The organism is Herbaspirillum hiltneri N3, from assembly GCF_001267925.1.
Lineage (GTDB): Bacteria > Pseudomonadota > Gammaproteobacteria > Burkholderiales > Burkholderiaceae_D > Herbaspirillum > Herbaspirillum hiltneri.
The window spans coordinates 1,318,588-1,433,930 of sequence record NZ_CP011409.1 but is presented as its reverse complement, the minus strand read 5'-3'; the positions used below and the strand labels follow the sequence as shown (position 1 = coordinate 1,433,930).

Below are 115,343 nucleotides of genomic sequence, written 5' to 3'. Positions count from 1 at the left end.
TCGGCCAAAATCGGCGGCACCGCCCTGCTGACCTGGGCCGCCAACCTGCTGTTCATTCCGATGGTGTTGTTTTATCTGTTGCAAGACTGGCATCCTTTCATCAAGCGCCTGCGCGGCATGATTCCGCGCCGCTGGGTCGGCAAGATCAGTGCCATGACCGAAGAAGTCGACGACCTGCTGGCGCAATACCTGCGCGGCCAGTTGCTGGTCATGTTGATCCTGGCGACCTATTATTCAGTTGCGCTGGCCATCGCCGGCTTCGACATTGCCTTGCCGGTCGGCATCCTGACCGGCCTGCTGGTGTTCATTCCGTACGTCGGCTTCGGCCTCGGCCTGGTGTTGGCGCTGATCGCCGCCGTGCTGCAGTTCACCGGACTGTACGGCCTGGTCGCCGTGGCCATCATCTACGGCATCGGCCAGGTGCTGGAAAGCTTCATCCTGACGCCGCAACTGGTGGGCGAACGCATCGGCCTGCATCCGCTGATGGTGATCTTCGCGCTGCTGGCGTTCGGTCAGTTGTTCGGTTTTGTCGGCGTGCTGCTGGCCCTGCCCGCCTCGGCGATCATGTCCGTGGTGGTACGCCACCTGCGCCAGCATTACCTGAGCAGCAGTTTCTACAATAGCGAGACATGAGACAACTTCTGCTGGATTTGAGCGCGCAGCAGCCGCCGACTTTCGACACGTTTGTGACAGGCCAGAATGCAGAATTGCTGCAACGCCTGCAAGACATCGCCGCGGCGCACGCGCAACCGACCCTGAACGACCGCTTCATCTATCTCTGGGGCGAAACCGGCGCGGGCAAAACGCATCTGCTGCACTCGCTGGCGCATGCAGGCGCGCAGGAAGGCGCAATCGGCTCGCGCCTGATCCCCGCCGATGCCGATGACAGCGCTTTCGATTACGACCCATCCATTCAATGTTATCTGCTGGACGACTGCGAGCAATTGCCGCCGGCATCACAGATCGCCGCCTTCGCCCTGTTCAACCAGATCCGCGAACGGGGCGGTTATCTGGTCAGCGCAGGCGCGCAGCCGCCGGCGCAGTTGCAGGTGCGCGAAGACTTGCGCACGCGCCTCGGCTGGGGCCTGATTTACCAGCTGCACGGCCTGACCGATGACGAAAAGATCGCCGCGCTGACACAATCGGCACAGGCGCGCGGCATGGCAGTGTCGGTCGCGATCCTGTCTTACCTGCTCACGCATTACCGGCGCGACATGCCTTCGCTGTCGCGCATGCTCGACGCGCTCGATCGCTATTCGCTCGAAACCAAGCGTCCCATTACCCTGCCGCTGCTACGCGACCTTCTTCAACAGGAAGCTGAAAACGAAACGCCATGAATCTCGCTTTATTTGACCTCGACCATACGCTGATCCCGATCGACTCCGACCATGAGTGGGGCGAGTTCCTCGCGCGCACCGGCGCCATCGACGCCACCGCCTTCCGCAAAGCCAACGACGAATGGTTCGCGCATTACCAGGCCGGCACGCTGGATCCGGTGAAGTACCTCGAGTTCGCCTTCGGCACGCTGTCGAAATTCCCGCGTGCGCAGCTGGATGCCTGGCATGCGCAGTTCATGGACGAAGTCATCAAACCATCCATGGTGCCCGCCGCCCTCGCGCTGGTGCAAAAACACCTCGATGCCGGCGACCTGGTCGCTATCATCACCGCCACCAACAGCTTCGTCACCGAGCCGATCGCCAAGCTGTTCAAGGTGCATCATCTGATCGCCGCGCTGCCGGAGTTCGATGCGGAAGGCAACGTCACCGGCCGCTTGGCGGGAACACCGACCTTCGGCCCGGGCAAGATCGTGCACACCCAGGCCTGGCTGCAGGAACAAGGCAAGAGCATCGCCGATTTCCCGCAAAGCCATTTCTACAGCGATTCGCAAAACGACATCCCGCTGCTGGCCGCCGTCACCCACCCGGTCGCCACCAACCCGAACGACAAGCTCAGGGCGCATGCGATTGCCCAAGGCTGGCCCATCCTGAATCTCTTCGACGCCCACGCGCAATGATCAAAAAATTCATCCGCTCCTTCCTGGGCAAGAAAAAAGAGCTCGACACCACCGAGCCCACCGTACTGAGCCAGAAGCAGCACGGCATCGATCTGCAACTGGTGTCGCCGAACGCGATCCGCGTCACCCAGACCTTGCAGGAGGCCGGCTTCAAGGCCTTCATCGTCGGCGGCGCGGTGCGCGACCTGCTGCTGTCGGTCAAGCCCAAGGACTTCGACGTCGCCACCAACGCCACGCCCGAAGAGATCAAACAATTGTTCCGGCGCGCCTTCATCATCGGCCGCCGCTTCCAGATCGTGCACGTGATGTTCGGCCAGGAGCTGATCGAAGTCACCACCTTCCGCGGCAGCTCGGCCGACGCCGCGCCCAAGGATGAACACGGTCGCGTGCTGCGCGACAACACCTTCGGCGAACAGCATGAAGACGCGGTGCGCCGCGACTTCACCATCAACGCCATGTATTACGATCCGGCGACGCAAACGGTGCTCGATTACCACGGCGGCATCGCCGACATCCGCGCCAAGACCTTGCGCATCATCGGCGCGCCGGAAGCGCGCTATCGCGAAGACCCGGTGCGCATGCTGCGCGTGGTGCGCTTCGCCGCCAAGCTCAAGTTCAGCATCGATGCCGCCACCAGCGCGCCGATCCCGGTCATGGCGCCGCTCATCAACAACGTGCCGGCGGCGCGTGTGTTCGATGAAATGCTCAAGCTGCTCATGAGCGGCCACGCGCTGGCCTGCCTGCAACAGCTTCGCAAGGAAGGCTTGCACCACGGCCTGTTGCCCCTGCTCGACGTCGTGCTGGAACAACCGCTCGGCGAAAAATTCGTCACGCTGGCGCTGGCCAATACCGATGCCCGCATCAAACAGGGCAAGCCGGTCTCGCCGGGCTTCCTGTTCGCCTCGATGCTGTGGCACCAGGTGCTGGAAAAATGGCGCGCCTACCAGGCCGCCGGCGAATATCCGATCCCGGCGCTGCACCTGGCCGCCGACGATGTGCTCAATGCACAGACCGAAAAGCTCGCCCTGCAACGCAAGATCGCGTCCGACATGCGCGACATCTGGGCCATGCAGCCGCGTTTCGAGCGCCGCACCGGCAAGGCTCCCTATAAATTGCTGGAACACCTGCGCCTGCGCGCCGGTTACGACTTCCTGCTGCTGCGTTGCGCCTCCGGTGAAATCGATGCCGAACTGGGCGACTGGTGGACCGCCTTCATGGAAGCCGATAGTTCCGGCCGCGAAGCGCTGCTGGCGCGCAAGCCGGCTGCAGGCGGCGCTGCCGGTGCAGCTTCCGCAGGCCCCGGCGCAGGTCCCGCGCCGGCAGCCCGCAAACGCAAGCGCCGCGGCGGCCGCAACCGCAGCAAGAGCGGCGGTGGCGAGGGCGGCGAAGGCGGCGGCAAGTCGTCCTCCGACGGCGACGCGTGACCCCTGCAGCAACAACAACAGCAACAGCAGCGGCTGCGCGCGCCTTCATCGGCATCGGCGGCAACCTGGGCGACGCCCGCGCCACGGTCGAAGATGCGTTGCGGCGCCTGGCGCTGTTGCCCGGCACCTCGCTCGGCAAACAATCCCGGCTGTACCGCACGGCCCCGGTGGACGCCGGTGGCGACGATTACGTCAATGCCGTCGCGCAGCTCGACACCTCGCTCACGCCGCATGCATTGCTCGCGGCCTTGCGAGCCATCGAACTGGCACATGGACGCGAACGGCCGTACCGCAATGCGCCGCGCACCCTCGATCTTGACATCCTGCTGTACGGCGACCTGCAACTTGCCGACGACGTGCTGACGCTGCCGCATCCGCGCATGGCGCAACGCGCGTTCGTGTTGATTCCCTTGTTGGAGATTGCGCCGGACATCGCGATTCCCGGCGTCGGCGTTGCCCATGACTTCCTGGTGCAAGTGCAGGGCCAGCCGATCGAACTGCTGGCCTGATCCAGGCGTTCAGAACCTGTTCGCGGTCTGCAGCGAAAGGCCCGGGACTGGTTCTCAGGTCTCGGCGGCGCCTGCGGCAGGACGCAGTTCCCCGAGGCGGCGATGATGGCCCTTGAGCCATACCGGCAGATCGTTGGCCGGCATCGGCCTGGCGATCAGATATCCCTGCCCTATCGTGCATCCCGACTCCTGCAGCAAACGCCAGTCCTCGATCGTCTCGATGCCTTCCGCCACGGTCACCAGCTCCAGCCGTTTGGCCATGTCCAGTGCCGACTGCAGGATCACGCGCAAATTCTGGCGCGCATGCGCACCGTGTACAAACGAACGGTCAATCTTGAGTTCGGTGAACGGAATGCGCGCCAGCTGCTGCATCGACGAGAAGCCGGTACCGTAGTCATCGATCGACAAACCAAAGCCCTTCAGGCGCAATCGCGCCAGCGTGCCGAGCGCGGTACCGAGATTGGCCACCACCGAACCTTCGGTAATTTCCAGCACCATCTGATCCGCCTGCAAGGCATGCTGCGCCAGCAGGTCGACGATCTTCTGCACGAAACCGGGAATGTCGAGCGACAGTGGTGACAGATTCACGGCCACCTTCAGCGGCAGCCCGCGCTCATTCCACAGCGCTGCCTGCGCCATCGCCTGCGTCAGCATCGACAAGGTCAGCTCGTGGATCAGGCCGCACTGTTCGGCCAGCGGAATGAAGCGGTCGGGCGGCACCATGCCGTTGGTCGGATGCATCCAGCGCGCCAGCGCTTCGACGCCCTTGAGCATGCCGGTGCGGATATCCACCTTCGGTTGGTAGAAGGCGATGATTTCACCATTGCGGATCGCCGCCGGCAACTCGGTTTCGCAGACGGCAGGCAGTGCATCGTCCTTCGCCGGGAAGGCGGGATTGCTGTTGAACGACTTCAGCGCGCCCATGATTTTTTCCTGGTTGAGCGGCTTTTGCAACGCCCCCAGCACGTGCATGCCGAGCGCCTCGATCATGGTTTCCACCGAGGCCAGCAAGGAGGTCTCGCGGCTGGAAGCGACGATGATGGGGAAATTCAGTTTTCTTTCCTGCAGATGCTGGATGAACTCGACGCCGTCCATGCCGGGCATTTCCAGATCGACGATCACCAGGCTCGGCGGCAGCTTCAGCAGCGCCAGCAGATCGAGCGCCTCCTGCCCGTCGCCGGCCTCGTAGATCATTTCCACCCCGAGGTCGCGCATCAGGCCGACGGTGTGCAAACGTTGCAAGGGACTGTCGTCGACAATCAGCAAGGTCTCAATGGCAAAGGGCGTCATGTTAGTAACCATATTGGTTGATCACGGAAGACATGTTCTCGAGAGAAATCACATCGCTCACGCCGCCTTGCAACACTGCCTCTTTGGGCATGCCGAAGACCACGCAACTGCTTTCATCCTGTGCATATGTTGACGCGCCGGCGTCGTGCAATTCCTTCATGCCGCGCGCGCCGTCGTCGCCCATTCCGGTCATGATGATGCCGACTGCATTCTTGCCGGCGGCTTTGGCGACGGAGCGGAACAGCACGTCCACCGAGGGCTTGTGACGGCTGACGAGGGGGCCGTTGACCACTTCTACATAGTACTGCACGCCATCTCGTTTGACCATCATATGCACCCCGCCCGGCGCAACAAGTGCGCGTCCTGGCAACACCAGGTCGTGGTGTTCGGCTTCCTTGACCTCGATGCCGGAAATGGCGTTGAGGCGTTTGGCGAAACTGAGCGTGAATTTCTCCGGCATGTGCTGCACGATGACGATGCCGGGGCATTCCGTGTCAAGATCACGCAACACTTTTTCCAGTGCTTGCGGACCGCCGGTCGAGGCGCCGATGGCAATGATTCTCTGCGTGGCCGGAATCAGCCCATCGAGGTAGCCGGGCGGGTCCAGCACTACGTCCGCAGTGAACCGGCTGCCATCGGCGATGCCCGCGGCGACGGAATCGTGACGTGCGTTGCGCTCAGACTCATTGCCGAAGCCGGCGCTTGCCGACGCATTCGGCGCCATCGGCGCACGTCGCAGGCGGGCCTGCGCAGCGGCGCGTATTGCAGTGATCAGAGCGTCCGAACTGTCCTGTAGGAAATCGCGTATGCCCAGCTGCGGCTTGGTGATGATGCCGACCGCGCCGGCCGCCAGCGCTTCCATCGTCACGGTCGCGCTGTGCTCAGCCAGCGACGAACAGATCACCACCGGCGTCGGCCGTATCGCCATGATCTGGCGCAGGAAGGTGATGCCATCCATACGCGGCATTTCAATATCGAGCACGATGACGTCAGGCCAGTTGGCGCGCATTTTCGCCATTGCGAAAATGGGGTCCGGCGCCGTCGCAATGACGCTGATGTCATGGCAGGGCTCCAGCAAATCCTGGATGACCTGGCGCACGACCGACGAGTCGTCGACTATCATGACCTTGATCGTCATGTCCGCTCCTTGCCGATCGCTGCAATGCGTCGCGGCCTGCCCATAGTGCCCGCAGGTACTTTTTCCATCGCGTGCGCAACACCGTGGCCGCGCCTGACCCAGACGTCGCCGTTGTTGAGGTCGAAGCGCAGGTAGCGGTATCCCTCGCCGGCGACGTCCTGCGCGGTCACCGGAATGTGGTGCTGCCGCAGGATGTCGAGCGCGAAGTCGGCGTTGGCCTGGCCTATCCTCAGTGTGGTCGACGGCAGGCCCAGCACGTTGCCGCCGCCGAATACCTTGACCGTGTAATCTCCAATGCGGGTGCCGTGCAGCCGCACTTGTTCCAGCAAACGCGACAAGGCCTCGTCGCCGTAACGGCCGTCGGGCGCGTCATGCGCGTGTTCGCCGTCCGCATCCGGCTTCACCGGATGGCGACGCTCCGGCAAGACGAAATGGCATAGCCCGCCGAAATGCAGGGCCGGATGCCACAGCGTGATCGCCACGCAGGAGCCGAGCAGCGTCTCCACCTGCAGATCGCCCTGGCCGAAGTACACCTCACCCAGATTGACGAAGACGCGTTGCGTCATGGCAGCCGCCGATAGATGGACGGCGCGTGCATCTGCAATTCCAGCGGCATGCCATGCAGCGACTCGGAATGACCGACGATGAGCCAGCCGCCGGGACGCAGCTTGTTGACCACGGAACGCAGGACGTCGACCTTGGTCGGGAAATCGAAATAGATGATGACGTTGCGCAGAAACACGACGTCGAACTGCCCGTCCATGTCCGCCGGCAGGCTCAGCAGGTTGCGCTGCTCGAAGCTCACGCGCTTGCGGATCTTCTGGTCGACCAGGAAATGGCCTTCGTACTCGCCGGTTCCGCGCAGGCAATAACGTGACAGATACGCCGGCGCAATCAGCTCGCCGCGCACCATCGGATACAAGGCGCGGCGACCGAACGACAGCACGCGCTGGCTGATATCGGAGGCGAGGATGCTCCACGGAAGCTGGCCGCGATGATCGTCCAGCACCATGGCGATGGAATAGGCTTCCTCGCCGGTCGAGCTGGCGGCGCTCCAGACCTTCAGCGGATGACGCCGGTCGATCTGCGGTAGGATTTCGTCGCGCAGCGCGTCGAAATGCTTCTGCTCGCGGAAGAAGTAAGTCTCGTTGGTGGTGATCAGGTCAATCGCGCGCTGCCGTTCCGCCTCTTCGTGCGGCAATGAAATCAGCGAATGGTATTCCTTCAGAGTGCACAAACTCAGCTCACCCAGACGCCGCGAAAGGCGGCTGCACAGCAGCGCCTTCTTCGAGAAAGGCAGGTACAGCCCGATGTGCTCCCTGAAAAGCTGCTGAAACAACAGCATTTCCTGATCGCTGACATCCAGTGCCATGGACTCGATGCTGGAATTCATCTGCGTGATCCCCGGTTGACGTCTGCTACGGTTGCTACGGTTGCTACGGTTGCTACGGTTGCTACGGTTGCTTCCTTCACTTCACGACGTCGCCGTCGACAGGCGGCATCGCCTTCATTCCTACTGCCCCGGCGGGGCCGACATTTCTTCGACTGCAGCCATGCCAATCAGCGTCGACAACTCATCCACTGACAATACTGCCTTGACATCCAGCACCACCACGAAGCGGTCCTGAATGTTGATCATGCCCTCGATGAAGTCAGCGCGCAGACGTGCGCCGAACGACAGCGGCGGCTCGATCTTGCCATCCTCCACGGTCAGCACGGCGCGTACCGCATCCACCATCACGCCGAGCAGCAAACCCTGCCGCTCCTGCATCAGTTCCATGATGACGATGCAGGTGCGCCTGGCGACCGGCGTCTGCGCCCTGCCGAAGCGCACCGACAGGTCGATCACCGGCACCACGGCGCCGCGCAGGTTGATCACGCCGCGCAGGAAATTCGGCATCAGCGGCACTTCGGTGAGGCTGCTGAATTCAATGATTTCGCGGATATCCTCGATCGGCATGGCGAACATTTCTTCGCCCAGAACGAAGGTCAGGAACTGGCGACTCTGCACCTGCTCCTGATGCTGCGTCCTGGCGAACGACGACTCGCCGTTAAGCGATAAACTTGGCATGCATATACTCCTCAAACATCCGACAACACTGTTTCCATTTTTCCATCGGCGGCCGCAGCGCCGAGATATTTTCCTGCGCGCAGGTGTAGCGGTTCGGGCGGCGTCGATTCGCGCCCGTCATCGGCGATCCCCAGTGAAAAATATCCCATCAGTTCGCGCAACTGATGGGCCTGTTCGCTCATCTCCTCGGACGTCGCCGACAACTCCTCGGAAGCCACCGCATTGAGCTGGATGGCTTGCGTGATCTGTCCGATGGCGCTGTGTATCTGCACCAGGCCGGCATTCTGGTCGCGCGCCGACAGCGAAATCTCGTCAACCAGATCGGCGGTCTGCTGGATCGAGGGCAGCATGCCTTCGAGCAGCATGCCGGCCTTCTCGGCCAGGCTGACGCTGTGGTCCGACACCGAGACAATCTCCTGGGCAGCGATTTGCGAACGTTCGGCCAGCTTGCGCACCTCGTTGGCCACCACTGCAAAACCCCTGCCGTTCTCGCCGGCACGCGCCGCTTCAATAGCGGCATTGAGCGCCAGCAAATTGGTCTGGTAAGCAATGTCGTCGATCACGCCGATCTTGGCGACAATCTGATGCATGGCTTCCAGCGTCTCGCGCACGGCTTCGCGGCCTTCCGTGGCAGCGCGCGCCGATTCGCTGGCGATGGCGTTGGTGTGGTTGGCGTTGGCGGTGTTATGGCCGACAGTCACCGAAATCTGGCCGATGGCGCTGCTGGTCTCTTCCGAGTCCGCCGCTTGCTGGGATGAGTTCTTGCTAAGCTGTTCGGCGGCCGAAGTCAGCTGCCCTGATGCGGAGGCGAGCGTCACCGCTGCCATATTGACGTCCCTGAGTACCAGGAAAAGTTGCTCGAGCATGCGCTGTGCGCTATGCAATACACTGCCCTGCCCATGCCTTTCGACGGCAAACTTCACGGTCAGGTCGCCGTCGGCAATCTGGCGCAGTATGCGCATGACTTCGCGCGGATCGCCACCGATCTGGCGCGCAAAAATACGCCGGGTATACAGCGCCAGGCTGAGCGCGATCACCAGCGCCAGCGCAGTAACCGCGACGATTTCTTCCAGCGTCTTGCGTTCGAGCACCGCAGCGCTGGCTTTGTTCAGCGCCGCCTGGTGCACGTTTTCGTCCACCAGCGCCGCCAGTTGCGAACGCAGACTATCGTACTCGATGCGCAGCGAATCGGGATTGCCTTTGACATCTTCGTCGCGCAGCAACTGATCGCGCCTTTGTTCGACGCGCTTAACGTAACTGTCGACCAGCATATCGGCCTGCTGCTGCAGTGTACGCTCCAGATCGCTCAGGGCGGTGCTTGATTTGTAGTTCGCATAAGCCCGGCCGAGATCTTGCAAGCGATACCCCAGTGCATCGGAGATACGTTTTCGTTCCACGCGTTCTTCGGCTCTCTCCATGTTTTGCATGGACATGGCGATATCGACTGCGGCTTTGTTGGTCTGGTTGAGATTGACGATGGTCAGCAAGTTGACGGCATAAATCTCTTGCAGCATGGTGTTGACGCGAAACAGGTTGACCACGCCGTCGGCCCCGACCGCGGCCGTGAGCAGGGCGCCGAAAGCAAAACAGACTGCGAGCTTGCTGGACAGCTTCATGACAACTCCTCCTCGCCTCAACCTATCCCGGCGTGCAGATCAAAAACGCTTGAACGAAGACTCGTCAATCGGATCGTCGCCGCCGTCCAGCATCGAGATGCGGGCCGGCTTGACGAACTTGGTGCTGATGATCGGCGGCTCATTGATCATCTTGCCGGGCTTCGCTGCTTTCTTCGATTGCGGGCGCTTTTCTTCACCGACCTGGAAGAACAGGATCAGCTCCTGCAGCTGTATGGCCTGGGCGCTCATTTCTTCGGAGGTGGACGATAATTCTTCGGAAGCCGACGCCGTCAGTTGCGTGGTCTGGGCCATCTGATGCACGGCGTTGTTGATCTGCTCCAGTCCGGCCGACTGTTCACGCGATGCAGCCGAAATCTCCTGCACCAGATCGGCGGTCTTGCGGATCGACGGCACCATCTGGTCAAGCAGATGGCCGGCTTTCTCGGCCAGGCTGACACTGTTCTCCGCGACGGCAATGATTTCCTGCGCGGCGGTTTGCGAGCGTTCCGCCAGCTTGCGCACTTCGGCCGCCACCACCGCAAAGCCCTTGCCGTGTTCGCCGGCGCGCGCCGCTTCGATGGCGGCGTTCAGCGCCAGCAGGTTGGTCTGGTAGGCGATGTCGTCGATGATGCCGATCTTGCCGGCGATCTGCTTCATGGCCAGAACGGTCTCGCGCACCACTTCGCCGCCTTCCACTGCGGAACTGGCGGACTTGCTGGCGATGCTGTCGGTGACGCGGGCGTTCTCGGCGTTCTGCGCAATTGTGGCGGTGATCTCTTCCACCGAGGCGCTGGTTTCTTCAACGTTGGAAGCCTGCTGCGAGGCGTTCTTGCTGAGCGCCTGCGACGACGCCGATATCTGTTCCGACGCCGACGCCAGCGAGCTGGCGGTGCCGTTGACGTCGCCGATTACGGCGGTCCACTTGGCGATCATCTGCTGCGTGCTGTGCAGGACGCTGCCGGTGTCTCTGTCCGAGACCGGCACCTGGACGGTGAGGTCGCCCTCCGCCACCTTGCGCAGCACGATCATGGCGTCGCGCGGCTCGCCGCCAAGCTGCGAACGGATCACGCGATAGGTAAAGAACAGGCATACCAGCAACAGCAGCATCGATGCGCCAAGCAGCGAGAAGACCACCATCTCCAGCTCGGAGTAGCGGCTCTGCGCCACGCTCACGCGCCTCTGCGTACGCTCGTCCACCATGCGCAGGAAGTCATTGATCGGCACCATGATGCGGCCTACCATGGTGCGGTAGTTCTGATCGAACATCAGCTCCTGCGCCATCGCCTGGTTGGGCGCACCGGTTACGGTGAAGTTGCCGGCGCCGTCGTCGAACTGTCCCTTGACTGCATTGAAAGCCGTGATCTCGGTCTTGGTCAGCGCATCCGAGTTGGCTTTCGCCTCCTGCATCTTCGCCAGTTCCTGCGCCGTAAATCCGGCCTGCTTCATCAGGTCGATCAGCGGCACGGCGGGATCCGCGGGCATGGCGTTGAGTTGCTTGGCCATCACCAGATCGAGATTCACGCGCTCATAGTTCTTTGGACGCGGACGCTTGCCGTTGCGGATGTCGAGCACGATGTAGTAGCGCTCTTCGTCATTCGGATCACCGGTCGTGACGTAGGCGCGACCGAACTTGGTCAGGTCTTCCGAGCTGCGCCGCATTTCGTTGGCCAGGGTGAAGGAGTAGTAGCGTGACTCGTGCGCGCGGTCGAGGTTGGTGTTGGCTTCCTTGAGCGCGCGCGTGACGCTGACGATCGTCCCCATCAGCACCGCCAGCACGATCACCAGCCAGACGAAGAGCTGTCGGATGCTCATGCGTTGCGTCAATTTGTTTTTCATGACCACTCTCCTGTTCGGCATTCTGTCTTTCTTGTCGGAGCCGCGGAAGATGGATTCCTCGCGCGCACCTTGTTCACGTCAATCGTTGGCCGCATTCATCCGGTTCTCGGTGCGGCGCACGTCGGCCTGTTCCATTCTTCCGGTATGTGCAATCAGGTGCGGCACGTCCAGGATCAACGCCACCCGGCCGTCGCCGAGAATGGTCGAGCCGCTCAGGCCCTTCACCTTGCTGAACAGCTTGCCGAGCGGCTTGATCACCGCCTGGCATTCACCCAGCAGGTTGTCGACCAGCAGGCCCGCGCGCAGCGGTCCGTATTGCACGATCACCAGGCTCTTGCGCGACGATTCGCGCTGCGGCAAGTCAAACAGTTCACGCAAGGGAATGAAGGGCAGCGGCTCGTCGCGCAGCGTCACCACATTGTTGTGCACCTGATGGCTGGACAGGTTGATGCATTCCACCACCAGATCGAGCGGGATGACGAACACGGCGCCACCGACCACGACCTGGAAGCCGGCGATGATGGCCAGCGTCAACGGCAGGCGAATGCGCACCATGGTGCCCTGGCCGGGATTGCTGTAGATCTCGACTTCGCCTTGCAACGCGTCGATATTGCGCTTGACCACGTCCATGCCGACGCCGCGACCGGACAGCGACGTCACCTGTTCAGCGGTCGAAAAGCCGGGTTCGAATATCAGGCGGAAGATGTCGCGCTCCGACAAACCCGCATCCGCAGCCACCAGCCCCTGCTGGACCGCCTTGCGCAGGATGCGCTCCTTGTCGAGACCGCGGCCGTCGTCGAATACTTCGATCACCACGCTGCCCGATTCGTGCGTCGCGTTCAGACGCAGCACGCCGATTTCGGGCTTGCCGGCGGCGCGGCGCGCTTCCGCCGATTCGATGCCGTGGTCCATGGCGTTGCGCACGATATGCATGAGCGGATCGGATATTTTCTCCACCATCGACTTGTCGAGCTCGGTGTCGGCGCCGGTGACGATCAGTTCGATGTTCTTGCCGATTTCGCGCGACATGTCGCGCACCACGCGTGGGTAGCGCTGGAATACTTCCTTGATCTGCACCATGCGCAGCGTCAATGCGGCGTCACGGATCTGCTCCACCAGCCCGGAGATCACCTGCGTGGCTTCTTCGAAACGCTGATCCTTCTTGCGCTTGGCGACCAGGCTGGCGCCGGCTCCGGCGATCACCAGCTCACCCACCAGGTCGATCAGTTGATCGAGTTTGGAGACTTCGATCTTGATGAATTTCTGTTCCAGGCTTTTCTTTTCTTCGCCGGCTTTCTGACGCATGGCAGGCATCGGTGCAGAAACCTGCGACGATGCCTCTGCATGCATGCCGGCGTCGGCCACCGCATCCGCGGCGTCAATCGCGTCGAATTGTAACTGGCGCCATTCAGCGGCAGTCAGCGCGCCGGATTGCAACAGATGCAGAGCAATTTCCTCGCGTTCCGGCAGGTGTTGCAGCCAATCGCGGTATTCGGCCAGCTGGCTGTGCGGCGCCAGGATGACGATGTCGCTGTCTTCGCGCACGAATTCAAATACGCTGTCGATTTCCTCGCGCCGGGAAGTGCTGGCGAAGCCGATTTCAAAGCCGAGATAACATAGCTCCGCATCCATGTCGTCGGCGGGGGGAATGGCGAGATCGATCACATGCACGTACACCATGCTGCCCATCGTCAGCAAGTAGCGCAGGAAGGACAAGGGATCGAGGCCGTCGCGCAGCACGTCGGGACTGAAGCGCAACGACAGGTGCCAGTATGGATTGGCGACCGCACCGTCGTCCGTCTCCACCGCAGGCGCATCGGGCATGGCCACTTCGGCTGCAGCGGCCGGGGCAACTGCGGCGCTCCCGGGTTGCGCTTGCACGGCCTGTGCCAGATAGTCATTGAGCGTCGCTTCGAGTTCGGCGCGCCGGACCGGATCGGGGTCCTGCTCTTCCTTGAGTTCGGCGATGGCGTCGACCAGTTCGTTCATGTAATCGCCACAATTGAGCAGCAGCGACATCATGGCGTCGTCGAGCTTCACCACGCCGTTGCGCACCTTGTCGAGAACGTTTTCGAGCAGATGGGTGAAGCTGACGATGCTGTCGAAAGCGAACAATCCTGCCGAACCCTTGATCGTATGCGCCGCGCGGAAGATGGCGTTGATCGCGTCACGGCTGGCGCCGTCGCTTTCGATCTGCAGCAGCGCCGCTTCCATCGCGACGAGCAGTTCGCGCGCTTCCTGCACCAATGCGTCGCGGGCGGCATCCTTCTTCATGCCAGCCCCTGCAGCGAAGTGGGGGACGCCGCCGGATCGGCATGCATGAAGTCTTGCAGCTGCAACATGTTCAGCACGTTCTGCACGGCCGGACTGACGCCGCCCAGCAGCAACTGCTTGTACTGTGCGGCAGCCTCGCGCCGGAGCAGCAGCAACAGCTGCAGACCGGCGGTATCGAGTTCGTCGCAGTCGCTCAGATCCAGCTCCAGCACATCGTCGGTGTGATCGAGCACGCCCAGCAATTGCGGCTTGTATTCGGCTGCCTGGAATATGGTGAAGCCTCCGCTCACCAGCAGCAGCAAATGTCCGTCGCGCGTGCTTTGCGTCAATGGCATGTCAGATCCTAAGGAGTCACCAGCTTGGCGACGGCATCGAGCAGCACCGGCGGCAGGAACGGCTTGTGCACCCAGGCGCGTACGCCGATGGCCTTGCCTTCCTGTTTGCGCGTGTCGCCGCTTTCGGTCGTCAGCATGAGCACCGGGGTAAACTTGTAGTTCGGGTTCTGCTTGGCTTCGCGCACGAAACTCAGGCCGTCCAGGTTGGGCATGTTGACGTCGGAGATGATCAGGTTGTACTTGCGGCCGTCGAGCTTGTTGAGCGCGTCGCGGCCGTCAACCGCTTCGACGACGTCGTAGCCGGCGCCCTTGAGCGCAATGCTGATGGTCTGGCGCAAGCTGAACGAATCGTCGACGATGAGGATGGTCTTGGCGCTCATCTCAGCGATCCCCGCAGAAGGTAATTGCAGAAGTGCCCCCGCTGCCGGCGACAAGGAAGTGACTCGGTTCGTGCATGCATGCCATCCTCTTCAAAAGAAATCAACTTGCGATTGCAATGACTTGTCGGCCTGCTGGCCGGCATGTACCTGGCGCTGCTCCTGCGTGGTATAGGTTTTCTCGAGGTCGGACAGCCATGCCGCACCGGATGGAAGGGAGGCCGCGCTCGCCACCATCCCCGTCAGCTTGACCATGTCGAGCTGGACGTGATCGAGGATCTGGCTGATGCGATCCTGGAATTGCAGATTGACCAGGATGTCACAGACCTCCTGATCGACTTCGCGGTTTTCTTCTTCGAGCTGGCCGACGGTGCCGCTAAGCTTGAGCGCGGATTGGCGGAAATCGGCGATGACCGAATCGATCACCATGCGCGAATCGTCCACCATGCGGCCGGCATCGGCATCGAGCTGGTTGGCGGATAAATGCGTGGCCTGGATCTGCTGCTGGACCGCCTTGGTCTTGCCGACGATCTGGCGACCGGCCTCGGCCGAACGCGCGGCCAGTTCGGTCCAGCTTGCCTGGTCCGAGAACAGGTCGGTGACGCCGGTACGGCCGGCAATCTGCTCGACCTGCAGACCGAGCTGGCGGATGTCTTCGTTGTGCTGATTGAGCGTTTCGATCTTGCGCAGCAAGGCGTCGCGCGTGGTCAACACTTGCTCCAGCGCGTTGGCGATGCCGCCGAGCTGCTGTGCCGCGTTCTGAATGACCTGCAGCACGTCGCCGTTCTTGCCGCCTTCGGCCAGGCTCACTGCGCCGCCGAGGCGTTGATGGATGCCGACGAAGCGCTGCGTGAGCTTGTCGATCGCTTCCTGCGTCTGGGTGCGCGCCAGCTGGACGTTGTTGCGCCAGGCCGGCACTACCGCCTGCACCAGCACGGGCAAATCCGCTGAACCGGCTGCCTGTTGATTTTTTTGTGCGGAGGGGATGTCCGCCACCGGCGGCGCGACGGCTCTCGCCGGACCTGCTCCTAGCACCCACGCCATGCCCGCGATCAACGCACCGGCGATGATGCCCTGCCACCATCGCGGCGCCAGCAGCGCGAGCAAAAATGCGTTGATCCCCCACAACGTAAGCAAGGCGCGGTAGTTCGACTTCACGATGTTCCAATCAAAATGTTTGATTTTGTCAGTTCGGGCGGGACGATCCCCTTGTCGTCGCCACATGGCGCCGTTCCATGCCGCCGTTCCATGCATTAACGGCAACATATGGCCGTTTTTTTATACATTCGTCGCGAATAATTAAAATTTCCGCAGAACAACGTTCAGTAGGGCCTTCCTATTCCGCGTCCCTTATTCTGGACCGCAGAGGACTTGGTCTGTGGGCGGAATAGAGGCAGAATTCAGCTTGATTTGTCAGAGTATGCATTGCCGTCCGGAAATAACCTCACTCACCTCATTGATCACATGCAAATTCCTGTCGCTTTCCAGACCGTCGGCTTGCTGGCTCTGTCGAACGTTTTCATGACTGTCGCCTGGTACGGCCATCTCAAGAGCCTGGCGTCCAAACCCTGGTGGATCGCCGCGCTCATCAGTTGGGCGATCGCGCTCTTCGAGTATCTGCTGCAGGTGCCCGCCAACCGCATCGGCTACACCCAGTTCAGCCTGGCCCAGCTGAAGATCATGCAGGAGGCGATCACGCTGACGGTATTCGTGCCGTTTGCAATGATCTACATGCAGCAGCCGTTCAAGCTCGACTACGTGTGGGCTGCGCTGTGCCTGGTGGGTGCGGTGTATTTCATTTTCCGTAGCTGAGCTGCCACGATCGTTCTGGGGAACAGGTTCTGAGAACCTGTTCACGATCTGTAGCGAGAGGCCGTCAGCCGGTGTCGGGCGGCGCGGAGCTCAGTTGAAACCCTTGGAATGTACTTCAGTACATGAGGATTCCGAGCACCGACCAAGGGTTTCCAAGTCGCGGATCACGGCCTCGCAGTAAGATCGTGAGCAGGTTCTGACGCTGCGCTGACAGCGAAGCGCTACTCTCGTACAATGCGGACTCCCATCCACTGTGTGCGGTGCAATATCCGCCAAGAGCGAGAATGGATTTAGACAGTTACCACTACATCGTTATCGAAGGCCCCATCGGTGTCGGCAAGACCACGCTGGCGCGCAAGCTGGCCCAACGTCTCGACGTACAGTCCGTGCTGGAACAGCCGCAGGAAAACCCCTTCCTCGAAAAGTTCTACCGCGACGCCGGCCGTTACGCGCTGCAGACACAGATGTTTTTCCTGTTCCAGCGCATCCAGCAATTGCAGGAGCTGGCGCAATCGGATCTGTTCAATACGCGTTTCGTCGGCGACTTCCTGCTGGAAAAAGATCCGCTGTTCGCGCGCCTGACCCTGGCCGATGAGGAACTGAAACTCTATGAACAGTTGTACCAGCACCTGCGCACGCACGCCGTACAGCCGGATCTGGTGATCTACCTGCAGGCGCCGGTGGATACGCTGATCGAACGCATCCGCAAGCGCGGCATTCCGATGGAAGCCTCGATTTCACACGATTACCTGCAGCGCCTGGGCGACAGCTACAGCCGCTTTTTCTACAACTACGATGCCGCGCCGCTGCTGATCGTCAACAACGAGCACATGAACATGGCCGACAACGACGAAGATTTCGAGCTGCTGCTGTCGCACATCGCCGAGATGCGCGGCAAGCGCGCGTTCCTGAACCGAGGAGAATAATCATGGCCGCCTATCTGCAGGATGCCCCCGCAACACGCAAGAAAGCCGTCACCATCCACACGCTGCAAACCATGCGCGACAAGGGTGACAAGATCACCATGCTGACCTGTTACGACGCCAGCTTTGCGGCGTTGATGGATCGCAGCGGCGTCGACACCGTGCTGATCGGCGACTCGCTGGGCATGGTCTGCCAGGGCCATCAGTCGACCTTGCCGGTGACCGTCGCCGACATCGCCTATCACTGCGCCAGCGTGGCGCGCGGCAACCAGTCCATGCTGATCATCGCCGACATGCCGTTCGGCGCTTACGGTTCGCCGCCGGCGGCGTTCGACAATGCCGTGAAGCTGATGCAGGCCGGCGCGCACATGGTGAAAATTGAGGGCGGCGCCTGGCTGGCCGACACGATTCGCCTGCTGACCGAACGCGGCATCCCGGTTTGCGCGCACCTGGGCCTGACGCCGCAATCCGTACATCAGATGGGCGGTTTCAAAGTACAGGGCAAGACGCTGGAAGGCGCTGAATTGCTGCATGCCGACGCCAGAGCCGTACAGGCGGCGGGGGCTTCGCTGCTGGTGCTGGAAGCGATTCCGGCGGCGCTGGGCGCCGAGGTCACGGCACAATTGCGCATTCCGACCATCGGCATCGGCGCCGGTCCGGACTGTTCCGGCCAGGTGCTAGTGATGCACGACATGCTGGGCGTGTTCCCGGGTCACAAGGCGCGTTTCGTGAAAAACTTCATGGACGGCGCCGCCAGCGTGGAGGACGCCGTGCGCAGCTATGTGAGGGCGGTGAAGGACGGCAGCTTTCCGGCGACCGAGCATTGCTTTTGAGCGGGATCACGTAATCCCGGCAGACGCAAAAAAAGCCCGCGCGAGCGGGCTTTTTCTTTTCAAGAGACAGCTTCGCTTCAGCGAATGTCCTTGAGGTCCTTGTAGCGTTCCAGGCTGACTGCCAGGTTCTTGCTGCATTCGTCAGCGTTGCTGATGGTCGGCGACAAGGCTTCCAGCAGACCGTCGTGCACGCCGTAGACCAGCGCATGGATGCTCAGCTCCTGACCGCGTTCCCAGGCGTCGGTGACGATGGTGGTGCGGCAGATATTGGCAACCTGTTCGAGCACGTTGAGCTCGCACAAACGGTCATGCTGATCGCCCTGCGACATGTGGTCGTGGAAACAGCCGATGTGCTTTTCGTGGACGTCCTGCACGTGCTGCAGCCAGTTGTCGGCGAGGCCGACGCGGCGCTTGGTGAGCGCCGCCTGGACGCCGGCGCAGCCGTAGTGGCCGCAGATGATGATGTGCTTGACCTTCAGCACGTCAACTGCAAATTGCAGCACCGACAGGCAATTCAGATCAGTGTGCACCACCACGTTGGCGATGTTGCGGTGGACGAACAGTTCGCCCGGCAACAAACCGAGCAGGTCGTTGGCCGGAACGCGGTTGTCCGAACAACCGATCCAGAAATATTCGGGCGAACGCTGCGAGCCGAGCTTCAAAAAGAAATCGGGGTCGCGCGCAGTGATTTCACTTGCCCAGCGGCGGTTGCCTTGCAGCAGTTGCAGCTGAACCTGGTCTTGTTGGCTTGGTGTGGTCATAGTCGGCAAGATCGAGTTTCATGCTTGTTGCCGCGTCGCACCCGGAGGACCGATCACGGCAGGCATGAGGATGAATGAAAGGAAGACCGGACGTTCGCCGCGTTTGCCGCGGCGGGCGCTGGATACGGCCGGGCGGCCGATGGCGCATGCTAACGATGTCTTCCGGAAATGTGCGGCGCATGTTCTGAGCACTGTGTTACCAGCACCATGCACCGCGACTGCATTGTATAGAAAAAAAGCCGCAAAAACCGGCGCCCCCTGAAACAGCGGCGCCGGTCTTGCCGGGATTACTCGAAGAATTCCTTGACCTTGTCTTTCCAGGTCTTGGTTTGCGGGCTGTGCTTGGCGCCGCCTTCGGCGGTCAGTTTTTCAAACTCGCGCAGCAAATCCTTCTGGCGTTCGGTCAGCTTGACCGGCGTTTCCACCACGACGTGGCAGAACAGGTCGCCGGCATAGCCGGAACGCACGCCCTTGATGCCCTTGCCGCGCAGGCGGAAAGTCTTGCCCGATTGCGTGCCTTCGGGAATCGTGAAGGTGGCCTTGCCGCTCAAGGTCGGCGCTTCGATGTCGCCGCCCAATGCCGCCTTGGCGAACGAGATCGGCATTTCGCAATGCAGGTCGTCGCCGTCGCGCTGGAACACTTCGTGTTGCTTGATGTGAATTTCGACATACAGGTCGCCCGGAGGACCACCGTTCATGCCCGGTTCGCCGTTGCCGGACGAACGGATGCGCATGCCGTCGTCGATACCTTCCGGAATCTTCACTTCCAACGTCTTGTTGCGCTTGAGGCGACCGGCGCCGGCGCAAGTCGGGCATGGCTCGGGAATCACCTTGCCGCTGCCGTGGCACTTCGGACACGTCTGCTGGATGCTGAAGAAGCCTTGCTGCATGCGTACCTGGCCGTGGCCGCCGCAAGTGCCGCAGGTGGTCGGCGAGGTGCCGGGCTTGGCGCCGGAACCGTGGCAGGTGTCGCACTCGTCCCAGGACGGTACGCGGATAGTGGTGTCGAAACCGTGCGCCGCCTGTTCCAGCGTGATCTCGAGGTTGTAGCGCAAGTCGGCGCCGCGATACACCTGCGGACCCGCGCCGCGGCCGTGGCCGCCGCCGCCACCGCCGAAAATGTCGCCGAAGATGTCGCCGAAGGCATCGGCAAAGCCGCCTGCGCCCGCGCCGCCACCGCCGCCCATGTTGGGATCGACGCCGGCATGGCCGTAACGATCGTAGGCGTCGCGCTTTTGCGCGTCGGACAACATCTCGTAGGCTTCCTTGACCTCCTTGAACTTCTCTTCCGCGCCCTTGCTGTCGGGGTTGCGGTCAGGATGGTACTTCATCGCAAGCTTGCGATAAGCCTTCTTGATTTCGTCGTCGGTCGCGTTTTTCGCTAAACCAAGGATTTCGTAAAAGTCACGTTTTGCCATGTTTTATAACACCTTGTTATTGGGCTTCTCCCGCGCTTGCGCGAGAGCCAACAATGTGAAAAAGCCGAGAGACGATCTTGCGACCATCTTGCTCGGCGTGTCGGGCGGCAAAGCCGGCCGACGTGTTCCTGAATGACTGCGTCGGGCTGCGGGCGAAAGAGAAATTCTCCCTTCGCCCGCAATCCGGATTACTTCACTTCCTTGAAGTCGGCATCGACCACGTCGTCGTCCTTCGGACGCGATTCGCCTGCACCTGCAGAACCACCTGCCGCTCCGGCAGCACCGCCGGCCGCAGCCTGCTGTGCCTGCTGGTCGGCGTACATCTTCTCGCCCAGCTTTTGCGCGGCGACGGACAGCGCTGCGGTCTTGGCGTCGATGGCCGCCTTGTCGTTCGCCTTCAGGACTTCTTCGAGCTCCTTGATGGCGGCTTCGATGGCGTCCTTCTCACCGGCTTCCAGCTTGTCGCCGTATTCGGTCAGTGCCTTGCGTGTCGAGTGGACCAGCGCGTCGCCCTGATTGCGGGTTTCGGCCAGCTCCTTCAGGCGCTTGTCTTCGTCGGCGTTGGCCTCGGCGTCGCGCACCATCTTTTCGATCTCTTCTTCATTCAAGCCGGAATTGGCCTTGATGGTGACCTTGTTTTCCTTGCCGGTGGCCTTGTCCTTGGCGCCGACGTGCAAGATGCCGTTGGCGTCGATGTCGAAGGTCACTTCGATTTGCGGGGTGCCGCGCGGCGAAGGTGGAATGCCTTCCAGATTGAATTCGCCCAGGGCCTTGTTGCCGGCCGCCATTTCACGCTCACCCTGGTAGACCTTGATGGTCACCGCAGGCTGGTTGTCGTCGGCAGTCGAGAACACCTGGCTGAATTTGGTCGGGATGGTCGTGTTCTTCTTGATCATCTTGGTCATCACGCCGCCCATGGTTTCGATACCCAGCGACAGTGGCGTGACGTCCAGCAGCAGCAAGTCCTTGCGTTCGCCCGACAGCACCGAACCCTGGATCGCAGCGCCGACGGCGACCGCTTCATCCGGATTGACGTCCTTGCGCGGATCCTTGCCGAAGAATTCCTTGACCTTCTCCTGCACCTTCGGCATGCGGGTCATGCCGCCGACCAGAATGATATCGTCGATGTCGCTGACCTTGACGCCGGCATCCTTGATGGCGGTGCGGCAAGGCTCGATGGTCTTGGCGATCAGTTCTTCCACCAGCGACTCCAGCTTGGCGCGGGTGATCTTCAGGTTCAGGTGGACCGGTGCGCCATTGGCCATGGCGATGTACGGCTCGTTGATTTCAGTTTGCTGCGACGACGACAGTTCGATCTTGGCGCGCTCGGCCGAGGCCTTGATGCGTTGCAGAGCGATTGCGTCCTTCGACAGGTCGAGGCCGTTGATCTTCTTGAACTCGTCGATGATGTAATCGATGATGCGCTGGTCGAAATCCTCGCCGCCGAGGAAAGTGTCGCCGTTGGTGGACAGCACTTCGAATTGCTTTTCGCCGTCGACATCGGCGATTTCAATGATGGAGACGTCGAATGTACCGCCGCCCAGGTCATACACCGCGATCTTGCGGTCGCCCTTTTCGGTCTTGTCGAGGCCGAACGCCAGCGCTGCCGCAGTCGGTTCGTTGATGATGCGCTTGACTTCCAGACCGGCGATGCGGCCGGCATCCTTGGTTGCCTGACGCTGCGCGTCGTTGAAGTAAGCCGGCACGGTGATGACCGCTTCGGTCACTTCTTCGCCGAGGTAGTCTTCGGCAGTCTTCTTCATCTTGCGCAGCACTTCTGCGGAAATTTGCGGTGGCGCCAGCTTGTTGTCGCGCACGCCGATCCAGGCGTCGCCGTTGTCGGCCTTGATGATCGCGTAAGGCATCAGGGAGATGTCCTTCTGCACTTCTTTTTCGTCGAACTTGCGGCCGATCAGACGCTTGGCGGCGTAGATGGTGTTTTTAGGATTGGTGACGGCCTGGCGTTTGGCAGGTGCGCCAACCAGCACTTCGCCGTCTTCCTGATACGCGATGATGGAAGGCGTGGTACGCGCGCCTTCGGAGTTTTCGATGACTTTCGGCTGGCCGCCTTCCATGACGGAGACGCACGAGTTGGTAGTACCCAAGTCAATACCGATGATTTTGCCCATGATTTTTCCTTCGATCCTTAAGTTCCTGTTAGGGAACAACAATAGTTTTGATAGTTTTAATATGTGGAGAAAAATCTGTCTTTCAAGCGGCGAGTGTCACTTAAAAGCAAATTTTGTGCCGTTTATCGTTTTTATCTGTACAGCGCCTGCTTACTTGCCCTGCGCGACGGTCACCAGGGCCGGACGCAACAGGCGCTCGGAGATGGTGTAACCCTTTTGCAGGACGGTCACGACGGTATTGGCTTCCTGCTCGGCCGGTACGGCCGAAATCGCCTGATGCTTCATCGGATCCAGCTTTTCACCGGCTTGCGGGCTGATTTCCAGCAGCTTGTTCTTTTCAAAGGCAGCCGACAGTTGTTTCAATGTCATGTCGACGCCTTCCTTGAGCGATTCGACCGACGGGGTTTCGATCTTCAGCGCCATTTCCAGGCTGTCCTTGACCGACAGCAGCGATTCGGCAAAGCCTTCGATCGCAAACTTGTGGGCGCGGCTGATATCGTCCTGGGCGCGGCGACGGATGTTCTCGCCTTCGGCCTTGGCGCGCAGGAAAGCATCCTGCATCTCGGCGATCTTGGCTTCGGCGGCGCTCAGCTGTTCTTCCAGGCTCGGCTCGACGGCTTCAGCCGCCTGCGTCTGGGCTTGCGCGTCCTGCACTGCTTCGTTTTCCGCTGGTTTTTCCGTATCTTGCATAGTTAATACTCTCCGACATGGTACGCATGGTAGGTTTTACGCGCCTGATGGCGCTTGGGGCTGCACATGAGGCTTAACCTTAGTTTTTCAATGGTTATTACGCGCCGAGGCCATATCCAGAAGTCATATGGCATCCAACTAAACGTTCTAACGTCTTGTTACAGGATTTACTACACTTGAAATAGGCGTTTGCGATGCACCATTTATGATGGTGTGATCGAATCTTCCCGCCAACTTTCAAGGAGACGTCATGAAATTGCCGCTTATCTCCGCCACCGTCCTTGCCTATACCCTGCTGGCAGCAGCGTGGATCAGCTATTCACAACTGGTTGCTCTGTACTGAAGCCGGCGCCGGGAGTTCTTCCCGGCAGCGCCGGATAGCGCCTCTGACCTGCACGTGATTTCCCCAATGCAAGACCGGCGCAGCCCGCTATTTTAACAGGCTGCAGCCCGGTTTCGTCCAGTTTGCGGCGCAGATGCTATTGCGTGGCGCCGTGGCGGCGGGCCTGTTCGGCAGAGATGGCGGCCTGTTTTTGTTCTTCTTCGCGCTGTGCGGCGCCGGCCAAAGTCGGCCAGCCGATCAGGTGCTGTTCGGCAATTTCCATCATGCCCTGACCCCAGGCGGGCGCATCGTTCAGGCACGGGATGAAATGGAACTCGCGGCCGCCCGCATGCAGGAATTCGGCCTTGGCCTCCATCGCGATTTCTTCAAGTGTCTCGAGGCAGTCGCTGGTGAAACCCGGACACATGACGTCGACGCGCTGCACGCCCTGGCGCGCCAGTTCCTGCAAGGTCGGCGCGGTGTAGGGCTGGAGCCATTCGGCCTTGCCGAAACGCGACTGGAAAGTCACCACGTAGTCCGCCTCGCTCAGGCCCAGCGCCTCGGCCAGCAGGCGCGCGGTCTTGTAACATTCGCAATGGTAGGGATCACCCAGCAGCAGCGTGCGCTTGGGCACGCCGTGGAAACTCATGACCAGCTTGTCCGGCTGGCCGTTGGCGTCCCAATGCGCCTGTACCGAGCGCTTGAGCGCCTGGATATAGCCGTCGTGGTCGTGGTAGTGCTTGATCAGGCGTAGTTCTGGGATATTGCGCACCTGGGCGAAATGCTGGAACACGGCGTCGAAAATCGAGGCCGTCGTGGTGCCGGAATACTGCGGATAAGCGGGCAGGATGAGGATCCGGTCACACCCCTGCGCCTTGAGTTCATCGAGCACATCCGGCACCGCCGGACTGCCGTAGCGCATCGCATGCGTCACGTGGACGCGGTGGCCGCGCTCAAGCAGGCGCGCGCGCAACAGGGCGGCCTGGCGCTCGGTATTGAGCCTGAGCGGCGAGCCTTCGGCGTCCCAGATGGAGGCGTATTTTTCAGCCGACTTGCCGGAGCGGAACGGCAGGATGACGCCGTTGAGGATGAACCACCAGATGGCGCGCGGGATCTCCACCACACGCGGGTCCGACAAGAACTGTTTCAGGTAGCGCCGCACCGCACGCGCGGTCGGCGCATCCGGCGTGCCGAGATTGACCAGCACGACCGCCGTCTGCGCCTGCATATTGCTGCCGTGGATGTAAGGAGGTTCTTTGCGAAATGACATGAAAATCCGTGAAGGTCTGGCGTTGGCTGGAAGGAAGCGGTGCTGTCAGGGTGCTGCCGGGTGTTGCCGGGCACTACAACGCGAGCAACTCGCGGGCGTGCTTGCGCGTGGTCGCGGTGATTTCCAGACCGCCCAGCATGCGTGCGATTTCTTCCACGCGCGACTTGGCGTCGAGCGCTTCGATCTGCGATACGGTCTTGCCGTCATCGTTGCGCTTGCTGACCTGGAAGTGCTGGTTGCCCTGGCTGGCGACTTGCGGCAAGTGCGTCACGCACAAGACCTGGCGATCCTGGCCGAGGCGTTTCAGCAGGCGCCCGACCACTTCGGCCACGCCGCCGCCGATGCCGCTGTCGACTTCGTCGAAGATCAGGGTCGGCGTGGCCGTCGAGCTCGACGCAATCACCGAAATCGCCAGGGCAATGCGCGCCAGCTCGCCGCCGGAGGCGACTTTCGCCAGAGGCCGCGGCGCTACGCCGGCATGGCCCGCCACCAGGAACTCCACTTGCTCCACGCCGTAAGCCGCCGGCTCGCAGGCTTCCAGTGCGATGGCGAAACGGCCGCCCGACATGCTCAGGTCTTGCATCGCTGCCGTGACCGCTTCGCCCAATGCCTTGGCCGCCTTGGCGCGGCCTTTCGACAATTTCTGGGCGGCGCCGGCGTAGACGGCTTGCAGTTTTACCTCTTGCGCGCGCAAGGCGTCGAGGTCGCTGGCGTCGGCCAATTGTTTCAGCTCTTCGGCCAGCTTGGCGTGTTCCTGCGGCAGGTCGTCGGGCGCGACGCGGAATTTGCGCGCAGTCGAGTGAATCGCTTCCAGCCGCCCTTCCACCTGCTGCAAACGCGCGGGATCGAGTTCGACCCGGCCGAGGTAATCGTTGAGCGCATAGACCGCTTCCTGCAACTGGATCTGCGCCGGCTCCAACGCATCCATGACCGGCTTGAGCGCCGCGTCGACGTCGGTCAGCTTGCCCAGTTTCTGCGTCAGTGAAGACAGTTGCGACAAGATCGGCGAGTCCGATTCGGAGATCGCGCTGAGCGCTTCCTGCGCGCCGTCGATCAGGCTGGCGGCATGCGACAGCCGGCTGTGCTCGTTGCTGATGTCACTCCATTCGCCGGGCTTGACGGCCAGCTTCTCGAGCTCGCTGACCTGCCATTCGAGGCGCTCGCGTTCGAGCAGGACGTTTTTGGCGTTGATTTCGAATTCTTCACGCTGCCTGGCCAGGGCGCGCCAGGTCTTGTAGGCAGCGGCGACGGCCTTGGCTTCCTCCAGCAATCCCGCCTGGCTGTCTAGCAACTGGCGCTGGGCGTCTGCCTTGAGCAAGGACTGATGCGCATGCTGGCCGTGAATATCAACCAGCAGTTCGCCGAGTTCGCGCAATTGCGTCGCGGTGGCGGCAATGCCGTTGATGAAGGCTTTGGAGCGGCCGGCATTGTCGATCACCCGGCGTAACAGCACGCCGCCGTCTTCGTCGGAAAACTCATGCGCTTCGAGCCAGGCGGCGACGTCGGGACCGGCGCTGAAATCGGCTGTGATGTCGGCCTTGGCCGCGCCTTCACGCACCACGCTGGCGTCGCCGCGGCCGCCCAGCGCCAGCGCCAGGGCGTCGATCAGGATGGATTTGCCGGCGCCGGTTTCGCCGGTGAAGACGGAAAATCCGGGGGCGAACTCGAGTTCGATGGCATCGACGATAACGAAATCACGAATCGACAGGGTACGCAGCATGGGATGGTGGAATTGGTGTTTTATCAATATCGGCGGTGTCTTTTCGGTACGGAGGACCGTACCGAAAAGACACCCGAAGCGGCTATTGTCGCCTATTGTGGCTTATTGTCGCCTGTTGCATTTATTGCAGGCGGCCTTCGACCGACGGGTATTCGTTCCAGTGCAGCTTGTGCCGCAAGGTGTCGTAGTAGCTCCAGCCTTCCGGATGCAGGAAGGTGATCTTGTGCGCCGAGCGCCGGATCACGATGCGGTCGCCGTGCGACAGGCTGGTCAGCGACTGCATGTCGAAGTTGGCGCTGATGTCGCGGCCGTTGACGACCTGGATCGAAATCTCGCAGGAATCCGGAATCACGATCGGCCGGTTCGACAAGGCATGCGGCGCGATCGGCACCAGCACGATGCCGTGCAGGCTAGGATGCAGGATCGGGCCGCCGGCCGACAAGGCATAGGCGGTCGAGCCGGTCGGCGTGGCCACGATCAGACCGTCGGAGCGCTGGTTGTACATGAAGCGGCCATCCACTTCCACGGTCAGTTCGACCATCCCGGAAGAAGCGCCGCGCGCGACCACCACGTCATTGAAGGCGAGCGCGTTGAAAATCTGTTCGCCATCGCGAAATACCGTCGCCTCGAGCAGCGAACGCGTCTCGACATCGACCTTGCCATCCAGCATATCGGCCAATACCGGTATCATGCGGTCTAGCGAAATATCCGTCATGAACCCCAAACGCCCCTGGTTGATCCCAATCAGCGGCACGTTGAACGGCGCCAATTGCCGCGCGATGCCAAGCATGGTGCCGTCGCCGCCGACCACGATGGCGGCGTCGGCGAACTGGCCGATCTGTTCCGGCGACATGGCGTCATAGCCTTCCAGAGCAATGTTCTGCGCGGTCTCGGCTTCAAACACGATGGTGTGGCCATGCGCCTCCAGGAAGGCGGCGATGTCGGAAAGGGATTGCGCGATGCCGGCGGCATGATATTTGCCGACGATTGCGATGGTTTTGGGCGTTGCCGCCTGCACGGGTAATTTGATGGGCCACATGCTGCGGATTAAAGCATAAATCGGGGCCTGTTAACAATGAATTTGCGAGTGCGAACGCGCGGCAGGCGTTGACTGCCTAGGCGCAGCGACGCGACGTAGCGGTGCTACCGAAGTTGCAACACCTTGGAGCTGCAACAACGGCAGGCGACGCCTGCAGCCGTTCCCGAAGGGTTGCTACCAGAAAGCGCGCTGGCGGTGTTGCATGGCTTGCAGGTGGGTCCACCACCTGCTACGCCACGCGCCTTGCCAGCACGCTTTCTGGCAGCAACGCATCTCGCAAATTCATTGTTAACAGGCCCCCAGACGACTCTGAAGCGATTTTCATGAACAAAACCAACATCCAGGCAGTCCTGTTTGACCTCGACGATACGCTGTGGGCGATCGAGCCGGTGCTGCATCTGGCGGAAACCCGGCTGTACGAATGGCTGACCCGACATGCGCCCGGCGTGGTGCAACGCGAAAGCATCATCAGCCTGCGCGCGCGCCGGCAGGCATTGGCGAAGACCGATCCGGTCTACGAGATCAACCTGTGGGCGCTGCGCCATGCGGCACTGACCGCGGTGCTGGCCGAGCATGGCGAAGATCCTGCCCTGGCCGATCCCGCCATGGAGATTTTCACCGCCGGCCGCAACGCCGTCACGCTCTTCGACGATGTCCTTCCCGGCCTGCAGCAATTGAAACCGCGACTGAAACTGGGTACGGTGTCGAACGGCTTCGCCGATCTCGCGCGCATCGGGCTGGCCGGGCATTTTGAAATCTCCATCGCCGCGCATCAGTTCGGCACCGCCAAACCCGATCCGGCCATCTTCCACGCCGCCTGCACTGCACTCGGCGTGGCGCCGGCACATACCGTCTACGTCGGCGACGACCTGACGCTGGACGTCCTGGGCGCGCAGCAAGCCGGTTTGCACGCGGTCTGGATGAACCGCTTCCAGCGCGAGCTGCCTGAGCACGTGCGTCCTGACGCGGTGTGCACCGATCTGAACCAACTGGCGCGCTGGCTGGCGTCATAGTGTGCAGATATGCGTGCAGATATATATGACGGGATGTTGGCACGCTTGCTCCCGCCTCGTTAGAATGAAGACATGCAACTAGATAATCGCGCCCAAACCCTGCTCAAAGCCCTGGTCGAACGGTATATCGCCGACGGCCAGCCGGTCGGCTCGCGCGCGCTCTCCAAGATTTCGGGACTGGAGCTGTCGCCGGCGACCATCCGCAACGTCATGGCCGACCTCGAAGAAATGGGCTTCGTCGCCAGCCCGCACACCTCCGCCGGCCGCGTGCCGACGCCGCGCGGATATCGCGTCTTCGTCGACACGCTGCTGACGATCGATTCTGTCGATGCGATCGGCTCCCTCGACGAAGCGGCGCTGGAAACCAAACTGCAATCGCGCTCGCAGATCAGCTCGCCGCAAAAGATCATTTCCAACGCGGCGCAAGTGCTGTCGTCGCTGTCGCAATTTGCCGGCGTGGTCATGACGCCGAAGCGCGAGTCGATCTTCAAGCAGATCGAATTCCTGCGCCTGTCCGAAAAGCGCATCCTGCTGGTCATCGTCGGCCCCGGCGGCGACGTGCAGAATCGCCTGTTGCTCACGGAGGTCGACTACACGCCTTCGCAATTGGTGCAGGCGGCCAATTACATCAACCAGCACTACGGCGGCCTCGGCTTCGATGAAGTCCGACTGCGCCTGCAAAACGAACTGCGCCAGCTGCGCGACGACATGACCAGCCTGATGCAGGCGGCGGTGGAAGCCGGCAGCGATGCGATGGCGGATGACTCCGACAACGTGGTAATTTCGGGGGAACGCAATTTGCTCAGCGTGGCCGACCTGTCGTCCAACATGACCTCGCTGCGCAAGCTGTTCGACATGTTCGAGCAAAAGACCAGCCTGATGCAATTGCTGGATGTCTCGAGCAAGGCCACCGGCGTGCAGATCTTCATCGGCGGCGAATCGCAGCTGGTGCCGATGGACGACATGAGCATCGTCACCGCGCCGTATGAAGTCAACGGCAAGATCGTCGGCACGCTGGGCGTGATCGGTCCGACGCGCATGGCGTACGAGCGCGTGATCCCGATCGTCGACATCACCGCCAAACTGCTGTCGAGCGCGCTCAGCGGCAACAACAGCTGAGCCTGCTGGAACGGCTGCAAGCGACTGTTGCACACCGCTCACCTCTCTTTGCCGCAGTAATAAAAAAGCCATCCGGCGACAGCAGGATGGCTTTTTTTACAAACAGGGGGGATCGAATCCGGCCCGGACGAATGCTTATTTCTTGGCTTTGCGGCAATCCTTGCAGTGGCCGTACAAGGCCAGCGCGTGGTCGGCGATTTCGAAACCATGCTCCTGGGCAATCTTGAGCTGGCGCTTCTCGATTTCGGCGTCGAAGAACTCCTCGACCTTGCCGCAATCCAGGCAGACCAGATGGTCATGGTGCGAGCCTTCGTTGAGCTCGAACACGGCCTTGCCGGTTTCAAAGTGATTGCGCTGCAGCAGGCCGGCTTGCTCGAACTGCGTCAGCACGCGATACACCGTGGCCAGCCCGACATCCAGATTGTCCGCCAGCAGCATTTTGTAGACGTCTTCCGCACTGAGGTGACGCACCTCGGTGTTTTGGAAGATTTCCAGGATTTTCAGACGGGGCAAAGTGGCCTTGAGGCCGCTGGCTTTCAATTCGGATGGATTATTAGGCATGTTTCAGTAAAAATCGGGTTATCTGCTTTATCATATAGCGTTTTAGCACAATTGCTCAACCAATTGAAATCTTTATGCGAATGTTGCCTTCCTACCGTACTACCGCTCTGGCGCTGATCGCGCTGAGCACCCTGCTGTCCGGCTGTGCATCCAAAAAACCGGCGGAAGGCGCAGCAGCGCACGACGCGACCGGCGTGCAGGTTTCGAAGAAGAGCAGCCTGTTCGGCTTCCTTAAGCCTTATCGCATCGATATCCAGCAAGGCAACTTCGTCTCCAAGGAGATGGTGGCGCAACTGAAGCCGGGCATGACCCGCGATCAGGTGCGCTTCGTGCTCGGCACGCCGCTGCTTGCCGACGTGTTCCACTCGGACCGCTGGGACTATGAATTCCGCCTGGCCAAAGGCAACGGCGAACTGATGAGCAGCCGCGTGTCGGTGTTCTTCAAGGACAATCTGCTGGAGCGCTACGAAGGCGGCAGCGACCTGCCGACCGAGCAGGAATACCTGTCCCTGATCGCCGGCTCCAAGAAGGGCGCCATGCCGGAACTGTCGGATACGCCGACTACCGTGACGCCGCCATCCTCCGCCAAGTAACAAGTAGATAACGGCGATACTCGCCAATACAAGTCAAGTACAAATAAGCACTATGAGCGCATTGAAAATCGCCGTCGCCGGCGCCTCCGGCCGCATGGGCCGCATGCTGATCGAAGCTATCCAGAACGCCGACGACATGGTGCTGGCCGGCGCCCTCGACGTATCCGGTTCGCCTGCCATCGGCACCGACGCCGCCTCGTTCCTGGGCAAGCCCGCCAACGTCGCGATCGAATCCGACCTGGCCAAGGGCCTGGCCAACGCCGATGTCCTGATCGACTTCACCCGTCCTGAAGGCACACTGAAGCACGCCGAATATTGCGCCGCGCACGGCATCCGGATGGTCATCGGCACCACCGGGCTGGAAGCCGACCACAAGGCCGCCATCGGCGGTTTTGCGCAAAAGACCGCCATCATGCTGGCGCCGAACATGAGCGTCGGCGTCAACGTCACGCTCAAGCTGCTGGAAATGGCCGCCAAGAGTTTCTCGCACGGCTACGACATCGAGATCATCGAAGCGCATCACCGCCACAAGGTCGACGCGCCGTCCGGCACGGCCCTGAAAATGGGTGAAGTCATCGCCGACGCCATCGGTGTCAAACTCGACGACGTCGCCGTCTACGCCCGCGAAGGCATCACCGGCGAACGCGATCCGTCGTCGATCGGCTTCTCCGCCATCCGCGGCGGCGACATCGTCGGCGACCACACCGTGCTGTTTGCCGGCATCGGCGAGCGCATCGAAATCACGCACAAATCCTCGAGCCGCGTCACTTATGCTCACGGCAGCCTGCGCGCCGCACGTTTCCTGGCCGACAAGAAAACCGGCCTGTACGACATGCAGGACGTGCTCGGACTGAAGTAAGCCTCCCTGCCGCTGCATCGGATCAACGATGCAGCGAATCTTTTTGCAGACGCGTGCTCCAACGGATTGCCATTTATTTCTTCTGCTTCCTACCAAGAGACACGACATGGAACAACCCGTTGGATTCGCCCATTACTGGGCGCAAGGCGATGCCGTTTCGCACGCCGTCGCCTATGCCCTGCTGCTGATGTCCATCGCCAGCTGGTATTACATTCTTTCCAAGACCTGGAGTTCGTGGCGCATTCGCCGCAGCAGCAATGCGCTCGACGGCTTCTGGAAAGCACCCACGCTGACCGACGCCATCGCCGTCATGCGCACCGTCGACAGCGAAGAAATCTTCATCCCTCTGGCGCAACGCTCGTCCGAAGCCGCCGGCATTTCATCTAAGCAGAGCGCGCCTTCCCCCTCCCTCAACGCCGCCACCGATCCCGGCGAACTGATCACGCGCACGTTGCGCCGTGAAATCAATCGCGTCTCGGCGCGACTGGAGCGCGGCCTGACGCTGCTGGCCTCGGTCGGCTCGACTGCGCCGTTCGTCGGCCTGTTCGGCACCGTCTGGGGCATCTATCACGCGCTGGCGGCGGTCTCGGCCAGCGGCACGGTGCAGATCGACAAGGTCGCCGGTCCGGTCGGCGAAGCGCTGATCATGACTGCACTCGGGCTGGTGGTGGCGATTCCCGCGGTGCTGGCCTACAACGCCTTCACGCGCCTGAACCGGCTGACGCTGGCCGAGCTCGACGGCTTCGCGCATGACCTGCACGCCTACCTCACCACCGGCGAGCGCGTCGGCAAGGGGGAAGCATGAGTTTCGGCGGCTTCAACGACAATCACCAGGCCGGCCCGATGGCCGAAATCAACGTCACCCCGATGGTCGACGTGATGCTGGTGCTGCTGGTGATTTTCATCCTTTCGGCGCCGCTGTTCACGCACTCGTTGCAGCTTGATCTGCCGACCGCGAAATCCGCCCCTGCGCCGGAAAAGCCGCAAACCGTCAGCGTCGCCATCGACGCCGCCGGCAAGCTGTATTGGCAGGACCAGGCGGTCACGCTGGAAGAATTGACGCGGCGCATGGCCCAGGCGGCAGGCAAGAAGCCGCAGCCGGAAGTGCAGCTGCGCGCCGACAAGGCGACCCGTTATGAAGTGATTGCCGACGTCATGTCGGCGGCGCAGAGCAACGGCCTGAACAAGCTCGGTTTTGTGACCGATCCGAAACCGGATACTGAGAAGAAATAGACATGGCAACAGCACGCCTGAATGGCGAACTCATCACCGACTGGGACAGTTTTCACAGCCAATGCGCGAGCGTATTCGGCTTCCCCGAGTTTTACGGCAACAACATGAACGCCTGGGTCGATTGCCTGAGCTACCTGCGCGATGACGACGGCATGAGCAAGTTCGTGCTCAAGGACAATGAAGTGTTGACCATCGAAGTCCAGCACAGCGACAAGCTGCGCGCCGCTGCGCCGGACATCGTTGAAGAGCTGCAATTCTGCGTCGCCATGATCAATGAACGCTGTGAAGACTACGAAGAACCGGCAACGCTCAAGCTGGCGCTGCTCTGACCTTCCGCCCCCGCTCCCCCCCTCAGTCGATCAGCTGATCGCCGTCATAAAACGGATACGGCCCGTCGAACTCGCCGACGTAAGCCGTATGACTGATCAGTCCCGTATTCCTCTCCCACCAATGCAACTGGAATCCCGGCGGCTCCATCACGAACTGCGACGGCGCCTGCGGATCCAGATCGAGCACCACCTGATGCGACACGCCCGGACAGGTTGATGCCATCGTGCCGCCGAAGCGGGTTTGTATCGACCGGTGCAGGTGGCCGCAGATGACCCGTTCCACTTGCGGATGACGGCGCACCACAGGTTCCAGCAACTGCGGATTGATCAGACCGATGTCGTCCATGTGCCCGATGCCGGTAGTGAACGGCGGATGGTGCATCGCGATCACGGTCGGCCGCTGCGGCTGTGTACTCAGCACCTGCTCCAGCCAGTCCATGCTCGCCGGCGCCAACTCTCCCTTGCTGGAACGGGGGATCACGGTATCGAGCGTCACGATGCGCAGCGGATGATCCTCGATCACGTATTCGATACGCGCGTCGTCGGCGGCGCCTTGCAGGTAGCCGTGATCCGGGAAGGCCCGGCGCAGCGCGCCGCGCTCGTCGTGGTTGCCGGGCAGCAGGTAGTACGGCATCGTCAGCGGCGCCAGCAATTCGCGCAGAACCGCGTACTCGTCGGCCAGGCCGAAATCGACCAGGTCGCCCGTGAACACCACCGCATCCGGCCGCTGTTTCAGCCGGTTGACCTGCGCCACGCAGCGCCGCAGGCTTTCGGCGGTATCGACCACCCGATAGGATTTTTTCCCTTGCGCCTTGATGTGCAGGTCGGAAATCTGGCACAGGATCATGAGCGGGTCTCCCCTGAAAAATGTTGCGCGGGCAATTGCATCACCGCGTGCTCCGGCACGCGCAGTCCGATGTGCTCGCCGGCATGCCAGACGCCGCGCCTGCGCGTCTCGACGATCACCGGCATCTCGGTGCCGACGTCGACCAGCAGGCGCGTACGATCGCCCATGAAGAAGGTCGACATGACGTCGCCGAATATTTCCGCGCCGGCGGTATCGAGCGGCACGATCTCGACATCTTCAGGACGGAACATCGCCGTCGCCTGCCGGTCCGGTTTCACGTTCGCCAGCGGCACGATGCCGGCCGGGATCTGCAGGTGACCAACGCGCGTCACGCCGCTCACGCGATTCATGGTGCCGATGAAGTCGGCCACGAATTCCGAGGCCGGACGATAGTAGATATCCTGCGGTGTGCCGATCTGCGCAATCTTGCCCCGCTCCATCACGACGACACGGTCGCCCAGCGCCATCGCCTCGCCCTGGTCGTGCGTGACGTAAATCGCGGTGATGCCGAGCTTGCGCAGCAACTGGTTGAGGTCGGCGCGCAGGGTTTCGCGCAGCTTGGCGTCGAGAGCGGTCAGCGGCTCGTCCAGCAACAGCACGCGCGGCTCCACCGCCAGTGCCCGTGCCAGCGCCACGCGCTGTTTTTGCCCGCCTGAAAGCTGGTCGATGCGGCGATGGCCGAGGCCTTGCAGGTGCACCATGTCGAGCAGCGCATCGATTCTGGCGGCGCGTTCGGCGGCAGGCAGCTTGCGGATCTTCATGCCATAGGCGATGTTCTCGCCGACCGTCATGTTGGGGAACAGCGCATAGTTCTGGAAGACCATGCCGACGCCGCGCTTTTCGATCGGCAGGTCGGTGACGTCGTCGTCGCCGAACAGCACGCGGCCGCCGGCGTCGGGGAATTCCAGTCCGGCGATCAGTCGCAGCGTGGTGGTCTTGCCGCAGCCGGACGGCCCCAGCAGCACCAGCGTTTCGCCGGGATGGATTTCAAGGTCGATCGGCTCCAGCGCAGGTGCGCCGCTGCCGAAGGTCTTGGCGCATTGAAGCAGTTTGATGGAAAGAGAAGAGTTCATAGGCGTACGCGAGTGCGCGTGGTCTGGGTCGCCCATTGCATGGCGACCAGCAGCGGCACGATCATCAAAAGAAAAATCAGGGTATAGGCGGAGCCGACTTCCAGCCGCATCGAAGCGTAGGCGTCGGCCAGTCCGACCGGCAAGGTCATGGTCAGCGGCGTATGCAGCATCCAGGTGATGTTGAACTCGCCGATCGACAAGGTCACCACCATCAGCGCCCCGGCCAGGATGCCCGACGCGGCGTTCGGAATCACCACGCCGAAGAAGCGCTGGCGGATGCCGGCGCCGAGACTGGCGGCGGCTTCTTCCAGCACCGCCAGTTGCGACGACTGCATCACCGCCAGCACCGGCCGTACCATGAACGGCAAGGTGAACAGCACATGTCCGACCAGGATGAACAGCAGGCTGCCGCGGAAGGCGCGATACTGGCCGTAGGCCATGATCAGCGCCAGCGCCGTGGCCAGGCCCGGCACCGCCACCGGCATCATGAGCAGCTCCTCGAAGACGCGCGCCAGCCGGCTGTTGCCGCCCTGATGGCGCGCCAGCATGTAGGCCAGCGGCACGCCGACCACCAGTGTCACCGCCAGGCAAGCCAGCGCAATCGCGACGGAACGCCAGATGGTCATCTGATAGGTATCCCACACCTGCGCGACCCAGCGCAGCGTGAAGCCGCTCGACAAGCCGACGAAGAAATTTTCCGTCACGCCGGCCAGCACCGACAGCACCACCGGCACGATCAGGAAGGCGCACACCAGCAGCGTGAACGCCAGTTGCAGATAAAACCGCAGGGAGTTTTTCATCGTTTTCCCTTCTTCATGCCGTAGCCGGGACACTACTGCCCGACAGTGAACGCGCCAGCGCCAGGGCGATCCAGGTGATCACGCCGAGCACGATGGACAAGGCCGCCGCCATCGCGAAATTCGCGTAGCTGGTGAATTCGTTATAGATCGCCATCGGCAAGACATCAATGCTGGTCGCCAGCGTGAACGCCGTGCCGAAGGCGCCGACGCTGGTGGCGAAGCAGATTGCGCCCGACGATATCAAGGCCGGCATCAGCGCCGGCGCCACCACGTCGAAGAACACGCGCAGCGGATTGGCGCCGAGCGAACGCGCCGCTTCTTCGAGCGCGGGGTCGAGCTTTTCGGCGGCGGCCATCACCGTCAGGATCACTCGCGGAATCGAAAAGTACAGATAACCGATGAACAGCCCCGCCAGCGAATACGCAAACACCAGCGACTCGCCGAACAGCTTGTCGGTCAGCACGCCGATCAATCCCTGGCGTCCGGCCAGCATGATCACCATGAAGCCGACCACCACGCCCGGGAACGCCAGCGGAAACGTCAGCATCGCCAGCAGCAGCGATTTGCCGGGGAAACGGTTGCGTTGCAGGAACAGCCCCACCAGCGACGAAATCGCCAGTGTCGCTAAGGTGACCACCGCCGACAGCAACAGCGTCGACACCAGGCTCCACAGATAGTGGCGATTGGTCACCACGGCCAGATAGGCCATCGCACCGCTCGGACCGCTGGCGCCGACGCCGACCAGGCGCAGCATCGGCAATAGCCAGAACGCCGCGAACAACGTCATACCCGGCACCGCAAACAACCAGACCTTGCCGGCCGGACGTTTGCGGTGCGGCTGACTTGTACGAGTCAGTTGCACGGACATGCTTACTTCACTTCGGCCAGGTAGCGTTCGCTGAACTGACGCTGGACGTCAGCCATCTTGCCGTAGTCGACCGATTTGGCGCGGGCATAGTCGGCGGCCGGCAGGAAGCGGGCTTCGGCTTCTTTCGAAATCGCAGAAGCACGCACCGGACGCAGGTAGGCATTGGCCCAGATGGCCTGGCCTTCATTGGACAACAGGAAGTCCAGCACCTTTTTCGCGTTGGCCTGGTTCGGACCGTTCTTCACGAGACTGACGACATAAGGTACGGTGACGCTGCCTTCGGCCGGGATCACGAAGGCGACATTGGCCTTGTCCTTGTACCTGGCGCGGTAGGCGTCGAAGTCGTAACCGAACAGGATCGGAATTTCACCGGAAATCAGGCGCGCGTAGGAAGTCTGCTTCGGCACGATAGGCTGGTTCTTTTGCAGCGCCTTGAAGTAATTGATGCCTGGCGTGAAGTTGTCGAGCGTGCCGCCCAATGCCTGGTTCACGGCGACCGCGCCAACATAGCCGACGAATGCGCTGGCGGGATCGAGGTAGCCGATCAGGCCTTTGTATTCAGGCTTGAGCAGGTCTTGCCACGAGCGCGGCATCGGCTTGCCCTTCAATGCATCGACGTTGACCATCAGGCCCATGGTGCCGGAGTGGATGGTGGTCCAATAACCTTCCGGATCCTTCAGGCCTGCAGGCACGTCATTCCAGCCGGCCGGCTTGTAGGGGGTGATGATGTCGTTCTTTTTCGCTTCGATGCCGAAGGTCACGCCGACGTAGGTGAAGTCAGCCACCGGGCTGGCTTTTTCAGCCATGATCTGCGCCAGCGCCTGGCCGCTGTTCTTGTTGTCGGGCGGCACGGTGATGCCGGTCTTTTCCTTGATGGTCTTGATCTGCGTGGCCCAGTCAGCCCATTCCGGTGGGCAGTTGTAGCAGATGACGTTTTGCGCCGCGGCGCTGAACGAGACGGCAAAGGCGGCGGTTGCCGCCATCGTCTGGAGAATGCGGGACAAACGTGGAAGTGATCGCATGTCGTTTCCTTTCTGTTGCTGTTGATGTGAACGATTAAAAAACTGAAAAAGGTCAGGAGAAAACCCGCACAGTGCCGCCGTGGCGGATCGTGTGCGCAAGTGTTTGCGAGACCGGGCCGGCGCCACCCTCGGTCTGCCCGATGGCGGCCACCAGCGTGCGCAGGGCGACTTCGCCGATCTGTTCGGACGGCTGCACGGCGCTGGCCAGCACCGGCGACATCATCTCGCCCAGCGGGATGCCGTCGAAGCCCATGACGGAGATGTCTTCCGGCACGCGCAAACCCAGCTCGCGCAGATCGCGCATCGCGGCCAGGGCGAGCAGGTCGTTGGAGCAGAACAAGGCGCTCGGGCGTTGCTGCGGATCGGAAAATGCCTGGAGATGCGCGCTGGTCAGGCCGGTATGGCGCGGCACTTCGATCGGCGCCATCGGCGCCAGACCGTGCGCGCGCATGGCGTCGAGATAGCCGTGGTAGCGCTGGATGGCGCGGTCGGACGCATTGAATTGACCGGTGAGCATCTGGATGCGGGTATGGCCGAGCGCAGTCAGGTGCGCCACGGCATCATGTGCGGCGGCGCGATTGTCGACCGACACCGACAGGCGCGAGGCTTGCTGCGGCTGGTTGTACGTCAGCACGTAGGGAATGCCTTCCCGGTCGAGCACGTCCAGCGTGCCGCTGGCGCTGGCGTCGGCGACGGTCAGGATGACGCCGTCGACGCGATGGCTGAGCAGCAGGTTGACTGCCGCCGCTTCGTCTTCCTGGCGGTATTCGGTGGCCGTGAACATCACCGAGTAATCGAGCGTACGCGCCGCCAGTTCGATCCCCTGCAGGCATTGCGCGAACACCGTGTTCGACAGCGTCGGCACCACCACCCCGACGGTGCGCGAACGTCCCGCTCGCAGGTTGCGGCCGTTGAAATTGGGGCGGAAGCCGAGCGCGGCGATGGCCTCATTGATCTTGCCCGCGGTCTCGGCGCTGACCGATGCAGGACTGTTGAGCAGGCGCGACACCGTCGCGGTGGACACGCCGGCTTGCAGGGCGACTTGTTTGATGGAAGGCGGCACGATGATGGGCGATGAGTGAGGCTGAAGTCGATGGGTTCGCATGAAAACGATTACATCGTGCCAGCGCTTTGTTACCGGGCCATGACCATCCAATCAATTTCGCGTGACATGCAGCGTAATTTCTATGCATAAATAGAAATACTGCTATTTATTAACATTAGATTTTTGAGAATTTTCTTATATAAATTAGAGGAATTCTGTTTCAGAATAGTCAGGCCGTCTGCGCACCATCCCGCCCGCAGACTGCTTATCCAGAGAGGCTTCATGAGACCCCTTTTCCTGCTTTTCGCCTTCACGCCCCTGTTGCTGAGCACCAACGCCCACGCTGCCGATACTGCAGAACTGGTCGTCAAAGGCACCATCCGTCCTTCCGCTTGCCTGGCCAGCTTTCCCGGCAACAGCGTGATCGATTTCGGCACCATCAAATCGGACCCGCAGCTCAAGGAGCGCTTCAAGGATCTGCCTTCGCAGCGCATTGATATGCGGATTTCCTGCGACGGCCCCACTAAGATTGCCGTCAAGGCGATCGACAACCGCGAAGCCACGCGTGAAAAGGACATTCCGGGCATCGATGCCGGCGACCACTTCGGCCTGGGCCTGTATCGCGGCAAAAGCATCGGCGGCTATGTCGTGCGCTTCGGCACTGCGGTGGCGGACGGCCAGTCGGTCGGCATCCTGGGTCGTCCGAACGGCAGCGCCGCCTGGAGCAGCAGCACCCTGCGCAACTTGCGCCAGGACGGCAGCCAGGTATCATTTGGAGCGGGCAGCACGCCGGTGGCCTTCAGCGAACTGGTCGCCGGTCTCGATATCAGCGCCAAACTGAGCCGAGTGGCCTATCAGTTGCTGGCCGACGACATTCAGCTGGACGGCTCGATCAGCATCGAAATGCTCTATCTCTGAAGCGCCCACTCGCCGGATCTCCCAAAGCCGCTGCTGCATGCAGCGGCTTTTTTGTTTCCACGATGCAATTCATGGCCGGATTGACATCGAGACAGAACTAGGTCTCCCCTCTGGCGAGCCGGTATAATGCCGGGTTTCGATCTTTCCTTTGCCTCATCCCGACATGCAAGATAAATACAGCCCAGCAGAAGTAGAACAATCCGCACAACAGCACTGGATCGCGACCGACGCGTACAAGACCGTCGAACACGCCAAAGACAAGCAGGGGCGCGACAAGAAGAAGTTCTATGCCTGCTCCATGCTGCCCTACCCATCGGGCAAGCTGCACATGGGCCACGTTCGCAATTACACGATCAACGACGTGATGTATCGCTACCTGCGCATGAGCGGCTACAACGTGCTGATGCCGATGGGCTGGGACGCGTTCGGCATGCCGGCGGAAAACGCGGCGATGGCCAACGGCGTGCCGCCGGCGCAATGGACTTACTCGAACATCGAGTACATGAAGAAGCAGATGGCGTCGATGGGCCTGGCGATCGACTGGTCGCGCGAAATGACGGCCTGCTCGCCCGAATATTACAAGTGGAACCAGTGGATGTTCCTGAAGATGCTCGAGAAGGGCATCATCTACAAGAAGACCGGCACCGTGAACTGGGATCCGATCGACCAGACCGTGCTGGCCAACGAGCAAGTCATCGACGGCAAAGGCTGGCGCTCGGGGGCGGTCATCGAGAAGCGTGAAATCCCGATGTACTACGCCAAGATCACCGACTACGCCGAGGAGCTGCTGGAACACGTCGAAACCAAGCTGCCGGGCTGGCCTGAGCGCGTGCGCCTGATGCAGGCCAACTGGATCGGCAAGTCCACCGGCGTGCGTTTCGCCTTCCCGCATGACATCAAGGAAGATGGTCAGCTGATCAGCGACGGCAAGCTGTGGGTCTTCACCACACGTGCCGACACCGTCATGGGCGTGACTTTCTGCGCCGTGGCCCCGGAACACGCGCTGGCGACCTTCGCCGCGAAGAACAATCCTGCGCTGCAAGACTTCATCGCCGAATGCAAGAAGGGCAGCGTCATTGAGGCCGACATGGCCACGATGGAAAAGAAAGGCATGCCGACCGGCCTGTTCGTCACCCATCCGCTGACCGGCGCACAAGTCGAAGTGTGGGTCGGCAATTATGTGCTGATCACCTACGGCGACGGCGCCGTGATGGGCGTACCGGCGCATGACGAGCGCGACTTCGCCTTCGCCAAGAAATACAATCTGCCGATCAGGCAGGTTGTTGCCGTCGAAGGCAAGACCTACTCCACCGACGCTTGGGAAGAATGGTACGCCGACAAGGAAAGCGGCAAGACCACCGATTCCGGCAAATACGACGGCCTCGGTTATCAAGCCGCAGTCGATGCCATCGCTGCCGACCTGGCCGCCAAGGGCCTGGGCGAAAAGAAAGTCACCTTCCGCCTGCGCGACTGGGGCATTTCGCGCCAGCGTTACTGGGGCACCCCGATCCCGATCATCCACTGCGCCGACTGCGGCGACGTGCCGGTTCCGGAAAAGGACCTGCCGGTCGTGCTGCCGGAAGACTGCGTGCCGGACGGCAGCGGCAACCCGCTCAACAAGCATGAAAAATTCCTGCACGTCGATTGCCCGAGCTGCGGCAAACCGGCGCGCCGCGAGACCGACACGATGGATACCTTCGTCGATTCGTCGTGGTACTTCATGCGCTACACCTCGCCGCAGAGCGACGATGCGATGGTCGACAGCCGCAACGACTACTGGATGCCGATGGACCAATACATCGGCGGCATCGAACACGCCGTGCTGCACTTGCTGTATGCACGCTTCTGGACCAAGGTCATGCGCGACTTCGGCCTGGTCAAGTTCGACGAACCGTTCACCAACCTGCTCACGCAAGGCATGGTGCTCAACGAGACCTACTATCGTGAAGACGCCGCCGGCAAGAAGACCTGGATCAACCCCGACGAAGTCGAACTGACGCATGACGACAAGGGCCGTCCGGTTTCCGCCATCCTGAAGGCAGACGGCCAGCCGGTCGCCATCGGCGGCACCGAGAAGATGTCGAAGTCGAAGAACAACGGCATCGATCCGCAAGCGCAGATCGACCAGTACGGCGCCGATACCGCACGCCTGTTCACCATGTTCGCTTCGCCACCGGAACAGACGCTGGAATGGTCGGGCACCGGCGTCGAAGGCGCCAATCGCTTCCTGCGCCGCGTGTGGGCATTCGCGTACAACCACGCTGCGCGCATTGAAGGCGCCGGCGCCGTCGATACGGCGCAACTGAACGACACGCTGAAGACGCTGCGCCGCGAAGTGTACAAGGTGCTGCAGCAAGCCGATCACGATCTCAAGCGCATCCAGTACAACACCGTGGTGTCGGCCTGCATGAAGATGCTCAACACGCTTGAAGCCGCCAAGCTGGAAGACAGCCCGTCCGCCAACGCCGTGCTGGCCGAATGCACCTCGATCTTCCTGCGCATCCTCAACCCGATCACGCCGCACATCACCCATGCGCTGTGGCAGGAACTGGGCTTCGCCGCGCAGCATGGCGACATCCTCGACGCCGACTGGCCGCAAGTCGACGCCGCCGCGCTGGAGCAAAGCGAGATCGAGATGATGATTCAGGTCAACGGCAAACTGCGCGGCAGCATCACCGTCGCCAAGGATGCCGACAAGGCCAGCATCGAAGCGGCCGCACTGGGAAATGAAAGCGTGCAGAAATTCCTGACCGGCGCACCGAAGAAAATCATCGTCGTCCCCGGCAAGCTGATCAACATCGTTGCCTGACGTTTTTACGCCGATTCTTTTGCCTACGAACCTGACCACGGACTCACACATGCCATTTCAACTTCATCAACGCAAAGTACTGCAATGGTTCCTGATGCTGCTGGCTGCGGTCACGCTCAGCGCCTGCGGCTTTCACATGCGCGGGCCGGCAAATCTGCCGTTCAAGACGATTTTCCTCGGCTTTGCGGACAACTCGCAATTGGGCACGGAACTGAAGCGCTACATCCGCGCCAGCGGCGTTGAAGTGGTGTCCGACAAGGACGAGGCGGAAGCGGTGCTGCAAGTCATCGCCGACACGCGTGAAAAGAAGATCCTGACCCTGAACACCAACGGCCGCGTACGCGAATACTCGCTGTACCAGCGCTTCAGTTTCCTGGTCAGGGACAACAAGGGCGCCGTCCTGATTCCGCCGACAAATATCACGCTCAAGCGTGACATTACCTACGACGAAAACCAGGAACTGGCGAAGCAGGCTGAAGAAGTGCTGCTGTATCGCGACATGCAAAGCGACTTGGTGCAGCAGATCCTGCGCCGCCTGTCCGCGAGCAAGACCGCCACAGCCGGCACTGCCGACCCCGTCGAGGAATAATCGATGCAACTGCGGCTGGACGCGCTCGACACCCACCTGACGAAATCGCTGTCGTCGCTGTACGTCATCGCCAGCGACGAACATCTGCTGGCGCTCGAAGCAGCCGACAAGATCCGCAAGACCGCGCGCGCCAACGGCTACACCGAACGCGACGTGCTGGTGGTCGAACGCAGCTTCAAATGGGGCGAACTGCTTGCCGCCAACCAGTCGCAATCGCTGTTCGGCGACAAGAAACTGATCGAACTGCGCATCCCCACCGGCAAACCCGGCAAGGACGGCGGCCAGGCGCTGCAGGAATACGCCGCCAACCTGAACCCCGACAACCTGACCATCATCAGCCTGCCCAAGCTCGACTGGGCCACAGCAAAGGCGGCTTGGGTCGGCACCTTGCAGCAAGCCGGCGTCTACATCGACATTCCGCTGGTCGAGCGCGCACATCTGCCGGGCTGGATCGGCAACCGGCTTGCCGCGCAGCAGCAGAGCGCCGATCGCCAGTGCATGGATTTCATCGCCGACCGCGTCGAAGGCAACCTGCTGGCGGCGCATCAGGAAATTCAAAAACTCGGCCTGCTTTACCCGACCGGCAAGCTGACATTCGAACAAGTGCACGACGCCGTGCTGAACGTGGCGCGCTACGACGTCTTCAAGCTCAACGAAGCGATGCTGTCGGGCGACGCCGCACGGCTCATGCGCATGATGGATGGCTTGAAGGGCGAAGGCGAAGCGCTGCCGCTGGTGCTGTGGGCCGTGGCCGAAGAAGTGCGCACGCTGCTCAAGCTCAAATCGGGCGTCACGCAAGGCAAGCAACTCGGCATGCTGCTCAAGGAATACCGCATCTGGGGCCCGCGCGAAAAACTGATGGAGCCGGCGCTGCGCCGCATCAGCCTGGCGACGCTGCAAACCGCGCTGCAAGAAGCTGCGCAGATCGACAAGATGGTCAAGGGCTTGCGCGCCAAGGCATTTTCCGGCGACGCCTGGGACGCGCTGTCGCAGCTCGGCCTCAAGCTCGCGCGCGGCTACTAATACCCGCGCTGAAACTCACGCTAAAAAAACCATGACGCTCAACATCGAACACTACATGAACGACATCGGCCAGCGCGCCCGCAAAGCATCGCGCGCCATGGCTCGTGCCGACACCGCGGCGAAGAACCGCGCGCTGTCCCTCATCGCCGCCGCCATCCGCCGCGACGCTGACACGCTGCGCGCCGCCAATCAGCAAGACCTGGCCGCGGCGCGCGCCAACGGTTTGTCAGACGCCATGCTGGACCGCCTGACGCTATCCGACAAGGCCATCGCCACCATGGCCGAAGGCCTGGAACAGATCGTCGCGCTGCCCGATCCGATCGGTGAAATTTCCAACATGAAGTATCGTCCGACCGGCATCCAGGTCGGCCAGATGCGCGTGCCGCTGGGCGTGATCGGCATCATCTACGAAGCACGTCCGAACGTGACCGTGGATGCCGCCGGCCTGTGCATCAAGAGCGGCAATGCGACGATCCTGCGCGGCGGCTCCGAAGCGATCCATTGCAACCAGGCCTTGGCGAAACTGGTCAAGGAAGGCCTGGCCGGCGCCGGCCTGCCCGAAGACGCAGTGCAAGTGGTCGAAACCACCGACCGCGCCGCTGTCGGTGCGCTGATCACCATGACCGAGTATGTCGACGTCATCGTGCCGCGCGGCGGCAAGGGACTGATCGAACGCCTCATCAAGGAATCCAAGGTGCCGATGATCAAGCATCTGGATGGCATCTGCCACGTCTACATCGACGACAAGGCCGACCAGGCAAAAGCGCTGGACGTCGCCTTCAACGCAAAGTGCCACCGCTACGGCACCTGCAACACCATGGAAACGCTGCTGGTGGCGCGCGCCATCGCCGCCGACGTGTTGCCGAAGCTGGCGGAACTGTACCGCGCCAAGGACGTCGAGCTGCGCGGCGACGCTGAAAGCCGTGCGATCCTGGCCGGTTATCCGCTTCTGAAAGAAGCCGTCGAAGAAGACTGGAGCACTGAATACCTGGCGCCCATCCTGGCCGTGAAGATCGTCGCCGGCATGGATGAAGCGATCGACCACATCAACACCTACTCGTCGCAGCACACCGACGCCATCGTTACCGAAGACTACACGCGCGCCATGCGTTTCCTGCGCGAAGTCGACTCGGCCTCGGTCATGGTCAATGCCTCGACGCGTTTTGCCGACGGCTTCGAATACGGCCTCGGCGCCGAGATCGGCATCTCCAACGACAAGCTACATGCGCGCGGCCCGGTCGGGCTGGAGGGACTGACTTCACTCAAATACGTGGTGCTGGGACAGGGGCAAGTGCGCCAGTAAGCGTTACCGTTTTACCTCGCAGAACCTGCTTACGATCTGTAGGGAGAGACCATCAGCTGGTGTCGCAGTAAGATCGTAAGCAGGTTCTCAGCCAATCGCCAAAAAAGGAAACCACATGCTCTGGATCAAAGCCCTGCACATCGTGTTCATCGCCTCGTGGTTCGCCGGCCTGTTCTACCTGCCGCGCATCTTCGTCAACCTGGCGCAGGAAACCGAGACCGTCACCAGGGAACGCCTGCTCGGCATGGCGCGTCGCCTGTACCGTTTCACCACGATCCTGGCAATTCCGGCGATCGTGCTGGGCTTGTGGCTGTACCTGATCTACGGCATCGGCAAAGGTCCCGGCAACGGCTGGATGCATGCCAAGCTGGCGCTGGTGGTGCTGGTGATCGGCTATCACCATGCCTGCGGTTCCCTGCTCAGGAAGTTCGAAAACGGCAACAACAAGCGCAGTCACAAGTGGTTCCGCTGGTTCAACGAAGTCCCGGTATTATTGTTACTGGCCATTGTGATTCTGGTCGTTGTGAAACCATTCTGATCCATCCCGCTTTTTCCTTTTACGGAGTCCTTCATGGGCAAAGTATGTGAATACTTCTTCGCGCCGCACTCGCCCTTCGCCTATCTGGGGCATGCGCGTTTTGTCGCTCTGGCCAAACAGTACGACGTCCAGGTCGTACTCAAGCCGTTCGACCTGAGCAAGATCTTCGGCCAGTCCGGCGGCCTGCCGCTGGCCAAGCGCGCGCCGCAGCGCCAGGCGTATCGCCTCAAGGAACTGGAACGCTGGAGCAAATTCCTCGGCCTGCCGATGAACCTGCAACCGACCTATTTCCCGGTGCAAAGCGACCTCGCCGCACGCCTGATCATCGCCACGCAACTGGCGCACGGCACCAGCGCCGCGCTCGACCTGACCGGCGCCGTCATGCGCGCGATCTGGGAAGACGAAAAGAACATCGCCGACACCGACACGCTGCTGGCGCTTGCCAACGGCCTCGGCCATGATGGCGCGAGCCTGCTGAAGTCGGCGGAAACCGCCAGCGTGCAAGCGGAGTTCGACCGTTTCAGCGAGGAGGCCACCACGGCCAACGTCTTCGGCGCGCCGTGGTTTATCGTGGACGGCGAAGGCTACTGGGGCCAGGACCGCCTCGATTTCGTCGAGCGCGCGTTTGCCGAAAAGTAATTTGTAGCAACAGCAGCAACAGCAGCAACAGCAGCAGCAGTAAATCAGATTCAGATTCGTCATTCCCGCGCAAGCGGGAATCCGGCGGCGTCGATCGGAAGATGCCGTCAACGCCGCCGGAAGAAGCATCCGCTACACGACATCAGGTTGTATAGCGGCCCAGGCATCCCACCCCAACGGACAAAAGGTACCCCTTATGAGCACCAACTATTCCTATTTCTGCCCCTGCCCGCGCGGCCTCGAAATCGCCCTCGCGGAAGAACTCAACGAAATCGCCCAACTGGCCGGCCCCGACGCCAACCTGAAAGTGCATAACCAGGTTCCCGGCGGCGTGCATTGCTCCGGCAGCATGATCGGCGCCTATCAGCTGAACCTGCGTTCGCGCATCGCCAGCCGCGTTCTGCTGCGCCTGGCGCACGGTTCCTACAAGAATGAAAACGACATCTACGACCTCACGCTCGAACAGGAGTGGGAAAACTGGTTCGAGGTGTCGCACACCATCCGTGTCGACGTCACCGCTGTGAAGTCGCCGCTGCGCAGCCTGGAGTTCGCCACGCTGAAAATCAAGGATGCCATCTGCGATCGTTTCCGCGAACGTTTCGACGAGCGTCCCTCGGTCAACACCAAGACACCGGACATGCGCATCTCGGGCTTCCTGGACGCGCATAATTTCACGATCTATCTCGATACCTCCGGCGAAGCGCTGTTCAAGCGCGGCTGGCGCGATGACACCGGCGAGGCGCCGCTGCGCGAGAACCTCGCTGCCGGCCTGCTGCGCACCAGCGGCTGGAAGCCAGGCATGGTGCTGTTCGACCCGATGTGCGGCTCCGGCACCATCCTGGCCGAAGCGGCGCAAATGCTGGCCGGCATCCCGCCGGGCGCGCGCCGCCGTTTTGCGTTTGAAAAATTCGACAACTTCGATGCCGAAGCCTGGCTGGCGATCAAGGGCGACTTCAAGCCGAATCCCTTGCCGACCGTGCCGACGATTTTCGGCAGCGACATTTCCGGCGACATGGTCAACATCACGCGCAGCAATCTGCGCAAGGCAGGCATTCTGTTTGACGTGCCGCTCAAGCAGATCGAAGCCCAGGAAGTCAAACCGCCGGTCGATGCCAACGGCAATCCGACCACCGGCATCATGCTGACCAACCCCCCGTACGGCGAGCGTCTGAGCGTGCGCGGCGATGCCGCCGTGCCGACCGACGAGCTGTTCGTCGCCTTCTTCAGCGCCTTCGGCACCACGCTCAAACAGCGTTTCGCCGGCTGGAGCGTATTCCTGTTCTCGGCCGACCTCGGCCTGCCGAAATTGTTGCGCCTGAAGGAAGCTCGCAAGACGCCATTCTTCAACGGCGCCCTGGAATGCCGTTTGTTCCGCTTCGACATGGTGGAAGGCTTCAATCGCCGCGAGGCAGCCAAACCCAAGCCGGAAGGGGCATAAGCAAGCACGGCGGGATGATTGTCAACGATACCGAAACAATTCATCCCGCTGCACCGTATTTATCCGCGACTCGCTTTTCCTTACAGTTGCTCCCATCGAGGCCAATCGTGGCCTCATTCATTCGGGAGCCACCATGACTACTACCACCCTCAATACCAAAGCCGACTACGCCGCTTTCCTGCTGCGCGTCACTGCCGGCCTGTTCTTTCTGGCGCATGCCGCGATGAAGATTTTCGTCTTCACGCTGCCCGGCACTGCGGCGTTCTTTGAATCGCTGGGCCTGCCCGGTTTCCTCGCGTATCTGATCATCCTGCTGGAAGTCGTCGGCGGCATCGCGCTGGTGATCGGCTTCTACGGCGATCTGCTGGCCATCCCCCTTGCGATCGATCTGGCCGGCGCCATCTTTACCGTGCATGCCAAGAACGGTTTCTTCTTCAGCAACCCGAAGGGCGGCTGGGAATACCTCGCCATGTGGATTGTCGTGCTGGTCGCGGTCTACCTGCTCGGCAATGGCGCATTCGCCGTCAAGCGCAAGAGTCTGAACGTCGCTGCATAATGATTGATTGAAGCGCATCGATCGACGCGCTTCGGCTGAAACCTTTGCGCGGCCGCCGCCGCCGGGGTTTCCCCCCTCTTACGGAGTACTGCCATGTCTACCGCACTGCCATCGCTTTTCGTCTCCCACGGCTCCCCCATGCTGGCGGTCGAACCCGGCCGGACCGGGCCGCTGTTGCGCAGCATCGGCGCGCGCCTGCCCACGCCCAAGGCCATCCTGGTCGTTTCCCCGCACTGGGAAACCCAGGCGCCGCGCGTCGGCAACCTGGCAAAGCAACGTGTGATCCACGACTTCGGCGGTTTTCCGCGAGAGTTGTACGAACTGGACTATCCTGCCGCCGGTTCGCCGGAACTGGCCGAACGCGTCGCCGGCTTGCTGCGCGACGCCGGCCTGCCCGCCCAGACCGATGACGGCTGGGGCCTCGATCACGGCGCCTGGGTTCCGCTGCGCTATTTGTATCCCGGCGCCGACATACCGGTGGTGCAATTGTCGCTGCAAGCGCATCAGCCGCCGGCCTATCACTACCGCATCGGCCAGTTGCTGGCGCCGCTGGCGAAGGAAGGTATCCTGCTGGTCGGCTCGGGCAGCTTCACGCACAATTTGCGCGAACTGCGCCGCAACGATGCGGATGCAGCGATTGGCTCCGACAGCGCCCCGCATACCGTGGAATTCCTGCAGTGGTTCCTGGCGCAGATGCAAAGCGGCAATCTGGAAGCGCTGCTGGGCTATCGCGAATCGGCGCCGCATTCGGTACGCTTGCATCCGACCGACGAACATCTGCTGACGCTGTTCTTCGCCATGGGCGCAGCCGACGACTGGACGCAATCGGTGCATCTGGACAGCGGTTCGACGTATCATAGTCTGCGCATGGACGCCTTCGCCTTCGGTTCGCAGTCGTCCATCCTCGCCGATTTGCCTGCTGCGGCATAACCTGTCCGGAAAGACATCGCTTGAACAAACTGCGCGAAATCGAAAGCTTCATCGCCGTGGCCGAGCTAGGCAGCTTCGTCAAGGCGGCCGACGCGCTGAATGTATCCAAGGCGGCGGTATCGCGCACCATCCTCGAGCTCGAAGCGCGTCTCGGCGCGCGGCTGATGCAACGCACCACGCGCCGGCTTTCACTCACCGAAGCCGGCGTGCTGTATCTGGATCGCTGCAAACAGATCGTCTCCGCGCTGGAAGACGCCGACCAGATGCTCACCGCCGGCAACACCGATCCGACCGGCCTGCTGCGCATCAATGTGCCGCAGACCTTCGGCGTGCTGCACCTGGTCAAGGTCTGGCCCTGCCTGCTGCGGCGCTATCCCGGCATCAAACTCGACATCACGCTGTCGGACCGCATCGTCGACATCGTCGAAGAGGGCTATGACATGGCGATTCGCATCGCACGCCTGCCGAGTTCCTCGCTGATCTATCGCAAACTGGCCTCGACTCGCATTGTGGTGTGCGCCGCGCCCGACTACCTGGAACGCCACGGCACGCCGCAACATCCCGAAGACCTCAAGGACCACACGGTGCTCGGCTACAGTTATTCGGCCGACAAGGACGAGTGGCATTTCGAAGGTCCGGACGGCCCCGTCAGCGTCAAGACCAACGTGCGCATGCACGCCAACAACGGCGACACCTGCGTGGCCGCCGCGCTGGCCGGAATCGGCATCACGCGCCAGCCGACCTTCATGCTCAACGAGCACATCCGCAGCGGCAAACTGGTGCGGGTGATGCCCGACTACACCGCTGTCGAACTGGGCATCTATGCGGTCTATCCGAGCCGCACGCATCTGCCGGCCAAGGTGCGCGCCACCATCGACTTCCTGGTGCACGCTTTTGAAGAAGTGAAGTGGGACGATTACTGATCTTCCCGCACAGGACCACGCCTGCTGACTGCAGGCTGACGACATGAAAAAATCCGCGCACTCGTGGATTTTTTTTCATCTCCCTTTTCATCGCATCGCTTAAGGCGCACAATCCGCGCTCGTTGCGCTGAATGGTCTGACCAATTCACCTCTCAGCGTGCAAGGCCGTGCGACGGCCCCTGACTCGCATACGGACCGGTGCCGGCGCGGGCGGATGACTTGACATACTTTTCGGATTGCCTCAAAGTGACCACAATACAGACTACATGTCCATATATTGGACATTCAAAAATAACAAAAAGACCGTAGTCGCCATGCAGACCGTTACTGAAACCTGAGGAGAAAAGGCATGCAAGCCACCACGCCGGAAGCATCGAAAATGATGCCCTATCAATACCCGAACCCGAAAGAAGCGCCGCTGGAAATCGTGGTCAACCCGGCTATTCCCGATGACGAAAGAGTCTGGGTGCCGCAAGCCGAGAACGTCTGGTTCCGTCCGCTGTGCCTGAACGTGTCGCAAGGCTATTGGACCAATCTGCTGCGCGTGCGCAAGTCCGGCGTGCTGAGCCGCCATCGCCATCCGGCGCCGGTGCACGGCATGGTGCTCAAGGGACGCTGGCGCTATCTGGAACACAACTGGATCGCCGAGCAAGGCAGCTACGTGTTCGAACCTCCCGGCGAAACCCACACCCTGTACGTGCCGGAAGACGTGGAAGAAATGATCACCTACTTCCACATCACCGGCGTGATGTACTACTGCGATCCGTTCGGCAAGTTCGAAGGCTACGAAGACGTCTTCACCAAGCTCGAGATGTGCAAGGCGCACTACGAGAAGGTCGGCCTGGGCGCCGACTTCGTGCAGCAGTTCGTGCGTTGAAACAGCAGAAGACAAGCACCCCATGAGCTACACACAAGCCGATTACAACTTCCAGGGCGCCGTCGCGGTCGTCACCGGCGGCTCCGGCGGCATCGGCGCCGCCATCAGCGCGCGCCTGGCGCAGGCCGGCGCCGAAGTGGTGTGCTGGGATCTAAAGCCCGCCGCCGATTCGCCGTATGGACAAGACACCGTCGACGTCACCGACGCCGCCTCGGTGGACGCCGCCACGCAACGCCTGCTGGCCTCGCGCGGCCACATCGATTTCCTGATCAACAACGCCGGCTTTGCCGGATCGACCGTGCCGCTGGATGAGTACGACGCCGCCGAATGGCGCCGCATCGTGGACGTCAATCTGATGGGCGTGTTCCACACTTGCCGTTCAGTGGTCCCGGCGATGCGCGCCGCCGGGCAAGGCCGCATCGTCAACATCGCCTCGCTGGCCGGCAAGGAAGGCACGCCCAACGCCTCCGCCTACAGCGCATCGAAAGCCGGCGTGCTGGCGTTGACCAAGTCGCTCGGCAAGGAGCTGGCCAACGCCGGCATTCTGGTCAACGCACTGGCGCCGGCGGCGGTCAAGACCACGCTGCTGGAACAGATGAGCCCGGCTCACGTCGCCACCATGATCGCCAAGAGCCCGATGGGTCGCCTCGGCTACGTGGAAGAAGTCGCCGAGATGGTGGCCTGGCTGTGCTCCGGTTCATGCACGTTCAACACCGGCGCGGTCTTTGATTTGTCCGGGGGACGCGCCACGTATTAAATCGCATCAGCAACAGTCGTCCGCCGGCCACAAGCCGCCGGACGTTTCACAGCGCTGCAAAAAGCGCCGCACAGACGGCGCCGGCAGGTGACACGGCTCAGAAGCTTCCTGCCTGCAGCGCCTTACTTTCACATCGGAGACAACATGGAAGTCCAAAAGAGCCCCAAACTCAAACGTATTCAGATCGTCGCATTGACGTTCCTGATGCTGGCTGGGATCGTCAATTATCTTGATCGCAGCACGCTGTCCATCGCCAACCATTCCGTCAGCCAGGAGCTGGGATTGAGCGCATCCGAAATGGGCTTGCTGCTGTCGGCCTTCTCGCTCGCCTACGCGTTCTCGCAATTGCCGATCGGCGCGATGCTCGATAAATTCGGTGCGCGCGTGATGCTCGGCGCTGGCATGATGGTCTGGTCGGTGGCCCAGCTGGCCGGCGGCTTCGTCGGCACGCTGCATCAGTTCCTGGTGGCGCGCGTGTTCCTCGGCCTCGGCGAAGCGCCGCAGTTCCCGGCCGGCGCCAAAGTGGTTTCGGAATGGTTCGCCGTGCGCGAACGCGGCGGCCCGACCGGCATCTTCGTCGCCTCGTCGACCATCGGTCCGGCCCTCGCGCCGCCGATCCTGACCGTGCTGATGCTGTCGTTCGGCTGGCGCATGATGTTCGTCATCATGGGTATCGCCGGTATCGCCGTGGCAGTGGGTTGGTACATTTTCTACCGCAACCGCAATGAAGTCGAACTGACGCCGTCCGAAATCCTCTACCTGGCCGACGGCACCGACAACGATCCGAACGCCAACGCCAAGCTGACCTGGCATGAGTGGAAAGGCCTGTTCAAATATCGCACTACCTGGGGCATGCTGTTCGGCTTCATGGGCGTGATCTACATGGTGTGGCTGTATCTGACATGGTTGCCCGCCTACCTTGAGCACGAGCGTCATCTGAGCATCGCGCGCACCGGCTGGGTGGTGGTGATTCCGTACATCTTCGGTACGCTGGGCATGCTGTCGTCGGGCTATATCGCCGACGGCCTGATGAAACGCGGCATGGCCCCGATCCGCAGCCGCAAGTGGCCGATCTGTGCCGGCCTGATCGGTGCAGGTGCGTTCACCATTCCTGCCGCCTACACGCCAAGCACCACGATGGCGATCGTCTACATCTCGCTGGCGATGGCGTTCGTGAACATGGCAAGCGGCGGCGCATGGGCGCTGGTCAGCGTGGCGATTCCACGCCGCCTGGTGGCTTCGCTGGGCAGCCTGCAGAACTTCGGCGGCTACCTCGGCGGATCGCTGGCTCCGCTCATCACCGGCATCGTGGTCGACAAGACCCACTCCTTCGTCAACGCCCTGCTGATCAGCGCCGCGGTCGCATTCGCCGCCGCGCTGGTGTACATGTTCGTGGTGAACAAGCCGATCGAAGGCGACCGGGCAGCAGCGTAAATTCATTCTCGTACGGAAGGAAAGCACATGACATTCACACCCAACCTGTTCCAGGGTAAAACCGCGCTGGTCACCGGCGGCACCCAGGGCATCGGCGGCGCGGTGGCGCGCCAACTCGCCGCCATGGGCGCCAAGGTCATCGCGGCAGGCTTGCCGCCGTTCGCCACGGAAGAGTTCAGCGGCACCGGCGTCACGCTGGCCGAACTCAACGTGGCGTCGGAAGACAGCGTCAGGAATCTGTTCTCCGGCATCGGGAAGCTCGACATCGTGATCAACTGCGCCGGGATCATCAAGCGCGGCGCCGAGCATGAGGTCGAGGTCTTCGAGCAGGTCATCGCCGTCAACCTGACCGGCACCATGCGTATCTGTTCGGCTGCGCGTGCGCTGCTGAAGGAGAGCAAGGGCTGCATCGTCAACCTGGCGTCGATGCTGAGCTTCTTCGGCGGCGGCCTGGTGCCGGCCTACAGTTCCAGCAAGGGCGGCGTGGCGCAACTGACCAAGTCGCTGGCGATCGCTTACGCTGCGGATGGCATCCGCGTCAACGCGGTGGCGCCGGGCTGGATCGCGACGCCGCTGACCCAGGCGCTGCAGGAAGATCCGGCGCGGTCCGGCCCCATCCTGCAACGCACGCCGCTCAATCGCTGGGGCACGCCGGAAGACATCGGCAATGTTGCGGCCTTCCTGTGCACGCCGGCTGCCTCCTTCATGACCGGCGCCGTAGTGCCGGTCGACGGCGGCTATCTGGTGTCCTGATCCTGCTGCAGCGCATTCCCTTCCCGGCATCGCCACCGCCGTATCGGCGGTGCCGGGAAACCCCTCGGCTATAATGCCCCTCTGCTGTTCTGCCCTTCCGCTGATTTTTCCCGCTTTGCATCCGACGCCCATGCCGCTCATGCCGACCTCCGACACCGCCGCCGAAGACAATCCGAAGATCGCCGGCACCGCCGCGTTCTCCAAGTTCATGGCCGTGCTGCAACTGATCGCCGATCAGGATGCGCCGCTGACGATTGCCCAGCTCAGCGCGCTGAGCGGCTATCCGCGTCCGACCGTCTATCGCATCCTGGCGGCGCTGACAGCCGAAGGCATGGTGGTGGAAAATCCGCGCACGCGCCATTTCGAACTGGGCCCGCGCCTGATCAATCTCGCCAGCAAATCGTGGGCGCGCTCGGATGTGCGCACCGCCGCCATCGACGCCCTGCAACAGCTGCGCGACACCACCCGCGAGACCGTCCACCTGGCCGTACCGAGCGACAACGGCATGGTCTATATCGAGAAGCTGGAAAGCCCGCAAGCCGTGCGCATGACCTCGCGCGTCGGCACGCGCGTGACGTTGTATTCCAGTTCGGTCGGCAAAGCCTATCTGGCGGCACTCGACGAGACCACCCGCAACCGCCTGCTGCGCTCGGTCCGGATGCAGAAGTTCACCGAGCACACCATCACCGATCTCGACGTCCTGCGCGCCGAACTCGCCGTGGCGCAACAGCGCGGCTACACCGAAGACCGCGAAGAGAACGAAGCGCAGATCTTCTGCGTCGGCGCGCCCATCTTCGGCGCCGAAGGCACGCCGGTCGCCTGCATCAGCATCAGCATTCCGCTGTTCCGCAAGCCTGCCCGGTTGCAGCAGGCCCTGATCGATCCGCTGCTGTCGACCTGCAAGCTGATCACGCAGAAGCTGTCCGGCCCGGGCCGCTGAGCTGCCTCGCTCAAACTTCCGGCGCGATCTCCACGCCATACAACTTGCTTCCCTCGACATTGTGCAGCGACACGCTCATGACCTTGGTCTTCGCGTCGATCTTGCCGATACCGAAAAACTGATACAAGTCAGCCGGCGAGCGGTTCTGCTTCATGTCGGCGGGAATGCTGACATAGCGCACGTCCGGACCGAACGTCCGATCAATCTCGCCGGGACCGAAAGTGCCGGCGTGCAGCGGTCCGCCGACAAATTCCCAGAACGGCTTGAAGTCGGTGAACTGCGCCTTCTCCGGCATGTAGTAGGTGGCCGATGCGTAGTGCACGTCAGCCGTCACCCACACCACGTTCTTGATGTTGTGGCGCTTGATGAAGCGCAGCAATTCCGCCACCTCCAGTTCGCGACCGGAGGGCTTGCCGTTGTCGGCGTTGGCCCACGCCTCGAAGGTGCCTTGCGGCACGTCCGCATTCAGGTCGGGCACGACGATGGAAATCGGCATGTCGCTGGCGATCACTTTCCAGGTCGAGCGCGAGCGCAACAGCGCCTGCTTGATCCAGCGCATCTGCGCCGCGCCCAGGAAAGCCGCGTCCGGCCCCGGCGCCGGCTGGCGGTTCGGCGAATTGGCGCCGCGGTAGCTGCGCTCGTCGAGCATGAACACTTCCAGCAGCGGGCCGTAGTTGAACGAGCGATAAATACGCTCAGGATCGGCGACGTCGATGCGAAACGGGTTGTATTCGAACATCGCCTGCCGCGCACGTTGCTTGAGCACGTTCAGCTCGCGCTCCTGATAGCGCTTTTCCGCAGCGCCGATCACCTGGCCGGGATACCAGTTGTTGCGCACTTCATGGTCATCCCATTGCACCAGGAACGGCACCTCCGCCATGAAGCGCTTCTTGTTGGCGTCCATCAGGTTGTAGGCGAAGTTGCCACGGTAATCGTCGAGCGTCTGCGCCACTTTGGATTTGGCCGGCGTCACCAGGTTGCGCCAGAGGCTGCCGTCATCGAGCGTCACCTCGGCCTGGATCGGACCATCGGCATAAATCTGGTCGCCCGAATGGATGAAGAAATCCGGCTTGAAGCGGCGCATCGTTTCATACACGCGATAGCCGCCCCAGGCTTCGTTGATGCCCCATCCCTGCCCCGCCTCGTCGCCGGAGAACGCAAAGCTGATGTCGCGCTCGCCGCCGCCGGGAATGATCAGGCTGCCGGTCACCGGCGCACTCCACGCCGACTCGTGCTGCAAGTCCTGGAAGCGGAGGCGATAGTACAGACGCTGCGATACCGGCAAGCCGCGCAGGTCCATGCGCGCGGTGTAGTCGTTGCGCGCCAGCGCTGCCGGACCGACGACGGTGAACGCATCCTTGAAATTCTCATTGACCGAATATTCCACCACCATGCGCGCCGCGCGATCGGTGCGACTCCACAGCATCGCCGTATCGCGCGTGATATCGCCGCTCATGGCGCCGCTGTCGACCTGCGGGCGCATGCGTTCCGAGGTCACAACGGCGGGCGCTTGCCCGGCGAACGCGGGCGCAAGCGTACCGCCGGCCAGCAGCACGCCGGTCCCGAGCGCGGCATCGCGCAGGAAGTCGCGGCGCGCCTTGCCGTCATTGCCGGCGGCGGATGAAGGTAACGGCTGGGAAGAATGGGAAGACTGAGAAGAGGATTGATCGTCGGACATGGCGGACTCCTTGGCTGGCAGCATGAAAAATTGCAATGTAGCAATGCAATGTGACCGTTCCATGAACAGATGCCGCCGGGAGCAGACTTGCCTTCGCATTTCGAAGTTGCCCCAGAAAAACCTCAAACTACTTTCACTTTCCGGCGCTCCCACAAACGAGATGCCAAAATTTGCTCACACTACTCGTCTTCAGTGACGCACCAAGCGGACGCATCAATTGCACGATTTGCGTGCAGTTTCCCAATAATTTCAAACGCCTCAAAAAAAACACCTTCAAATTCAAACGCTTAAAAATTTGCACCGAAATGGAATGAATTTTGCTTAATAAGGTGCTTTTCAAACTTTATTGCACAATTATTGGGAGATTTTTCCGTGGACGATCACAAAAATGGTGCCGACGCGCTCTTCATTTTGCTCGGCGCAATCATGATTCTGGCCATGCACGCCGGTTTTGCCTTCCTTGAACTGGGCACCGTGCGGCGCAAGAACCAGGTCAATGCCTTGGTCAAGATCCTCGCCGATTTTGCGGTGTCGACCATTGCCTACTTTTTCGTCGGCTATTACGTCGCCTACGGCGTCAGCTTTTTCAGCGGCGCCGAAGTCCTGTCGGCGCGCAGCGGTTTTGAGCTGGTGAAATTCTTTTTCCTGCTGACCTTCGCCGCCGCCATTCCGGCGATCATTTCCGGTGGCATCGCCGAACGCTCCAAATTCCAGCCGCAACTGATCGCCACGGCGGTGCTGGTCGGCCTCGTGTATCCGTTCTTTGAAGGCATCGCCTGGAACCAGCACTTCGGCGTGCAGGCATGGCTCAAGGACGCATTCGGCGCCGAGTTCCACGACTTCGCCGGTTCCATTGTCGTGCATGCGGTCGGCGGCTGGATCGCATTGCCCGCCGTGCTGTTGCTGGGAGCACGCCGGGGCCGCTACACGCGCGAAGGCGCCATCGCCGCGCATCCGCCGTCGAACATTCCCTTTCTCGCGCTGGGCGCATGGATCCTGACGGTGGGCTGGTTCGGCTTCAACGTGATGAGCGCGCAAACCCTCGACAAGATGAACGGCCTGGTCGCGCTCAACTCGCTCATGGCGATGGCCGGCGGCACGCTGGTGGCGCTGGTGATGGGCAAGAACGATCCGGGCTTCGTCTACAACGGTCCGCTGGCGGGACTGGTGGCGGTATGCGCCGGCTCCGACCTGATGCATCCGCTGGGAGCACTGGTCACCGGCGGCATCGCCGGCGCGATCTTCGTGTGGATGTTCACCCGTACGCAAAACAAATGGAAGATCGACGACGTGCTCGGCGTGTGGCCGCTGCACGGCCTGTGCGGCGCATGGGGCGGACTGGCGGCGGGCATCTTCGGCATGAAAGCGCTGGGCGGCCTCGGCGGCGTGTCCTTCATGGCGCAGCTGTGCGGCTCGCTGCTCGGCATCGCCATCGCCGTCATCGGCGGCTGGATCGTCTACGGCCTGCTCAAAAGAGCCATCGGCATCCGCCTCGATCCGGAGCAGGAATTCGAAGGCGCCGATCTGTCGATCCACAAGATTTCATCGACGGCGGAGCGGGATACCAGTTGGTGATGATAAGGACAATGAAAAAATAAAGTGTGTCGATGCGATGGCTTGGATAACGCCAGCGAGCCAGGGCAATTTTCTAGCAAAACCAAGTTGAATCCGTCTCATGATCGCTCGACATAAGACCCCCTCATACGAGGTTCTGAAGCGGCATATTGATATCCACTACGATCTCAGATAACATTCGCCAATGGAAATTGGAATGCAGAATTCAATAACGCCGAGCCCTCTTTACATTGAGAAGGTCTATGATCGTTTGCTCGAAGCAATCACCAGCGGAGATCTGAAGCCGGGGGAGCGGGTGCGACAGTCGGTGCTGGCTGACAGGCTTGGAGTATCGCGTCAGCCCATCAGTCACGCCCTGCAGCTTTTGCGGCATCAAGGACTGGTGCGCGACGCCGGGAAGCAGGGGGTGGAAGTTTCACCGGTCAACCCTGACTACATTGTTCACCTCTACCGGGCTCGTGTGTCTCTGGAAGCAAGTGCTTCGGCGATGGCGGCGCAGCGCATGAAGGAAGGACTGGCGAGCGCAGATGACATCAGCGGGCTTAATGAAGCAGTCCAGCTCGGCATCAGCGCGATGAAACTCAATGCCCCGCTTTCGGTGCTGGTGAAAGCCGATTTCCGTTTTCATATGGCGATCTACAGACTGAGTGGCAATCCTGCCATTGAACAAATGATGGCAGGGCAATGGCCGCATCTGATGCGATCCATGATGGCTGTGCTTAATGACCCCGGAGTGCCGGTCCGCGCATGGCAAGAACACCAGGCCATCGCAGAACATATTCTGAATGGCAACGTCGACGACGCTTTTCATTCCGCAACCCGTCATATAGAGCGGGCAGGAAGGGATTTGAACAGGCGTCTGAATGAAGGCATCGGCTCAGTTACCTGAGCTTCACGCTTTCACGCGACACTTCTCCTGTTCCCGTGGCAAGACTTGCCTGCGATAGGCTACTTGCCTGCCTTCAGCCTGTCCGGTCTTCCTCACATTCTCTTCGCTCTTGGCGATTGACGTCCTAACACCCCCACAAATTCCTCAGTAGAGAGCCGAGAGATACCCCTTATCTCCCGCGCATCGACGCAAGCCAGCCCCCCCTCCATTGTTCTGCGTGCCTCTGTATTGACAGGGTCTCGCCGCTGCCCACAGTACCGACTGTTCGTTTCGGCCTTCTCATTATTCTCAAACCAGGCTCGATGAATTTTCCGTTGACCGGAAAAAAATACGGGTCTATCATTTATTTTAATTTGGAATTCCGAATTCCAAATTCAACATTAGCGATAGTGTAAAACCGAATATAAAACCATTAACCAGGAGACAACATGAAACTCAACGCTGAACAACTCGCCCGTTTTGATGAACTCGGCTACGTATTTCTTCCCGAGTGTTTTTCGGAGGCTGAAATCAAGGCCTTGCGCGACGCTTCGTCCGCCGTATTGGCAACGCAACGTCCAGATATCTGGCGTGAAAGGGACGGTACGCCTCGCACCGCATTTGCCTGCCATCAATACAACGAGGGGTGCAAATTACTGGCGTCTGATGAACGCCTGGTGGAGCCGGTCTTTCAATTGTTCGGAGAGGATGTTTATATTCATCAGTTCAAGATCAATGCCAAAGCTGCGTTCACAGGCGAGGTCTGGCAATGGCACCAGGACTTCCCGACCTGGCACAAGGACGACGGCATGCCAGAGGCTCGCGCAATGAATATCGCCGTGTTTTTAGATGAGGTCATGCCGATCAACGGTCCCCTCATGGTTGTCCCGCGTAGCCATAAGTCCGGCGCGTTGGAGTCTTCTCACGATACCCAGACAACGTCGTATCCCCTGTGGACGCTCGACAACAAAACCGTTACCGACATGGTCGAGCGCAACGGCATCGTCACGCCAACCGGCAAAGCCGGGGGCGTGTTGATGTTCCACGCGAATATTGTCCACGGCTCTGCCGGCAATATCACGCCCTATCCGCGTCGCATCGTCTATCTGACGCTTTCGGCGGTCAGCAACGCCATCGTCAAACCGACCCGCCCCGACTTCATCGCGCATCAGGACTTCACCCCGGTGCGCTCAACGAGCGCCGACGTTCTCCGAAAATATGCGGAGCATGCTGCCAAGTCGGCGCCGCAATCAGCTTTGGCTGCGTGAGCCGTCATCACATCAAACGGATAAGCGCCAACAGCCGCTGAGTAGGATCTGCTCCTCCGCTCTACGTGGCTGCCGCAAACCTAACAATCATTGAATCATTGAGGATGTCATGTCGGAACGCATGAAAGGAAAGACCGTTATCGTGGTCGGCGCCGGATCGTCGGGCCCAGGCTGGGGGAACGGAAAAGCGGCCGCAGCGCTTTATGCGCGCGAAGGCGCCAAGGTATTTGCCGTGGACTTTCGTCTCGAAGCCGCACAAGAGACCGAGTCGATCATCCGCGCTGAAGGCGGCGAATGCTCGTCCTTCAGGGCCGATGTCGTCAGCAGCGAGGACTTGCGCGACATGGCGGCAGCGTGCGTTGAACAATACGGTCAGATCGACGTTCTGCACAACAATGTAGGTATCGTCGAAACTGGCGGCCCCGTCGAAACTTCGGAAGAAAGCTGGAACCGCGTTATTGCGGTCAATCAGACCAGCGTGTTTCTGGCCTGCAAACACGTGCTGCCTTATATGACTGCACGCAATAGCGGCGCCATTGTCAATATCGGGTCGATCGCAGGCGTCCGCTGGATCGGATTTCCTTACGTGGCCTACAGCGCCGCCAAAGCTGCGCTGATCAGCATGACCACCAACATCGCCGTGCAATATGCCGCTCAGGGCGTTCGCGCCAACTGCGTCCTGCCCGGATTGATGAACACGCCGCTGATCCGTGAACCGCTCGCAAAAACCTATGGCGGAAACGTGGACTCCATGATCGAGCAGCGCGACAAGCTTTCCCCGACAGGAAAAATGGGCGACGCCTGGGACACCGCTTACGCAGCACTCTACCTCGCCTCGGAGGAAGCACGCTATGTGAACGGCACCAGCATTGTCGTCGATGGAGGACTAACTGCCCGCTGCGTATAACAGCGGTTCCGTCCGCTGTATCAAAACTATTATCTGGAGACAAAAAATGAAAATGACTCGTCGCACCGCTTTAAAAGCCACCGCTTCGGCAGTCGGCTTGCTTGCTGCAGGCGCTAACGTTGTCCGGGCACAAACCACGGTATTCAACTACAAGGTCGCTACCAATGTTCCGGTCACCCATCCGATCTATGTCCGACTCAACGAAGCGACAGAAAAAATCAAGGCAGAGACCAACGGCAAGGTTGACATCCGGGTTTTTCCCAACGGCCAGCTTGGTTCGGATACCGATCTGCTCAGTCAGGTTCGCTCGGGCAGCCTGGAATTTCTGACCTTGCCGGGCGTCGTGTTGGCCAATCTGGTGCCGATGGCGTCTCTCAACAGCGTGGGATTTGCCTTCCGCGACTATCCATCAGTCTGGAAAGCCATGGACGGCGATCTGGGGCAATACATTCGCAACCATATCGAAAAAACCAATTTGCACGTCTTCGACAAGGTGTGGGACAACGGCTTCAGGCACATCACATCCAACAAGCCTATCGGCGCGCCGGAGGATCTGGTGAGCATGAAGATTCGCGTTCCTGTCAGCCCGCTGTTGCTGTCGATTTTCAAATCGCTCAAGGCTGCGCCCACGCCGATCAATTTCAACGAGCTGTACAGCGCATTGCAGACAAGAATCGTGGATGGGCAGGAAAATCCCTTCCCGATTATCGACACCGCAAAACTCTACGAAGTACAAAAATACTGTGCGATGACCAGTCATGCCTGGGATGGTTACTGGCTGCTCGCAAACAAAAAATCCTTTGCGGCCTTGCCGCTGCCGCTTCAGGAAATTGTATCTCGCAACTTTAATGCCGCCGGTGTTAGTCAGCGCACTGACAGCGAAAAACTAGCCGCCGATTTACAGCAAAAATTAGCCTCAAAAGGACTGACGTTCTCCAAGCCATCAACAGACCGTTTCCGTCAGGCCTTGCAGCAAGGTGGATTTTACAAGGAATGGAAAACCAAATTCGGGGAGGAGGCGTGGGCGCATCTGGAGTCTGCGGTCGGCAAACTTACCTGAGTTTTTTATAGAGGACGAGGGGTACATCGTAGCGTTGCCAGTTCTTGATACGACGGCGCCTGACCATCATTGTCAGGCGCCGTCTGGGCTTACTCGGCACACCAGCACGCTCAGAAACAAGAATACGTCTTACAACAATTCAGTTCATCCCTGATGGCTATTTTTCGGCCCACTTACTAGAATGGCAGGTTACTCCACCATTTGTCTCAAGCTGCATGAGCCACGTTCTCTCCCGGCATCACTCCGAACGGCATCGCATTGACGCGATAGGGTGGCTCCGCGCTGCGGTGCTTGGCGCCAATGATGGCATTGTCTCCACCGCCAGCCTGTTGCTTGGCGTAGCCGTGGCACATGCAGCCCATGAAAGCATCGTGCTGACAGGCATTGCAGGCATGGTCGCCGGAGCGATGTCGATGGCAACCGGTGAATACATCTCGGTACATTCACAAGCGGATAGCGAAAAGGCTGCGCTGGAACAGGAGCGTACCGAGCTGGCGACCGATTTCCATGGCGAACATCGCGAACTGACCGCCATTTACATGCGGCGAGGACTCGACCATCAGATGGCCAGCCTCGTGTCGGAAAAACTCATGGCGCATGATGCACTCGGTGCGCATGCACGCGACGAACTGGGAATCTCGGAAATGACGATGGCAAACCCCTTGCAGGCGGCGCTGGTATCGGCGCTGAGCTTTGCTGCAGGAGCTTCGTTGCCGCTGGCAGTGGTATTGCTGGTCCCCACCGGGATGCTGATTCCATCCATCGTGATTTCCGCATTGTGTTCGCTCGCCTTTCTTGGTGGTGTGGCGGCAAAGACGGGGGGAGCGAGGGTATTTAACGGCGTGGTTCGGGTTACCGCCTGGAGTTCGCTCGCGATGGCCGTGACGGCCGGCATAGGAAGTTTGTTTGGCGCTGCAATCTAGGGCCTGTTAGTAGTTAATTTGCGAGATGCGTTTCACTCTTCGATCAGATCGTTCCCGACCATGAAAAAATATCATCCTGCCTCCGTATTTCTGCACTGGATCATCTTTCTATTGTTTGTTGTCGCCTTGGCGGCGATCGAACTTCGCGGTGAAGTTCCCAAAGGCACGCCGCTACGGGCAACGCTCAAGACAGTGCACATGATGGCGGGCCAGCTGGTCTTTTTGTTCGTGCTGTTTCGCCTGGCCGCGCGATGGCGGTTTGGCGTTCCGCCCGCACTTGACGCTCCGGCATGGCAAACACGCGCCGCCGGCATAGTTCATCTCCTGCTCTATCTGGTGATGTTCGCACTCCCGGTCACGGGCATCCTGTTTACGCAGGCAGAGGGCAAAGATGTCATGTTCTTCAGTCTGGCGTTACCGCATGTAATCGGCCAGGATCCCGCTCTGTCGGATACCTTGCAAGATATCCACGAGCTGATTGGCAATACCGTTTATTACCTGGTCGGCCTGCACGTCGCCGGCGCACTTTGGCATCACTTCATCCACCGCGATCAGATCTTTCAGCGCATGAAATTCTGAAAGTTTCGCCAGCGCAATCGACTCTGTCGACGATCATAGAGGAATCCACCTGCACGCCTTTGCGGTCACACTCCCGTCAAAATCACTCCCTACAATCCACACCAAGCGCAATTTGCATTGCACCTACCGGAGCCGGCGGTCGGGAAACATACCGGCACCACATTTCTTCCCCCTTCGCTTCCCCAGCGCCACCAATGCCCTGCCAGCCGTTCGCGGCCGGTTCCGCATGCGCGAACGTCATATCGTTGTCATACAAGTTCATTAAAATTGCATGTTAAACAACATGTCCGCCTGGCCCGCCCGCTTATTGATCGCCTATCCAGCATATGAACCAGCCCCACCCCGATTTCAGCCTTGCGCCGATGATGGGCCGCCACCTGCTGCAGCCGACGGCCGACGCCTTGGCGGTCGAGGTACCGGTCATCACGTTCGACGAGAACAACGCCACGGTGCTGGAAGTCTTCGGCCGCCACCGCGAACTGGTGAGCCTGCCGGTGCTCGAGAACGAACACCCGATCGGACTCATCAGCCGCAATATCTTCATGTCGCAGATGTCCAAGCCGTATCACCGCGAACTCTATGAAAAAAAGAGCTGCATCGCGTTCATGGACAAGGATCCGCTGATTGTCGAAGCCGATACGCCGATCGAGACGCTCGGCGCGCTGGCAGTCGCCTCGGGCGACAAGACGCTGGCCGACGGTTTCCTCATCGTCGACGGCGGCAAGTTCGCCGGTCTCGGTTCCGGCCTCGAACTGATGCGCATGCTGGTCGACTTGCAGGCCGAAAAAAATCGCCAGGTGATGCAGAGCATCGACTACGCCAGCGTGATCCAGCGCGCCATGCTGAGCGCATCGCGCGCGGCGATGGCGCAAGCCATTGGCGACGCCTGCCTGGTGTGGGAACCGCGCGACGTGGTCGGCGGCGATTTCTATCATCTCGAGTGTTTCCCCGACGGCTGGTTCGCCGCGGTCGCGGATTGCACCGGCCACGGTGTACCAGGCGCGTTCCTCACGCTGATCGCCTCATCGGCCATCAAGCAGGCGCTGGAGCAGCACGGCCCGCGCGATCCCGCGTTGGTCATGGGCGAAGTCAACCGCGGCATGAAGCAGGTGCTGGGACAGCACGCTGCCGCGACGCAGTTGTCCGAATCCGACGACGGCATGGACGCCTGCTTTTTCTGGTTCGATGCGGTTTCGCAGCGGCTCACCTGCGCCAACGCCAAAATGCCCCTGTTCACGCTGCAGCCCGGCGAAGACGCCGTGCAAACGCTCGACGGCGAGCGCACCGGACTGGGCTACGTCGACACGCCCGACGACATGCAATGGAGCAACCGCGAGGTGCAGCTGAGCGACGGCGCCATTGTCATGATCGCCACCGACGGCATCATCGACCAGATCGGCGGCCCAAAAAATATCGCCTTCGGCAAACAGCGCCTGCGCAAGGCCTTGCTGGAACAGCGCGATTTTCCGATGGCAGATGCCGGCAAGAAAATCATGGAACAACAGCGTATCTACCAAGGCCAGCAGCGTCGCCGCGACGACCTGACCTTTTTCGGTTTCCGCGTGGGCGGATCCTTCATCAATACTCAATCAAGCAGCAGAACGGCATGAACGACATGAACGACATTCAGCGGCAATGGGATGATTTCCACAGTTACGTCGAGCGACGCGACGTCATCTTTTATTACGTCGGTTATTTTTCGCAGACCATCATTGCGGCCATGGCCGACGCGGTCAAACTGCGCGTCGAGCATGCCGGCGCGGTGGCGCAGACGCGGCGCAAGCTGTTTTCCTCCTTCATCGAGATGGCGCAGAACATCGTGCACTATTCGGCGGATTCGTACGAGAAGGAAGGCAACAGCGAGGCCTCCATGCGGCATGGCGCGGTGTTCATTTCGCTGACCGACGGACGCTATTACCTGCACTGCGCCAACCCGGTCAATGCCGATGTCGCCGAAAAATTACGTGAGAAGCTGGAGCACCTGCGTTCGCTGACCATCGAGGAGATCAAACTCGAGTACAAGGAAACGCTGCGCGCCGAAACGCCCGCCGACAGCAAGGGCGCGGGACTGGGATTCCTGACGATGGCGCGCGACGCCAGCGCACCGCTGGAGTTTGAACTGTCGCCGGCGACCGACAACGGCATGTCGATGTTCTATTTGCGGGCGACCATCTGAGGATGTGCAGGACAGATCAGAAAACGAAAAACAATGACGGGCGCCACCGCCTGTCTGCCTATCAAGAATGAGCATATGGACAATTTATTTATAGCGGCAAGCCCGAGTTCCCCCGAAGTTGATTTTCGTTTCGACGAACGGCGACTCTCGCTGAAGGGCGAATCCTATCCGGAAAACGCGGCGCAATTCTGGGGGGACATCATCGTCGCACTGCGCCGTTTCCTGGCTGAGGATGGCGACACCGCACCGGTGGCCGTCAACGTCGCACTGGCCTACTTCAACAGCTCCAGCACCAAGATGCTGTTTTCGCTGTTCGGCGCGCTCAACGACAAGGCGAAGAGCGGCACCGAAGTGGTGCTCAACTGGTACCACGACGAAGATGACGACACCATCTTCGAGTTCGGCCAGGAGTTGAGGGAAGACTTTCCCGATCTGGTGTTCAACGACCATGCGGTGAAAAGCCTATGACCGACATCGACTTGTTTGAAGCCGAGACTGCGGTATTGGCCAACGCTAATGACGTATTGGCCAGCGATGCCGCCGGCGCCGACGACTATCGCGTCGCGCTCAGGGACCTGGTGCAGGGTTACGGCCAGCTGATGCGCGAAAGCCGCCGCCTGATTGCGCGCAGCGACCGCACCGAGCGCGAGCTCAACCTGCTTAATTCGCGCCTCCGGCAACTGAGCGACGAGCTCGATTACAAGGCCAGGCACGACAACCTCACCGGCGCACTGAATCGCGGCGCGGTGTTCGATCTGGCGCATCGCTTCCTTGAGGATTCGTCGCTGTCGCTGATCGTGCTGGACATCGATTTCTTCAAGCGCATCAACGACGAATTCGGCCATCCCGCCGGCGACGTCGTAATCCGCGAACTGGTGAACCGCCTGCGCAAATCGCTCGACGGCAAGGGAGAAATCGGCCGGGTCGGCGGTGAGGAATTTACGGTGTTGCTGCGCAATGTCTCGCTCGATGAAGCGGTGCAGCTGGCAGAGAAAGTACGGCTGGCGATTGCGGGAGAATTGTTTTCCTGCCTGCCGTCGCGTGCCGTGACGGCCAGTTTCGGCGTTTCCTGGAGCCAGGCCGGCAGCGACTTTGAAGATGCCTACGCGCGCGCTGACGCGGCGCTGTACCAGGCCAAGCACGGCGGACGCAATCGCGTCGAGCGCGACGGCCCGGCGCTCGCCTGATACGTCCGGAAGGCGCACGACCAGCGCTGCAGCGCGCCGGCCCCATCAGTCAATGTCAGTCGATGATCAATAGCGCTCGAGCCAATGTGCGTAAGGCGCCGGCAAGGTCCACGACGCGCGTTCCACGCCCAGTTCCTTCGCAGCGAAATACGCCCAGTGCGGATTGGCCAGATGTGCGCGGCCGACCATGACGAGGTCGAGCTGCTGCTCCCTGATCACGCGCTCGGCAATCTCCGGCGTACCAAAACCCCAGGCCGATGACACCGGCACGCCCGCTTCGCGGCGCACGCGTTCGACAACCGGCGCGAGGAACGCCGGGCCCCACGGAATCGATGTCTCAGGAATGGTGAAACCCATCGTGACACTGATCATGTCCATGCCGGAAGCCTTGAATTCGCGCACCAGGCCGATCGACTCGGCCAGCGTCTGTTCATCGCGGCCATCGTATTCGAGCACGCCGAAACGCACGGTCAGCGGCAGGTTTTCCGGCCACACTTCGCGCACGGCGCGCAGGGTTTCGAGCAGGAAACGGCTGCGGTTTTCAACGCTGCCGCCATACATGTCGTCGCGCTGGTTCGAGTGCGCCGAGAAGAAAGTCTGCGCCAGGTAGCCATGCGAGAAATGCAGTTCCAGCCATTCGAAACCGACGTCGCGCGCACGGATCGCGGCATCGACGAAGTTCTGGCGCACGCGGGCGATGTCGTCCAGCGTCATGGCGCGCGGCACCTTGCCCAGATCCTTGCCGTAGGCGATCGCCGACGGTGCGATGGTGTCCCAGCCGCGGGCGTCGTCCGCCGCGATATGGTCGTCGCCTTCCCATGGGCGGTTGGCGCTGGCCTTGCGGCCGGCGTGGCCGATCTGGATGCCCGGCACGGCACCGGCCGCCTTGATTTCCCGCACGATGGGCGCGAAGGCTTGCGCCAGTTCGTCCGACCAGATGCCGGTGCAACCCGGAGTGATGCGGCCTTCCGGCGCCACGCCGGTCGCTTCGACGATCACCAGGCCGGCGCCGCCGCGCGCCATGCTGGCGTAATGCGACAGATGCCAGTCGTTGACCTTGCCGTCGATGGCGGAGTACTGACACATCGGCGGCACCGCGATGCGGTTGCGCAGGGTAACGTCTTTGAGTTTGAAGGGTTGGAACAATGCGGACATGTGAAACCTTATGGATAACGGGTGGCATGGACTGATTTTGTTCGTTATTTCGAATATATACGAACAATGGAACAATTATACCCCGAGGTGTATCATGTCTGCATGCGTCCCTACAAACACCCTGCCGCCAGCGAGCTGGCCCTTGAACGCGTGCTGTACGCCCTGAGCGACTCCATCCGCCTGGACATCGTGCGGCATCTGGCGCGCGTGGAAGCGGCGACTTGCGGCGAACTGGACGGCGGTCGCCCGAAATCGACCGTATCGCATCATTTCAAGGTATTGCGCGAAGCCGGCCTGGTCCGCACCGAAAATACCGGCACCAGCCACATGAACACGCTGCGCCGCGCCGATATCGACAGCCGTTTTCCGGGATTGCTGACGGCAATCCTGGCGCAGCATCCGCCGGCCGCCGGCAACGCGGCCTAACTCATCTCAGGCGCGTGCGCTCTTCGGACGCCGCACGGCGCGCACCTTGCCGCTGGCGCCACCACCGCAATAGAACAAGTCCGCGCCGTCCGATTCAAGTCCGCTGACGGCTGTGTCGCGCGGCATCGCCAGTCGCTCAAGGACGGCACCGCTGGCCGGATCAATACGGCGCAGTTCGCTTTCCTCTCCCTCCCAGGTGCCGTGCCACAGCTCGCCGTCGACCCAGGTCACGCCGGTGACGAAGCGGTTGGAATCGATGCTGCGGATCAGCTTGCCGGTCGCCGGATCGATCTGATGGATCTTGCGGTCGCGATACTGTCCCACCCACAAACTGCCTTCGGCCCAGGCCAGGCCGGAATCGAAGCCGTTGCCGGGCGTCGGGATAGATGCCAGTACCTTACCGCTGGCGGGATCGATCTTGTCGATATAGCGCTCGGCGATCTGGTACAGATAGGTGCCGTCAAAGGCGGTACCGGCGTCGCAAGCGCGCTCCAGCGTGCGCGTGGGGGCGCCGCTGGCGGGATCGAAAGCGATCAGGCTGGCGCCGGTGGCAGCCCAGACATTGCTGCCGTCCCAGGTGACGCCGTGCACGCGTTCGGCGCCGGGAAAGGGACCGTACTCGCGCACGATGTCAGCTGCATGCACCGCCGCTTCAGGTTTGGTTTTCAGATTGGTGTCGCTGGTCATTGCGGTCTCCTGTTGATGCGCCGGAATCGGCGCCGCAAGACAACTTTATTCCATCGCCAACGCAGCAGGGAGTAACAAGATTGTCGTGATAGTCGTGGCCTCCATGCCACTCGCCAGCGGCGTCGACAACCAGCGGCGCGTGCGCGCCTGCCCGATGGCGCGTGCATGGCCCGCGGCTTCCAGTCCGGCAAGCGCACGCTGCACGGTCCGCTGACTGGCGCCGAGCGCCAGCGCCAGCGATGACGTCGACCATGCTTCACCATCGGCCAGCAGTGCCAGCAACGCGGCCTGGCCGCCGGCGATGGGCGGCTCCAGTACGACCACTTCCCGCTCTCCCTGCGGCTTGATAACGAAGCCGCGCGGAGTGGCGTCGATGTGCGCCAAGGTCGCGACCAGCGCACGCAGGCGGCCGATCTCGACGCGCAAGCGCGCACGATGCGAGTCGTCCGGACGGCGCGTGTTGAAGACGCGGGCGATCAAGGTTTCGCGACTGACGTCGCCGGGCCAGGCTTCGGCCAGGGTGCGCGCGAGCGCGAACAGCACCGCCCGGCGCGCCAGCGGTTTCCATGCCGATCCCGCCCCCACCCTGCGGCGGCAAGCGTCGATCACCAGCGCGTCCGAAGCCAGCAATGCCGCCACTTCATCCAGCCGCAAGGTTTGTTCGCGGTCGGCGGAAACGCGCCGGGCCGCAGGACGATCGAGTGCGGATCGCGCTTCGGCCACCTCCGCCAGCAGCGCAGGTACGCCTGCGTGCGTCGCTGCATCGTGTGCGCGCGCCAGCGCCGCTTTGGCAGCTTCGATATGCAGCGAGCGCAAGGCCAGTTCCGCTGCCGTCAACGCAGCCACCGCCGCCAGCGCAGGCGGCAGACCGCGCGCATCGAGCCGCACCAGCGCCGCATCGGCCTGATCGAGACGGCCCAGCAACACCAGGCGGCGTACTGCGATGAGACGCGCCTGCAAGGCATTGGCGCGATCGCCGTGGGCGTCCAGCGCAACCGTGGCCGCCGCCAATGCGCGCGGCGAACTGTCGATGTCGCGCACGGCCAGCGCCACTTCGGCTTCGGCAACAATGCAACGGGCGCGCGCCAGTTCTTCATGCACGCCGAAACCGCGCGCGGCGCGGCGCAACAGTTCTCGTGCGCGTGGATGTTCGCCGAGCTGGGCCATGGCGATGCCGCGCAAGGCCAGCGCCGGCGGATCGTCGCGCAAGGCGACACGCTTGAGGGCGCCGAGCGCGTCGCCGGCGGCGAGCGCCCGCGCGGAGGCGGCAATCAGTGAATCCATGCGCGGCGGCTAGCCCACGTCAGGGTCAGGAACGGCGCCTGGCTGCACCGGATCGACGTGGGTCATGACGTCGAGCACGTGATGCTGTTCCATCACGCGCCGGCGTGCCAGCGCGGCGATGGCGTGGCCTTGCGTGACGGTCTGTTCGCCGTCCAGCTCGAGATGCACGTCGACGATGGTGAGGTCGCCCATCTTGCGCGTGCGCAGGTCATGCAAGCCGAACACGCCGGGCGTTTCCAGCAGCGTGCGGCGGATCGCCTGCGACTCTTCTTCCGACACGGCCTTGTCCATCAGGTCGTTCAGTGCGCGCCAGAAAAACACCGCGCCGGTGCGCACGATCATGAGACCGACGATCAGCGCCGCGATCGGATCGAGCAAGGGGAAACCGAGCAGATTGCCGGCGATGCCGAGCGCCACCACCAGCGACGACACCGCGTCCGAACGTGCATGCCAGGCATTCGCCACCAGCATGCTGGAACGCACGCGCTCGGCAACGCCCAGCATGTAGCGGAACAGCACTTCCTTGCTGGCCAGCGTCGCCAGCGCCACCCACAACGCCGCCAGGTGCACCTGCGGCACACTGGGCGCCTGCAGCTTGAAGAACGCCGACACCAGCATGCCGATGCCCACCGCCAGCAGCGCGCCGCCCAGCGCCAGCGCCGCCGCGGTCTCGAATCGCTGATGCCCGTACTGGTGATCGGCGTCGGCCGGGTTGCGACTCTGGCGCGCGGCGAACAGCACGACGAAATCGGCCACCAGGTCCGACAGCGAGTGCACGCCGTCGGCAACCAGCGCCTGGGAACCGGAAAACAGTCCAGTGACAATCTGCAGCGTGGTCAGGACAACGTTGACGACGATGCTGACAAGAGTGCTCTGACGCCCCGCGAGATAGCGCTGGTCGGTGCTATCGGCCTCATTTTTTTCGATAATTAACATATTGACAATTCGCGCTTTTGAGCCTAAACAACCCTTGTACTTAACGGCAATTTACAGGATCATCTTGCCACATAACAATCAACCTAAAGGAACCGGGAATCCTGCCGATGAGCTTTGCACAAGGACTTCCGAGAAATAACATGGAACAAACAAGCCCGCAATCGCTGTCGTTCAACTTCGACAGAGTCAGCGGAGAACTGGTCGCTGCATTCACCCCAGTTGCGGGTGTTCAAGTCCCCAATCTCGTGATTCTGAAACAAACGCTCGCCGACGGCGGCTTCACCAAGCTGTACATCGATGAAGCAGCCCTCGGCGATTTCGCCGCCAAGATCGCCGGCGCCAAGGAAGCGCATTCGCAAAAAATCGGCGAACGGCGCGACGGCGAGTTCCTGATCGAAATCTCCGACGATCTCATGGAAGCGTATCTGACGCTGGTGCCGCCGCAAGGCGGACGCGCACGCGCCGTCGAAGTCGTCAATGAAATCCGCGCCCAGGGCATCACACAGGGCATCCTGCACGAAAAGCTGCGCGGCGCACTCGCCACCGGCCACTGTTCCAAGCTGCTGATCGCACGCGGCGAAGATCCGGTGCAGGGCGAACACGCACGCTTCGAAGCCCTGCTCGACCAGAAGGAAGAAGAACTCTCCGAAATCGATGACGATGCCGTGGTGCATTACGCCGACCTCGGCCACTTGCTGCTGATCAACGTCGGCGATCCGCTGATGCGACGCACACCGCCGGTGCCGGGCGTCAATGGCGTCAACATCAAGGGCCAGGTGGTGCCGGCGCTGCCGGTTCCCGATCTCGGTTTCAACAAGGATTGTGTCGGCGCCGAACCCTCCAAGGATGATCCCGACCTGCTGGTCGCCGCCATCGCCGGCCAGCCGCAACTCATCACCAACGGCGTCAAGATCAACCCTATCGTCGAGATCGAAGACGTCGACCTGAGCACCGGCAACGTCGAGTTTTCCGGCACGGTCAAGATCAAGGGCGACGTCAAGACCGGCATGCGCCTGCGCGTGTCCGGCGATGTTTTCGTCGGCGGCACCGTGGAAGCGGCCGAGATCATTGCCGGCGGCAACATCACCGTCAAGGGCGGCATCATCGGTCACGCCGAAACCCAGCCCGGCATGGCCTCCATCGTCGCCAAGGTCAAGGCCGAAGGCAGCGTGCAGGCGCTGTTCGCCGAAAGCGCGCACATCGAAGCAGGCGACAGCATCATGCTGGCCGGCAATGCACGCCAATGTGAAATGCTGGCCGGCAACGAGATCCTGGTCGGCAAGACCAATCCAAAACTGGGCCAGATCATCGGCGGCCGCGCCCAGGCCACGATGCTGATCAAGGCGGTGGCGTTCGGCTCGTCGAGCGCCGCCACCACCAAGATCCAGGTGGGCCTCGATCCTTATCTGGAAGAAAAGCTGCGCGCCAAGGAACAGGAGTTCCAGCGCAAGCTCGACGACCTCAACCGCGTCATCAAGCAGCTCGCCCACTACAAGCAGAATCCCGAAAAGGCCCGCAATGGCGCCGGCGAAGAAGCCGAGCTCAATCGCAAGCTGCTGGCGCAAGAGGTCAAGGACCTGGTGGCCGAGCAAAACGCGATGAAGGAAGACCTGGTCGCCGCCGAATCGGCGCGCATCGTCGCCGTCAAGACCGTCTACGAAGGCGTGGAAATGCGCATCGCCAAGCAGGTCTGGCAAGTGCTCAGCGACCTCGGCGGCGGCACTGCGCAGCTGCAGGGCGGCAAGATTTCCTTCGGCGGCAAATAAGGGAAGCAAGCGATGGCTGATTTACCCGTGCTGGACGGCGCCGGCTTGCGCGCTCTGGCCGAACGCAGCGCGGCCGTGACGGTCGCCTGCGCCTGCAACGAAGCGGCACTTGCAGCATGGACCAGCACGCCGCTGTCCTTCCCTGAATCGCAACTGGAGGACGTCGGCACGCTGTACCTCGATCCCTACGACGAGCCCGGCTTTGCCGAATATCACCCGCACGGCACGCGCTACGACTCCGCCGACGCGCCGGTGGCGCTGCGGCACTTCCCGTACAACCGCTGCAATATCGCGACCTGCACCGTCTGCGGCCGCTGCTATCTGCGCTATACCGAAGCCGGCGGCTATTTCGTCGACCGCCGCATCCGTGCGCTGAATCGGCCGGAGCTGGTGAGCGAGGCCAGTGCTTAGGCCCTAGGCCCTAAGCCCTCATCCGCATCGCCGTGATGATGCCGTAGGCACACAGTGTTTCTTTGCCGTCGCGCACCGCTTCCACTTCGATCTGGCAAATGGTCAGCGTCCTGCCGCTCTTGACCACCCTGCCGCGGCCGATGAAATACTCCCCCTGCGCCGGCGCCAGCAGATTCAGCTTGAGTTCCGTGGTCAATACTTCTTCGCCGGCATCGAACAGGCTCATCGCTGCATAGCCGCCCGCAGTGTCGGCGATCGTGGTGCTCATGCCGGCGTGCAGGAAGCCGTTCTGCTGACCCAGCCCGGGCTGGAAATCGAGGCGGATTTCCACCTGCCCCGGCGTGATGCTGTGCAGCCGCGCGCCGATGGTATGCAGCGCCCCCTGCCGCGAAAAACTCTCTTCGATGCGGCGAATCATGTCCGCATCCGCTGCGTGCACTGGCTTGCCTGTGGTTACCGTCATTTTGTCTCCTTCGTTTTTATGCATCGATGCTAACCCAGTTTTTCACCTGGACGCATGCAGTTCGCTCGCCATCAGGATCTGGAACAGCGTCTCGGCCGGACGGCTCAGGCGCCCGGCGGTCAGCGCCACGTATTCGACATCGGGAAACGCCGGCAGGCTGGCATGATTGACCGGCAGGCTCAGTTCGCGTGAGGCCATGTGCTGTGGCAGCACCGTCAGTCCGAGGCCGCCGCGCGCCGCCGCCATGCAGCCGGCGTGGCTGCCGCTGGTGCAGACGACGCGCCAGTGGCTGCCTGCGGCACCCAGCGCGGTGAGGATCGCCGCGCGCGTCACGCTCGGCTCGGGCAGCAGGATCAGCGGCAGCGGTTGCGCCAGGTCGACCACGGTTTCCGGCCGCGCCAGCCACACCAGCGGCACGCGGAACATGGCCTGCCCGCGGTGTTCGCCGGGACGGCGCTTGCCGACGATCAGGTCGAGCTCGCCGTTGTCGAGGCGCTGGTACAGCTCGCCGGTGAGTCCGATGGTGATTTCCAGCTCGACCTCGGGATGCTTGTTGCGAAACGCCGCCAGCATGTCCGGCAAGGGCCCCATGGCCAGATCGTCCGAAGTACCGAAGCGCACCCGGCCGCGCAACCTCGGTGCGGTGAACTGCGCCTCGGCGCGCGCATGCGCTTCGAGGATCAGGCGTGCGTGCACCAGCAGGCTTTCGCCGTCCACTGTCAGCGCCAGCGAATGCGTGTCACGCACGAACAGGCGCCGGCCGCTGCTGTCCTCGAGGCGGCGGATGTGGTCGCTCACGCTCGATTGCGTCAGCCCGAGCCGCCGCCCGGCCTCGCTGAAGCTGCTGGAAGCGGCCACGGTGGTAAAGGTCTTGAGCCAGACAGGATTGAACATGGGCGCTCCTGACGCAACTGCTTATCGGCATATCCGATGACAGTTCACACGATTAAAGGGGTTCCCGATGATAGTTCTTTTTCCTATCATGTGGCAAAGGCTGCTTTGCCTTCTTTCTCGCTTGCCATCATGAAACGCTACCTGCCCGACACCTTTACCTGGATGCTGCTCGGCGCCGTCCTGCTCGCCACGCTGCTGCCGGCCACCGGCCGCTTCGAGGACTTCATGCACCTGGCCAGCAACACTGCCATCGCGCTGCTGTTCTTCCTGCACGGCGCCCGGCTGTCGCGCGAAGCGGCCTTGTCCGGCTTCCGGCAGCCGCGCCTGCACCTGCTGACGCTGGCCTGCACCTTCGTGCTTTTCCCGCTGCTCGGGCTGACGCTGCAGGCCTTGTTCCCCGGCTTGCTGACGCCGGAACTGTGGCTGGGTGTGCTGTTCGTCTGCACGCTGTCGTCGACCGTGCAATCCTCGATCGCCTTCACCTCGATTGCACGCGGCAACGTGCCGGCGGCGATCTGCGGCGCCACCGCATCGAACCTGCTGGGCATCGTCTTCACGCCCATCCTGGTGACGCTTCTGCTGCATCGCCATCACGACGGCGGCGGCCTGCAGCAAGTCAGCGGCATCCTGCTGCAACTGCTGCTGCCATTCGTGCTGGGCAATGTGCTGCGCCCCTGGATCGGCGACTGGGTGCTGCGCAAGAAAGGCCTGCTGGCGGTGGTCGATCGCGGCGGCATCCTGCTGGCGGTGTATGCGGCATTCAGCGTGGCGGTGGCGCAAGGCGTGTGGCATCTGTTCCCGCCGCAACAGCTGGCGCTGCTGGTGCTGGTCAACGCCATCCTGCTCGGCGGCGTGCTGACGCTGACCACCTTCGGCAGCCGCGCACTGGGCTTTGCGCGCGGCGATGAGATCGTGCTGGTGTTCTGCGGCTCGAAAAAATCGCTGGCTTCGGGCATCCCGATGGCGTCGGTACTGTTCAGCAGCAGCGGCGTCGGCGTCGTGCTGCTGCCGATCATGGTGTTCCACCAGATGCAGCTGATGCTGTGCGCGCTGCTGGCGCGGCGCTACGCGGAACGGCAGGATGCCGAACTTGCCGCCGCCGACGGCAAGGCGCAAGCCGCCGTCTGACAGTAAACCGCGCTTGCCTGAAGCAAGGCTCCTGACAGGATGGTGTCAGGAGCCCTGGATCATGATGTCTTCCATGCCCTCCGGCATACCTCTCTCAACCAAGAAAAAGGAAGACATCATGACAACGCAAATCAACTGGTTCGAAATCCCCGTCACCAACCTGGCGCGCGCGGCCAAGTTCTACGAAGCCGTATTCAATGCCAAGCTGCGCATCGAAACCGATTTCGACTCGGCGCCGATGGCGATCTTCCACAACGCCGCCGAGGAAAGCTGCGGCTGCCTGACCGAAACCCAGGCCTTCAAGGCGAGCACCGACGGCGTGCTGGTTTACCTCGACGCCGGCGCATCGATCCAGCAAGCCATTGACCGCATCGCGCCGGCCGGCGGCAAGGTGGTACTCGACAAGCTGGAACTGCCAAAGCAGCTCGGCTACATCGCCCACTTCATCGACACCGAAGGCAATCGCGTCGCTCTGCACGCGATGAAATAAGCGCAGACGATCATGCCCGCCGCCGTCGAAAGATCGTGGTGGGCGGCGCTCGCGACTCGTGCCAGAATGACAGCCATTCCCCATGTTGCCAAAAACCATGCGCCGAGCCGACCGCCTGTTCCAGATCACCCAATACCTGCGCGGGCGCCGTCTCACGACGGCGCGCCAACTGGCCGAATGGCTGTCGGTGTCCGAGCGCACCGTGTATCGCGACATCCGCGACCTGTCGCTGTCGGGTGTGCCGGTGCAGGGCGAGGCAGGTGTCGGCTATCGCATCAACAAGAGCGCTTTCGATCTCCCTCCGCTCATGTTTTCGCCTGACGAGATCGACGCACTGGTGATCGGCATGCGCATGGTGCAGGCCTGGGGCGGACCGCAACTGGCGGCATCGGCCGCGGCGTCGCTGGCCAAGATCGTGCTGGCGCTGCCGAAGGACAAACGCGATTTCGTCGAAAACACCGCGCTGTTCGCGCCCAGCTTCCACATCGATCAGGCGCACGGCGAACGGCTGGAAGAAATCCGCCAGGCCATCGGCAAGCGTTGCACGCTGCGGCTCGACTACGTCGACGCCCGCGGCCAGGCCACGCAGCGCATCATCTGGCCGCTGGCGCTGTACTTCTGGGGCGGCGGCTGGTCGATCGCCGCGTGGTGCGAAACCCGCGGCGACTTCCGCTCGTTCCGTCTCGACCGCGTGCGCGCAATGACGCCGGCGCATGCTTATCCGGATGAAAGCGGCAAGCGCCTGGCCGACTTCGTGCGCGCCGTGCGCAAGGATCAGCCTCCACATCGGTATCAGGATTCCGCATAAGCAGATGCCGATTTCTTCGTTCGCGCCGGCGCGGCTTCGGTTTAGTCTGCAAGTCATGACAATCATGGCCGAGGTCTCCATGCATCGCGCGACCAGCAAGAACCATCCCGCTTCCGTATCTGTGACATCCACGACATCTGCCATAGCGGCCGCCACGGCTTTCAGCCTGGCCGACCGCTGTGTCTTGTGCGTCGGCGGACTGACCGGCGCGCGCAATCATTACCGCGTCGCCATCGAGGAACGCCACGGCAAGTTCATCCATCACGACGGCGGCCGCGAAGACAGCCTGCACCGCCTGCAGCCGATGCTCACCGGCGCCGACATGGTGCTGTGCGCCTCCGGCAACATCAGCCACAACGCTTACCAGCTGGTCAAACAGCTGTGCAAGAAACAGGGCAAGCCCTGCGTGATGGTCAAGGGCACCGGCATCGCCTCCTTCATCGATGGACTCGGCAGCCTGAGCGGCAAGTTGTTGTCTTCGCAACGCGGCGAGACCGTGCTCAAATCGGGACGCCACGCCTGATCCGCTTACGTTCCCGCCAACCCGGTTAGCAAAAAAACCAAAAGCCCCCTACAATCTGCGCAACGCACCATTACCGTTTCGATCATTCGATGGCGTCGACGCATCACCAGCGACGCCACGCGCACCAAGGAGTCTGTTTGAACATCATCCATCGCATCGCGCTTGCCTGCGCGCTGCTGGCGCCGGGCCTTGCAGGCATGAACGGCGTCGCCAACGCCGCACCCGCAGCAACCTTCGGCATTGAAGTCGGCAACGCGCTGTTGTGCCTCAACCAGCTCAACAGCAAATATTTCTACGATTACCTCTTCGAAGCCTTCGGCAAACCCTACAAGACCGAAGGCGGCGCCTACTGGTTCAAGGCCGCCGGCAGCAATATCTGGGGCATGGAAATCACCGACATTCTGGTCAACGACAGCAGCAGCCCTGCCGACTTCATCGGCGCCGTGGTCAACGGCACGCCGCAGGCGCTGTCCGACGCCATCACCAAGAGCGTCGGCATCCGTTATACGCTCGACGACGCCGGCAAGTATTCGTTGCGCCAGTCGCAGGCCGGCAGCGTGATCGCCTACGCCGACACCAAGGCCAAGATCTACTGCGCCAAATCCAAATACCTGGTGCCGGGCAAGCAATAGCGTCCGCGCAAGCAGAACGAAAAAACGGCCTCATCGCGAGGCCGTTTCCTTTCCTGCAGCGGCAGTAAGCGGTCAATCCGCAGCCGGAAAATCCACCACCGTGTCGTTGACGCGATTGAACAGATTGGTGAACGTGATCGCCGTCACCGCCAGCAACGTGTCGACGATCTGCGCATCGCTGTAGCCGGCCGCCTTGACCGCTTCGACGGATGCCGCCGGCACGGTGCCGCGGGTGGTCACCAGTTCACGCACGAATGCGGTCAGCGCATCCAGTTGCGCGTCGCCGGACGCTTCGGCGCGCCGCAGGCCGATCACGGCTTCTGCCGACAGGCCGAGCTTCTTGGCCATCAGCGAGTGCGCAGCGAGACAGTAGTCGCACTCGGCCGCTTCGCTGACCGCCAGCTTGATGGCTTCGATCTGCTTGCCCTTGAGCGAGCTCTTGCGCAGCGAGGCGTCGAGGCCGAGCATGGATTCCAGCGCCACCGCGCTGTTGACGCCGATGTCGGCGTAAGCGTTGGGGACCTTGCCGATCGCGCTTTTGATGGCGGTGAACAGTTGTGCGGCCTGGCCGGTGTAGCCGGAGATGTCCTGGGTATGGAGACGGGGCATGATGCTTCCTTTCAGTAAGAGTCAATGGAGAGTGTTCCCAACCGGTTCTGCTGCCTTTGCAATCGAGCGCGGTATGGAAATCAGTATAGGGATCCGGAATGGAATTTTTAATGGCAAAATATGCCAATAAATTGATCAATCGTACCAATCGTGTTTACCCTCCATGAATGACGCCACCGACACCCTGAGCCGCCTGCTGCAGCTCTATCCCGTGCGCACCACGCTCGACATCCGCTGCCATTTCGGCGCGCCGTGGCAATTGCCGGAACCGGCCTCGCCGCCCGGCGTGGTGCGCTACCACATGCTGCTGTCCGGCGACGCCCTGATGGAAGCCAACGGCGAACGCGGCGTGGCGCTGCAGGCCGGCGACATCGTGGTGTTTCCGCACGGCAGCGCGCACACGCTGCACGCCGGACGCGGCAAATCGGCCCTGCGGAAAGTCGCCGCCGGCAGCGACGATTTGCTGGTGCGGGTGGAAAATGGCGGCGCCGGCGCAGCCACCGACATCCTCTGCGGCCAGTTCAATTTCGACCCCGTCGCCGCTGCCGCGCTGCTGCCCTCGCTGCCGCCCACACTGCTGGTGCGCACCACCGGACGCGCCGACTTCGCCGGGCTGCGCGCGCTCATGACGATGCTGCAGGTCGAGACCGAAGCCGACCCGGCCCGCCCCGGCGCCCATGCGGTGGTGACGCAATTGTCGTCGGCGCTGTTCGCACTGCTGATGCGCGCCTGGCTGGAACAACAGGACACGGCGGCAACGCCGGGGCTGTTCACGCTGCTGGCCTCGCCGCGACTGCAACGCGCACTGCACAGCATGCTCGCCGAACCGGGCCGGGCCTGGTCGCTGGATCAGCTGGCCAACGCCTGCCACCTGTCGCGCACGACCTTTGCCCGGCTGTTCCGCGCAGCGGCCGGCGCCACACCCGGCGAGGTCCTCACGCGCACCCGCATGGCGCAGGCCGCGCAACTGCTGGCCGGTCGCCAGCAGACCGTGGCCGCCGTCGCCGAAGCGGTCGGCTATCAGTCGGAAGCCTCGTTCAACCGCATCTTCAAGCGCCATTTCGGCATCGGTCCGGGCCAGCACCGCAGGCAGGCGCGTCCCGACTGAACGCGGATGGAAGTCCCGTACAACTTCATACTTTTTTAGTATTGAAATATATAAATCGAGATATTTTACATAGCCAAACACGACTCCTATAATCGAGCCAAAAGAAGAACAAGCATGCTCAGGGATGGATGAAGCGCCGATCACCGGCGGCATGAGCAGGAGACCGTAACCGCGCAGCATCTCAAGCCCTGCGCCGCGCCAGCCTCCCGCCCGCGCTGTAAGCCGTCAGCCGCAGTCCCTGCCGTTCCGCTCCGTTCAGATGCAAGGGAAGTTGACCATGGCTGTTGGCGCAAAAATCTGGAATACCGCATTGCTGGCTGCCGCCATGTCGTCGGCGCTGTCGTTTTCACTATTGCTGCCGTCCGTGGCTCACGCAAAAAAAACGACGGAAGAAGCCGGCCCGCCACAAATCGTCACGCTCGGCGCCGGCGCGCAGCAATACGCTTTCGCGATCTACGCCAATAATTCACTGGCGCAGGACAACGATTCCATCACGCGCGCCGTCATCCTCGAACACGGCGTCAAGCGCGACGGCGACCGTTACTTTGAAACCGGCCTCGCATTCCTGCGCAAGGCCCGGCTCGATCCGGCGCAGACCTTGCTGCTCACGCCCAACTTCCTGACCGAAGGCGATGCCCTGTCCGACAACAAGATGGCCTTGTGGCGCGGCGACAACTGGATGCAGGGCCAGGATTCCACCCATGGCAAAACCGGCGTCAGCTCGTTCCGCGTATTCGACGACATCGCCGCCTACCTGGGCTCGGGCCGCTTCCCTGCGCTGAAAGAAATCGTCTTCATCGGCCACTCGGCCGGCGGCCAGCTGATGCAGCGCTATGCCGTGCTGAACAACAGCGACGAAAAACTGAAACAGGCCGGCATCAAGGTGCGTTACGTGATCTCCAGCCCCTCGTCGTATCTCTACTTCGACAACAATCGCCCCGCCGACAACGGCTTCGCACCGGCCGGCGGCATCCTCTGTCCCGGTTACGACAACTACCGCTACGGCCTCGGCGAAATGATCCCCTACGGTCTTGGCGCCGACGGTAAAGTCAGCGGCGAACAGCTGTTCAAACGCTACGCCGCGCGCGACGTCACCTACATGGTGGGCAGCAAGGACAACAACCCCAACCACCGCTTCCTCGACAAGGCCTGCGGTGCACGCCTGCAAGGCGCCACGCGCGTCGAGCGGCATGACAACTACGTGCGCTACGAACAATTCCTGGCGCAAAAATGGAAGACCCCGGTGCACCACCCCGACTTCGAAGTGCCGGGCGTCGGCCACGACGCGGCCGGGTTGTTCGGCGCGGATATCACCGTGGAAAAAATCTTTCCGGCGAAGTAAACATTCAAAAACTGAGCAGCAGGCAAGACACATGAAGCGGTGAACACGGCACAACAACAATAAAACCGGTTCAGCAAGCCGCCACAAAGATAAAAATCAGGAGACAGGGAAAATGAACAAACCACGTTTTGCCGCGCAACGCCGGCAAATGCTGGCGCTACAGGTCATGACCATGCTGGCAGCGGCGCCGCTGGCAGCGCAGGCGCAGACCCCGGCGCCGCCGAGTTCCGGCAGCATCTTCGACGCCAATCGCCAGCAACTCGCGCCGGCCGATCGCGAGCGTCTGCAAACGCAGGAACAGCCGCGCGGCCGCGTGCAGATCGAAAAGGAAACCCAGGACGCCGACGATGCGTCGACACCCACAGCAGCGCCGCAGGCCGCCGTCAATGTCCAGGTGATCGGCTTCACGCTCAGCGGCAACAGCGCCATCGACGATGCCCGGCTGCAAGCCGAGCTGCAGGAATTCATCGGCCGCGAGCTGGATTTCAACGGCCTGCGCCGCGCCGCCTCCAAAATCACCAACCTGTATCGCGAACGCGGCTATATCGTTGCGCGCGCCTATCTTCCGGCGCAGGAAATTCGCGACGGCCAGATCGCCATCGCCGTGCGCGAAGGCGTGATCGGCCAGGTCAGCGCCGACACCGACAACAACGTGCGCCTGAATCCGGCGGTGCTGCAGCGCTACCTCGACGAACTCCAGCCGGGCACGGTCATCCGCGAGAGCGAACTGGAAGGCGCCTTGCTGCGCCTGTCCGACCTGGCCGGCGTCTCCGTGCGCGCGGTGTTGCGGCCGTCGGCGCAAGCCGGCGCGACCGACATCGTGATCCGCATCAGCGAGATGACCGCGATCACCTCGCGCGTGTCGATCGACAACTACGGCAACTATTACACCGGCGCCAATCGCCTGTCGGCCAACATCAATCTCAACGATGCGCTGGGTCTGGGCGAGAGCTTCGGCATCAATACCCAGAACTCCTTCGAAGGCCTGCGCATCGCCGGTCTCAGCTTCTCCATGCCGGTCGGCGCCGGCGGCGTGTCGATCGGCGCCAGCGTCGCCGAACTGCAGTACAACATCGGCAAGAACCTCAAGGATGCGCAAGCCAGCGGCTCGGCCAAGGTCTCCAGCTTCTTCGTCAACGATGCGCTGTATCGCAGCCGCAAGGCCAACGTCAACCTATCGCTGGCGGCCGAGTTCCGCCACTTCCAGGACATCACCGCGGCCACCGCGGTCGCCAAGTCGGCGCGCTTCTGGAGCGCCACGCTGTACGGCGACTGGCGCGACAATCTGCTCGGCGCGCAAGGCAACAACATCTGGAGCCTGCGCCATGGCCGCGGCCAGCTTGACAAGGAAACCGCCAACGACGCCGCGCTCGACGCCATCACATCCAGGGCGGCCGGCAATTACAGCAAGAGCAATGTTTCCTTCAGCCGCCTGCAGCAATTGGGCGGCGGTTATTCGCTGCTGGCGGCGGTCAGCGCGCAATTTGCCAACAAAAACCTCGACGCTTCCGAAAAAATGAGCCTGGGCGGCCCCAACGGCGTGCGCGCCTATCCGGTCGGCGAAGCCGCCGGCGACGAAGGCGTGCTGGGACGCATCGAGCTGCGCAAGCTGATCGGGCGGTTTGGAACCCTCGGCAACTCAGTGGTCGAAGCCGCCCTGTTCGCCGACGCCGGCCGCGTCACCGTCAACAAGAATCCGTGGGACTCCAGCGAAAACCATCAGTCGCGCTCGGGCTACGGCGTCGGCGTCAACATCTACAACAAGGACCTGGTCTTCAACGCCGCCGCGGCCTATTCGCCCGGCGTCAATCCGAGCACCGAACAACGCAACGCACGCCGTCTTTGGGTCTCGGTGTCGGGTTCGCCCCAGGCCTTCTCGGCCTTCGGTTCCGACACCACCGGCAAGGGCGAGGATTTCGAGGAACCGGAAACCGCCTTCGTCATCTACGGCTCGCTCGGCCTGGTGCCGGAGTATGTGCGCCGCGACGGCGCCACCCCGGCGGCGCCCGCTGACCAGAGCAAGCTGGCCACGCCGAATGGCCGCAACATGCCCGGCTTCTGGCGCGTGCGCGACAACGTCTCCTACATCGGTGCGCACAGCGGCATCCAGCTTTACGATCAATGGAAGTTCCTGTGGCAGCTCGAAATGGGCCTGTCGCTGAACTACACCAACCGCAGCGCCGAAGCCGTACCCGACTGGACCCACTCGCAGGATCTGCGCAACACCGGGGTGGCGTTCAACCATCCCTCGGCCGGTACATTGATGTACGGCCGCTGGGATACGCCGATGAAGGAGAGCACCACCTCCTTCGATCCGTTCCAGGGCCTGACCAGCGCCGCACACTACAACATCATCGGTTCGCCCGGTTTTGTCACCAGCATCACCAAGAACTCCGGACCGGTCGGCGACGCCATCAATTCCAACAACGACGACGCTGCCTTCAACCGCCGCCAGGACGGTCTGATCGGCTACTGGTCGCCGAAACTCTATGGCTTCCAGCTCAAGCTGGCGTACTCCAACAACAGCATGAAGGCTGCCTCGGATGTCGACACCGGCTATCTCTACGGCGGCAGCCTGTCGTATGAGAACGGCGGCTTCTCCGCCGTGTTCGCGGCCGAACAGCACATCAACTACTTCGGCATCGCCAGTCTCGGCCGCGATGCCCGCGGCGTCGGCAGCAGCACGCACGTGACCGCCGGCACCTCGTCGAGCGACTTCAGTTTCCGCTACGGCGTCGCCTACGATTTCGGCAAGACCAAGATCTCGCTGATCGCCGACGACCTGTCGTATTCCGAGTCCGGCGTGGTCAATACCAGCACCACCTCGACCGACCTGTCCAACTACCGTCGCCGCGCGTACATGCTCGGCATCTCGCATCAGATCGGCGCGCTCGAATTGCGCGCCAGCGCGGCCAAGGCGCTGGCAGGCGACTGCAGCATGATTGGTGGCAGCAGCGCCGGCAACAACGTCAAGTGCTCGACCGACGGCATGGGCGCGACCTCGCAGGCGGTCGGCTTCTCGTACAAGTACAGCAAGCAGACGCGTTTCTTCGGCCAGTACGTGATCCTGCGCAACGAAGCATTGGCGAACTACAACTACGCCGTCTCCGGCGTGCTCGGCGCTACCGGCCTGTCGGCCGGCGTGGGCACCACTATCCGCGCCCTCGGCGTGGGCTTCAACTACACGTTCTGAGGTATGCGATGACACAAGCTCCACGAAACAATCGCAGTAAAAAAATCCACCCGGCGCTGAAGCCGGCCTGCGTCGCCGTGCTGACCGCCTGGTGCGGCCTGACGGTGTTGCCGGCGCATGCGCTGGACGCAGGCGCGCTGCCGACCAACGGCCAGATCACCGCCGGCAGCGGCAGCATCGGCCAGAGCGGCGCCACCATGACGGTCACGCAAACCAGCGACCGCATGGCCGCCACCTGGAACACCTTCAACATCGGCAGCAATGCAACCGTCAATTTCATCCAGCCGGGTTCGTCCTCGGTGGCGCTGAACCGCGTCACCAGCGGCGACGCCTCGCAGATCTTCGGCCATCTCAACGCCAACGGCCAGGTCTACCTCGTCAATCCGTCCGGCATCCTGTTCGGCGCAGGCTCATCGGTCAACGTCGGCGGCCTGGTGGCGTCGACGCTGAACATTTCCGACGCCAACTTCATGGCCGGCAGGAACGCCTTCGATCTGGAAGGCGCGACCGGCTCGGTCGTGAATCAAGGCAACATCACCGCGACCGACGGCGGTTACGTCGCCCTGCTCGGCGCCCAGGTCCGCAACGAAGGCAACATCATCGCGCGCCTCGGCAGCGTGGTGCTGGCGGCCGGTGAAAAGATGACGCTCGATTTCAATGGCGACGGCCTCATCAACGTCGAAGTCAACAACGCCGCACTCAACGCCAACGTACTCAACAGCGGCTTGCTGCAAGCCGACGGCGGCGCAGTGATCATGACTGCGCGCGCCACCGACGCGATGCTGTCGAACGTGGTCAACAACAACGGCGTGATCGAAGCGCGCAGCCTGCAGAGCCGCAACGGCAGCATCCTGCTTGACGGCGGCACGGGTGACAACAGCGGCGTGGTCGCCAACAGCGGCACGCTTGATGTATCCGGTCTCGGCAGCGGTGAAACCGGCGGCAGCGCCAAAGTCCTCGGCCAGTACGTCGGCCTGTTCGACGGCACCCGTATCGACGCCTCCGGCGATGCGGGTGGCGGCACCGTGCTGGTCGGCGGCAACTACCAGGGTGGCGGCGCGGAGCATCAGTCCGACGCCGTCTTCATGGGCAGCGACGCCGCCATCAAGGCGGATGCGGTCCGCAGCGGCAACGGCGGCACGGTGGTGCTGTGGTCGACCGGCAGCACGCGCTTCTACGGCGACATCAGCGCGCAGGCAGGCGGCGCGACGGGACGCGGCGGCAAGGTGGAAACCTCGGGCCATGATCTGCAGGCCAGCGGCCTGGTGCACGTTGGGGCGGCATCCGGACAGGGCGGCGACTGGCTCATCGATCCGTACAACCTCAACATCACCAGCGCCGCCAGCGTCAACATGACGGCGTCCGCCCCCTTCACCTCGAGCGGCGCGGCCAACTCCACCCTGAGTTCGGCGACGCTCAACGCCTCGTTGTCGGAAGGCGCCAACGTGGTCGTCTTCACCGCAGCCGGCAGCCCCACGAACGGCGGCGACATCAACGTGCTCGACGACGTCAAGGCGGTCGGCAATTCGTCGCTGACCTTGCAGGCACATCGCAGCATCAACATGACCAATCATGTGATCAGCAACGCCACCGGCAAGTCGCTCAACGTCTCCCTGATCGCCAACTTCGGCAATACCGGCAACGGTTCGATCGCGCTGTCCGGCAGCACCATCTCCACCAACGGCGGCAACCTCACGGCGAGCAGCAACACGATCAATATCTCCGGATCGACCATCGACGCCGGCGGCGGCAACATCAACATGGTCGCCAACCAGGCCAACGTCTCCGTCGCCACCGATGCGTTCGTGGTGACCGGCGGCAGCCGCATCGTCACCAACGGCAGCGGCTCGATCGTCGTCGACGGCACCACGCTGGGCAGCGGCAACGGCACCCGCATCTTCAGCACCAACAACACCATCGCCGCCACCGGTTCAGGCAACCTGACCGTCAGCGGCAACGCCAGCTCAGGCTTCGGCGTGCTGGTCTGTTCGACAGCGGCGACTTCATCGCAGACGCTCACTGTCGGCAGCGGCAACCTGACGGTCAAGGCCAACAGCGGCGGCTTCGCCGGCGCCGGCCGCGGCGTCTACCTGGCCGCCAGCGGCACCGGCTCGGTCACGCTCAACGCCACCGCGGGCGGCACCATCAACGTCAACGGCAGCAGTACCGGCAGCTACGGTACGGTGCTCAATTCCACCGGCGCGAGTTCGGCGATCGGCATCTCGACGACCGGCGACATCAACCTGACCGGCAATACTTCCGGCGGCACCACGCCCGCGCTGGCGCTGATCGCATCCGGCAACGGCTCTGCCTCGGCAGCCGGGTCGCAGGTCAATGTCACCAGCACCGCCGGCAACGTTACGCTGACCGGCAACAATACCGTGGTCAACAATGCGAGCGGTTCGTTCAAGGCGTTGTCGATCGACGTCGGCGGTCAATATGCCGCGGTCAACATCAAGACCGCCACCGGCAACATCAGCCTCAACGGCACCAGCGCCTCGGGACGCGGCGTCGACATCGCACCGTCGGCGCTGAATGCCGTCGTCAACATCGGTGCGACCAGCGGCAACATCGCCATCAACGGCAACAGCACCAACAGCTTCGGCGGCTACGGCATCTTCTTCAATTCAACCAACAGCGCCACCGGCATCAACGTCACCACCGTCAGCGGCGACATCACGCTGCGCGGCGACTCGGTCGGCACCTCCGATGCCATCGCGCTCGGCGGCAACGGTACGGCATCGACGAACAACATCTCGTCACAGGGCGGCAACATCACCCTCAACGGCAACTTCCATTCACCCAACGTACCCGAGCTGGATCACGGCATCGCCATCCTCGGCGTGACCAACAAAATCCAGACCACCGGTTCCGGCAACGTCACGCTGATCGGCAACGCCGCCGACCAGGGCGACGGCGTCAGCTTCTACAGCAGCGGCAACGCGCTGGTGAGCGTGGAGAACGGCGCCCTGAGCGTGACCGGCTCCAGCGTCTACGGCGACGGCGTGAGCATTCTGACCGGCGCCAACGCGCTGCGCGCCACCGGCAGCGGCTCGGTTTCCGTGACCGGAACGTCGACCAACGCCGGCGGCATCACGATCTATCCGTCGACCAATGCCAGCAGCACCATCATCTCGACCAATACCGGCACACTGACACTGGACGGCACCAGCGGCAGCGCGTCGAGCAGCGCCGGCGTCACGATCCGCAGTCCGAGTTCGGGCGCGGCGGCCGGCGTGAATATCTCATCGAACAGCGGTGCGATCGTACTCAACGGCACCGCCAAAGGCAGCGGCGACGGCATCGCCTTCGTCGGCAGCAGCACCAATGGCTTCAACACCGTCAGCACCGGCGGCAGCGCCGGCATGACCCTCAACGCCGGCAGCAACGGCGCCGCCGGCCTGCGCTTCAGCGGCGGCACCAACTCGCTGAAGGTGGTCGACGGCGTGCTGCTGGTCAACGTCAATGCACCCAACGGTGCGCCGATACTGCAAGCCGGCGACGCCACCACCTTCGCCGCCAGCGGCAGCGGCGTGGTGATATTCAACTTCGGTCGCGGCATCAGCAACCTGCTGACCAATGCGACCACGGCGCCGGCCACTGCCGCACTGCAAACCGAACAGGCCGCCGGCGCCTGGAATCGCCCCAGCGGCAACAGCAACGTGTTCTCACCGTTCAACGAAAGCGCGCAACGCCTGACGATCGACGTCGCCACGGCCAGCCAGGCGGGGGAACCGGCCGCCAACTCATCTTCACCCTCATCCAACTCCAGCACTCAAGGTACCGACAATGCTCAATAAACCCCTTTCCCGGCGCATCGCCGCCCTCGCGCTGCTGCCGCTGGCCGCAATGACGCTAGCCAACGCCGCCTACGCTGCTCCCGCCGGCAACAAGCCGCCCTACCACGATTACTTTTACTTCCTCGGCGAGATGAACAAGGCGTCGACGGTGATGGTGATCGAGAACAAGATCGTGCCGCCCGAGCTGGGCAAGAAGATCGTCTCGGCCGTTGACCAGGTCATCAGGAACGGCGACCAACCCGGCGCCAAGCGTCCATCCGACTACCTGCAATACGAACCGCTGATCCTCGCCATCGCCGGCCCCGACGGCTCGCGCATGCACTCCGGACGCAGCCGCCAGGACATCCTGTCGACCAACCGCCGCCTGATGCAGCGCGAGCGCACGCTGGACCTGATGGAGGCGATGAACAAATCGAAGGCGGAAGTGCTGGAGTTGGCCGAGAAGAATCTCGACACCATCGTGCCGGCCTACACCAACGGCGTGCAGGCGCAACCAACCACGTTTGCCCACTATCTGCTGGCGTTCTCCTCGGCCTTCGGACGCGACAGCGCACGCCTGCAGGAGTCCTATGCGCGCCTGAACCTGAGCCCGCTCGGCGCCGGCGCGCTGGGCACCTCGAGCTTCCCGGTCGACCGCAAGCGCCTGGCGGAACTGCTCGGCTTCGACGGCCCGATTGAAAATTCCTACGACGCCGCGCAGCTCGGCGCGCTCGACCAGGGCATGGAACTGGTGAGCCTGTGCAGCAACGCCGCATTGACCATCGGCATTCTGGTACAGGACTTCCACACTCAATATCACCAGCCTTATCCCTGGATCATGATTCAGGAAGGCCGCCTGACCGGCACCAGCAGCATCATGCCGCAGAAGCGCAATCCCTACGGCCTGAACGTGCTGCGCCTGCAGGCCAGCGACATCGTCGGCGGCGCCATGACCTTCCAGCTGGAAGCGCACAACGTCTCGCCCGGCATGCCGGACTACAAGCGCGACCAGGTCGAGAAAACGCTGGAGCTGACGTCCAATGCCTTCGTCAAACTGGCCGACCTGCTCGACAACCTGGTGATTGACAAGACCCGCGCCTTGCAGGAAGTCGATGCCGATTATTCGACCACCACCGAGCTGGCCGACATCCTGCAGCGCGACTCCGACGTGCCGTTCCGCGTCGGTCACCACTTCGCCTCCGACCTGGTGACCTACGGCCGCACCAACAAGATGAAACCGGCCGACATTCCGTTCGACGTCGTGCAGCAAATCTATACGGAAGCCGTCAAGAAGTTCGACTTCGAGCGTAACCAGTTCCCACTGACGCAGGAGCAATACAAGAAGTCGCTGACGGCGCAAAACATGCTGGACTCAAGCAAAGGACTGGGCGGCCCGCAACGCGCCGAGGTCGAGCGCATGCTCGGTGTGGAAAAGACCAAGCTGGCCAGGGATGAGGCATGGCTGGCGCAGCAGCGCCAGAAGCTGGCGGCGGCATCGGCCAGACTGGATCAGACGTTCTACAAGCTGGGCAAATAAGTCGGCAGGCAAGCGAAAAAAAGCTGTCGCAAGAAAGAAGCGAAGCAGGTTTTCAATCCCGGCCAGTCCGGGATTTTTTATGCGCGCAAGGCTTGTGCCATGCGTTCGCGATCGAGTGCCTTGTCCCACGCGCAGACCACCACGCAGGCCAGGCAATTGCCGATGACGTTGCTCAGCGAGCGGCACTTCATCAACCGTTCCACGCCGAGCAGCAGCACGATGCCGCCGACAGGCACGATCTGCAGCGTACTGAGCGTGGCCGCCAGCGCAATGAAGCCGGAGCCGGTCACGCTGGTGGCGCCCTTGGACGTCAGCATGCAGATCGCCAGCAGCGACAATTGCTGCCACAGGCTCACCTCGATGCCGCCGGCCTGCGCCAGGAACAGCGCCGCCATGGTGAGATAGATGTTGGTGCCGTTGAGGTTGAAGGTGTAGCCGGTCGGCAGCACCAGCCGCACTACCGCGCGCGAACACCCGAGGCGTTCCATTTTTTCGGTCAGTCCGGGCAGCGCCGCCATCGACGAGGTGGTGAAAAAAACCAGCAGCAATTCTTCCTTGATGAAAGCGATCAGGCGGAAGATGTTGACGCCCGCCACGCGCGCGATCAGCCCCATCACCACGCAGACGAAGGCGATGCTGGCGATGTAGATGGCGCCGACGAAATGCAGCAGCGGCAGCACCGACGCCACGCCGTAGCGACCGATGGTATAAGCCATGGCGCCGAAGGCGGCCAGCGGCGCGACCTTGAGGATGATGTTGATCATCCCGAACAGGATGCGCAGATTGGCTTCGATGAAATTGAGCAGGCTGCGGCCACGTTCGCCCAGCCGCGACAATGCAACGCCGAACAGCACCGCCAGCAACAGGATCTGCAGGCTACTGTTGCGCGTGAAGGCCTCGAAGAAGCTGTTGGGAATGATGTTGAGCAGGAAATCCGTCACGCCCGAAGTCGACAGTCGCGCCGCATAATGCGCGCCGTCTGAGACGTGCGACAGATCGAGTTTGGAGCCGGCTCCCGGTTGCAGCAGGTCGGCGGCGAGCATGCCGAAGCCGAGCGAGATGAAGGTCATGATTTCAAAATAGACAATGGCCTTGCCGCCCACCTTGGCAGCGTGCATCTTGTCCTGCATGCCGGCGATGCCCGACACCACCAGCGCGAACATGACCACGCCGATCAGCATGCCGATCAGGCGCACGAAGCCATCGCTGAGCGGTTTCATCTGCACCGCCAGCTGTGGATCGGCATGACCGAGCGCGATGCCGATGGCGATGGCGACGACCATCTGCAGGAAGGCGTTTTTGTGGAGGGGTGGCTTCATCGGCGGCCTGCTTCGGGTCAGCAGGCGGTCTCCGGGTTATGGTTTGTTGGTTTAGTGGCTGGGTGAAATTTTATACGTTTGGGGCGAGGTGCGGGGGATGGTGCGGATGAGGGTTATCCGCAATTGTGGTTCGTGGATTTTGTTCCGACTTAGCTTTGGTGCGTGGCTTCTTCTTTTCTTTCTTCGACCAGGCTTGTTGGTTCTTGCGTAACTGATTCTGTTTTTTCTTCGGACGACCCTGCCGGGGGTAGCCCGGCAGCTACTCACTTTTCTTGTCTCGCCAAGAAAAGTAAGCAAAAGAAGCGACCGCTGGTTCGTAGCCCCCTGCGGGGGTTCCCGGCGTCGGCAGGTACAAATCGGGAGGGGAAACAAACTCGCTGCGCTCAGACAAGTTTCCCCTCTTGATCCGATTTGCACCTGCCGCCACCGGCTACTCGCAAGCGGGAATTCGAGACTGGCTCGCTGCGCATCGCCAGGGTACAGAGATGTAGTGGAAGTCGTCGTTCTTCGCTACCGTCGGAAGAGCGACCTAGTTGACCACGACTAAAGGTGAGAATCACGATGCCGCAGGCGAGCCACCCAAGGCAATGCGAAGCGAGCCGAGAAAGAAGTTCCGCTTATGAGTCGCCGTTGGTGACGTGCCTAAATCGGATAAAGGAGGGAAACTTGTCTGAGCGCAGCGAGTTTGTTTCCCTTCCCGATTTAGGTGCGGCGCCAACGGGAACCCCGCGCAGCGGGGCGGCGAATCGCGGTCGCCTTTCTTTGCTTACTTTCTTTGGCGAAGCAAAGAAAGTGAGTAGCCGCCGGGCTACCCCCGGCACGGTTGATCGAAGAAAGAACAGAATCGACAACCAAGGAAACAAGTCGGAACAACAAATGGTCAAGGACGCTCAACAATCTTCCTCAGTACAAACCCCGCCGCCACCAATCCAAACGAAGCCGTCACCACCATCGCCGACCCGAACCCCGCGCAATTGAGCCCGGTCACGCCGGCATCCTGCTTGCGGCCATCGGCATCGACGGTATCCAATCCATCCGCAGCGTCATCCGTATCGACCTCGCACACTTCCCCCTCTGGGAACCGCAAGGGTTCGGTGGAGAACACGGCATCGATGCCAAACTTGTTCTTGGTCCCGCGCGGGAACTTGTGCCACGCGCGCAGACGCTTGCGTACCTTGGCCAGCAAGGGTTCCTGCTCGGTGCGGCAGAGGTCGCGGATCTCGATTTTGGTCGGATCGATCTGGCCGCCGGCGCCGCCGCTGGTCAGCAAGGGGACCTTGTGTTCGCGGCAATAGGCGATCAGCGCCACCTTGGCACGTACGTTGTCGATGGCGTCGACAACGTAGTCGAAACGGCCTTCACCGATCATCTCGCCGACGTTGTCAGGGGTGAGGAAGTCCTCGATCTCGGTGACCTGGCAATAGGGGTTGATCTGCATGATGCGCTCGTGCAGCGCGGTGACCTTGGCCTTGCCGAGCGTGTCGGTCAGCGCGTGGATCTGGCGATTGACGTTGGATTCGGCCAGGTTGTCCAGGTCGATCATGGTGATTTTGCCGATGGCGCTGCGCGCCAGCGCTTCGACGATCCACGAGCCGACGCCGCCGACGCCGACCACGCAGACATGCGCCGCGCGAAAACGCGCCAGGCCCTGCGCGCCGTACAGGCGGGCGATGCCGCCGAAGCGGCGGTCGAAATCGATATCGGCGTCGTTGAGAGCAACGACAGGTTCTGGCTGGGACATGATGGTTATCCGGATAACAAAGTAAAACAGGCTGTTTCCTGGGAAACAGCCTGCGGCAGCGCTAATCTTGCAGCGAGAAGAACTTAGACGACGGCGCCGTCGGTTTCGTCTTTCGGCTTGGCCGGCTTGATCAGGTCTTCGCGCTTCACGCCCAGCCACATGGCGATGGCGGCGGCGACGAACACCGACGAATAGATACCGAACAAGATGCCGATGGTCAGCGCCACGGCAAAGTAATGCAGCGTGGGGCCGCCGAAGATCAGCATCGACAGGACCATCATTTCAGTGCTGCCGTGGGTGATGATGGTCCGCGAAATGGTGCTGGTGATTGCGTGGTTCAACACTTCCGGCGCACTCAGCTTGCCGTAGCGGCGGTCGCGGAATGCTTCGCGCACCCGGTCGAACACCACCACCGATTCATTGACCGAGTAGCCCAGCACCGCCAGCACCGCCGCCAGCACCGTGAGCGAAAACTCCCATTGGAAGAAGGCAAAGAAGCCGAGGATGATCACCACGTCATGCAAGTTGGCGATGACGGCCGCGACCGCAAATTTCCATTCGAAGCGGAAAGCCAGGTAGATCACGATGCCGATCACCACCATGCCCAGCGCCATCAGACCGTCATGCGCGAGCTCGTCACCGACCTGCGGGCCGACGAATTCAACACGCTGCAGCTGGACGTCCGGATCCTGCGCCTTGAGCGCCGAGATCACTTTTTCGCTTTGCTGGGTCGAGTTGACGCCATGCTGCGCCGGCAGGCGGATCATCACGTCCTGCGCCGTGCCGAAACTCTGCACTTGCGTATCGGTGAAGCCGAGGCCTTCGACCGACTTGCGGATGTTCTCGATGTTGGCCGCCTTCGGATAGGCGACTTCCATTACCGTGCCCCCGGTGAATTCAATCGAGAAGTGCAGCCCGCGTGACAGCAGGAAGAACACTGCCAGCACGAATGTCAGCGCCGAGATGACGTTGAACACCAGCGCATGGCGCATGAAGGGGATATCTTTTTTGATGCGGAAAAATTCCATCACATACCTTTCTGTTCTGCGCCCTGTCCGGTCATCCGGTCAAGGTGCATTGGATCATGTCGATCGCTCTGTTGGTGCTGACGATGCCTGCTGCTGCGCTTATTTGGCGTCGACCGCTTTGCTGCCGGTCTTGCCGGCTGCATCGCCTTGCGCCTTCCAGATCTGGCCGATGGCCAGGCTGGTCAGCTTCTTCTTGCGGCCGTACCACAGGTTTGCCAGCCCGCGCGAGAAGAACACGGCCGAGAACATCGACGTCAGGATGCCCAGGCAGTGGACCACCGCGAAACCACGGATCGCGCCGGAACCGAAAATCAGCAGCGCCAGACCGGCGATCAGCGTCGTCACGTTGGAGTCGAGGATGGTCGCCCATGCGCGGTCGAAACCAATCGAAATCGCTGCCTGCGGCGAATTGCCGTTGCGCAATTCTTCGCGGATACGCTCGTTGATCAGCACGTTGGAGTCAATCGCCATACCCAGCGCCAGCGCGATCGCCGCAATACCGGGCAAGGTCAGCGTGGCTTGCAGCGTCGACAGCACCGCCACCAGCAGCAACACGTTGACCGACAGCGCCAATGCGCTGAACAGGCCGAACAGCTGGTAGTACACGATCATGAAAACGGCCATCGCGGCGAAACCGTACAGCGTCGCATCGAAACCCTTGCGGATGTTTTCGGCGCCGAGTTGCGGGCCGATGGTGCGTTCTTCGATGATGTCCATCGGCGCAGCCAGCGAACCGGCGCGCAGCAGCAGCGCCAGGTCGCTCGACGATTCGGCCGAACCCATGCCGGTGATCTGGAAGCGCGAGCCGAGTTCGGAGCGGATGGTCGCCACGGTCAGGACTTCGCCCTTGCCTTTTTCGAACAGCACGATGGCCATGGCCTTGCCGACTTTTTCACGGGTGGCATCGCGCATCTTGCGGCCGCCGTCGCCGTTCAGGTCGATGCTGACCGAAGGCTGGTGGTTTTCATCGAAGCTGGCCGACGCGTTGGAGATGTAATCGCCGGTCAGGACCGGTTCCTTGTACAGCACCACGGGTGCGCCCTTGCCGATCTTGAACAGCTCGGAGCCGAACGGCACGGCGGCGGTTTCTTCGGTGCCGCGGGCAACCGAGTCGTCCACCATGCGCACTTCCAGCGTGGCGGTGCGGCCGATGATGTCCTTGGCGCGCGAAACGTCCTGCACGCCCGGCAGCTGGACCACGATGCGGTCGGCGCCCTGGCGCTGGATGATCGGTTCGGCCACGCCGAGCTCATTGACGCGCTTGGACAGGGTCGAGATGTTTTGCTTGACGCCGTCTTCCTGGGTCTGCTTGAGTGCTTCCGGACGCAGGGTGGCGATCAGCTTGAGGTCGTCGCCGCTGCCGGCGTCTTGCAACGCCAGTTCCGAGACGTCGGCGGCCAGGGCGCTCTTGGCCTTGTCGCGGGTGTCGGCATCGCGGAACAGGATTTCGATGCGGTCGCCGTTGCGGTTGATGCCGTTATGGCGGATGTTCTTGTCGCGCAGCACGCTGCGCACGCTGGATTGCAGGCCTTGCAGGCGCTTGTTCAGCACCGCCTTGACGTCAACCTGCATCAGGAAGTGCACGCCGCCGCGCAAGTCCAGGCCCAGGTACATCGGGAAGGCGTGCAGGCTTTGCAGCCACTGCGGCGTATTCGGCAGCAGATTGAAGGCGACGATGTAAGTCGGATCGGCGGGATCGGTATTCAGGCCTTTTTCCAGCAGGGCCTTGGCCTTGAACTGGGTGTCGGTATTGGCAAACCGGGCGCGCACGGAAGGCGCGCTGCTGTTGTCGAATGCGACGCTCTCTGGCGCAAGGCTGCCCTGTTGCAGGATCTGTTGCACGCGTTCGGCGACCGCGCTGTCGACCTTGATGGTGGACTTGGCGCTGCTGATCTGCACGGCAGGCGATTCACCGAAGAAGTTGGGCAGCGTATAGAGCGTGCCGAACAGCAGGGCGATGACGATTAAGACGTACTTCCAGAGAGGATAACGATTCATAGTGATTCAGCGTTGATGATGAACGTCCGCATGGACAGGTTCAAAACGAGGGCGCATCCGCACGCGGAAAAATGCGGCGGAATGCGCCCTGTCAGCCGTAGGGCCGTATTACCGGCTTACAGACCCTTGAGGGTGCCCTTCGGCAGCAGCGTGGTGATCGCGGCTTTTTGCACGACGATTTCATTGCCTTCGGATACTTCGACGGTGATGTAGGCATCGCTGACCTTGACGATCTTGCCCAGCAGGCCGCCGGAGGTCACGACTTCGTCACCCTTGGCGAGCGCTTCCATCATGGCCTTTTGTTCTTTTTGACGCTTCATCTGAGGACGGATCATCAGGAAGTACAACACAACGAACATCAGGATGATGGGCAGGAAGCTGGTCAGATTACCCATCAGGCCGCCTGGGCCTGCAGCAGTGGTTTGTGCAATTGCATCGGAAATAAACACGTGTCGCTCCAAATGGTTGTTTAAAAAATAGCCCCGCATTTTAGCATTGCGCCGGGCGCATACCCCATTCCGTGGCGGCCAAAACAGGTCAAAGCGCCTTCAACAGGGAGAAATAGGCTTGCCGGAAGGAAAAAATTGCCATAACGGCATCGCCAACATGGGGGCGCGGCGTTACATTAACAAGCAAACACGAAGCAAATACAAAGCAAGCTTACAAAAAATCAGGAGACCGCCTCACCATGCTGCCCATTGTCGCCCAGCCCTATCAGGACATCTGCAACGCCTTCCGCTGGGACATTCCCGAGCACTACAACATCGGCGTCGACGTCTGCGACAAATGGGCGCTGCGCGAACCGGGCAGGCTGGCGCTGATCCATGTCGGCGCCGACGGCGCCAGCCGCAATTACAGTTTCGGTGAAATCAAGGAAAGCTCGGACCGGCTCGCCAACCTGCTGCTGTCGGCCGGCGCGACCATCGGCGAGCGCATCGGCATCCTGCTGCCGCAAGCGCCCGAAACCGCCATGGCGCATGTCGCCGCCTACAAGATCGGCGCGATTGCGATTCCGCTGTTTGCCCTGTTCGGCGCGGAAGCGCTCGAATACCGGCTGCACAACAGCGGCGCGCGCGTGGTGGTGACCAATGCGGCTGGCGCAGCCAAGCTGGCCGGCATCCGCGACCGGTTGCCGGCGCTGAAAACCGTCTTCACGATCGACGGCGCCTTCGACGGCACGGTCGATCTGCACCAGGCGCTGAAGCACGCCAGCAGTGACCTGACACCGGTGCGGACCAAAGCCGACGATCCGGCCGTCATCATCTACACTTCCGGCACCACCGGCCAGCCCAAGGGTGCACTGCATGCGCATCGCGTGCTGCCGGGCCATCTCCCGGGCGTGGAAATGTCGCACAATCTTTTCCCGCTGGAAGGCGATCGCATCTGGACGCCGGCCGACTGGGCCTGGATCGGCGGTCTGCTCGACGTGCTGCTGCCGGCCTGGCATCACGGCGTCGCAGTGGTGGCGCATCGCTTTGAAAAATTCACCGGCGAAGCGGCGTTCCAGCTGCTGCAGGATCACGGCGTGCGCAACACCTTCCTGCCGCCGACGGCGCTGAAGATGATGCGCACCGTCGCCGATCCGGAAAAGCGCTGGCGCTATCAGTTGCGCTCGGTCGCCAGCGGCGGCGAGTCGCTCGGCGTCGAGTTGCTCGACTGGGGTCGCAAGACTTTCGGCCTGACCATCAACGAGTTCTACGGCCAGACCGAATGCAACATGACGGTGTCGTCGTGCGCGGCCGTCATGGATTGCAAACCGGGCGCCATCGGCCGCGCAGCGCCCGGACATACGCTTGCCATCGTCGATGCCGACGGCCAGGTGCTGCCTCCCGGCAGCGACGGCAACATCGCCGTGCAGCGTCCCGACCCCGTGATGTTCTTGCAGTACTGGAATAATCCGCAGGCCACGCAAGACAAGTTCGTCAGCGACTGGCTGCTCACCGGCGACACCGGTTGCATGGACGAGGACGGCTACATCCGCTTCGTCGGCCGCGACGACGACGTTATCACCTCCGCCGGCTACCGCATCGGCCCGGGCGAGATCGAAGACAACATCCTGCAGCACGCCGCCGTCAAGATGGTCGCGGTGATCGGCTCGCCCGATCCGCAGCGCACCGAAATCGTGGTCGCCGTGATCGTGCTCAATGACGGCATCACCGGCGACGACAAGCTCAAGCGCGAGATCCAGGAACACGTCAAGGTGAAGCTGGCCGCGCACGAATATCCACGTGAGATTTTCTTCGTGGATGAATTGCCGATGACGACCACCGGCAAAGTGATCCGGCGCGAATTGCGTGCGCGCGTAGGTGACTGGCGCAAGCTGGGCGACGCCGCATAAAAAAACATCCGGGGGCCAGGGCCCGCCGGATGTCAACCTCAAGCTTCAGGGGATGTCGACTTACAAAAATCTGCTACTGCGTCCGTTCAGAACAGGTGACGGAAACCGACCATCAGCACGCTCTGGTTGCGTCCCGACGATGGCGAACCGTTTTGCGAATCGCCGACCACCGCCACGGCGTCGACAATGCTGCCGGCCGTCTTACCCAGGGTCTTGCCGCGCGCCAGCTGATACGCTTCCAGGAAGTAGATCGCCGAACGCTTGGAGAACGAGTAGGTTTGCTCCAGTGCGATCTGGTGGTACTTGGCCGCGTCGCTGATGCCGTTGGCGGATTTCTCGAAGGTATAGCTGTAGCCGCCGGCCAACGCCACTTGCGGCGTCAGCTGGTAGGTCGTGATCAGGCCCAGCGTCTGGAAGGTGGCCTTCTGCGTGAACAGCGATCCGGCGCCCGGCTTGTATTGCGCGTTGGCGTAGTTGGCGCCGACCATCCATTTGTCGATGGTGTAGCGCAATGCGCCGGCGATCATCTGCACGTTGTCCGAAGACACATAGCCGTTGTTGATCGCGGAGGTCGAGAAGCTGCCCGAAGCTGTGGAGTTCCAGGCGTTGGCAGGACCGGAACCATTCTTCAGGCGTTGATAGCCCAACGCAAAATTCCAGGCGCTGACGTCGTACTTGAAGGCCAGGCTGTAGGTATTGCCGGTCGAGACGCTGCCCGCAGTTTCACCGAAGCCGTACAAGGCGCTGACTTGCGCACCGCCAAACACCGGTGACGAGTAAGTCACCGAGTTGCTGATGCGCACCGTGGTGTCGAGACCGTCGACGTCGCCCGGATGGGCACCGGTGGCGCCGGTCAGCACGCTGGTCGGCCCGATCGCGCCGACGTACAGGAAGTAAGGCGTGTACTGGCGACCGGTGGTGATGGTGCCGTAACCACTGTTGGTCAGGCCGACGAAGGACTGGCGATTGAACAGCGTGTTGGCCGAACTCATGGCGCCGGTGTTGATGTCGAAGCCGTTTTCCAGCGTGAAAATCGCCTGCGATCCGCCGCCCAGGTCCTCGGCGCCCTTGAAGCCGATCTTGCTGGCGGCCAGGTTGCCGGTGCGCAGGTACAGATTATGCAAACCGCCCTGATTGTTGGTGTAGACCAGCGCGTTGTCGAGCGCGCCGTAGATCGTCACACTGCTCTGCGCGGATGCCTGCACCGATGCGCCGGCCGCGACGATGGCCAGTCCTCCCATTACCCAACTGCGTCGTAATTTCATTTCCTCTCCTCTTTTTCCTCGGATGATTGCGGTATCGCTCCGCCCTAAATTGATTCCGGCCCTGCGGGGCGGGACCGGATTCAAAACCGTTGCGCGGCCCGGCTGGCGGGCCAACAGGCGTCAATCGCAGACGCAAAAACTCCCCCCTTGCGGCAGGACGGGCCTGCTGCAATGTTTGTGTGGTCACAAGGGGAACGCCGCTGGCGCGGCGCTGATCAATTCAGGCCGCGTCCTATGTAAAGGGCGGGAATGCGCACAAGGATGTGCAGATGCTGATTGTTTTCATCGCTGTCTCCGTCATGTGTGGCGTCCTCTGCGGGACGCTGCGTCAACATGGCGATGAAACAGGTTTTATCGCCATGCTTTCTTGAATTCGTTCATCACCCGTTCCAGGTGCTCGCGCATCGCATCGCGCGCGGCCACCGGGTCGCGCGCCACCAGCGCGTCAAACACCTTCTGGTGTTCTTCGAGCGAGGCTTCGCGCAATTGCGGCGTGTGGAAATGTTCTTCCAGCTTCTTCCACAACACGCCGCGCAACTGGTCCCACAATGCCGTGACGACCTGCGCCATCACGCTGTTGCCGCTGGCTTCGGCGATGCGGATGTGGAACAGCCGGTCATCCGCTTCGTTGGCCAGCTTGTCGTTGAAGTTGCGCCCCATCGCCGCCAACTGCGCATAAATCTTGTCGATGTCGGCGTCGGTGCGGTTCTGCGCTGCCAATGCCGCGACTTCCGATTCGATCACCCAGCGCGCGCGCAGCAATTCGAACGGACCCGCGCCGCCGTCGGGAATGAAACCGACCGGCTTGGTCGCCGCGTCGCACACATAGATCCCCGAACCACCCCGCACTTCCACCAGTCCCTGCACTTCCAGAGCGATGATCGCCTCGCGCACCGAGGTGCGGCTGATTTCAAACCGTTCCGCCAGGCTGCGCTCGGAAGGCAGGCGTTCGCCCACCTTGAACTCGCCCTGCAGGATCAGATCCGCAATCTGCTCCGCCAGCCGCTGATACGAACGCTCCGGCGCTGCTACCGGTTCCAGCAATTCCGAACGCACTGCTTTCTTCACTACCTTGCTTACTGCCTTATCCACATTTGCGGCTGATGATCGACTCTGACGATCTGCCATAACACCCTCTTTTTTGCTTTAAATTGGTCTATCCACTGTATAGAAAAGCAGCGTTCAAAGCAAACAGTGGCCAACCAATTTCAGCGATACTCTCATTTTGGTCTAACCATGTCAACGATTACGCAGACCAATCTGTGGCTTAAAAACAAATGCTTACGGCTGATACCGGTGTTGCCACAACCAAATTGGAATGCCATAATCAATATTGGTTAGACCAAATTATTTTTTCACCCAGAACAGCAGGACGCCCGGCAGCGTATCCGGACCGTCCGGCATCGAGACAAGGAATCGCATCCATGAAGATCCTCAGCGCCAAGGTCATCGTGACCTGCCCGGGCCGCAACTTCGTCACACTCAAGATAGAAACCGACCAGGGCATTTACGGTATTGGCGACGCCACCCTCAATGGACGCGAACTCGCGGTCAAATCCTATCTTGAAGACCACATCATTCCCTGCCTGATCGGCCGCGATGCATCGCGCATCGAGGACACCTGGCAATACCTGTATCGCGGCGGCTACTGGCGGCGCGGCCCGGTCACCATGACCGCCATCGCCGCCGTCGACATGGCGCTGTGGGATATCAAGGGCAAGGCCGCCAATCTGCCGGTCTATCAGCTGCTGGGCGGCAAGAGCCGCGACGCCGTGATGGTCTACGGCCACGCAAACGGCCGCGACCACGCCGAAGCGCTGGACGCCGTCGGCCACTATATCGACATGGGTTACAAGGCAATCCGCGTGCAGTCGGGCGTACCGGGACTGGACAAGGCCTACGGCGTCGGCAAGGGCAACATGTACTATGAACCGGCCGACAAGGGCCTGCCCGACGAAGAGATCTGGGATACCCCGCTATACCTGCGCCACACGCCCGACCTGTTTGAAAAGGTGCGCGTCAAATACGGCAGCGATCATCATCTGCTGCATGATTGCCATCACCGCCTGAAACCGATCGAAGCAGCGCAGCTGGGCAAATCGCTGGAGCAGTTCAAGCTGTTCTGGATGGAAGACGCCACCCCGGCAGAGAACCAGGAAGCCTTCAGGCTGATCCGCCAGCACACCACCACGCCGCTGGCCGTGGGTGAAATCATGAGCTCGATCTGGGATTGCAAGGACCTGATCCAGAACCAGCTGATCGACTACATCCGCACCACCGTGGTCCACGCCGGCGGTATCACGCATCTGCGCCGCATCGCCGATCTGGCCTCGCTGTATCAGGTGCATACCGGCTGCCACGGCGCTACCGACCTGTCGCCGGTGAGCATGGCGGCGGCGCTCAACTTCAACATGTGGGTGCCGAATTTCGGCATCCAGGAATACATGCGCCACACGCCCGAAACCGACGCGGTCTTCCCGCATGGCTACCACTTCGACAAGGGCTATCTGATGCTGCCCGACGCGCCGGGACTGGGCGTGGACATCGATGAAGCGGCGGCGCTCAAATTCCCCTATGAGCGCGCTTATCTGCCGACTTGCCGCCTGCGCGACGGCACGGTGTGGAATTGGTAAGTCAACAATTTTCCATGCAATAAAAAATGCCGCACATGTGCGGCATTTTTTTCGCCCGGAAAAACTCAGGCGCCGCGCGCGCGGTCTTCCTTGAACTTCGCCACAAATTGCTTGAACTGTCCGTCATCGATGGCGGCGCGGATTTCCTTCATGATCTGCAGGTAGTAGTGCAGATTGTGAATCGTGTTCAGACGCGCACCGAGGATTTCGCCGGTGCGGTGCAGGTGATGCAGGTAGGCGCGCGAGAAGTTCTTGCAGGCGTAGCAATCGCAGGTTTCGTCGAGCGGCTTGGTGTCTTCCTTGTAACGCGCGTTCTTGATCTTGATATCGCCGAAGCGCGTGAACAGCCAGCCGTTGCGCGCATTGCGCGTCGGCATCACGCAGTCGAACATGTCCACCCCGCTGGCCACGCCTGCGACCAGATCTTCCGGCGTGCCGACGCCCATCAGGTAGTGCGGCTTGTCGGCCGGCAGGCGCGGGCCGATGTGCTCCAGCACGCGCATCATGTCTTCCTTCGGCTCGCCCACCGACAGGCCGCCGATGGCGATGCCGTCGAAACCGAGTTCGTTCAGGCCCGCCAGCGATTCGTCGCGCAGGGTTTCGAACATGCCGCCCTGCACGATGCCGAACAGCGCGTTGGGGTTTTCGCCGCCCTTGAATTCATCCATTGAACGCTTGGCCCAGCGCAGCGACATGCGCATCGATTGCGCCGCTTCCACTTGCGTGGCGGGACGGCCGTCGATTTCATACGGCGTACATTCGTCGAACTGCATGACGATGTCGGAGTTCAGCACGCGCTGGATCTGCATCGACACTTCCGGCGACAGGAACAGCTTGTCGCCGTTGATCGGCGAGGCGAAGTGCACGCCTTCCTCGGTGATCTTGCGCATATCACCCAGCGAGAATACCTGGAAGCCGCCGGAGTCGGTCAGGATGGGTTTGTCCCAGCCCATGAAGCCGTGCAGGCCGCCGAACTTGGCCATCACCTCCAGCCCCGGGCGCAGCCACAGATGGAAGGTATTGCCGAGGATGATGTGGGCGTCGATCTCTTTCAGTTCCAGAGGCGACATCGCCTTGACCGAACCATAGGTGCCGACCGGCATGAAGATCGGTGTTTCGACAACGCCGTGGTTCAGTTTGACACGACCGCGACGGGCGTTGCCGTCGGTTTTTAGCAGGGTAAATTCAAGCATGATCAGACGTTAGAGCGTCACAGGTTAAGAGCATGGCGTCGCCATAGCTGAAGAAACGATATTGCTGCGCGATGGCATGCGCGTACGCCGCACGGATATTGTCGTAGCCGGCGAAAGCCGAGACCAGCATCAGCAGCGTCGACTTGGGCAAATGGAAGTTGGTGATGAGGCGATCCACCGTTTTGAAGGTATAGCCCGGCGTGATGAACAACTTCGTGTCGGCGCTGCCGGCTTCCAGCGCGCCCGACTGCGATGCGGATTCCAGCGCGCGCATGCTGGTGGTGCCGACAGCGACGATTTTGCCGCCGGCCGCCTTCACCGCACGCACCTTGTCCACGGTCTCCTGCGCGATGGTGTACCACTCGCTGTGCATCTTGTGTTCGGACAAATCTTCGACGCGCACCGGCTGGAAAGTGCCGGCGCCGACGTGCAGCGTGACGAAAGCGGTGTCGATGCCTTTTGCCTTCAATTGCGCCAGCAAGGCCTCGTCAAAATGCAGGCCCGCTGTCGGTGCGGCAACCGCGCCCGGCTCTTTCGCGTATACGGTCTGATAGCGCGCCTCGTCGAACTCGTCGGCTGCATGCTCGATGTAAGGCGGCAACGGCAGGCTGCCGTATTGCTCCAGCAGCTCAAACACGTCCGACGGAAACTGCAGCGTATAGAACTCGCCGTAGCGCTCGCCGACGACCACGTCGAAGGCATCGGCCAGGCGGATGCCCGTGCCCGGCGGCGGCGACTTGGAGGCGCGCACCTGCGCATGCACGCTGCGGTTGTCCAGCACGCGCTCGACCAGCACCTCGACCTTGCCGCCGGTCTCCTTGAGGCCGAAGAAACGCGCCTTCAGCACGCGCGTATTGTTGAACACCAGCAGGTCGCCCGGCGCCAGCAGGTCGACCACATCGGCAAAGCGGCGGTCGGTCAGCGCAAGGCTGCCTGACTGCGCGTCAACCTGCAACAGGCGCGAGGCGCTGCGCTCGGGCAGCGGAAGCTGCGCGATCAGCCCGGGCGGCAAGTCGAAATCGAAATCGGAAAGTGAATACATGAAAATAGGCCATGAAAGCGGCAAAGCATCAAATACTGTAATAAATACTGTAAATAAGCACAGTGAAATCACAGTAAAATAGCGCCGAACCCTCTATTTTACGCTTTCTCGACATAGAAACCCTCTGCATGCCAGCACCGAAGAAGAAAGCTTCTGCCGACAGCACCAAAACAGCGGCCACTGCGGCCAAGGCCGCCAGGAGCGCCCCGCCGCTGAGCAACGCCCAGAAAGCGCTGAACAAGCTGGCCAAGCTGGGCCTGCGCAGCGACATGGACCTGGCGCTGCACCTGCCGCTGCGCTACGAGGACGAAACCCAGGTCATGAGCATCCATGACGCCAGCCTGCGCGGCACGCAAGTCGTGCAGGTCGAAGGCGTGGTCACCAAGAACGACGTCCAGTTCCGTCCGCGCCGCCAGCTGGTCGTGACGATCGCCGACGACAGCGGCCCGCTGGTAATGCGCTTCCTTAATTTCTACGGCAGCCAGGCCACGCAACTTGCCGAAGGCGTGCGCGTCCGTGTGCGCGGCGAACTGCGCCACGGGTTCTTCGGCGCCGAGATGGTCCATCCGGCATATAAAGTCGTGCTGGAAGGCGCCCCCTTGCCGACCGCGCTGACGCCGGTCTATCCGGCCGGCGAAGGCTTGTCCCAAGCCTACCTGCGCAAGGCCATCAGCGGTGCGCTGTCGCGCATCGACTGGCGCGACACGCTGCCGCCGGCGATGCTGGCCGAACTCAAGCTGGATGGTTTCGAAACCTCGGTGCGCCAGCTGCACAATCCACCCGTCGACGTCGATGAATACGCGCTGGAGGAGCGCTCGCATCCGGCCTGGATCCGCATGAAGTTCGATGAACTGCTGGCGCAGCAGCTGTCGCTCAAGCGCGCCCAGGCTGCGCGCCGTTCCCGCAACGCCAGCGCGTTGCCGACCATCGGCAAGATCTCCAAGGCCTTCATCAAGCAGTTGCCGTTCAAGCTGACCGGCGCCCAGCAACGCGTGCTGGAAGAAATTCGCCATGACCTGCAGGAGTCTTTCCCGATGCAGCGGCTGCTGCAGGGCGACGTCGGCAGCGGCAAGACCGTGGTCGCCGCCCTCGCGGCTGCGCAAGCCATCGACAGCGGCTTCCAGGCGGTGCTGATGGCGCCGACCGAAATCCTGGCCGACCAGCACTTCCGCAAGATCGCGGCCTGGATGGAGCCGCTCGGCGTCAAGGTCGCCTGGCTCACGGGCAGCCTGAAGAAGAAAGAGAAAGCCGCCGCCAATGTCCTCATCGAATCCGGCGAAGCGCGCCTGGTGATCGGCACGCATGCGCTGATCCAGGACAACGTGCAGTTCCAGAAACTCGGCCTGGTGATCGTCGACGAGCAGCATCGCTTCGGCGTCGGCCAGCGGCTGGCGTTGCGCAACAAGGCAAGGGACGGAGATGCGGATATCAACGCCGCGCCGCAAACCGTGCCGCATCAGCTGATGATGTCGGCCACGCCGATTCCGCGCACGCTGGCGATGACCTACTACGCCGATCTGGAAGTCTCGGTGATCGACGAGCTGCCGCCCGGCCGCACGCCCATCGTCACGCGCACCATCGACCAGAACCGCCGCGACGAAGTGATCGCGCGTGTACACGCAGCGGCGCAGGAAGGCCGCCAGGTGTACTGGGTCTGCCCGCTGATCGAGGAATCCGAAGCCTTGCAGCTGCAGACCGCCACCGACACCTATTCCATGCTGGCCGAGGCGCTGCCCGATCTCCGCATCGGACTGGTTCACGGCCGCCTCAGGCAAGCCGAGAAACAAGACGTGATGGACGCCTTCAGTCGCGGTGAAATCCACGTCCTGGTCGCCACCACCGTGATCGAAGTCGGCGTCGACGTCCCCAACGCGTCGCTGATGGTGATTGAACACGCCGAGCGTTTCGGCCTGTCGCAGCTGCATCAATTGCGCGGTCGCGTCGGTCGCGGCGCCGCCGCCAGCGCCTGCATCCTGCTGTACCAGAGCCCGCTGGGCGGCACCGCCAAGCAGCGCCTGATGACCATGCGCGAAACCGCCGACGGTTTTGAAATCGCCCGCCGCGACCTCGAAATCCGCGGCCCCGGCGAATTCCTCGGCGCGCGCCAGTCGGGCGAAGCGCTGCTGCGTTTCGCCGATCTCGGCACCGACCAGTGGCTGGTGGAGAAGGCGCGCAACCTGGCGCAGACGCTGCTGCAAAATGACGACGCCATCGTCGATGCGCATTTACAGCGATGGCTGGGCGGCAAGGAAGATTTCCTCAAAGTCTGACGATACGGGGCCGATTTCTGCGGCCGGCGTCGTCCGTGCACTGTCCGTGCATTTACAAGCCGGCCGACTTCAACGACATTAGCGTTTTTCGAACGGAGACTTCATGGATCAGGTCCTGCCCGCCGTCGCCCCCGGCTCTGCCCCCTCATACAACAGCAACGATAACAGCAGCAACGACAATGACGCCCTGCACTCGCCGGTCAGCATCCTGTCCGGCCGCCTGCGCATCGCCCTGGGGGTGGTGCAAGGCGTACTGCTGTACGCGCTGTATTCGAACTGGACGGCCAAGACCGGGCTGGCGACCCAGCCGCTGCTGTTCGCACCGGCGCTGATGCTGGCGGCGTTCCTGCCGGTCGTGGCGGTGTCCGGCATCGGCCATCTGTCGCGACGCAACCTGCGGATCTGGCTGGCCGCGCTGGCCGTGATCCTGTCCGGCCTGGGCGCCTATGACGCCTGGCGCTCCGACCTGTCGTCATTGCTCCCGCAGTCGGCATCGGCCGGCAAAATCAGCGGCGACATGGACGGCAGCCCGGACATCCTGCCTTCCGCCACGCTGTTCGTGCTGGCCGTGGTCGGCCTGTTCATCGCGCAAGCCATGATGCTGGCCGGCGACGCCGATGGCAGGCGCATCGCGACCTATCGCAGCTATTTCGAAATGGCGTGGAAGCTGCTGGTGCAACTGCTGTTCGCAGCCCTGTTCACCGGCTTGTTCTGGCTCGTGCTGGAAACCGGCAACGCGCTGTTCTCGCTGATCAAGCTCGACTTCCTCGGCAAGCTGCTCGACAAGAGCTGGTTCAACATTCCCGTCACCACGCTGGCGTTCTCCTCGGCATTGCACCTGAGCGACGTGCGGCCGCAAATCGTCGCAGGAATCCGCAAGCTGCTGCTGACCTTGCTGTCGTGGCTGCTGCCGATGGCGACCATCGTGATCGGCGCTTTTTTGCTGAGCATACTGGCTACCGGCCTGGAGCCGCTGTGGCAGACGCGGCGCGCCAGCCACGTACTGCTCGGCGCCACCGCGCTGCTGGTGGTGCTGATCAATACCGTTTATCAGGACGGCAATCACCTGACGCCGCGCACGCATCGCTTCTTCACTGCCTGCTTGCGCATCGCCTGCCTGCTGCCGGCGCCGCTGGTCTTGCTGGCGGTGTATTCGCTGGGATTGCGCGTGGCCGAATACGGCTGGACCGTGAGCCGCGTGGCTGCGGCAACGTGTGCGCTGGTGGCGGCGATGTATGCGGCCGGCTATGCGCTGGCGGCGCTGCGCCTGCACGACAGGCTGCAACGCATCTCGTCCACCAACGTGCTGGCGAGTTTCGCCATCCTGATCGTATTCCTTGCGCTACTGTCGCCGCTGGCCGATCCGGCGCGCATTGCCGTGGCCGATCAATTGCATCGCCTGGCCACGGGCAAGACTCTACCGGCGCGTTTCGATTTCCATTTCCTGCGCTTCAACGGCGCACGTTTCGGCGTGCAGGAACTAAAGCAGCTGAGCGAACAGAAGAATCCCGCCTATCCCGTCCTGGCAGGGGAAAAGGCGCGACTGGCGCTGGCCGCCCAGGACCGCTGGAACCGCGAGGAACTGGATGAAATCGCACCCGATGCGGCGAAGAATATTCGCGTGCATCCGGCCGGCAAGACATTGCCGAAAGGATTCCTCGCGCAGGATTGGCGCAACGACAAGCAACGATGGAGCTTGCCCTCCTGCATGACGCGCGGCGATCGCCAATGCGACGCCTATCTGGTCAAACCCGCAGCGGATGCGGAAGAGCAGGTGCTGGTCTTCGACGGCAACAGCATGCCGGCCTTGTTCGCTGCGGGGCCTGCCGACCCTGCCAGCCCTGCCGGAGAGTGGCGGCTTTTGGGCAAGCTGATGGTGACGCCTTCCTGCATCGAAGAACTGAAGCAGGCGGCAGGACGCGGCGCCCTGGACTGGAAGCTGCCGCTGCAGCGCGACATCGACATCAACGGCGTGCGCCTGCGCATGCAGGCGGAGCAGACGGTGACGAAGTGCGCGCCGGACGAACTCAGGAAGTAGAACGCATCGCATGCCTGTCGATGAATTGCGCGCTCGTCGTCAGGGGAAGCTTTTCATGTACGCCAGCAAGTTGTTCAGGTCTTGCTCGTTGCTGATGCCCCAGAAGCGCATTTTGGTCCCCGGCACCACATCGCCCGGGGATTTCAGGAAGGCGCGCAGCTTGTCCTCGGTCCAGACGATGCGCGAATTCTGCATCGCCGCCGAGTAGCGGTAGTCCCTGGTCGCTGCCGCGGGACGGCCGACGATGCCGTTGAGCTGCGGGCCGAAGCCGGCGCGCGCCGACGGCCCGATCTGATGGCAACTGGCGCATTTGGCGAACGCCGCCTTGCCGGCGACGGCGTCGCCGGCAGAATGGGCGAGGGCCTGGCCGGGCCAGGTCAGGCCCGGCCAGAGCCCGGTCGCCAGCAATGCCAGCGCGGCCGCTTTACCTGTCTTCTTACCCCGTTTCATCCCTGCAAATCCTGTGATCGCCCCTGTCATTGGCGGCAACTTTATCACGCGGCGCCCACCCTGCATGCGGCTCGCAAATGAGCTATAGTCTGCGGATACCAGCTCGCAGAAATCGTATGACACTCACCGAACTCAAATACATCGTCGCCGTCGCCCGGCAAAAGCATTTCGGCCATGCCGCCGAAGCCTGTTTCGTGGCGCAGCCGACCTTGTCGGTCGCCATCAAGAAACTGGAAGATGAACTGGGCGTCGTCATCTTCGAGCGCGGCGGCACCGAAGTGTCCGTCACGCCGCTCGGTGCGCAGATCGTCGCCCAGGCCGAACGCGTTCTGGAGCAGACCGCCGCCATCAAGGAAATCGCCAGCCAGAACAAAGACCCGCTGTCCGGTCCGCTGCGCCTGGGCATCATCTACACCATCGGCCCTTACCTGCTGCCGTCTCTGGTCAAGACCATGATCGAGACCGTGCCGCAAATGCCGCTGATCCTGCAAGAGAATTTCACCACGCGCCTGATCGAGCTGCTGCGCCAGGGTGAGCTGGACGCCGCCATCATGGCGCTGCCGTTCCCCGAGCACGGCCTGATCGTGCAGCCGCTGTACGACGAGGAATTCGTCATCGCGCTGCCCAAGCAGCACAAGTGGGCCGAGCGCAAGGAAATCACCGCCCAGGACCTCAAGACCGAAACCATGCTACTGCTGGGCAACGGCCATTGTTTCCGCGACCAGGTGCTGGAAGTCTGCCCGGAAATGTCGCGCTTCTCGACCGCCGGCGACGGCATCGCGCGCACCTTCGAAGGCTCGTCGCTGGAAACCATCCGCCACATGGTGGCGTCCGGCATCGGCATCACCGTGCTGCCGCGCGCCTCGGTGACCGACATGCATGCCAAGGACGGCACCGTGCGCTATGTCCCGTTCACCAAACCGGTGCCGTCGCGCCGCGTGGTGATCGCCTGGCGCAAGAGCTTCACGCGCCATGCCGCCATCGATGCCGTGCGCAAGGCGGTGATGTCATGCGACCTGCCCGGCGTCGACATGCTGCATGAAGCCGAACTGACCGAAGGTTGACGTTCGCGGCGTCGGCCGGTTGGGCAACCGGCGGCGCTTTTTCCGGCAACTGCCCACGCCATCAACCACCGCAGGAGAATCCGTTTGAGCCAGTCGCCCTTCGCACTGTATGTCGACGCGCAATTCATCAGTCCTTACGCCATGTCGGCCTTCGTTGCGCTGACCGAAAAGCAGCTCGCCTTCACGCTGCATACCGTAGACCTGACGCTGCAGCACAACCATCTGCCTCAATACGCGCAATGCTCGCAGACGCGCCGCGTCCCGACGCTGGGCGACGGCGAGTTCCACCTGTCGGAATCGTCGGCGATTGCCGAGTATCTGGATGAACGCTTCCCGGCGCCGGGTTACACCGCCCTGTACCCCGCTGTCCTTCAGCAAAAAGCCAAGGCGCGTGAAATCCAGGCCTGGCTGCGCAGCGACCTGATGCCGATTCGCCAGGAACGGCCGACCGAGGTGGTGTTCTTCGGCGAAAAGCGCGCACCGCTGTCGACGGCCGGCCAGTTCGCCGCCAACAAGCTGATCGCCGCCGCCGACATCTGGCTGAGCGAAGGCGCCGACCACCTGTTCGGCACCTGGAGCATCGCCGACCTCGATCTTGCCGTCATGCTCAACCGCCTCGCACTGCACGGCGACGCCCTGCCCGCCAAACTGGCCGACTACGCCGCGCGCCAATGGCAGCGACCGTCGACACAGCAATGGCTGGCCTTGCAGCAGGCCGCCGCCGGGCGTGGCTGAACCCCGATCAGCCGCCGACTTCCCTCAACGACCTCACAGGAAACCTCATGACCACCGCGCGCTTTGCGACACTCCGCCGTACCGTATTGACGACCGTCGCCATGGCGTTGCTGCAGGCTGCGCCGGCCTTCGCCGATACCGTCTCGCTGCGGCTGATCAATGAATATCCGGCCACGTCGGTCACCGCCAGCGCCGACCTGCAATTCGCCGCCGCGGTGAACAAGCTGTCAGGTGGCGACATTGCCGTAGCGACCTTGCAGGAAACCGCCAATCCCTACAAGGGCAAGGACCAGGTCAATGCCGTGCGCGAGGGCAAGGCCGAGATCGGCACGCTGTTCGCCGGCATCCTGGGCGGCGCCGATTCATTCTTCCTGCTGTCTTCGCTGCCGTTCGTGGTCGACGACTTCGAGCAGGCCCAAAGCCTGTTCACCTGTACCCGTCCCGAGCTTGAACGCCATCTGGCGGCGCTCAACATGCGCCTGCTGTACGCCACGCCGTGGCCGCCATCCGGCATCTGGTCGGCCCGGCCGGTGGCCGAAGTCGCCGACGTCAAGGCGCTCAGCATCCGCACCTATGACGACAACAGCCGCGGCGTCTTCCAGCGGGTCGGCGCGCAAAGCGTCAACCTGCCGTTCTCGGCCGTCGGCGCCAGGCTGACCTCGGGTGAACTCAACGCCGTGCTGTCGTCGGGCGATGGCGGCGCCGGCAATCGCCTGTGGGATTACTTGCCCAACTTCACCGCGATCAGCTACGCCATCCCGCTGAGCTACACCGTCATCAACAACGACGCCTGGAACAAGCTGACGCCGGCGCAGCAAAGCACGCTGACGCAAGCTGCACAGCAGACCAATAGCGCCAACTGGGCCACAGTCAAAAGTCGCATCCAGGACAACTACGCGCGCATGACCGAACACGGCATGCGCCTGAACCTGCAACCGGCAGCCCCGCTCCGCACGGCGTTGCGCCAGGCCGGCCAGGAACAGGCCGACAGCTGGTGGCAGCAAGATAAAAATAATGAAATCCGTGCGCGCTGCGTGCCGCCGGTGCAGGCAAAATAAGCGTCAGGCCCGTACTCACCGAACACATTGAGGAGACATCCATGCCCACCAAGGAAACCCTGGAAAAATTCATCGCCCGCGTGGAAGCCAACGCGCACATTGAAGCGGTGGAAGAGTTTTATACCGAGGATTCGACCATGCAGGAAAACACCGAACCGCCGCGCTTCGGCCGCGACGCTCACATCGCCAATGAACGCAAGGTCATGGCGCGCGTGAAGTCGCTGAAATCGAAATGCGTGCGCCCGGTGTTCGTCGAGGGCGACAAGGTGGTGGTACGCTGGATTTTCCGTTTTGAATGGCTGGACGGCACCGTCACGAATATGGAAGAGCTGGCATACCAGCGCTGGGAAGGCGAACGCATCGCCGAAGAAACATTCTTCTACGACCCGGCGCAACGCCTGCCGCGCGTAGAAGAAAAATACTGACCAAAAACCTGCTCACGATCTGTAGCGAGAGGCCATCAGCCGGTGCCGGGCAGCGCGGAGCTCAGTTGTGTAATCCTTGGAATGTACTTGAGTACATGAGGATTTCGAGCACTGACCGGTGCCGGATCATGGCCTCGCAGTAAGATCGCGGGCAGGTTTCAAAACAAGTCGATTTCGCCGCCAACGGGCTTCTTGGCCAGCTTGCCGGCGTAATCGCGTTCCTTCATTTCCGTTGCGGCGTCGGTCGACTTCAGCTTCTTGACCAGCACCTTGCCCGAACGCGGGAAGTAATGCACCTTGCGCGGCCAGATGTCGTTGAGGTCCTCCGCCACCACGCGGATGCCTTCGGTGCGCAGGTAATTGCGGACGAAAGCGGCGTTGCGCTCACCCACATTGATGGCGTTGAAGCCGCGCAGCACAGCGCCGCCGCCGAATACCTTCGACTCCAGATTCTCGCGCTTGGCGCCGGACTTCAGGATCTCATTGATGAGGATTTCCATGGCGTAGGTGCCATAGCGCGCCGACGACGAAACCGGACTGTCGTCGCCGCCGCCATCGGGCAGCATGAAATGGTTCATCCCGCCGATGCCGCTGACACGGTCGCGGATGCACGCCGAGACACACGACCCCAGTACGGTGACGATCATCATGTCGTGATGCGTGTGGTAATACTCGCCGGGAAGAATTTTTGCCGTATCGCAATTGAAAGTGCGGTCGTGATACACGTGGGAGGCAAACTGTTCGATATTTTGGCTCATCGTTTTTTCCGTTTCTGGCGTGGGGGGCCGAGCATACCGACCGTGATCTCGTGATCACTTTTTTTCCGATATGTTGAAACGATTTTAGACAAGCCCCACACACCGCGATATAAGGGAATACCCTATGGGTCTGTGGAAACATCGTGGCTCGCAGCTGCTGGATTCTTTGCGCAGCAAGGCTTTGCGGCGCATGTCGAAGCATATTTTCCAGGAAGCAAGACGACAGTATAAGTACGCTGTGTTGACGGCACCGCAATGATTTCCGCAAGCGGACGCCGATCCTCGCCGGTTCAGCCGATGACGCCGCGCCAGAATTGCCGGTCCGCTTCGTATTCCTGCCGCAGCCAGTCGGAGAAGGCAGCAATCTTGCCGCCGGCGTCCCCTTCCAGCGGATAGACCAGCCAATAGGCCTGCGTGAGCGGCAGGCTTAGCGCCACAGGCGCCACCAGACGTCCTTGCTGCAGCTCGCGCACCACCAGCGACGAACGCGCCAGCGCCACGCCTTGCCCGGCCAGCGCGGCGTCGACGGCGGCGCTTTCCTGATTGAAGATAATCCCGGGACGTTCGTCCAGCGAGAGTCCGTGCGCGGCAAACCAGTCGCGCCAGGATTGCCGGTCGTGGCTATGCAGCAGCGGCGCGGTGCTCAGCGCAACGATGCTGTCGACATCCAGCGCCGGCGCACACACCGGCAACAGGAACTCGTCGCCCAGCCGCGTGCACGACAAACCCGGCCAGGATCCGTCGCCGTACCTGATCGCCAGATCGATGTTTTCTCGCAGGAAATTGACCTGGCGCTCGCTTTGCTCGACGTGCAGATCAAGGTCCGTATGGCGCACGGAGAATCCACCCAGACGCGGCGCGAGCCATTTGGCATTGAAATTGGGAGAGGTCGAAATTGTCAGGCGCTCGCGCTGCGGTCGCTCCCGCAATTGGCGGGTGCCGCTTTCAATGCGGTCAAACGCGTCGCCGACGACGACCAGGTAGCGCTGCCCCGCTACGGTCAGCC

General features: G+C 61.9%; 108 protein-coding genes (2 of these 108 only partly in view). 63 read left to right on the top strand and 45 right to left on the bottom strand.

The features are described 5' to 3' along the window. The 5 genes in view from F506_RS06455 to folK are tightly spaced (each overlapping or abutting the next) and all read left to right on the top strand, a layout consistent with a single transcriptional unit that may run on beyond the window. A protein-coding gene (locus F506_RS06455; protein ID WP_053195895.1) for an AI-2E family transporter crosses the window boundary here: on the top strand, positions 1-633 show its 3' portion. Its footprint begins 456 nt before the window's first position; only the last 633 of its 1,089 coding nucleotides appear in the window; the start codon falls outside the window, past its left edge; its stop codon occupies positions 631-633. After that, on the top strand, positions 630-1,337 hold the full coding sequence (gene hda, locus F506_RS06450; RefSeq protein WP_053195893.1) for a DnaA regulatory inactivator Hda: 708 nt from the start codon (positions 630-632) through the stop codon (positions 1,335-1,337). The genes F506_RS06455 and hda overlap by 4 nt, the downstream gene beginning before the upstream one ends. Then, a complete protein-coding gene (locus tag F506_RS06445; RefSeq protein WP_053195891.1) occupies positions 1,334-2,014 on the top strand; it encodes a histidinol-phosphatase in 681 nt (226 codons plus the stop codon). Before hda ends, F506_RS06445 begins: the two co-directional genes overlap by 4 nt. Continuing rightward, on the top strand, positions 2,011-3,438 hold the full coding sequence (gene pcnB / locus F506_RS06440; protein ID WP_053195889.1) for a polynucleotide adenylyltransferase PcnB: 1,428 nt from the start codon (positions 2,011-2,013) through the stop codon (positions 3,436-3,438). Before F506_RS06445 ends, pcnB begins: the two co-directional genes overlap by 4 nt. Next, complete coding sequence (folK, locus tag F506_RS06435) at positions 3,435-3,947, top strand: 2-amino-4-hydroxy-6-hydroxymethyldihydropteridine diphosphokinase (RefSeq protein WP_053195888.1); 513 nt, start codon at positions 3,435-3,437, stop codon at positions 3,945-3,947. The genes pcnB and folK overlap by 4 nt, the downstream gene beginning before the upstream one ends. A gap of 54 nt (positions 3,948-4,001) precedes the next feature. Here folK and F506_RS06430 read toward each other — a convergent pair whose 3' ends face one another. The 11 genes from F506_RS06430 to F506_RS06380 all read right to left on the bottom strand — a co-directional run bounded on the left by F506_RS06430 (position 4,002) and on the right by F506_RS06380 (position 16,042). Then, positions 4,002-5,237 (bottom strand): EAL domain-containing response regulator, encoded by a 1,236-nt coding sequence (locus F506_RS06430; RefSeq protein ID WP_144424004.1) that lies wholly within the window; start codon positions 5,235-5,237, stop codon positions 4,002-4,004. Position 5,238: 1 nt separating this feature from the next. Further along, a complete protein-coding gene (locus F506_RS06425) occupies positions 5,239-6,375 on the bottom strand; it encodes a protein-glutamate methylesterase/protein-glutamine glutaminase (protein ID WP_053195883.1) in 1,137 nt (378 codons plus the stop codon). Further along, entirely contained in the window at positions 6,372-6,941 is a 570-nt protein-coding gene (locus tag F506_RS06420) for a chemotaxis protein CheD (protein ID WP_053195880.1), read from the bottom strand. The genes F506_RS06425 and F506_RS06420 overlap by 4 nt, the downstream gene beginning before the upstream one ends. Further along, complete coding sequence (locus F506_RS06415) at positions 6,938-7,768, bottom strand: CheR family methyltransferase (protein WP_053195878.1); 831 nt, start codon at positions 7,766-7,768, stop codon at positions 6,938-6,940. The genes F506_RS06420 and F506_RS06415 overlap by 4 nt, the downstream gene beginning before the upstream one ends. Before the next feature lie 120 nt (positions 7,769-7,888). Then, complete coding sequence (locus F506_RS06410) at positions 7,889-8,446, bottom strand: chemotaxis protein CheW (RefSeq protein ID WP_053195877.1); 558 nt, start codon at positions 8,444-8,446, stop codon at positions 7,889-7,891. An 11-nt stretch (positions 8,447-8,457) separates the two neighbouring features. Then, positions 8,458-10,062 (bottom strand): methyl-accepting chemotaxis protein, encoded by a 1,605-nt coding sequence (locus F506_RS06405; RefSeq protein ID WP_053195875.1) that lies wholly within the window; start codon positions 10,060-10,062, stop codon positions 8,458-8,460. Between the two features lie 39 nt (positions 10,063-10,101). Continuing rightward, entirely contained in the window at positions 10,102-11,898 is a 1,797-nt protein-coding gene (locus tag F506_RS06400; RefSeq protein ID WP_053195873.1) for a methyl-accepting chemotaxis protein, read from the bottom strand. A gap of 78 nt (positions 11,899-11,976) precedes the next feature. Then, a complete protein-coding gene (locus F506_RS06395; protein WP_053195871.1) occupies positions 11,977-14,172 on the bottom strand; it encodes a chemotaxis protein CheA in 2,196 nt (731 codons plus the stop codon). Then, complete coding sequence (locus F506_RS06390; protein ID WP_053195869.1) at positions 14,169-14,507, bottom strand: STAS domain-containing protein; 339 nt, start codon at positions 14,505-14,507, stop codon at positions 14,169-14,171. Before F506_RS06390 ends, F506_RS06395 begins: the two co-directional genes overlap by 4 nt. 8 nt (positions 14,508-14,515) lie before the next feature. After that, entirely contained in the window at positions 14,516-14,887 is a 372-nt protein-coding gene (locus tag F506_RS06385; protein WP_053195867.1) for a response regulator, read from the bottom strand. A gap of 90 nt (positions 14,888-14,977) precedes the next feature. Then, positions 14,978-16,042 carry a chemotaxis protein gene (locus F506_RS06380; RefSeq protein ID WP_235471400.1) on the bottom strand — a complete coding sequence of 355 codons (1,065 nt, stop codon included), beginning with the start codon at positions 16,040-16,042 and terminating at the stop codon, positions 14,978-14,980. 306 nt (positions 16,043-16,348) lie between these two features. Here F506_RS06380 and F506_RS06375 point away from each other — a divergent pair, with 306 nt between their 5' ends. From F506_RS06375 to panB, 3 genes are all read left to right on the top strand, one after another. Then, positions 16,349-16,696, top strand: coding sequence for a DMT family protein (locus F506_RS06375; RefSeq protein WP_053195865.1), 348 nt, complete (start codon positions 16,349-16,351; stop codon positions 16,694-16,696). 284 nt (positions 16,697-16,980) lie between these two features. Continuing rightward, the gene (locus F506_RS06370; RefSeq protein WP_053195864.1) at positions 16,981-17,622 is read left to right on the top strand and encodes a deoxynucleoside kinase; all 642 of its coding nucleotides are present in this window, start codon (positions 16,981-16,983) and stop codon (positions 17,620-17,622) included. Between the two features lie 2 nt (positions 17,623-17,624). Further along, positions 17,625-18,452 (top strand): 3-methyl-2-oxobutanoate hydroxymethyltransferase, encoded by an 828-nt coding sequence (panB, locus tag F506_RS06365; RefSeq protein WP_053195862.1) that lies wholly within the window; start codon positions 17,625-17,627, stop codon positions 18,450-18,452. Between the two features lie 77 nt (positions 18,453-18,529). Here the strand turns inward: panB and can are convergent, their stop codons facing one another. From can to F506_RS06330, 7 genes are all read right to left on the bottom strand, one after another. Further along, complete coding sequence (gene can, locus F506_RS06360; RefSeq protein ID WP_053195860.1) at positions 18,530-19,213, bottom strand: carbonate dehydratase; 684 nt, start codon at positions 19,211-19,213, stop codon at positions 18,530-18,532. Between the two features lie 287 nt (positions 19,214-19,500). Continuing rightward, positions 19,501-20,631, bottom strand: a complete 1,131-nt coding sequence (gene dnaJ, locus F506_RS06355; RefSeq protein ID WP_053195857.1) for a molecular chaperone DnaJ — start codon at positions 20,629-20,631, stop codon at positions 19,501-19,503. 188 nt (positions 20,632-20,819) lie between these two features. Next, positions 20,820-22,760 carry a molecular chaperone DnaK gene (gene dnaK / locus F506_RS06350; RefSeq protein ID WP_053195855.1) on the bottom strand — a complete coding sequence of 647 codons (1,941 nt, stop codon included), beginning with the start codon at positions 22,758-22,760 and terminating at the stop codon, positions 20,820-20,822. A gap of 150 nt (positions 22,761-22,910) precedes the next feature. After that, positions 22,911-23,450: a nucleotide exchange factor GrpE gene (grpE, locus tag F506_RS06345; protein WP_053195853.1), complete on the bottom strand. Its 540-nt coding sequence runs from the start codon at positions 23,448-23,450 to the stop codon at positions 22,911-22,913. A 479-nt stretch (positions 23,451-23,929) separates the two neighbouring features. Beyond that, a complete protein-coding gene (gene hemH, locus F506_RS06340; protein ID WP_053195852.1) occupies positions 23,930-25,042 on the bottom strand; it encodes a ferrochelatase in 1,113 nt (370 codons plus the stop codon). A gap of 73 nt (positions 25,043-25,115) precedes the next feature. After that, positions 25,116-26,762 carry a DNA repair protein RecN gene (recN, locus tag F506_RS06335; RefSeq protein ID WP_053195850.1) on the bottom strand — a complete coding sequence of 549 codons (1,647 nt, stop codon included), beginning with the start codon at positions 26,760-26,762 and terminating at the stop codon, positions 25,116-25,118. Between the two features lie 121 nt (positions 26,763-26,883). Then, entirely contained in the window at positions 26,884-27,801 is a 918-nt protein-coding gene (locus F506_RS06330; protein WP_053195848.1) for an NAD kinase, read from the bottom strand. 323 nt (positions 27,802-28,124) lie between these two features. On the opposite strand from F506_RS06330, the gene F506_RS06325 reads away from it, so the two are divergent. Continuing rightward, positions 28,125-28,814, top strand: a complete 690-nt coding sequence (locus F506_RS06325; RefSeq protein WP_053195847.1) for an HAD family hydrolase — start codon at positions 28,125-28,127, stop codon at positions 28,812-28,814. A gap of 72 nt (positions 28,815-28,886) precedes the next feature. After that, the gene (hrcA, locus tag F506_RS06320; protein ID WP_053195845.1) at positions 28,887-29,933 is read left to right on the top strand and encodes a heat-inducible transcriptional repressor HrcA; all 1,047 of its coding nucleotides are present in this window, start codon (positions 28,887-28,889) and stop codon (positions 29,931-29,933) included. Positions 29,934-30,068: 135 nt separating this feature from the next. On the opposite strand, the gene fur is transcribed toward hrcA, so the two are convergent. Beyond that, positions 30,069-30,494 carry a ferric iron uptake transcriptional regulator gene (gene fur, locus F506_RS06315; protein WP_053195843.1) on the bottom strand — a complete coding sequence of 142 codons (426 nt, stop codon included), beginning with the start codon at positions 30,492-30,494 and terminating at the stop codon, positions 30,069-30,071. Between the two features lie 80 nt (positions 30,495-30,574). On the opposite strand from fur, the gene F506_RS06310 reads away from it, so the two are divergent. The 5 genes from F506_RS06310 to F506_RS06290 all read left to right on the top strand — a co-directional run bounded on the left by F506_RS06310 (position 30,575) and on the right by F506_RS06290 (position 33,508). After that, complete coding sequence (locus tag F506_RS06310) at positions 30,575-31,087, top strand: outer membrane protein assembly factor BamE (RefSeq protein WP_053195841.1); 513 nt, start codon at positions 30,575-30,577, stop codon at positions 31,085-31,087. A 52-nt stretch (positions 31,088-31,139) separates the two neighbouring features. Then, positions 31,140-31,946: a 4-hydroxy-tetrahydrodipicolinate reductase gene (dapB, locus tag F506_RS06305; RefSeq protein ID WP_053195840.1), complete on the top strand. Its 807-nt coding sequence runs from the start codon at positions 31,140-31,142 to the stop codon at positions 31,944-31,946. A gap of 106 nt (positions 31,947-32,052) precedes the next feature. Next, complete coding sequence (locus tag F506_RS06300) at positions 32,053-32,751, top strand: MotA/TolQ/ExbB proton channel family protein (protein WP_053195839.1); 699 nt, start codon at positions 32,053-32,055, stop codon at positions 32,749-32,751. Continuing rightward, positions 32,748-33,179, top strand: a complete 432-nt coding sequence (locus F506_RS06295) for an ExbD/TolR family protein (RefSeq protein WP_053195838.1) — start codon at positions 32,748-32,750, stop codon at positions 33,177-33,179. The genes F506_RS06300 and F506_RS06295 overlap by 4 nt, the downstream gene beginning before the upstream one ends. 2 nt (positions 33,180-33,181) lie before the next feature. Then, positions 33,182-33,508, top strand: a complete 327-nt coding sequence (locus F506_RS06290) for a barstar family protein (protein ID WP_053195837.1) — start codon at positions 33,182-33,184, stop codon at positions 33,506-33,508. A 22-nt stretch (positions 33,509-33,530) separates the two neighbouring features. On the opposite strand, the gene F506_RS06285 is transcribed toward F506_RS06290, so the two are convergent. The 6 genes from F506_RS06285 to F506_RS06260 all read right to left on the bottom strand — a co-directional run bounded on the left by F506_RS06285 (position 33,531) and on the right by F506_RS06260 (position 39,181). Then, positions 33,531-34,355, bottom strand: a complete 825-nt coding sequence (locus F506_RS06285) for a phosphodiesterase (RefSeq protein WP_053195836.1) — start codon at positions 34,353-34,355, stop codon at positions 33,531-33,533. Then, entirely contained in the window at positions 34,352-35,428 is a 1,077-nt protein-coding gene (locus tag F506_RS06280) for an ABC transporter ATP-binding protein (RefSeq protein WP_053195835.1), read from the bottom strand. The genes F506_RS06285 and F506_RS06280 overlap by 4 nt, the downstream gene beginning before the upstream one ends. Then, positions 35,425-36,228, bottom strand: a complete 804-nt coding sequence (locus F506_RS06275; protein ID WP_053195834.1) for an ABC transporter permease — start codon at positions 36,226-36,228, stop codon at positions 35,425-35,427. The genes F506_RS06280 and F506_RS06275 overlap by 4 nt, the downstream gene beginning before the upstream one ends. A 13-nt stretch (positions 36,229-36,241) precedes the next feature. Next, complete coding sequence (locus F506_RS06270) at positions 36,242-37,096, bottom strand: ABC transporter permease (protein ID WP_053195833.1); 855 nt, start codon at positions 37,094-37,096, stop codon at positions 36,242-36,244. Between the two features lie 2 nt (positions 37,097-37,098). Then, on the bottom strand, positions 37,099-38,079 hold the full coding sequence (locus tag F506_RS06265) for an ABC transporter substrate-binding protein (RefSeq protein ID WP_144424155.1): 981 nt from the start codon (positions 38,077-38,079) through the stop codon (positions 37,099-37,101). Between the two features lie 91 nt (positions 38,080-38,170). Continuing rightward, positions 38,171-39,181: a LacI family DNA-binding transcriptional regulator gene (locus F506_RS06260; protein ID WP_053195831.1), complete on the bottom strand. Its 1,011-nt coding sequence runs from the start codon at positions 39,179-39,181 to the stop codon at positions 38,171-38,173. Positions 39,182-39,445: 264 nt separating this feature from the next. Here F506_RS06260 and F506_RS06255 point away from each other — a divergent pair, with 264 nt between their 5' ends. From F506_RS06255 to F506_RS06180, 16 genes are all read left to right on the top strand, one after another. Continuing rightward, positions 39,446-40,081: a DUF1120 domain-containing protein gene (locus F506_RS06255; RefSeq protein ID WP_083457643.1), complete on the top strand. Its 636-nt coding sequence runs from the start codon at positions 39,446-39,448 to the stop codon at positions 40,079-40,081. A gap of 163 nt (positions 40,082-40,244) precedes the next feature. Then, complete coding sequence (leuS, locus tag F506_RS06250) at positions 40,245-42,890, top strand: leucine--tRNA ligase (protein ID WP_053201322.1); 2,646 nt, start codon at positions 40,245-40,247, stop codon at positions 42,888-42,890. A gap of 49 nt (positions 42,891-42,939) precedes the next feature. Then, positions 42,940-43,479 (top strand): LPS-assembly lipoprotein LptE, encoded by a 540-nt coding sequence (locus F506_RS06245; protein WP_053195829.1) that lies wholly within the window; start codon positions 42,940-42,942, stop codon positions 43,477-43,479. A gap of 3 nt (positions 43,480-43,482) precedes the next feature. Beyond that, entirely contained in the window at positions 43,483-44,502 is a 1,020-nt protein-coding gene (gene holA, locus F506_RS06240; protein WP_053195828.1) for a DNA polymerase III subunit delta, read from the top strand. Between the two features lie 31 nt (positions 44,503-44,533). Beyond that, positions 44,534-45,805 (top strand): glutamate-5-semialdehyde dehydrogenase, encoded by a 1,272-nt coding sequence (locus F506_RS06235; protein ID WP_053195827.1) that lies wholly within the window; start codon positions 44,534-44,536, stop codon positions 45,803-45,805. 115 nt (positions 45,806-45,920) lie between these two features. Next, on the top strand, positions 45,921-46,343 hold the full coding sequence (locus tag F506_RS06230) for a CopD family protein (RefSeq protein WP_053195826.1): 423 nt from the start codon (positions 45,921-45,923) through the stop codon (positions 46,341-46,343). A 33-nt stretch (positions 46,344-46,376) separates the two neighbouring features. Continuing rightward, positions 46,377-46,982, top strand: a complete 606-nt coding sequence (locus F506_RS06225; RefSeq protein ID WP_053195825.1) for a 2-hydroxychromene-2-carboxylate isomerase — start codon at positions 46,377-46,379, stop codon at positions 46,980-46,982. A 196-nt stretch (positions 46,983-47,178) separates the two neighbouring features. Beyond that, the gene (locus F506_RS06220; RefSeq protein ID WP_053195824.1) at positions 47,179-48,420 is read left to right on the top strand and encodes a THUMP domain-containing class I SAM-dependent RNA methyltransferase; all 1,242 of its coding nucleotides are present in this window, start codon (positions 47,179-47,181) and stop codon (positions 48,418-48,420) included. A 133-nt stretch (positions 48,421-48,553) separates the two neighbouring features. After that, positions 48,554-48,976, top strand: a complete 423-nt coding sequence (locus F506_RS06215) for a DoxX family protein (protein ID WP_053195823.1) — start codon at positions 48,554-48,556, stop codon at positions 48,974-48,976. 93 nt (positions 48,977-49,069) lie between these two features. Beyond that, complete coding sequence (locus tag F506_RS06210; RefSeq protein WP_053195822.1) at positions 49,070-49,906, top strand: dioxygenase family protein; 837 nt, start codon at positions 49,070-49,072, stop codon at positions 49,904-49,906. Positions 49,907-49,926: 20 nt separating this feature from the next. After that, positions 49,927-50,829: a LysR family transcriptional regulator gene (locus tag F506_RS06205; RefSeq protein ID WP_053195821.1), complete on the top strand. Its 903-nt coding sequence runs from the start codon at positions 49,927-49,929 to the stop codon at positions 50,827-50,829. A 349-nt stretch (positions 50,830-51,178) separates the two neighbouring features. Continuing rightward, positions 51,179-51,706 carry a 2,4'-dihydroxyacetophenone dioxygenase family protein gene (locus tag F506_RS06200; RefSeq protein WP_053195820.1) on the top strand — a complete coding sequence of 176 codons (528 nt, stop codon included), beginning with the start codon at positions 51,179-51,181 and terminating at the stop codon, positions 51,704-51,706. A 22-nt stretch (positions 51,707-51,728) separates the two neighbouring features. Continuing rightward, positions 51,729-52,463, top strand: coding sequence for an SDR family NAD(P)-dependent oxidoreductase (locus F506_RS06195; protein WP_053195819.1), 735 nt, complete (start codon positions 51,729-51,731; stop codon positions 52,461-52,463). A gap of 144 nt (positions 52,464-52,607) precedes the next feature. After that, positions 52,608-53,897 carry an MFS transporter gene (locus F506_RS06190; RefSeq protein WP_053195818.1) on the top strand — a complete coding sequence of 430 codons (1,290 nt, stop codon included), beginning with the start codon at positions 52,608-52,610 and terminating at the stop codon, positions 53,895-53,897. A gap of 27 nt (positions 53,898-53,924) precedes the next feature. Then, positions 53,925-54,650, top strand: a complete 726-nt coding sequence (locus tag F506_RS06185) for an SDR family NAD(P)-dependent oxidoreductase (protein ID WP_053195817.1) — start codon at positions 53,925-53,927, stop codon at positions 54,648-54,650. A gap of 139 nt (positions 54,651-54,789) precedes the next feature. Beyond that, the gene (locus F506_RS06180) at positions 54,790-55,590 is read left to right on the top strand and encodes an IclR family transcriptional regulator (protein ID WP_053201320.1); all 801 of its coding nucleotides are present in this window, start codon (positions 54,790-54,792) and stop codon (positions 55,588-55,590) included. Between the two features lie 10 nt (positions 55,591-55,600). Here F506_RS06180 and F506_RS06175 read toward each other — a convergent pair whose 3' ends face one another. Beyond that, the gene (locus tag F506_RS06175) at positions 55,601-57,268 is read right to left on the bottom strand and encodes an alkaline phosphatase D family protein (RefSeq protein WP_235471397.1); all 1,668 of its coding nucleotides are present in this window, start codon (positions 57,266-57,268) and stop codon (positions 55,601-55,603) included. Positions 57,269-57,640: 372 nt separating this feature from the next. On the opposite strand from F506_RS06175, the gene F506_RS06170 reads away from it, so the two are divergent. The 11 genes from F506_RS06170 to F506_RS06115 all read left to right on the top strand — a co-directional run bounded on the left by F506_RS06170 (position 57,641) and on the right by F506_RS06115 (position 67,811). After that, the gene (locus F506_RS06170) at positions 57,641-58,843 is read left to right on the top strand and encodes an ammonium transporter (RefSeq protein WP_053195816.1); all 1,203 of its coding nucleotides are present in this window, start codon (positions 57,641-57,643) and stop codon (positions 58,841-58,843) included. A gap of 196 nt (positions 58,844-59,039) precedes the next feature. Then, positions 59,040-59,732 (top strand): GntR family transcriptional regulator, encoded by a 693-nt coding sequence (locus F506_RS06165; RefSeq protein ID WP_053195815.1) that lies wholly within the window; start codon positions 59,040-59,042, stop codon positions 59,730-59,732. Positions 59,733-60,160: 428 nt separating this feature from the next. Next, complete coding sequence (locus F506_RS06160) at positions 60,161-60,979, top strand: phytanoyl-CoA dioxygenase family protein (protein WP_053195814.1); 819 nt, start codon at positions 60,161-60,163, stop codon at positions 60,977-60,979. A gap of 109 nt (positions 60,980-61,088) precedes the next feature. After that, positions 61,089-61,886, top strand: coding sequence for an SDR family NAD(P)-dependent oxidoreductase (locus tag F506_RS06155; protein WP_053195813.1), 798 nt, complete (start codon positions 61,089-61,091; stop codon positions 61,884-61,886). A gap of 46 nt (positions 61,887-61,932) precedes the next feature. Further along, a complete protein-coding gene (locus tag F506_RS06150) occupies positions 61,933-62,946 on the top strand; it encodes a TRAP transporter substrate-binding protein (protein WP_053195812.1) in 1,014 nt (337 codons plus the stop codon). A gap of 215 nt (positions 62,947-63,161) precedes the next feature. Beyond that, the gene (locus tag F506_RS06145) at positions 63,162-63,869 is read left to right on the top strand and encodes a VIT1/CCC1 transporter family protein (protein WP_053195811.1); all 708 of its coding nucleotides are present in this window, start codon (positions 63,162-63,164) and stop codon (positions 63,867-63,869) included. Positions 63,870-63,929: 60 nt separating this feature from the next. After that, a complete protein-coding gene (locus F506_RS06140; protein ID WP_053195810.1) occupies positions 63,930-64,448 on the top strand; it encodes a cytochrome b in 519 nt (172 codons plus the stop codon). A 326-nt stretch (positions 64,449-64,774) separates the two neighbouring features. Beyond that, positions 64,775-66,058: a SpoIIE family protein phosphatase gene (locus F506_RS06130; protein ID WP_053195808.1), complete on the top strand. Its 1,284-nt coding sequence runs from the start codon at positions 64,775-64,777 to the stop codon at positions 66,056-66,058. Between the two features lie 5 nt (positions 66,059-66,063). Next, a complete protein-coding gene (locus F506_RS06125) occupies positions 66,064-66,624 on the top strand; it encodes a SiaB family protein kinase (RefSeq protein WP_053201316.1) in 561 nt (186 codons plus the stop codon). Positions 66,625-66,699: 75 nt separating this feature from the next. Continuing rightward, positions 66,700-67,092, top strand: coding sequence for a DUF1987 domain-containing protein (locus F506_RS06120; RefSeq protein ID WP_053201314.1), 393 nt, complete (start codon positions 66,700-66,702; stop codon positions 67,090-67,092). After that, positions 67,089-67,811, top strand: coding sequence for a GGDEF domain-containing protein (locus F506_RS06115; RefSeq protein ID WP_053195807.1), 723 nt, complete (start codon positions 67,089-67,091; stop codon positions 67,809-67,811). Before F506_RS06120 ends, F506_RS06115 begins: the two co-directional genes overlap by 4 nt. Positions 67,812-67,877: 66 nt before the next feature. Here the strand turns inward: F506_RS06115 and F506_RS06110 are convergent, their stop codons facing one another. Beyond that, positions 67,878-68,966: an NADH:flavin oxidoreductase/NADH oxidase gene (locus F506_RS06110; protein WP_053195806.1), complete on the bottom strand. Its 1,089-nt coding sequence runs from the start codon at positions 68,964-68,966 to the stop codon at positions 67,878-67,880. A 102-nt stretch (positions 68,967-69,068) separates the two neighbouring features. On the opposite strand from F506_RS06110, the gene F506_RS06105 reads away from it, so the two are divergent. Next, on the top strand, positions 69,069-69,392 hold the full coding sequence (locus F506_RS06105) for an ArsR/SmtB family transcription factor (protein WP_053195805.1): 324 nt from the start codon (positions 69,069-69,071) through the stop codon (positions 69,390-69,392). Positions 69,393-69,398: 6 nt separating this feature from the next. Here the strand turns inward: F506_RS06105 and F506_RS06100 are convergent, their stop codons facing one another. Genes F506_RS06100 through F506_RS06090 form a run of 3 tightly spaced genes read right to left on the bottom strand, consistent with a single transcriptional unit; the run spans position 69,399 to position 72,299 of the window. Further along, on the bottom strand, positions 69,399-70,079 hold the full coding sequence (locus F506_RS06100) for a Vgb family protein (protein ID WP_053195804.1): 681 nt from the start codon (positions 70,077-70,079) through the stop codon (positions 69,399-69,401). Positions 70,080-70,124: 45 nt separating this feature from the next. Then, positions 70,125-71,363 carry a hypothetical protein gene (locus F506_RS06095; RefSeq protein ID WP_053195803.1) on the bottom strand — a complete coding sequence of 413 codons (1,239 nt, stop codon included), beginning with the start codon at positions 71,361-71,363 and terminating at the stop codon, positions 70,125-70,127. A 9-nt stretch (positions 71,364-71,372) separates the two neighbouring features. Further along, complete coding sequence (locus F506_RS06090) at positions 71,373-72,299, bottom strand: cation diffusion facilitator family transporter (RefSeq protein WP_053195802.1); 927 nt, start codon at positions 72,297-72,299, stop codon at positions 71,373-71,375. Positions 72,300-72,439: 140 nt separating this feature from the next. On the opposite strand from F506_RS06090, the gene F506_RS06085 reads away from it, so the two are divergent. Both F506_RS06085 and F506_RS06080 read left to right on the top strand, forming a co-directional pair. Beyond that, positions 72,440-74,065, top strand: coding sequence for a DUF342 domain-containing protein (locus F506_RS06085; RefSeq protein WP_053195801.1), 1,626 nt, complete (start codon positions 72,440-72,442; stop codon positions 74,063-74,065). A gap of 12 nt (positions 74,066-74,077) precedes the next feature. Then, on the top strand, positions 74,078-74,476 hold the full coding sequence (locus F506_RS06080) for a hypothetical protein (RefSeq protein ID WP_053195800.1): 399 nt from the start codon (positions 74,078-74,080) through the stop codon (positions 74,474-74,476). Between the two features lie 10 nt (positions 74,477-74,486). Here the strand turns inward: F506_RS06080 and F506_RS06075 are convergent, their stop codons facing one another. Together F506_RS06075 and F506_RS06070 are read right to left on the bottom strand one after the other, a co-directional pair. After that, positions 74,487-74,939 carry a PaaI family thioesterase gene (locus tag F506_RS06075; RefSeq protein WP_053195799.1) on the bottom strand — a complete coding sequence of 151 codons (453 nt, stop codon included), beginning with the start codon at positions 74,937-74,939 and terminating at the stop codon, positions 74,487-74,489. Between the two features lie 42 nt (positions 74,940-74,981). Beyond that, positions 74,982-75,833, bottom strand: coding sequence for a LysR family transcriptional regulator (locus tag F506_RS06070; protein WP_053195798.1), 852 nt, complete (start codon positions 75,831-75,833; stop codon positions 74,982-74,984). Between the two features lie 129 nt (positions 75,834-75,962). Here F506_RS06070 and F506_RS06065 point away from each other — a divergent pair, with 129 nt between their 5' ends. The 5 genes from F506_RS06065 to F506_RS06045 all read left to right on the top strand — a co-directional run bounded on the left by F506_RS06065 (position 75,963) and on the right by F506_RS06045 (position 79,414). Continuing rightward, a complete protein-coding gene (locus tag F506_RS06065; protein ID WP_053195797.1) occupies positions 75,963-76,961 on the top strand; it encodes a bile acid:sodium symporter family protein in 999 nt (332 codons plus the stop codon). Between the two features lie 118 nt (positions 76,962-77,079). Continuing rightward, complete coding sequence (locus tag F506_RS06060; RefSeq protein WP_053195796.1) at positions 77,080-77,451, top strand: VOC family protein; 372 nt, start codon at positions 77,080-77,082, stop codon at positions 77,449-77,451. 97 nt (positions 77,452-77,548) lie between these two features. Further along, entirely contained in the window at positions 77,549-78,259 is a 711-nt protein-coding gene (locus F506_RS06055) for a helix-turn-helix transcriptional regulator (RefSeq protein WP_053195795.1), read from the top strand. A 79-nt stretch (positions 78,260-78,338) separates the two neighbouring features. Beyond that, positions 78,339-78,782, top strand: a complete 444-nt coding sequence (locus tag F506_RS06050; RefSeq protein ID WP_053201312.1) for a DUF2325 domain-containing protein — start codon at positions 78,339-78,341, stop codon at positions 78,780-78,782. Between the two features lie 137 nt (positions 78,783-78,919). After that, positions 78,920-79,414, top strand: a complete 495-nt coding sequence (locus F506_RS06045; RefSeq protein ID WP_053195794.1) for a hypothetical protein — start codon at positions 78,920-78,922, stop codon at positions 79,412-79,414. A gap of 72 nt (positions 79,415-79,486) precedes the next feature. Here the strand turns inward: F506_RS06045 and F506_RS06040 are convergent, their stop codons facing one another. Then, positions 79,487-80,023 carry a carboxymuconolactone decarboxylase family protein gene (locus F506_RS06040; protein WP_053195793.1) on the bottom strand — a complete coding sequence of 179 codons (537 nt, stop codon included), beginning with the start codon at positions 80,021-80,023 and terminating at the stop codon, positions 79,487-79,489. Positions 80,024-80,186: 163 nt separating this feature from the next. Here F506_RS06040 and F506_RS06035 point away from each other — a divergent pair, with 163 nt between their 5' ends. From F506_RS06035 to F506_RS06015, 5 genes are all read left to right on the top strand, one after another. Next, the gene (locus tag F506_RS06035) at positions 80,187-81,131 is read left to right on the top strand and encodes an AraC family transcriptional regulator (protein WP_053195792.1); all 945 of its coding nucleotides are present in this window, start codon (positions 80,187-80,189) and stop codon (positions 81,129-81,131) included. 277 nt (positions 81,132-81,408) lie between these two features. Then, entirely contained in the window at positions 81,409-82,473 is a 1,065-nt protein-coding gene (locus F506_RS06030) for an alpha/beta fold hydrolase (protein ID WP_053201310.1), read from the top strand. Positions 82,474-82,585: 112 nt separating this feature from the next. Further along, positions 82,586-85,666 (top strand): ShlB/FhaC/HecB family hemolysin secretion/activation protein, encoded by a 3,081-nt coding sequence (locus tag F506_RS06025; RefSeq protein WP_053195791.1) that lies wholly within the window; start codon positions 82,586-82,588, stop codon positions 85,664-85,666. Positions 85,667-85,674: 8 nt separating this feature from the next. Further along, positions 85,675-89,466: a beta strand repeat-containing protein gene (locus F506_RS06020; RefSeq protein WP_053195790.1), complete on the top strand. Its 3,792-nt coding sequence runs from the start codon at positions 85,675-85,677 to the stop codon at positions 89,464-89,466. Then, a complete protein-coding gene (locus F506_RS06015; RefSeq protein WP_053195789.1) occupies positions 89,456-90,982 on the top strand; it encodes an argininosuccinate lyase in 1,527 nt (508 codons plus the stop codon). The genes F506_RS06020 and F506_RS06015 overlap by 11 nt, the downstream gene beginning before the upstream one ends. Before the next feature lie 77 nt (positions 90,983-91,059). On the opposite strand, the gene dctA is transcribed toward F506_RS06015, so the two are convergent. The 5 genes from dctA to yajC form a co-directional block, all read right to left on the bottom strand. Beyond that, positions 91,060-92,301, bottom strand: coding sequence for a C4-dicarboxylate transporter DctA (dctA, locus tag F506_RS06010; RefSeq protein WP_053195788.1), 1,242 nt, complete (start codon positions 92,299-92,301; stop codon positions 91,060-91,062). 880 nt (positions 92,302-93,181) lie between these two features. Continuing rightward, a complete protein-coding gene (tcdA, locus tag F506_RS06005; RefSeq protein WP_053195787.1) occupies positions 93,182-94,042 on the bottom strand; it encodes a tRNA cyclic N6-threonylcarbamoyladenosine(37) synthase TcdA in 861 nt (286 codons plus the stop codon). A gap of 83 nt (positions 94,043-94,125) precedes the next feature. Further along, positions 94,126-95,070, bottom strand: a complete 945-nt coding sequence (secF, locus tag F506_RS06000) for a protein translocase subunit SecF (protein ID WP_053195786.1) — start codon at positions 95,068-95,070, stop codon at positions 94,126-94,128. A gap of 99 nt (positions 95,071-95,169) precedes the next feature. Further along, positions 95,170-97,068: a protein translocase subunit SecD gene (secD, locus tag F506_RS05995; RefSeq protein WP_053195785.1), complete on the bottom strand. Its 1,899-nt coding sequence runs from the start codon at positions 97,066-97,068 to the stop codon at positions 95,170-95,172. A 116-nt stretch (positions 97,069-97,184) separates the two neighbouring features. Next, positions 97,185-97,556 (bottom strand): preprotein translocase subunit YajC, encoded by a 372-nt coding sequence (gene yajC / locus F506_RS05990; protein ID WP_456152200.1) that lies wholly within the window; start codon positions 97,554-97,556, stop codon positions 97,185-97,187. A 200-nt stretch (positions 97,557-97,756) separates the two neighbouring features. Between yajC and F506_RS05985 the strand changes: the two genes are divergently transcribed. After that, complete coding sequence (locus F506_RS05985) at positions 97,757-99,406, top strand: acyl-CoA synthetase (protein WP_053195783.1); 1,650 nt, start codon at positions 97,757-97,759, stop codon at positions 99,404-99,406. An 86-nt stretch (positions 99,407-99,492) separates the two neighbouring features. On the opposite strand, the gene F506_RS05980 is transcribed toward F506_RS05985, so the two are convergent. Beyond that, a complete protein-coding gene (locus tag F506_RS05980; protein WP_053195782.1) occupies positions 99,493-100,671 on the bottom strand; it encodes a porin in 1,179 nt (392 codons plus the stop codon). A 351-nt stretch (positions 100,672-101,022) separates the two neighbouring features. Further along, positions 101,023-101,799 (bottom strand): FadR/GntR family transcriptional regulator, encoded by a 777-nt coding sequence (locus F506_RS05975; protein ID WP_053195781.1) that lies wholly within the window; start codon positions 101,797-101,799, stop codon positions 101,023-101,025. Between the two features lie 296 nt (positions 101,800-102,095). Here F506_RS05975 and manD point away from each other — a divergent pair, with 296 nt between their 5' ends. Beyond that, the gene (manD, locus tag F506_RS05970; protein ID WP_053195780.1) at positions 102,096-103,304 is read left to right on the top strand and encodes a D-mannonate dehydratase ManD; all 1,209 of its coding nucleotides are present in this window, start codon (positions 102,096-102,098) and stop codon (positions 103,302-103,304) included. 65 nt (positions 103,305-103,369) lie between these two features. Here manD and tgt read toward each other — a convergent pair whose 3' ends face one another. Both tgt and queA read right to left on the bottom strand, forming a co-directional pair. Then, positions 103,370-104,497, bottom strand: coding sequence for a tRNA guanosine(34) transglycosylase Tgt (gene tgt, locus F506_RS05965; protein WP_053195779.1), 1,128 nt, complete (start codon positions 104,495-104,497; stop codon positions 103,370-103,372). Further along, positions 104,490-105,539, bottom strand: coding sequence for a tRNA preQ1(34) S-adenosylmethionine ribosyltransferase-isomerase QueA (gene queA, locus F506_RS05960; RefSeq protein ID WP_053195778.1), 1,050 nt, complete (start codon positions 105,537-105,539; stop codon positions 104,490-104,492). Before queA ends, tgt begins: the two co-directional genes overlap by 8 nt. Positions 105,540-105,667: 128 nt before the next feature. On the opposite strand from queA, the gene recG reads away from it, so the two are divergent. Together recG and F506_RS05950 are read left to right on the top strand one after the other, a co-directional pair. Continuing rightward, complete coding sequence (gene recG / locus F506_RS05955) at positions 105,668-107,809, top strand: ATP-dependent DNA helicase RecG (RefSeq protein ID WP_053195777.1); 2,142 nt, start codon at positions 105,668-105,670, stop codon at positions 107,807-107,809. 103 nt (positions 107,810-107,912) lie between these two features. Further along, positions 107,913-109,847, top strand: a complete 1,935-nt coding sequence (locus tag F506_RS05950) for a DUF4153 domain-containing protein (RefSeq protein WP_083457636.1) — start codon at positions 107,913-107,915, stop codon at positions 109,845-109,847. 39 nt (positions 109,848-109,886) lie between these two features. Here the strand turns inward: F506_RS05950 and F506_RS05945 are convergent, their stop codons facing one another. Next, positions 109,887-110,297 carry a c-type cytochrome gene (locus F506_RS05945; RefSeq protein WP_083457634.1) on the bottom strand — a complete coding sequence of 137 codons (411 nt, stop codon included), beginning with the start codon at positions 110,295-110,297 and terminating at the stop codon, positions 109,887-109,889. A gap of 116 nt (positions 110,298-110,413) precedes the next feature. Here F506_RS05945 and F506_RS05940 point away from each other — a divergent pair, with 116 nt between their 5' ends. The 4 genes from F506_RS05940 to F506_RS05925 all read left to right on the top strand — a co-directional run bounded on the left by F506_RS05940 (position 110,414) and on the right by F506_RS05925 (position 113,579). Then, a complete protein-coding gene (locus F506_RS05940; RefSeq protein WP_053195776.1) occupies positions 110,414-111,361 on the top strand; it encodes a LysR substrate-binding domain-containing protein in 948 nt (315 codons plus the stop codon). A gap of 84 nt (positions 111,362-111,445) precedes the next feature. Further along, positions 111,446-112,096 carry a glutathione transferase gene (gene yfcF, locus F506_RS05935; protein WP_053195775.1) on the top strand — a complete coding sequence of 217 codons (651 nt, stop codon included), beginning with the start codon at positions 111,446-111,448 and terminating at the stop codon, positions 112,094-112,096. 47 nt (positions 112,097-112,143) lie between these two features. Continuing rightward, the gene (dctP, locus tag F506_RS05930) at positions 112,144-113,154 is read left to right on the top strand and encodes a TRAP transporter substrate-binding protein DctP (RefSeq protein WP_053195774.1); all 1,011 of its coding nucleotides are present in this window, start codon (positions 112,144-112,146) and stop codon (positions 113,152-113,154) included. A 41-nt stretch (positions 113,155-113,195) separates the two neighbouring features. Beyond that, positions 113,196-113,579, top strand: coding sequence for a nuclear transport factor 2 family protein (locus F506_RS05925; protein ID WP_053195773.1), 384 nt, complete (start codon positions 113,196-113,198; stop codon positions 113,577-113,579). Between the two features lie 158 nt (positions 113,580-113,737). Here F506_RS05925 and cheD read toward each other — a convergent pair whose 3' ends face one another. Beyond that, entirely contained in the window at positions 113,738-114,337 is a 600-nt protein-coding gene (cheD, locus tag F506_RS05920) for a chemoreceptor glutamine deamidase CheD (protein ID WP_053195772.1), read from the bottom strand. 290 nt (positions 114,338-114,627) lie between these two features. Further along, positions 114,628-115,343 carry the 3' portion of a transcriptional regulator GcvA gene (gene gcvA / locus F506_RS05915; protein WP_053195771.1) on the bottom strand. Its footprint extends 184 nt past the window's final position, so only the last 716 of its 900 coding nucleotides appear in the window; the start codon falls outside the window, past its right edge; its stop codon occupies positions 114,628-114,630.

Coding starts and splice junctions, on each gene's coding strand:
- hda (WP_053195893.1), top strand. CDS start 630: ATGAGACAACTTCTGCTGGATTTGAGCGCGCAGCAGCCGCCGACTTTC.
- F506_RS06445 (WP_053195891.1), top strand. CDS start 1,334: ATGAATCTCGCTTTATTTGACCTCGACCATACGCTGATCCCGATCGAC.
- pcnB (WP_053195889.1), top strand. CDS start 2,011: ATGATCAAAAAATTCATCCGCTCCTTCCTGGGCAAGAAAAAAGAGCTC.
- F506_RS06430 (WP_144424004.1), bottom strand. CDS start 5,237: ATGACGCCCTTTGCCATTGAGACCTTGCTGATTGTCGACGACAGTCCC.
- F506_RS06425 (WP_053195883.1), bottom strand. CDS start 6,375: ATGACGATCAAGGTCATGATAGTCGACGACTCGTCGGTCGTGCGCCAG.
- F506_RS06420 (WP_053195880.1), bottom strand. CDS start 6,941: ATGACGCAACGCGTCTTCGTCAATCTGGGTGAGGTGTACTTCGGCCAG.
- F506_RS06415 (WP_053195878.1), bottom strand. CDS start 7,768: ATGAATTCCAGCATCGAGTCCATGGCACTGGATGTCAGCGATCAGGAA.
- F506_RS06410 (WP_053195877.1), bottom strand. CDS start 8,446: ATGCCAAGTTTATCGCTTAACGGCGAGTCGTCGTTCGCCAGGACGCAG.
- F506_RS06405 (WP_053195875.1), bottom strand. CDS start 10,062: ATGAAGCTGTCCAGCAAGCTCGCAGTCTGTTTTGCTTTCGGCGCCCTG.
- F506_RS06400 (WP_053195873.1), bottom strand. CDS start 11,898: ATGAAAAACAAATTGACGCAACGCATGAGCATCCGACAGCTCTTCGTC.
- F506_RS06395 (WP_053195871.1), bottom strand. CDS start 14,172: ATGAAGAAGGATGCCGCCCGCGACGCATTGGTGCAGGAAGCGCGCGAA.
- F506_RS06390 (WP_053195869.1), bottom strand. CDS start 14,507: ATGCCATTGACGCAAAGCACGCGCGACGGACATTTGCTGCTGCTGGTG.
- F506_RS06385 (WP_053195867.1), bottom strand. CDS start 14,887: ATGAGCGCCAAGACCATCCTCATCGTCGACGATTCGTTCAGCTTGCGC.
- F506_RS06375 (WP_053195865.1), top strand. CDS start 16,349: ATGCAAATTCCTGTCGCTTTCCAGACCGTCGGCTTGCTGGCTCTGTCG.
- F506_RS06370 (WP_053195864.1), top strand. CDS start 16,981: ATGGATTTAGACAGTTACCACTACATCGTTATCGAAGGCCCCATCGGT.
- panB (WP_053195862.1), top strand. CDS start 17,625: ATGGCCGCCTATCTGCAGGATGCCCCCGCAACACGCAAGAAAGCCGTC.
- can (WP_053195860.1), bottom strand. CDS start 19,213: ATGACCACACCAAGCCAACAAGACCAGGTTCAGCTGCAACTGCTGCAA.
- dnaJ (WP_053195857.1), bottom strand. CDS start 20,631: ATGGCAAAACGTGACTTTTACGAAATCCTTGGTTTAGCGAAAAACGCG.
- dnaK (WP_053195855.1), bottom strand. CDS start 22,760: ATGGGCAAAATCATCGGTATTGACTTGGGTACTACCAACTCGTGCGTC.
- grpE (WP_053195853.1), bottom strand. CDS start 23,450: ATGCAAGATACGGAAAAACCAGCGGAAAACGAAGCAGTGCAGGACGCG.
- hemH (WP_053195852.1), bottom strand. CDS start 25,042: ATGTCATTTCGCAAAGAACCTCCTTACATCCACGGCAGCAATATGCAG.
- recN (WP_053195850.1), bottom strand. CDS start 26,762: ATGCTGCGTACCCTGTCGATTCGTGATTTCGTTATCGTCGATGCCATC.
- F506_RS06330 (WP_053195848.1), bottom strand. CDS start 27,801: ATGTGGCCCATCAAATTACCCGTGCAGGCGGCAACGCCCAAAACCATC.
- F506_RS06325 (WP_053195847.1), top strand. CDS start 28,125: ATGAACAAAACCAACATCCAGGCAGTCCTGTTTGACCTCGACGATACG.
- hrcA (WP_053195845.1), top strand. CDS start 28,887: ATGCAACTAGATAATCGCGCCCAAACCCTGCTCAAAGCCCTGGTCGAA.
- fur (WP_053195843.1), bottom strand. CDS start 30,494: ATGCCTAATAATCCATCCGAATTGAAAGCCAGCGGCCTCAAGGCCACT.
- F506_RS06310 (WP_053195841.1), top strand. CDS start 30,575: ATGTTGCCTTCCTACCGTACTACCGCTCTGGCGCTGATCGCGCTGAGC.
- dapB (WP_053195840.1), top strand. CDS start 31,140: ATGAGCGCATTGAAAATCGCCGTCGCCGGCGCCTCCGGCCGCATGGGC.
- F506_RS06300 (WP_053195839.1), top strand. CDS start 32,053: ATGGAACAACCCGTTGGATTCGCCCATTACTGGGCGCAAGGCGATGCC.
- F506_RS06295 (WP_053195838.1), top strand. CDS start 32,748: ATGAGTTTCGGCGGCTTCAACGACAATCACCAGGCCGGCCCGATGGCC.
- F506_RS06290 (WP_053195837.1), top strand. CDS start 33,182: ATGGCAACAGCACGCCTGAATGGCGAACTCATCACCGACTGGGACAGT.
- F506_RS06285 (WP_053195836.1), bottom strand. CDS start 34,355: ATGATCCTGTGCCAGATTTCCGACCTGCACATCAAGGCGCAAGGGAAA.
- F506_RS06280 (WP_053195835.1), bottom strand. CDS start 35,428: ATGAACTCTTCTCTTTCCATCAAACTGCTTCAATGCGCCAAGACCTTC.
- F506_RS06275 (WP_053195834.1), bottom strand. CDS start 36,228: ATGAAAAACTCCCTGCGGTTTTATCTGCAACTGGCGTTCACGCTGCTG.
- F506_RS06270 (WP_053195833.1), bottom strand. CDS start 37,096: ATGTCCGTGCAACTGACTCGTACAAGTCAGCCGCACCGCAAACGTCCG.
- F506_RS06265 (WP_144424155.1), bottom strand. CDS start 38,079: ATGGCGGCAACCGCCGCCTTTGCCGTCTCGTTCAGCGCCGCGGCGCAA.
- F506_RS06255 (WP_083457643.1), top strand. CDS start 39,446: ATGAGACCCCTTTTCCTGCTTTTCGCCTTCACGCCCCTGTTGCTGAGC.
- leuS (WP_053201322.1), top strand. CDS start 40,245: ATGCAAGATAAATACAGCCCAGCAGAAGTAGAACAATCCGCACAACAG.
- F506_RS06245 (WP_053195829.1), top strand. CDS start 42,940: ATGCCATTTCAACTTCATCAACGCAAAGTACTGCAATGGTTCCTGATG.
- holA (WP_053195828.1), top strand. CDS start 43,483: ATGCAACTGCGGCTGGACGCGCTCGACACCCACCTGACGAAATCGCTG.
- F506_RS06235 (WP_053195827.1), top strand. CDS start 44,534: ATGACGCTCAACATCGAACACTACATGAACGACATCGGCCAGCGCGCC.
- F506_RS06230 (WP_053195826.1), top strand. CDS start 45,921: ATGCTCTGGATCAAAGCCCTGCACATCGTGTTCATCGCCTCGTGGTTC.
- F506_RS06225 (WP_053195825.1), top strand. CDS start 46,377: ATGGGCAAAGTATGTGAATACTTCTTCGCGCCGCACTCGCCCTTCGCC.
- F506_RS06220 (WP_053195824.1), top strand. CDS start 47,179: ATGAGCACCAACTATTCCTATTTCTGCCCCTGCCCGCGCGGCCTCGAA.
- F506_RS06215 (WP_053195823.1), top strand. CDS start 48,554: ATGACTACTACCACCCTCAATACCAAAGCCGACTACGCCGCTTTCCTG.
- F506_RS06210 (WP_053195822.1), top strand. CDS start 49,070: ATGTCTACCGCACTGCCATCGCTTTTCGTCTCCCACGGCTCCCCCATG.
- F506_RS06200 (WP_053195820.1), top strand. CDS start 51,179: ATGCAAGCCACCACGCCGGAAGCATCGAAAATGATGCCCTATCAATAC.
- F506_RS06195 (WP_053195819.1), top strand. CDS start 51,729: ATGAGCTACACACAAGCCGATTACAACTTCCAGGGCGCCGTCGCGGTC.
- F506_RS06190 (WP_053195818.1), top strand. CDS start 52,608: ATGGAAGTCCAAAAGAGCCCCAAACTCAAACGTATTCAGATCGTCGCA.
- F506_RS06185 (WP_053195817.1), top strand. CDS start 53,925: ATGACATTCACACCCAACCTGTTCCAGGGTAAAACCGCGCTGGTCACC.
- F506_RS06180 (WP_053201320.1), top strand. CDS start 54,790: ATGCCGACCTCCGACACCGCCGCCGAAGACAATCCGAAGATCGCCGGC.
- F506_RS06175 (WP_235471397.1), bottom strand. CDS start 57,268: ATGTCCGACGATCAATCCTCTTCTCAGTCTTCCCATTCTTCCCAGCCG.
- F506_RS06165 (WP_053195815.1), top strand. CDS start 59,040: ATGCAGAATTCAATAACGCCGAGCCCTCTTTACATTGAGAAGGTCTAT.
- F506_RS06160 (WP_053195814.1), top strand. CDS start 60,161: ATGAAACTCAACGCTGAACAACTCGCCCGTTTTGATGAACTCGGCTAC.
- F506_RS06155 (WP_053195813.1), top strand. CDS start 61,089: ATGTCGGAACGCATGAAAGGAAAGACCGTTATCGTGGTCGGCGCCGGA.
- F506_RS06150 (WP_053195812.1), top strand. CDS start 61,933: ATGAAAATGACTCGTCGCACCGCTTTAAAAGCCACCGCTTCGGCAGTC.
- F506_RS06145 (WP_053195811.1), top strand. CDS start 63,162: ATGAGCCACGTTCTCTCCCGGCATCACTCCGAACGGCATCGCATTGAC.
- F506_RS06140 (WP_053195810.1), top strand. CDS start 63,930: ATGAAAAAATATCATCCTGCCTCCGTATTTCTGCACTGGATCATCTTT.
- F506_RS06130 (WP_053195808.1), top strand. CDS start 64,775: ATGAACCAGCCCCACCCCGATTTCAGCCTTGCGCCGATGATGGGCCGC.
- F506_RS06125 (WP_053201316.1), top strand. CDS start 66,064: ATGAACGACATTCAGCGGCAATGGGATGATTTCCACAGTTACGTCGAG.
- F506_RS06120 (WP_053201314.1), top strand. CDS start 66,700: ATGGACAATTTATTTATAGCGGCAAGCCCGAGTTCCCCCGAAGTTGAT.
- F506_RS06115 (WP_053195807.1), top strand. CDS start 67,089: ATGACCGACATCGACTTGTTTGAAGCCGAGACTGCGGTATTGGCCAAC.
- F506_RS06110 (WP_053195806.1), bottom strand. CDS start 68,966: ATGTCCGCATTGTTCCAACCCTTCAAACTCAAAGACGTTACCCTGCGC.
- F506_RS06105 (WP_053195805.1), top strand. CDS start 69,069: ATGCGTCCCTACAAACACCCTGCCGCCAGCGAGCTGGCCCTTGAACGC.
- F506_RS06100 (WP_053195804.1), bottom strand. CDS start 70,079: ATGACCAGCGACACCAATCTGAAAACCAAACCTGAAGCGGCGGTGCAT.
- F506_RS06095 (WP_053195803.1), bottom strand. CDS start 71,363: ATGGATTCACTGATTGCCGCCTCCGCGCGGGCGCTCGCCGCCGGCGAC.
- F506_RS06090 (WP_053195802.1), bottom strand. CDS start 72,299: ATGTTAATTATCGAAAAAAATGAGGCCGATAGCACCGACCAGCGCTAT.
- F506_RS06085 (WP_053195801.1), top strand. CDS start 72,440: ATGGAACAAACAAGCCCGCAATCGCTGTCGTTCAACTTCGACAGAGTC.
- F506_RS06080 (WP_053195800.1), top strand. CDS start 74,078: ATGGCTGATTTACCCGTGCTGGACGGCGCCGGCTTGCGCGCTCTGGCC.
- F506_RS06075 (WP_053195799.1), bottom strand. CDS start 74,939: ATGACGGTAACCACAGGCAAGCCAGTGCACGCAGCGGATGCGGACATG.
- F506_RS06070 (WP_053195798.1), bottom strand. CDS start 75,833: ATGTTCAATCCTGTCTGGCTCAAGACCTTTACCACCGTGGCCGCTTCC.
- F506_RS06065 (WP_053195797.1), top strand. CDS start 75,963: ATGAAACGCTACCTGCCCGACACCTTTACCTGGATGCTGCTCGGCGCC.
- F506_RS06060 (WP_053195796.1), top strand. CDS start 77,080: ATGACAACGCAAATCAACTGGTTCGAAATCCCCGTCACCAACCTGGCG.
- F506_RS06055 (WP_053195795.1), top strand. CDS start 77,549: ATGCGCCGAGCCGACCGCCTGTTCCAGATCACCCAATACCTGCGCGGG.
- F506_RS06050 (WP_053201312.1), top strand. CDS start 78,339: ATGCATCGCGCGACCAGCAAGAACCATCCCGCTTCCGTATCTGTGACA.
- F506_RS06040 (WP_053195793.1), bottom strand. CDS start 80,023: ATGCCCCGTCTCCATACCCAGGACATCTCCGGCTACACCGGCCAGGCC.
- F506_RS06035 (WP_053195792.1), top strand. CDS start 80,187: ATGAATGACGCCACCGACACCCTGAGCCGCCTGCTGCAGCTCTATCCC.
- F506_RS06030 (WP_053201310.1), top strand. CDS start 81,409: ATGGCTGTTGGCGCAAAAATCTGGAATACCGCATTGCTGGCTGCCGCC.
- F506_RS06025 (WP_053195791.1), top strand. CDS start 82,586: ATGAACAAACCACGTTTTGCCGCGCAACGCCGGCAAATGCTGGCGCTA.
- F506_RS06020 (WP_053195790.1), top strand. CDS start 85,675: ATGACACAAGCTCCACGAAACAATCGCAGTAAAAAAATCCACCCGGCG.
- F506_RS06015 (WP_053195789.1), top strand. CDS start 89,456: ATGCTCAATAAACCCCTTTCCCGGCGCATCGCCGCCCTCGCGCTGCTG.
- dctA (WP_053195788.1), bottom strand. CDS start 92,301: ATGAAGCCACCCCTCCACAAAAACGCCTTCCTGCAGATGGTCGTCGCC.
- tcdA (WP_053195787.1), bottom strand. CDS start 94,042: ATGTCCCAGCCAGAACCTGTCGTTGCTCTCAACGACGCCGATATCGAT.
- secF (WP_053195786.1), bottom strand. CDS start 95,070: ATGGAATTTTTCCGCATCAAAAAAGATATCCCCTTCATGCGCCATGCG.
- secD (WP_053195785.1), bottom strand. CDS start 97,068: ATGAATCGTTATCCTCTCTGGAAGTACGTCTTAATCGTCATCGCCCTG.
- yajC (WP_456152200.1), bottom strand. CDS start 97,556: ATGCGGGGCTATTTTTTAAACAACCATTTGGAGCGACACGTGTTTATT.
- F506_RS05985 (WP_053195783.1), top strand. CDS start 97,757: ATGCTGCCCATTGTCGCCCAGCCCTATCAGGACATCTGCAACGCCTTC.
- F506_RS05980 (WP_053195782.1), bottom strand. CDS start 100,671: ATGAAATTACGACGCAGTTGGGTAATGGGAGGACTGGCCATCGTCGCG.
- F506_RS05975 (WP_053195781.1), bottom strand. CDS start 101,799: ATGGCAGATCGTCAGAGTCGATCATCAGCCGCAAATGTGGATAAGGCA.
- manD (WP_053195780.1), top strand. CDS start 102,096: ATGAAGATCCTCAGCGCCAAGGTCATCGTGACCTGCCCGGGCCGCAAC.
- tgt (WP_053195779.1), bottom strand. CDS start 104,497: ATGCTTGAATTTACCCTGCTAAAAACCGACGGCAACGCCCGTCGCGGT.
- queA (WP_053195778.1), bottom strand. CDS start 105,539: ATGTATTCACTTTCCGATTTCGATTTCGACTTGCCGCCCGGGCTGATC.
- recG (WP_053195777.1), top strand. CDS start 105,668: ATGCCAGCACCGAAGAAGAAAGCTTCTGCCGACAGCACCAAAACAGCG.
- F506_RS05950 (WP_083457636.1), top strand. CDS start 107,913: ATGGATCAGGTCCTGCCCGCCGTCGCCCCCGGCTCTGCCCCCTCATAC.
- F506_RS05945 (WP_083457634.1), bottom strand. CDS start 110,297: ATGAAACGGGGTAAGAAGACAGGTAAAGCGGCCGCGCTGGCATTGCTG.
- F506_RS05940 (WP_053195776.1), top strand. CDS start 110,414: ATGACACTCACCGAACTCAAATACATCGTCGCCGTCGCCCGGCAAAAG.
- dctP (WP_053195774.1), top strand. CDS start 112,144: ATGACCACCGCGCGCTTTGCGACACTCCGCCGTACCGTATTGACGACC.
- F506_RS05925 (WP_053195773.1), top strand. CDS start 113,196: ATGCCCACCAAGGAAACCCTGGAAAAATTCATCGCCCGCGTGGAAGCC.
- cheD (WP_053195772.1), bottom strand. CDS start 114,337: ATGAGCCAAAATATCGAACAGTTTGCCTCCCACGTGTATCACGACCGC.